Source organism: Sphingomonas sp. P3_C5, assembly GCF_056402635.1.
Genome location: NZ_JBFUHA010000001.1, coordinates 1 through 114326, shown reverse-complemented (window position 1 = coordinate 114326; position 114326 = coordinate 1). Strand labels below are relative to the sequence as shown.

Genomic DNA, 114326 nt, shown 5'->3' with positions numbered 1-114326 from the left:
CGCGCCATGTTCGATCTGGTGGCCGATGCCGCTGTCGATCGGTGGGTGTTCGCCGACGATCGCTGGTATGCGAGTACGGATCAGGGTCATCATGTCGATAGCGAGCGCATCGCCTCGAACCAGGCGCCGATCGTCACCAGTGATTTCACGAGCCTGTATAACCGTGCCGACAAGCTCACCTTCGTCAGCGACGACCCCGCGCTGCTGAGTGGCCTCCACAAGCAGGCCGCTGCCGCCATCGGCGCGCGTGCAACCGTGGTCCAGTCCCAGACCTATTATCTCGACGTGACCGCGCTCGCCGCCAACAAAGGCGATGGCGTAACGCTGCTGGCCGCGGCGATGGGAACGTCGCTCCAGGCGGTCGCGGTGATCGGCGATCAAGGCAACGATGTCGCGATGTTCGAACGCGCCGGCCTGTCGGTCGCGATGGGGCAGGGCCCGGCCGAGGTTCGCGCCAAGGCGGACTTCACCACAGCCGGCAACGATCAGGACGGCGTGGCGCGCGCAATCGACGAGATCATCCTCCCGCGCACTTAATCCCCTTCTCACTTAGTCCCCCTCCCACTTGTGGGAGGGGCTAGGGGAGGGCCTGTCCGGGAAACGCTGTCCTCAAGACAGGCCCTCCCCCGACCCAGTGACCAGTACCAGCCGGGTCAACCATGCCCCCGGCATGGTTGAGGGATGGCCGGGGGCCATCCCGACCCGGTTGGCGCAGGTCACTCGCAAGCGGGAGGGGAGAAAGTGAGCAGGCGTTGATTCAACCCACCGGATCATCGGCGTAACGCCGGGCAATGACAGCACACGCAATCAGCTGGAGCTGGTGGAACAGCATCAGCGGCAGGATGACCAATCCCACCTGCGCCGGCGGAAACAGCACGCCGGCCATCGGCACGCCCGAAACCAGGCTTTTCTTCGACCCGCAGAACACAAGCACGATCGCATCCTCACGGCTAAGCCCCATCAGCTTCCCCGTGCCCCAGGTTGCGAGCAGCACCAAGGCGAGCAACACCGAGCAGACCGCAAGAATCACCGCCAGTGACCCCACCGACATCTGGTGCCAGATCCCCCCGACCACCGCAGCGCCGAACGCGGTGTACACAACCAGCAGGATCGATCCGCGATCGACCATCGTCACCAGCCGCTTCTGCCGCGCGACGAAGCTGCCGATCACCGGCCGCAGCAAATGCCCGAGCACGAACGGCAGAAGCAGCTGCAGAAGGATCGTCTCGACCGAGGAAAACGATACGCTCGCGCTGCCGCCCGAACGGATCAGCAGAGCCGCGAGCGCTGGCGTCAGCACGATGCCGACCAGGTTCGAGAAGGAAGCGCTGCACACTGCCGCCGCGACATTGCCCCGCGCGATCGCTGTGAAGGCAATCGAGGACTGCACCGTCGAGGGCAGCAGCGTCAGGAACAACAGACCGCCCGCGACCGGGGCCGCGAGAAACGGCAGGGCGGCGATGCCAAGCCCGAAGATCGGGAACAGGATATAGGTGGAGGCGAACACCGCGAGATGCAGCCGCCAGTTCTTTGCGCCGGCGACGATCGCCTCGCGCGACAGCTTGGCGCCGTGGAGGAAGAACAGCAGCACGATCGCTGCGTCGGCGATCGCCCCGAACACCGGCACAGCGGCCCCGCGCGGCGGCAGTAGCGAGGCGAGGATGACGGTTCCGAGCAGCGTCAGGATGAACGGCTCGAACAGGACGAGGAAGCGTTTCAGCATATCGCCCCTTCGCGCGATCGGTGCCGCCCCGCAATGGGTTTGCGTTGCCGCCGGCTTTTCGTTCTAAGCTGAGGCCATGTCCGACCCTCATCCCATGACCGACGCCGCGATCGTCGAAGCGGCACGAGCGCTGCTCGATCTCGACGTGCCGCCCGAATGCCTGCCGGGCGTCCGCGCCAATCTCGCGCTGCTCGCGGAGCACGCGCGGTTGGTTGGCGATCTCGATGACTGAGACAGCGGGGGCAATCGCCGAAGCGGTCCGCAGCGGCACGCGCTCCGCGCTGTCGTTCGCTGAAGACGCCATCGCGCGGATCAAAGTGCGGGATGGCGCGATCGGTGCGGTCACACGCCTGCTCGAAGATCGAGCACTGGCCGAAGCGCGCGCCGTCGATACGATTGTCGCGGCCGGCGGTGATCCCGGGCCGCTTGCCGGCGTGCCGTACGGCGTGAAGGACCTGTTCGACGTCGCCGGACTAACGACCACCGCGGGCGCGGCGATGCGGCGGGATGCAGCGCCGGCGAGCGCCGATGCCGAGGCGGTCGCGCGGATGCGTGCGGCAGGCGCCATACTGGTCGCGACGCTCAACATGGACGAGTTCGCCTATGGTTTCGCGACCGTCAACGCCGCCTTCGGCACCACGCACAACCCGCATGACATCGCTCGTCTCGCGGGCGGCTCCTCGGGTGGTTCGGCGGCCGCGGTCGCCAGCGGCATGCTGCCGCTGACGCTCGGCTCGGACACCAATGGTTCGATCCGAGTGCCCGCCGCGCTCTGCGGGCTCTACGGCCTGAAGCCAGCGCATGGCAGCTTGCCGATGGGCGGAGTGTTCCCGTTCGTCGACAGCTTCGACGATATCGGCCCCTTCGCGACGTCGATCGCTGACCTGAGGCTGGCATGGCAGGTGCTCGGCGGCGCTGATCACCCTGCCGCCCCGGTCCGGGTCGCCCGTCTCGGCGGCTGGTTCGAGGCCAATATGGCGCCCGAGCTCGCCGCCGCGATCGACCTGCTCGACGCGCATCTTGGCGGACTGACACGCGTCGAATTCCCCGAGGTCGGCCGCGCCCGCTCGGCTGCCTTCCTGATGACGGCGGCGGAAGGCGGCGCGCGTCACCTCCCCGAGTTGCGCCGCCGCCCGCTCGAGTTCGATCCGGCGACGCGTGACCGGTTGATGGCGGGTGCGATGCTCCCTGCTGCGCATTATCTGGCCGCGCAGGCCTTCCGCGAAACCTTTCGCGCGGCCGTGGACTCCTTGTTCGAGCATCACGATGTGCTGATCGCCCCCTGTGTCGGTGAGGTGGCGCCGCGGATCGACGATCCCTTCATCACGGTCGATGGCGCCCGCGTGCCCGCCCGCGCGCATCTCGGGCGCCTGACCCAGCCGCTGAGCTTCATCGGCCTGCCGGTGATCGCCGTGCCTTTATACCGGCCCGGCCAACTGCCGCTCGGCCTCCAGCTCGTCGGGACGCCTGGACGTGAGGCAGCTTTGTTCGCATTGGCCGAGCGCCTCGAAGCCGATGGCCTGACCGGCTTCACCTCGCCCGTCTGAACCCCCTTCCGCTTGGGAAAAGTCGCGCTATGCTCGGCTTAATCCGGCGCCGACCGGAATCGGCGGGAGCGGATCGGGTAGCCGGGGGGACCGCCAATGTCGACTACACAGGAATCGAAGACGAGCAGGCTGGCGGCGAGGTTCGACCTTGCCGGGCGCGGCACGGATGTGCGGACTGAAGTCCTCGCTGGCGTGACCACCTTCCTGACCATGGCCTATATCATCGTCGTCAACCCGGCGATCCTCGGCCAGGCGGGCATGCCCGTCGCCGCGGTCGCTGCCGCGACCTGCTTCGCGGCCGGGATTGCGAGCATCCTGATGGGCTCGATCGCCAATGTCCCGCTCGCGCTCGCGCCGGGAATGGGGCTCAACGCCTATTTCAGCTTCACCGTCGTGCAAGGCATGGGCGTGCCGTGGCCGGTGGCTCTGGGCTGTGTGCTGATCTCTGGTGTCGCCTTCCTGCTGCTCACCGCGGCCGGCATACGCCAGATGATCCTCGCTGCCATACCGCCCCATCTGCTCGCGGCCGTGGCGGGCGGCATCGGCCTGTTCATCGGCTTTATCGGGCTGAAGAATGCCGGCATCGTCGTGAATAATCCGGCCACCAGCGTTGCCCTTGGCGATCTCCATGCGCCTGGCGCGGCGCTCGCCCTGATTGGCCTGGTTACCATAGCGGTGCTGAGCGCCTGGCGCGTCAAGGGCGCGGTGCTGATCGGCATCGTGCTGACCACGTTGATCGGCTGGCTGATGGGCTTGGTTACGTTCACGCCTCAACCCTATTCAGTCGCGGCGCTGACCGAGACCGCTTTCCGGCTCGATCTCGGCGGCGTCTTCGGCAGCGGCGGCAAACACGGGCTCGGGGTGCTCGAGATCCTGTTCGTCTTCCTGTTCGTCGACCTGTTCGACAATATCGGCACGCTGGTGGCAGTGACCAAGCGCGCGGGCCTGGTCGGTCCTGATGGCAAGATCCCCCGCCTCAACCGAATGCTCTTCACTGATGCGATCGCGACAATGATCGGCGCCTGTGCCGGCACCAGCACCGTCACCTCCTATGTCGAAAGCGCAGCCGGCGTGGAGGCGGGTGGGCGCACCGGTCTGACCGCGATCGTCACCGGGGTTTTGTTCCTCGCTGCGATGTTCGTCGCGCCCTATGCGCAGCTCGTGCCGCTCGCAGCGACCGCGCCGGCCCTGATCATGGTCGGCGCGTTGATGATGTCGCCGCTCATCGAGGTGGCATGGGATGATCCGGAAACGGCGATTCCGGCCTTCCTGACGGTCGTGATGATCCCGCTGACCTTCTCGATCGCCAATGGCCTTGCCTTTGGCATCACCGCCCACGCCTTGCTGAAGCTGCTCCGGGGCAAGATCACCCGAACCGATTGGCTCCTGCTGGTGCTCGCGGCGCTATTCGTCATCCGCTTCGCATGGCTGGCAGTGGCATGAGGCGCCTCATCGCGCTCGCGCTGATGCTCATCGCCGCCGCGCCGGCCGCTGCGCAGAAGCTCGACGCGACGCCCCGCACTGCCGTGATGACTGCCTTTCCGCCGGAATGGTATGCGATGGTCGGCAGCGTTTCGGCGCCGGTCACCCATCATGTGAACGGCCTCTCGATCCTGACCGGAACGATGGAAGGCAAGCCGGTCATCCTGATCCAGAGCGGCGTATCGATGGTCAATGCAGCGATGACGACCCAGCTGCTGCTCGATCGCTTCGCCGTGAAGCGGATCATATTTTCGGGCATCGCCGGCGGCATCAACCCTGCGCTGGATATCGGCGATGTCGTCGTGCCTGAGCGCTGGAACCAATATATGGAGGTGTCGCTCGCCCGCGAAACACCCGAAGGATGGGTGCCGCCCGAGCACCGCACGGTGGATCAGCTTCCCAATTACGGTATGATGTTTCCCCGCGACGTGCGGGTCGGCAGCGCGACTGAAAAGCCCGTGCCGCGTCGCTGGTTCGTCGCCGATCCAACCCTGCTCGATCTCGCGCGCAAGGTTGCGACCGCAACGCCGCTCGCACGGTGCCTGCCGTCGAGTGCGGCGAGCGCTTGTCTTGCTCGGGCCCCGAAGATCGTCGTCGGCGGCGCGGGGATCAGCGGTTCGGCCTTTGCCGACAATGCGCGTTACCGCGAATATCTCTTCGCGACCTTCCACGCCTCGGTGCTCGATATGGAGAGCGGCGCGGTGGCGCAGGTCGCCTTCGCCAATTCGGTACCGTTCATTGCCTTTCGCAGCCTGTCCGATCTTGCCGGCGGCGATGCCGGGCCCAATCAGATGGTGACCTTCATGGCGCTCGCCTCGGGCAATTCAGCGACCGTCGTGCGTGCCTTCGTTGCCGGTCTTCCCGACTAGGATCATGACAGGGTGATGTACGATTCGAAAAGACCAAGATGCAGCATGAAGTAAGGAGCCTGCGCGGCATGGTGACCGCGCCGCATCATCATGCCGCGCAGGCCGGGCTTGGTGTGCTCCAGGATGGCGGCAATGCGGTGGAGGCTGCGGTCGCGGTCGCTGCCTGCCTTGCGGTCGTCTACCCGCATATGACCGGGATCGGCGGCGACGGCTTCTGGCTGATCGCCGAGCCCGATGGCCGCACCCATGCGATCGACGCCTGCGGGGCGGCGGCGCAGGCAGCCGACCTGTCGCTATACGCTGGGCTGGACTCGATTCCGTGGCGCGGGCCGCTTGCGGCGAACACGGTCGCGGGGACGATCTCAGGCTGGGCGGCCGCATTGGAAACCAATGGTGGCGGATTGCCGCTCAGCCGTTTGCTCGCGCCTGCCATTCAGCACGCCCGAGAGGGTGTTGTCGTAACGCGCGGCGGCGCGGAAATCGCAGCTGCAAAGGGCGCCGAGTTGCGGGGACAGCCCGGTGCCTGGGCTGCGATCTTCGAGCCTCAAGGCCGTCCGCTCATCGAAGGTGAGGTCCTGCGCCAACCTGCTCTTGGCGCGACCCTCACCGGGCTGGCGCGGGAAGGGTTGCAAAGCTTCTATGACGGCTCTCTGGCCGCGATCATCGCCGCGGATCTCGCCACGCTCGGCAGTCCGGTCACGGCCGCCGATCTCGAAGCGCATCAGCCAGGCCGGCCGGCGCCGCTCAGCGTCGGCGTATCGGGTGCGACCCTGTTCAACACCGCACCGCCGACCCAGGGTCTGGCGTCCTTGCTGATCCTCGCTTTGTTCGACCGCCTCAACGCCGCCGAGGCGGAGGGGTTCGATTACATCCACGGGCTGGTCGAGGCGACCAAACAGGCCTTTCTGCTGCGAGACCGGCATGTCGGCGATCCCGCCTATATGACGCTCGACCCGCAAAAACTGCTCGATAACCCAAGCGAACTCGATGCGCTGGCGATGCGGATCGACATTGATCGCGCGCTACCGTGGCCGCAGCCGGCCTCGGCCGGCGACACGTGCTGGTTCGGCGTCGCGGACGCGCAGGGGCGTGTCGTCAGCTGCATCCAGAGCACCTATTTCGAGTTCGGCTCGGGCCTGGTGCTGCCGCAGACCGGCATCACCTGGCAGAATCGCGGCAGCAGCTTCCGGCTCGCGGATAGCGGCTGGAATGCGCTCAAGCCCGGCCGCAAGCCCTTCCACACGCTCAACCCGGCGCTTGCGCGCTTCGATGACGGGCGGGTGATGGCCTATGGCACCATGGGCGGCGAGGGCCAGCCCCAGACCCAGGCGGCGATCTTCAGCCGCTATGCGCGGTACGGCATTGGCCTCCAGGAAGCGATCAGCCGTCCCCGCTGGCTGCTCGGCAAGACCTGGGGCGATTCCAGCACCAGCCTGAAGATGGAGGATCGGTTCGCGCTCGATCTCTATGAGGATCTGCGTGCAGCCGGGCATCAGGTCGAGCTGATGCCGGCCTTCACATCGACCATGGGCCATGCCGGCGCCATTGTGCGCCATCCGAACGGCGTGCTCGAAGGCGCGACGGATCCGCGCAGCGACGGGCAGGTGGCGGCGTGGTGACGGGAGGCGCCAGAGTGGTGGCGCGCTGCGATGCGCTCGGCGTCGCTCCCTACAGCGATATGGAGGGCGGTCTGTTCCGGGCATGGCTGACGCCAGCCTTTGCCGCCGCCCATGAGGCGATCGGTGGTTGGATGGCGGAGGCCGGCATGGCAGTCCGCACCGATGCGGCGACCAATCTGATCGGGCGCTATGAGGGAACAACGTCCGATGCGCCCGCGCTGCTGATCGGCAGCCATATCGACAGCGTCAACGATGCGGGCCGCTATGACGGGCCGCTTGGGGTGATGCTCGGAATCGAGTGCGTCGCGGCACTCAATGCGAGCGGCAAGCGCCTTCCCTTCGCGATCGAAGTGATTGCGTTCGGCGACGAGGAGGGCTCGCGCTTTCCGGCGCCGATGCTGACCAGCCGGGCGGTCGCAGGCGTCTTCGATCCGGCGAGCCTGTCGGTCATTGGCCGCGATGGCGTGACGGTGGGCCAGGCGCTGGCCGACAATCGCTTCCCGCCCGAGCGCTTCGCCGATGCGGCACGCGCGCCAGGCTCGGTGGTCGCTTATCTCGAAGCGCATATCGAGCAGGGGCCCGCACTCGAGGCGGAAGGTCTCGCTGTCGGCATCGTCACCGGCATCGCCGCGCAGCTGCGCTATCGGGTGGTGATCGAGGGTATGGCGGGCCACGCCGGGACCACGTCGATGGCGCTCCGCCGCGATGCACTGGCCGCAGCGGCTGAAGCGGTGCTTGCGGTTGAGCGGATCGGCAGTGCGGGTCCCGACGATCTGGTCGCGACGGTCGGGCGGCTGGACGTTACGCCGGGCGCGGTGAATGTGATCCCCGGCCATGTCGATTTCTCGCTCGATATCCGCGCGCTCGATCATGCTGTCCGCGATGCTGCCGCGGAGGCGATCCTCGCTGAACTGAAGACGATCGGCGCGCGGCGGGGAGTCGGGCTGGTCGCAAAGCGGGTACACGAGCTCTCCGCATGCCCCTGCGATCCGAAGCTGATCGGCCTGCTTGCTGCTGCCGTGGCGGACGAAGGTCTGCCCGAGCGACGCCTCGCCAGCGGCGCTGGCCATGATGCGATGGTGATGGCATCGCTCTGCCCGACCGCTATGCTGTTCATCCGCTGCGCCGGCGGCATCAGCCACAATCCGGCCGAGGCGGTTAAAGTGGCGGATGTAGAGAGCGCGCTCAGGGTGATGCTCGGCTTCATCGACAAGCTTGGAGAGACTTTTGACGCCTGATCTGTTCGGAGAGATCGATCCGCCCCAGCGGTTGCTGATGGGCCCCGGCCCGGTCAACGCGCATCCGCGTGTCTTGCGCGCGATGTCCGCGGACCTGCTCGGCCAGTTCGATCCCGAAATGACTGCCTATATGAACCAGGTCATGGCGCTGTACCGCCCGATCTTCGGCACGCAGAACCATTGGACCTTCCTGATCGACGGCACCGCGCGCGCCGCGATCGAGGCGGCTCTGGTCAGCCTGATCGCGCCGGGCGACACCGTGCTGATCGTCAATTTCGGGCGCTTCGGATTGCTGTTGCGTGAGATCGTCGAGCGGATCGGCGGCGTGATCGAGACGGTCGACGCGCCCTGGGGCGAGGTGGTGCCGATGGACGCGATTGCGGCGGCGATCGAGCGGACCGGGCCGAAGGTCGTTGCCGCCGTGCATGGCGATACCTCGACGACGATGGCGCAGCCGCTGGCCGGGCTGGGCGCCTTGTGCCGCGCGGCGGGGGCGCTTTCCTATGTCGATGCGACCGCGACGATCGGCGGCATGGCGATCGAGGCGGATGGCTGGGGTGTCGATGTGGTCACCGGCGGCCTGCAGAAATGCCTTGGCGGACCATCGGGATCGGCACCGATCACCATCTCGGATCGTGCCGCCGAGCACATCGCCGCGCGTCGTCATGTCGAAAAGGGCATCGTCCGCGACGATATCGCCAATGGGTCGGGCGCGCGGATCGGCTCCAATTATTTCGATCTCGCCATGGTGATGGATTATTGGTCCGAGAAGCGGCTCAATCATCATACCGAGGCGACGACGATGCTCTACGGCGCCCGCGAATGCGCCCGGGTGGCGCTCGGCGAAGGGCTGGAGGCGCGCTTCGCTCGCCATGCGGCGGCGGGTCGCGCGGTCGTCGCCGGTGCGCGGGCGATGGGGCTCACCGTGTTCGGCGACGATGCCCACCGGATGACCAATGTGACCGGCATCCTCATCCCGGACGGCGTGGATGGCGAGGCGGTGCGGCGGCGGATGCGCGAGGATTTCGAGATCGAGATCGGCGCCGCCTTCGGGCCGCTGCAGGGCAAGATCTGGCGGATCGGCGCGATGGGATACAATGCCATGAAGCACAAAGTGGCGATCACGATGAGCGCGCTCGAGGCGGTGTTGCGAGCTGAGGGGTTCGCGACCCCGGCGGGCGCTGGCGTGGATGCGGCGCTGGGGGCGTGGAAGGGATGAGCGCGCAGTCCCTTCTTAACCCCTCCCCTTCAGGGGAGGGGCAAGGGGTGGGGGAGTCACGGGGACGTTCGAATTTGTCCCCCACCCCCAACCCCTCCCCTGAAGGGGAGGGGCTTAAGTGAGCGCCCGCGATCTCATCGGCTATGGCCCGACGCCACCCGATGCCCGCTGGCCGAATGGCGCCCGCATCGCCGTCAACTTCGTCGTCAATTACGAGGAAGGCGCCGAGAACAGCGTCCTAAACGGCGACAAGGGCTCCGAAGCCTTTCTCTCCGAAATGGTCGGTGCCGCCAGCCATCCCGCGCGCGCGATGGCGATGGAGAGCCTCTACGAATATGGCAGCCGTGCCGGTTTCTGGCGGCTCCACCGGCTGTTCACTGAACGCCAGGTGCCGATCACCATCTTCGGCGTGGCGGCGGCCATGGAGATGAACCCGGCTGCGGTCGAGGCGATGCTCAGGGCCGATTGGGAAATCGCCAGCCACGGCTATCGCTGGATCGACTATCAATATGTGCCTGAAGACATCGAGCGCGAACATGTCGCCAAGGCGATCGCGCTGCATACGCAGTTCACCGGCACCCGCCCGCTCGGCTGGTATCAGGGCCGCACCTCGCCCAACACAGCGCGGATCGTCGCTGAGGAAGGCGGGTTTCTCTACGACGCCGACAGCTATGCCGATGATCTGCCTTATTATGATCGTCGCCACGGTCGCGCTCAGCTGATCGTGCCTTATTCGCTCGACGCCAATGACATGAAGATGGTCGCGCTCAACGGCTTTACCGAGGGCGTTCAGTTCTTCCGCTATCTCGTCGACACATTCGAGCAATTGAAGGAAGAGGGCGGGCGGATGATGTCGATCGGCCTGCACGGTCGTATCGCCGGCCGGCCCGGCCGCGCGGTCGCGGTGGGCCAGTTCCTCGACCATGTCATCGACAGCGGCGATGCCTGGATCGCACGCCGCATCGATATCGCCCGGCACTGGATGGAGACTCACCCCGCATGATCATCGACGATCCCGCTGTTCTCGCTGAAGTGACTGCCGCGTTCCACGAATATGAGCGCGCATTGATGGCAGACGATGTGCCGGCGATGGACCGGCTGTTCGCCGATGCACCCACCACGGTGCGCTACGGCGTCGGCGAAGTCCTGTACGGCGCCGATGCGATTCGCGAATTCCGCAAAGGTCGTGGCGGATCGCCGCGGCGGCGGCTCGGTCGCATCGCGATCACCACCTATGGCGACAGCTTCGCGACCGCCAATGCCGAGTTCTTCCGCGAGCGCAGCGAACGGCGCGGCCGGCAGAGCCAGTCCTGGGTGAAGTTCGCCGATGGCTGGAAGGTCGTATCAGCGCATGTTTCGATCGAGGGATCGACCTCGTGATCATCGATACCGATCCGGATGCCTTTATCCGGCATTATGGCGGGCTGTTCGAGCACAGCCCCTGGGTGGTGATGCGCGCCGCCGCGCGGCTGCCTTTGGCCGATGTGCATAGCGGCCTGATGGCGGTGGTGCATGAGGCGTCGCCCGAGGACCAGCTGAAACTGATCCGTGCCCATCCCGAGCTCGCCGGCAAGGCAGCGATCGACCGAACGCTCACCGCCGAATCCGCCGCCGAACAGGCCTCGGCCGGGCTCGATCGGCTCACTCCTGAGGAGTATGAGCGTTTCCACGAACTCAACGCTGCCTATCGCGCACGCTTCGATTTCCCCTTCATCATCTGCGTGCGGTTGACCGACAAGGCCGGTATCCTCGCCGCGATGGAGGAGCGGCTCGGCAATGATCGCGACACCGAGATCGCCACCGCCATCGTCGAAATCGGCAAGATCACGGCGCTTCGCCTCAAGGATCTGGTATGAACACGCTTTCCACCCACGTGCTCGATACGATGCATGGGCGGCCTGCAGCCGGACTCGCCCTGGCGCTGATCGGTCCACATGGCGAGATCGCGCGTGGCACGACCAATGTCGATGGTCGCTGCCCGGATCTGATGCAGGAAGGCCTGGCAGCCGGACGCTATGCAATCCGTTTCGCCGTGGCGGACTATTTCCGCAGCCTTGGCGTCGCGTTGCCCGACCCGCCATTTCTCGATGAAGTGGTGGTCGATTTCGGAATCGCTCCGGACGGCGGGCATTATCACGTGCCGCTGCTCGTCTCGCCCTATGGCTATTCAACCTATCGGGGCAGCTGACCCATGACGATCGACCTTGCCGAATGGCTCAATCTGGCGATCAGATGGCTGCATCTGACGGCGGGGATCGCCTGGATCGGCTCGTCCTTCTATTTCATCTGGCTCGATAATCACCTGACGGCGCCGGCCTCGGGCGAAGCCTCGGGCGAGCTCTGGGCGGTGCATGGCGGCGGCTTTTATCACAACCAGAAATACCAGGTCGCGCCCGCCCAGATGCCGGATCGGCTGCACTGGTTCAAATGGGAGGCTTATTTCACCTGGATCAGCGGCTTCTCGCTGCTGGTGCTGATCTATTATGTCGGCGCTCAGAACTTCCTGATCGATCCGGCCAAGGCTGCGCTCAGCCCTGCCGAGGCGATCGCCATCGGCCTCGCGGCCTTGGTGGTCGGCTGGCTCTTCTACGACCTGCTGTGCCGATCGCCCTTGGGGAAGGATAACCGCCTGCTCGGGGTGGTGTGGTTCGGCTTTCTCGTCGGTGCGGCGATCCTGCTCGATCGCCTGTTCAACGCGCGCGCGGCCTATATGCATATTGGCGGGATCATCGGCTCGGTGATGGTCGGCAACGTGTTTTTCGTCATCATTCCCAATCAGCGCAAAGTGGTCGCCGATCTCATCGCCGGCCGCACGCCCGACCCCGCTCTCGGCAAGGCGGCCAAGCAGCGCTCGCTCCACAATAATTACATGACGCTGCCGGTGCTGTTCATCATGATCAGCAACCATTACCCGATGACCTATGGCGCCGAGCGGCCATGGTTGGTGCTCGCATTGCTCGGGCTGACCGGCGTGGCCGTCCGTCATGTGTTCAATCTGCGCCATCGCGGGCAGACGACAGGGCCGGCCATGGCACTGGCAGCGGCCCTCGCCTTTGCCAGCGTGTCCTATGTGTCGCTGGAGAAGAGCGGCAGTGCACCTGCTTCGACGGCTGAGCAGACTCCCGCTTTTGCCGACATCCAGCCGATATTGGCGACGCATTGCGCGGGCTGCCACAGTCCCCACCCCACCAATGCCGCTTTCACCGCGCCGCCGCTCGGTGTGCTGCTGGATAGCTACGAGCATGTCCGCGCCGCGTCGCCGCGGATCAAGACGGTGGCGGTCGATGCCGAGATCATGCCGCTGGGCAACACCACCGGCATGACCAAGGCCGAGCGCCAGAAGCTCGGCGCCTGGATCGCAGCGGGGACGCCGCGATGATTCGCTTCGTCCTCGACGGTGCCGTGATCGAGCGCGAAGCGGCCGCCACCGCCAGCGTGCTCGATCTGCTCCGCTACGATCTGCGCCGCACCGGCACCAAGGAAGGTTGCGCCGAGGGCGATTGCGGGGCGTGCACGGTGCTGCTCGGCGAACTGGACGGCGACCGGGTCGCCTGGCGCGCCGTCAACGCCTGTATCCTTTTCGTGCCGATGCTCCACGGCAAGGCGCTCCGCACCGTCGAGAGCCTGTCGGCGGGCGGCACGCTTCACCCTGTGCAGCGCGAGATGGTCGAGCGCCACGGATCGCAATGCGGCTTCTGCACGCCGGGTTTCGTCATGTCGCTCTATGGCCGCAGCATCGGCGCGCTCGGCACCGACGGTGAGTCGGTCGCTGATGTGATCGCCGGCAATCTCTGCCGTTGCACCGGCTATGGCCCGATCCTCGATGCGGGCGAAGCGGTGTCGCCAGCCGCCACGGACGACAGCGCCATCGCGACCGCGCTACGCGGGATATCGAGCGCGGCGCGGGGCGAAGGCTGGTTTGCGCCGCGCGCCTCCGACGATCTGGCCGCACTGCTGATCGAGCATCCTGACGCCAGGATCGTCGCGGGTGCGACTGATGTTGGGCTGTGGGTCACCAAACAGCACCGCGATCTCGGGACTGTGATCTTCATCAGCGACGTCGCCGATCTCAAGACGATCGAGGAGGATGAACGCGGCCTCACCCTCGGCGCGGGTGTTCGCTATTCGGAGGCTAAGGCGGCGCTCGCCCGGCTGCATCCCGATCTCGGCGAGCTGGTCCGCCGCATCGGCGGGCTGCAGGTCCGCAATGCCGGCACGATCGCCGGCAATATCGCCAATGGCTCGCCGATCGGCGACATGCCGCCGGCGCTGATTGCCCTTGGCGCCACGCTTACCCTCCGACGCGGCGGTGCGCGGCGGACGATGCCGCTCGAAAGCTTCTTCAAAAGCTATGGCGTGCAGGATCGCGCGCCCGGCGAGTTCGTCGAAAGCATCTACGTCCCGCGCCCGGCGCCCGACACGATCGTCAGCATCGTCAAGCTGTCGAAGCGGTTCGACAGCGACATATCGGCGGTGTGCGGGGCCTTTGCGATCACCGTCGTGGACGGGCAGGTGACAACCGCCCGGATCGCTTTTGGCGGCATGGCCGGCATCCCAGCGCGGGCGTCAGCTTGCGAGGCTGCATTGATTGGCCAAAACTGGTCAGAGGCGACGATCGACGCTGCAGTGCAGGCGCTGGCACAGGATTACACACCGCTGACGGACGTGCGCGGTTCCAGTGCCTATCGGCAGGCGGTTGCCGGCAATTTGTTGCGCCGCTTATGGGCGCACTATGCGAACCCGGAGGAGCCGGTCAGCGTGTTGAGCGAGGCGCTCTCCGATGGCTGACGTCGATCTCCGCCGGGCCGGTGCGGTCAACCAGCCGCTTCGCCATGACAGTGCGGTCGAGCATGTTGCCGGCCAGGCGCGCTATGTCGATGACACGCCCGAGGCACCCGGCCTGCTCCATCTCGCCTTTGGTTTGGCGACCGATGGCCATGCAAAACTACTCTCGCTCGATCTCGACGCAGTCCGCGCCGCGCCGGGCGTGGTCACGGTGCTGACTGCCGCCGATATCCCGGGCGTCAACGATGTGAGCCCGGTCAAGGGCGACGACAAGCTCTTCGCCGAGAGCGAGATCCTCTACCCCGGCCAGCCCCTGTTCGTCGTCGCCGCCACCAGTGTCGGCGCGGCACGGCGGGCGGCGCGGCTGGGCAAGGCCGAGGTCGAGCCACTGCCAGCGCTGGTGACGATCAAGCAGGCGCTGGTGGCGGGATCGGCGATCGAGGACACTCAGTTCATGGCGCGCGGCGATGCCGTCGCAGCGCTCGCCGCCGCGCCACACCGGCTGACCGGCGCGCTGGAGATGGGCGGCCAGGAGCATTTCTACCTCGAGGGTCAGGCAGCGCTTGCGACGCCGGGCGAGGGTGGCCAGCTGCATGTCCTCTCCTCGACTCAGCATCCAAGCGAGGTGCAGCATCTCATCGCCAAGGTGCTGAAGCTTTCCCATGCCGATGTAACGGTCGAGGTGCGCCGCATGGGCGGCGCGTTCGGCGGCAAGGAGACCCAGGCTGCAGCCTATGCCGTCGCCTGCGCGCTGGTCACAGCGAAGACGGGCCGGCCGGCCAAGATCCGCGCCGACCGCGACGACGACATGGCGATGACCGGCAAGCGCCACGAATTCGCGGTCCGCTATGATGTCGGTTTCGACGATGCGGGGCGAATCCAGGGGATCAGGATCGAACTCGCCTCGCGCTGCGGCGCGACTGCGGATCTGTCCTCGGCAATCAATGACCGGGCGATGTTCCACGCCGATAATTGCTACTGGTTGCCGGCGGTCGAGATCGTCAGCCACCGGCTGAAGACCCATACTGTTTCCAATACGGCGTTTCGCGGTTTCGGCGGGCCGCAGGGCATGATGGCGATCGAGCGGGTGATGGACGCCATCGCCGGCGCGCGCGGGCTTGATCCGCTCGCGGTGCGCTGGGCCAATCTCTACGCGCCGGACCGGGACATCACGCCCTACCATATGCGCGTCGAGGACAATGTCGCGCCGGAGCTGATCGAGGAACTGGCCGAGCGGACCGACTATGACGCGCGCCGCGCGGCGGTGGCAGCGTTCAACGCCAGCCACCGGGTGCTGAAAAAGGGGCTCGCGCTGACCCCCGTCAAGTTCGGCATCAGCTTCACGACCACGCATCTCAACCAGGCCGGTGCGCTGGTGCTGCTTCATGCCGATGGCTCGATCCAGCTCAACCATGGCGGCACCGAAATGGGCCAGGGCCTGATGGTGAAGGTCGCGCAGATCGTCGCCGATGTCTTCGCCGTGCCGATCGACCGGGTGCGTGTGACCGCGACCCGGACCGACAAGGTGCCCAATACGTCTGCGACTGCAGCATCCTCGGGTGCTGACCTGAACGGTATGGCAGCGTTCAATGCCGCAGAGCAGATTCGCGCGCGCTTGGCCGATTTCGCCGCAGCGAGGTTCGGTGGCACCGCCGACGCGGTGCACTTCACACCTGATGGCGTCGTCGCCAATGGCGAGCTCATACCCTTCGAGACCTTGTGTCGGATGGCGCATCTCGGCCGCATCTCGCTCTCCTCGACCGGCTTCTATGCGACGCCGAAGATCGAGTATGATCGGACGACCCATAGCGGCCGGCCCTTCCTCTATTTCGCTTACGGCGCCGCGCTGTCGGAGGTCGTGATCGATACGCTCACCGGCGAGCACCGGGTGCTTGCGGTCGATATCCTCCATGACGTCGGCCACTCGCTCAATCCGGCGATCGATCTCGGTCAGGTCGAGGGCGGCTTCGTCCAGGGGATGGGCTGGCTGACGACCGAGGAGCTTGTTTACGACGCGCGCGGGCGGCTGCTCACCCACGCCCCCTCGACCTACAAGATCCCGACCGCGAGCGACCGGCCGCGCCGCATGGACATACAGCTCTGGGAACGCGGACAGAATGTCGAGGCGACGATCCACCGCTCAAAGGCGGTCGGCGAGCCGCCCTTCATGCTCGCCATCTCGGTCTTCTCCGCACTGACTCAGGCCGTGGCTGCGGCCGCGCCGGGCAAAGGCCTGCCGAAGCTCGACGCACCAGCGACGCCGGAGCGGCTCCTTGCCGCGATCGAAGAGCTGAAAGGGCGTGATGACTGACTGGGCCAATATGGCACGGGCGGCCCCGGCACGAGAACCGACCGCACTGGTGACGATCCTCGCGACTGAAGGCTCGGCGCCGCGCGGTGCCGGTGCGCGGATGGTTGTCACCGCCGATGCGCTCCACGGCACGATCGGCGGCGGCGCGCTCGAATATCGCGTCGCCGAGCAGGCGCGCGCGATCCTCGATCTTCCGCCGGGCAGCTGGCGGGTTCAGGATTATCCGCTCGGACCGCTGCTCGGCCAATGCTGCGGCGGCCGGGTGCGGCTGTTGGTCGAGCGGCTTGACGCGGATGCGAGTGGCTGGATCGAGGCGTTCAGGAATGGCGAGACAGTTGTCGCGATGATCGGCACGAATGCTGTCACTCGTAAGACCTTCACCGGCGAAGGCCGGAGAACGTTGGTTGCGCGAGGACCGTTGCTTGAAGCCGGAGCCGAATTCCTCGAGCCCGTCGAAACCATCGGTGCGCCGCTGATCCTGTTCGGCGCGGGCCATGTCGGGCGCGCGATCGCCTCGCGGCTGCCCGGCCTGCCTTTCCATCTCGTCTGGTTCGACAACCGCCCCGATATGGCCGAAACGCCCGGCGTGATGCTGGAAACCGAGGATGCGATGGTCGCCTGCGCCGCCGAGGCCTCGCCGGATTCGGCCATCCTTATCCTCACGCACGACCACGCCTTCGACTATCGCCTGTCCGCCGCGGCACTATCCGGCCAAGCAGCGTTTGTCGGCCTGATCGGCTCGCGGACCAAGCGTGCGCGCTTCATCTCGCGGCTGCAGGCGGACGGGATCGATCATGATCGCCTGACCTGCCCGATCGGCCTGCCCGGCATCACCGGCAAGGAGCCTGCGGTGATCGCCGTCGCGACCCTTGCCCAGCTGCTGACGATCGCGCCATGAGCCTGACCGCTTTCCGCGCCGAGTTGCTGAGCGTTCCGGAGGACCCGGCGCAGTTCGGCGACACGGCAATCCGGCACCATGCCGACGGCCTGCTCGTGATCGAGGATGGCATCGTGGTCGCATTCGGCGATCATGCCGATCTCGCAGCGCGTTTCGCCGACATTCCGGTCGAGCATGTGCCGGGCCTGATCGTGCCCGGTTTCGTGGACACGCATATCCATTATCCGCAGACCGATCGTATCGCGGCTTATGGCAGCCAGCTGCTTGAATGGCTCGAGCATCACATCTTCCCGGCCGAGGCCGCTTTTGCCGATCGCGGCCATGCCGATCGGGTCGCCAGCTTCTTCCTCGACGAACTCCTGCGCAACGGCACCACGAGCGCGCTGGTCTTCGCGACCGTCCATGCCCAGTCAGTCGATGCCCTGTTCGAGGCAGCGCTGGCACGGAATATGCGGATTGTCTCCGGCAAGGTGCTGATGGATCTGGGGCCGGAGACGCTCCACGACAGCGTCGAAAGCGGGCGCGCCGAGACTGAAGCGTTGATTGCGAAGTGGCGCGGGCGTGGCCGACTTGGTTATGCGGTGACGCCGAGATTCGCGCTCACCTCTTCCGATGCGCAGCTGGCCGGCGCGGGGACCCTGCTTGCCGCGCATCCTGACATATTGATGCACACGCATCTCGCCGAGAATCATGACGAGATCGCCGCCGTTGCCGCGCGCTTCTCCAGCGCCCGCGATTATCTCGATGTCTATGACCGGTTCGGATTGGTCGGCCCGCGCTCGGTCTTCGCGCATTGCATCCATATGGATGACCGCGCGCTGGCTCGCATGGGCGAGGCAGGCGCTTCGATCTCCTTTTGCCCGACGAGCAACCTGTTTCTCGGATCAGGCCTGTTCGATCTCGCCCGCGCCGATGCGCACGGCGTGAAGGTCGGCATCGGGACCGATGTTGGTGCGGGAACCAGCTTCTCGATGCTGGCGACGCTCGGCGAGGCGTACAAGGTCGGGCAGATGCGCGGCGCCAGCCTCGATCCGTTCCGGGCGCTGCATCTCGCCACCGCGGGCGGCGCGCGGACGCTTGGGCTGGGCGATCGGATCGGCGGGCTGCAATCGGGGCAGGAGGCGGACTTCATCGTGCTTGACTGCGCCGCCACCCCGCTGCTCGCGCGGCGGACTGCCGGTGCGACATTGCGGGACCGCCTGTTCGCTTTTCAGATATTGGGCGACGATCGGGCGGTCGCCCACAGCTTTGTCTCAGGCCGGCGGGCCTATTCGCGAGAGTAGGCTGCTGGGCCGGATTTTCCCTGTTTCTGGGCGATTAACAGGGAAAGAACAGGGCAAGCCGAAGCACCGAGGTTTCGACCGTCATGTGAAAGAGCCGAGCCGAAGTTTTACACTCCGTCCGGCTTGCACATTGCGACGATTCGAACCGTCTTTGAATCAATCTACGCCCTGGGAGGGCAGCGCCGACGGCCGAAGCCCTATCCGCGTGGCTCGAGCAGGCCTTCGAACAACGGAACGACCTTGCCGGCCCGCTCGCGCTCGAAATCGCGCGGATGAACGAAATTATCCGCGAACCACGGATGTTGCACGGGGTCGAACGCGGCCTTCAGCCAGTCGATGGTCGCCCGCACTGCCGGTGAATGCCGCGCCTCGGCATGATAATAATACCAGAGGTCGAACCGCATCGGCAGTGGCACGTCGAGCGGGATGATGTTCTTCGATATCGAACGCAGATAGGTCGGCAGCGCGGCGATGCCGGCACCGTTGACCACCGCCCAGAACACCGACAGCCCCGAATTCGATCGCATCGGCATGAAATCGTCGGGCCATTCCGAACCCACCAGGAACTTGATGAGCCCAGGGTTGAGCCCCGGCCCGCTTTGTTCGACGAAGTGGTGATCGCGGAACTGGTCCAGCGAGGTCAACAGGCCCTTGCGGCGGATATAGGCCTCTGACGCGAACAGCGAATAATGGATCGTCGCGAGCCGCGCCCGCACGAGATCGGGGCGTTGTGGCGCGTCGAAGGCGATGCCGACATCGACTCGGTCGCTACGGTCGCGGGCGACATCATAATCGAGCTGAAGCGAGACGGTCAGGTCGGAGAGCTGCGGGAAAAGACCGCTGAGACGCGGCGTCAGCCAGAGGCTGCCCAGCCCCTCGGTGCAGCCGATCGTGAGCTCGCCGGGATGGATCAGCACGTTCGCCTCGCCATCCCCTTCGACCGATGGGGCGGCACCCGCCATCTCGCGTGCTGCACGCGCGAGCATCAGGCCGATATCGGTAGGGACGACGCCGCTTCGTGATCGTCCCAGCAGCTTGGTCCCGATCCGGTCTTCGAGTCGTTCGATTCGTCTGCGTAACGTGTTAAGCGAGAGACGCGAGCTTTCGGCAGCTGAACGGAAACTCTGATGCTCGGTAACCAACAGGAGCGCCCGCAAATCGTCCCAATCCAGGTCGCGCACGAGCGTACGGGCATGAGTGGCGTTCCAATGCGGAACACCATGATCTGGATTTTGGATCGCAGCCGGATGCTTGCTCGCCATTACACTCCTGTCTGAGTGTAACCTTAACAGCCGGAGTGGTAAAATGCGAGCAGAGCTGCACACATGCAATTCCAATAGCTTCGGGCGGTTGCGCTTTTCCGAAAAGGTCGAGCGCACACTGGCGCGCGCGGCGATTCCTCCTGTTTCGCGAGTCGCGACCGACGCCGAAATCGAATCGGTGCTCGAAAGGGCCGGCCGCCTCTTTCCGGTTGCGCCGCTCGCCGCCGTCAATCGGATGCGCGCGCGCAATCCCGCCATTATCCGGGTGATCGAGGGTGTCAGCGATTGTGACGAACCGACGATGATCGCCTATCTGCCGCTGTCGGTGGAAGGCGCTGAGAGGCTGCTCGACGGGACCCTCAACGGCCGCGACCCGAAGCCTGAATGGATCGTCGCCGAGCACGAGATTCCAACCGCCGTCTATATCTGGATGACCTGGACCCCGGGCCGGCTGGCGCGCGCGCTTCCGGCGATGGCGGAGATTTTTTCGAACCTGGTGCCCGACGGCTGCGCGCTGTTCTCGCGGGCGGTAACGCCGCATGCCGAACGCCTCAATGCTGCGATGGGCTTCCTGCCCGCTCACCAGATTTACCCCGGCGCGCCAGATTGGCTGCTGGTGATGCTGCCCGAGGGTCAGATGGCGCCTGTGCGGAAAGCGATTCCGGCGCCCGCACCCAAGATCGAGGTGCGCCCAGTGCGCTCCTTCGACGACATGGCGATGATCTTCGCGGTTCGGTCAGCGACCTATATCAGCGAACAGTTCTGCCTCTATTCGGAGGAATTCGACGGCAATGATTTTTGCGCGACGCATCTGATCGGCTTTATCGACGGCGATCCGGCGGGCTGCATCCGGCTGCGCTATTTCGGCGATTTCGTGAAGGTCGAGCGGCTCGCGGTGCGGCGCGAATATCGCCGCAGCCGGCTTGCCTTCAGGCTGGTGCGCGAAGCGCTGGCGCTGGCACGGCAAAAGGGGTTCCGCCGCTTTTACGGTCATTCGCGGATCGATCTGGTGCCGTTCTGGCGGATGTTCGGCTTCCGCGCGATGGAGGATCGCGGCGTGTTCAAGTTCGCCGACGTCGAATATCGCGAGATCGAGCTGAACGGGGACGCCGCCGCCGATCGCATCCGTATCGGTGACGATCCGATGGTGACGATCCGCCCCGAAGGCGCCTGGGACGCACCCGGCCCGCTCGAACTTTCCAATCTACGTCCGAGCCGGGCCAGCTATTTCCAGGACATGCGGACGGTCAGCCAAAGCGCGCACTGAGAGGTAGCGATCTGACCACGCGGTGGGATCAGAGGAAGAAGGTCCCCTCGATCACCGTCATGCAGGTGCCGCCCAGGATGACGCGCTCGCCGTCGAGGCGGCACGTCAGCCTGCCGCCGCGCTTGCTCGCCTGGTACGCGGTCAGCTGGTCGCGGCCCAGGCGCTTCGCCCAATAGGGCACGATCACGGCATGGGCCGAGCCGGTCACCGGATCCTCGTTGATCCCAGCGCCGGGGGCGAAGGCGCGGGTGATGATGTCGGTCTCGTCGCCCGGCGCGGTGACGATCGTCAGCAGATCGCCATGCGCGGCAAGCGCGCGGAAATCGGGTTCGAGCGAGCGAACCTGATCGGCGGTTTCGAGAACGACCACGCAGTACCGCGCCGGGTGCCAGAGCGTCTCGACCACATGTGTCACCCCCAGCGCAGCGACGATCTCCGGCAGCGGCTTCGGGCTGGGGCACCAGGGGGGCAGCGCCAGTTCGTAAGCCTCGCCGACGCGCGCCACTTCGAGCACGCCCGCCTTGCGCGTGCGGAAGCGAACCCTCTCCCGATTGGAATCGCTCGACAGAACGAAATGCCCGCTGGCCAGGGTTGCGTGGCCGCACATCACCACCTCGCTGGTGGGTGTGAACCAGCGCAGCTCGAAGTCAGCCGCACCGCTTTCGTCGGGGACGAGGAAGGCGGTTTCGGACAGATTATTCTCTGCGCCGATCGCCTGGAGAGTCGCGTCGTCGAGCCACGCCGTGAGCGGGATCACCGCCGCCGGATTGCCCTCGAACGGTTGCGCGGCGAACGCATCGATCTGGGTGAAAGCTAGCCTCATATCCGCTTCCCGAACCAATGCGGGGTAACATCCGCCTCGATCAGCGGATTGTCGGTGTCGATCTGGCCTTCGGGATCGAGATGGATCAGGATTTCGACCTTGGGGAATTGCTGGCGGATCTTCGCCTCGACTGCATCCATCACGACATGCGCCTCGGCGATCGTCATCTCGGGCGCGACATAGATATGGAATTGCGCGAAATCATGGCTGCCGGACCGGCGGGTGCGGAAATCATGGATGCCGCGCAGCTCGGGATGCTGGGCCGCGAGTTCGATGAAGCGTGCGCGCTCCGCTTCAGGCCATTCCTTGTCCATCAGCTGGTCGATTGCGTTGCTCGACGCGCGGAACGCACCAAAGGCGAGCCACGCCGCAATGACGATACCAAACAGCGGATCGGCACCACGCAGCCCGAGAAGTTGGTCGAGCACAAGGGCAATGATCACCGATCCGTTGAGCAGCACATCGGACTGATAATGGACATTGTCCGCCATGATCGCGACGGAACCGGTGCGGCGGATGATGCGGCGCTGATAGGCGAGCAGCACAAGGGTCGCGAGGATCGCGGCGACCGATACGCCGATGCCGAGCTCCGCATCATGAGTCGGCGCCGCACTGCCAAGAGCCATGACGGCGCGCCAGGCGATGCCGGCGGCGGAGGCGGTGATCAGCATGACCTGGAACAGCGCCGCGAGCGCCTCAGCCTTGCCATGGCCGAAGCGGTGATCATGGTCGGCCGGCGTCGCCGCGAGCCGCACACCGTAGAGCGTGACGAGCGAGGCGAGCAGGTCGAGCCCGGTGTCGGCCAGCGAGCCCAGCATCGCGACCGAAGCAGTCTGCCAGGCGGCAAACCCCTTCAGCAGCAGCAGGAAACACGCCATGCCGACGCTCGCGAGCGCGGCGCGCACGACATAGGGAATGGCGCGACGCTGGTCCTCGGTCACGGGTAGAGCAACCCTTCGCTCCACCCGACTCCGTCGCGTACGAACAGGCGGCGCTCGTGGAGGCGGTGTTCGCGGTCCTGCCAGAATTCGATTCGAGTCGGCGTCAGCCGGTATCCGCCCCAGTGCGGCGGCCGCGGCACCGGGCCGCCTTCGAAACGCGCCTGCACCTCGACGAAACGCGTCTCGAACGTCGCGCGCGAATCGAGCGGGCGCGACTGGTCCGAGGCCCAGGCGCCAAGCTGCGAATCGCGGCTGCGGCTGGCGAAATAGGCGTCGGCCTCGGCATCGCTCACCACGCCAAGCGGGCCTTCGATCCGAATTTGCCGCCGCAGCGATTTCCAGTGGAAGAGCAAGGCCGCCTGCGGGTTGGCGACGATGTCGGCGGCCTTGCGGCTCTGCTGGTTGGTATAGAAGACGAACCCGTCCGGCCCATGGCCTTTGAGCAGCACCATCCGCACCGCCGGCCGCCCCTCGGCATCAGCGGTGGCAAGCGCCATCGCGTTCGAGTCGTTGAGCTCGGTCTCCCGGGCCTCGGCGAACCACGCGTTGAACAGCGTGAAGGGGTCAGTCTCGGTCACGATGGCGATCTAGAACCCGCGTTCGCGTGTGTCGATGGCGGAGCGTCGGCAAAAGGCTGGAATGCCATCGCCGGGTGCGGCATGCTCGCGACGGGGCCAATAGGGGGAATTCCGGTTGTTCGTCATCGTTTTGCGCAGCGCGTCGCGGCGTTTGGTCCGCCTTTTGTGCCTTGGCCTGCCGCTCGTCATGCTCGTCCTGGTTGGGCCCGCATCTGCCGCTGATCCACAGATCACGCGTGTGGCGGCCCCGGCCTGGGTGGAATGGCTTGCACCGCCGCAGGTCAATCCGGCGCGACTCCGGGCAGCGGAGGACGGCATCTACGATCTCCTGTACGACACCCAGAGCCGGATCACCGGGGCACAGGACGTGACTTTTCGTCGCCAGCTGACCAAGGTCCTCGAGCGCGCGGGGCTGGAAAAGGCGGCGCAAACCCAGATCGAGTTCGATCCCGCTTTCGAGAAGCTGCAGGTCAACCGCGTCGCGATCTGGCGCGACGGGCATATGATCGACCGTTCGTCCGAGGCTCATATCGACATATTGCGGCGCGAGGGCTCGCTCGACGACGGAATCATAACCGGAGATCGCACTGCGGTTGTCCGGCTCGACGATGTGCAGGTCGGGGATATCGTCGATATCGGCTGGACCTGGCAGCGCTTCGCCAGCCCTTGGCCAGGTCAGTATTTCGCGCAGCCGGCTATGGGCTGGTCAGTCCCCGTGGGCTTGACGCGTTTCCGTCTCATTGCGCCGACGACCATGAAATTCGCGATCAGGCCGTCGCCCGGATCGCCGCAGCCGGCGATCTCGGTGGCCAATGGCCTCGTTGTACGCGACTGGCGCGTCGTCGACGTGGAGCCGATCGCCAGCCCCAAACACGCCCCGGCCTGGTTTCACGTGTGGCCCTTCATCGATATTTCCACGATGGACAGCTGGGCGGGCGTGGCTGATTGGGCCGCCCGCCATTTCGCCGGCGATCAACGGCTGCCGGACGCTTATGTCCGCAAGCTCGACTCCATTGCAGCGGCAAGCGCCGATCCCGGTAAGCGTGCGATCGCCGCGCTCAGGCTGGTTCAGGATTCAATCCGCTATACCAGCCTGTCGATCGGCGATGGCGGCTTCATCCCCCGGCCGCCTGCCGAGGTCATCCGAAGCGGCTTCGGCGACTGCAAGGACAAGAGCCAGTTGCTCGCCGTCACGCTTCGCCATCTCGGCATTCCGGCCTGGCCGGCGCTGACCGATATTGACGAAGGGCCTGGCCTTGCAAGCCTGCTGCCCAGCGCGGGTGCGTTCGATCACGCGATTGTCCTCGCGCGCATCGGCGGCCGGGATCGCTGGTTCGATGCGACTCAATCCTATCAGGGCGGCACGATGGCCACGCTCGCCTCACTGCCCTATGGCTATGCGCTGCCGCTGCGGCCGGGCCAGACGGGGCTGGTCGCTATCCCGAACCAGGTGCCGGCTGTCCACACCATGACGGCCGTTGATACCTACGCATATGGCAAGGGTGGCCTCACCCTGAACACTGAAACGACTTTCGTCGCCGACGAGGCCGATATCAAGCGCGCTGATATCGGGACTTCAGGCATCGCCAAGATCGAGCGCGATTATCTCAATTATTATCGCGGCATGTATCCGGGCGTTATGGCAGCCGGGCACATCGTCGTCAGCGATGATCGCGACGCGAACCGGCTGGTTATCCGCGAATCCTATTTGATCCCGGAAACCGCCAAGAATTACGCGAAGACGATTGCCAATCTCCAGGTCGTCGCGGATACGATCCGCGACCTTTATGGAGATATTGACGATCCCGATGGGCGCTCGGCGCCGATCATGATGCCGTGGACGATCAAGCGCGCGCACCGGATCGTGTTCGACATGCCGGGGCGATCGATCGACCTTCCGCAGCTCGAGGACAGTCACGGCCCGGCCTTCGATCTGATCACCAGCACCTCGCACGAAGGCGGCAAGGCGATCATGGATTTCACCCTGACCGGCAAAGCGACGGTGCTGCCGGGAAGCGCGGCAGTCGATTATGAGCGCCAGGTAAAGGCGCTCGACGACGCGACCAACCTGAGTATCGACACGACGACCCCGGATTTCGCGCGGATCCACTCCGCGGCGCTCGGGCTGGGCCTCGCGGTGGTTCTGATCGGGGGAATCGCCTGCCTCACCCTGCTCCGCCGCCGCACCGTTCGGAAGGCCGGCACCAAGGTAAAGACTCAGCTCGTGATCCGGCATGTGCCGCTGACTCGCCCCCGCAAGGCTGCGTAGCAAGGGAACGACTCAGCCGGCCAGGGATTGAATCGGCCCATGGGGAGTCGGGGCAACAAAGGAATCGCGAATGGCCGCACGCGCCTATTGGCAAGGACAGATCAGGCTGGCGCTCGTCTCGATCCCGGTCGAGATCTACACCGCCACCAAATCCGGCGCCCAGATCAGCTTCAAGCAGATCCATGAGCCGACCGGAAAGCCGATCCATTACGAGAAGGTGGTTACCGGCATCGGCCCGGTCGATACCGACGAGATCATGAAGGGCTTCGAATATGAGAAGGGCGAGTTCGTCCTGCTCGAACAGGACGAAATCGATGCGGTGAAGCTCGAATCGAAGAAGACGCTCGAGCTCACCCAGTTCGTCGATGCGAGCGAGATCGACGTGCTCTATTACGAAAAGCCCTATTTCGTGGTGCCCGCCGATGATCTCGCTGAAGAGGCGTTCATCGTGCTGCGCGAGGCGCTGCGCCGGACCAACAAGGTCGGGCTCGGCCAGCTCGCGATGCGCGGCCGCGAATATGTGGTGAGCCTGAAGCCTTGCGGGCGCGGCATGGTGCTCGAGACGCTGCGCTATGCCGATGAGGTCAACAAGGCGCAGGGCTATTTCCGCGACATCCCGGATTCCAAACCCGACGAGGATCTGATGGAGCTGGCCGAGGCGCTGATCGAGAAGAAGACCGGCCCCTTCCATCCCCAGGAGTTCCACGACCGCTATGTCGACGCGCTGAAGGATCTGGTCGAGCGCAAGCGCAAGGCCAAGGGCCGCAAGATCATCGAGGATAGCAGCGACGAGCCCACCGGCCGCTCCGGCTCGAACGTCGTCGATCTGATGGCGGCGCTCAAGAAATCGATGGAGAGGCCGGGCGCGACACCCGCGCAGGAGAGGAGCGTGACGACCACCAGGAAGACTGCGGCGAAGAAATCGCCCGCCCGGGCGGCGCCCGCGAAGAAGCCGGCGGCGAAGAAACGTGCCTGATCGCAATCCCCTCGAACGCTATAACGCGAAGCGCGATTTCGCGAAGACCGCCGAGCCGGCCGGCACGCTCGCGCCCGGCAATGGCAACAGCTTCATGGTGCAGAAGCATGATGCGAGCCGGCTCCACTGGGATTTCCGGCTCGAGCTGGACGGCGTGCTGAAGAGCTGGGCCGTCACGCGCGGGCCGAGCCTCGACCCGAACGAGAAGCGTCTCGCGGTGCGCACCGAGGATCATCCGCTGTCTTACGCCACCTTCGAGGGCACGATCCCCACGGGCCAATATGGCGGCGGCACGGTGATGCTGTGGGATCGCGGCACCTGGTCCCCGATCAAGGGCAAGAGCGCGAAGGACCTGGAAAAGGGCCATCTCCATTTCGTCCTCGATGGCGAGCGAATGAAGGGCGAATGGCTGCTGATCCGCCTGAAACCGCGCGGCAAGGAGAAGGCCGAGAATTGGCTGCTGCGCAAGATCGACGATGAATATGCCGGCGGTACGGACACCTTGGTCGAGACGGGGCTGACCAGCGTCGCGACCGGGCGGACGATGGTTGAGATTGCGGAGGGCAAGAAGGCAAAAAAAATCCTCCCCGGAACGGGGAGGGGGACCGCCGACCGCAGGTCGGTGGTGGAGGGGCTTGGAGCGAGGCCACGTGGCCGCGCTCCAAGCCCCTCCACCGCTTCGCGGTCCCCCTCCCCGTCCCGGGGAGGATTGCCCGAATTCCACGACTTCCAGCTCGCCACCCTGGTCGACAGCGTCCCCAGCGGCAGCCGCTGGCTGCACGAGGTGAAATATGACGGCTACCGCGTGCTGGTCGCGGTCGCTGGCGGCAAGGTGCAGATCTACAGCCGCTCAGGCCTCGACTGGACCGACAAATTCCCCGGCGTCGCCGAAGCCGCCGCTACCCTGAATGTCGCCAGCGCGCTGATCGATGGCGAGGTCGTTGCCTTCAAGGATGGCAAGCCCAGCTTCTCCACCCTGCAGGACGCCATCGCCAATGGCGGCGACATGACCCTGTTCGCCTTCGACCTGCTGGAGCTGGATGGCGAGGAGATCGCCGATCTGCCCAACATCCAGCGCAAGGAACGCCTGCGCCCGCTGATCCAGGGCGCCGAGGCTCACATCCAATTCGCCGAGCATATTATCGGCTCGGGCGAGCAGCTCTTCGAAACCATGTGCCGCGAAGGCTATGAAGGCATCGTGTCGAAGCTCGCCGATGCGCCCTATCGCGGGCAGCGCACCAGGAACTGGCTCAAGGTCAAATGCATCAGGCGCCAGGAATTCGTGATCGTGGGCTGGACGCCGTCGGATAAGTCTCGCGGCTTCCGCGCTCTGCTGCTCGGTCTCAACGGCCCCGACGGATTTTATTATGCGGGCAAGGTCGGCACCGGCTTCGACACCGACACGATGATGGATCTGAGCGCGAAGCTGGCGAAGCTCGAACGCAAGGAGCCGACCGTGAAGGCCCCGCGCGCGGCCGTACGTGGCGCGCATTGGGTGGCGCCGAAACTGGTCGCCGAAATCGCCTTCACCGAGACTACGCCGGACGGCGTTCTGCGCCACCCAAGCTTTCTCGGGCTGCGTGAGGACAAGGACCCGAAGGACGTCGTGGCGGAAAAACCAATCCCGGTAGACGACGCCCCGGTGCCCGAGGTCCATGTGAAGGTCAGCAGTCGCGACCGGCTGATCTTCCCCGATTCGGACGTCACCAAGGGCGACCTTGCCGACTATTACGCCCGCATGGCCCCGGTCGTGCTCCCCTGGGCCGCCAACCGCCCGATCAGCCTGGTCCGCTGCCCGCAGGGCCGGGCCAAGCGCTGCTTCTTCCAGAAGCATGATGCCGGCACCTTCGGCGACTATGTGAAGCATGTGCCGATCCGCGAGAAGGACGGGTCGGTCGAGCCCTATCTCTATATCGAGGATGCCGACGGGCTGGTGATGTGCGTCCAGATGGGCACCATCGAATTCCATGGCTGGGGCTCGTCGGTCGCCGATGTCGAGAAACCCGATCGCATGGTGTTCGATCTCGATCCGGATGAGGATCTCGGCTTCGATCTCGTCAAGAAAGCCGCCGAGGACATCAAGAACCATCTCGCCGAGATTGGCCTGGTCAGCTTCCCGATGCTGTCGGGCGGGAAGGGCGTCCATGTCGTGGTGCCGCTGAAGCCTGAGGCAGAATGGCCGGCGGTGAAGGATTTCTGCGAACGCTTCGCCCGCGCGCTCGGCGAGGCCGAGCCCGATCGCTTCGTGGCGAACATGGCCAAGGCAAAGCGCAAGGGCCGTATTTTCATCGATTATCTGCGCAATCAGCGCGGCGCGACGGCGGTGCTCCCCTATATTGCGCGCGCCCGCTCCGGTGCCCCGGTCGCCGCGCCGGTGACCTGGACTGAGCTCCGCGATATCGACAGCGCACACCGCTGGGGCGTGCGCGATTCGGCCGAACTGCTCGAACGCGCCAATAGCCGGGCGCTCGCGGGCTGGGGATTTGCCGATCAGGTGCTGCCCGATCTTTGATCCCTGAAACTTGATGCTTGTTGCACGCGCGAAGGGATTGTGGTCGAGTCGGTTGCATCATTGCTGGGGAAGTTACGATGGGCGCAAGCGCATCTAAGCCCCTCCCCTTCAGGGGAGGGGTTGGGGGTGGGGGACGAAAGGCGTTTCAGGCGCCTTGGTTGACGTCTCGCGCGACCTCCCCCACCCCAACCCCTCCCCTGAAGGGGAGGGGCTTTTAGTAGATGGCTACCCAGCCCGCGCCTTCACTGCTCGATCCGTCGATCCATGCCGCGCGCTGGATCTCGGATTACTGCGCGCGCGAGCAAAGGAGCGATGTGCTCTGTGCCGCCCCGAAGGACCCGGCCTGGACAGCGATGTTCGAGGAGCTCGCAGCGGTCGCCGGCGACGACCTGACTCACGCCCGCGAGCGCGTGCAGCGGCATGCCGAGGATATCGGCACGGGTTTCCGGATCATCGGCGAAAGCGAGGAACGGCCCTGGCCGCTCTCCCCGGTACCGTTGCTGATCGAAGAGGATGAATGGGCGGGGATCGCCGCCGGCGTCGAGCAGCGCGCCGAATTGCTGGAGACGATCCTCGCCGATCTCTACGGCGATGCGAGGCTGGTCGAGCGCGGGCTTATTCCGGCGGCGCTGATCGGCGGCAGCCCCTTCTTCCTGAGACCAATGGCCGGGCTGGTGCCGCCCGGCGGTCACCACCTCCACTTCATCGCGGTCGATCTCGGGCGTGGCCCGACTGGCGAGTGGCGCGTCCTTGCCGATCATCTCCGTGCGCCTGCGGGCGCCGGCTATGCGCTCGAGAACCGGCTGGCGATCTCGCGCACGCTGGGCGGCCTGCAGTCGCGCCTCAACGTCAAGCGCCATGCGCCCTTCTTCGCAGCCTTTCGCGACGGCCTCGCCGCCGCTTGCCGCCGCAGCGAGCCGCGGATCGGCCTGCTGACGCCCGGCCGCTACAATGCGAGCTATGCCGAACAGGCGCATCTCGCCCGCTATCTCGGGCTGCTGCTGGTCGAGGGCGCCGATCTCGCCGCGCTCGAGGACAAGCTCTATGTCCGCACTATCGGCGGGCTGAAGCGGGTCGATGCGCTGTGGAACCGGCTCGATCCCCGCCTGCTCGATCCGCTCGCGTTCGATTCGCATTCGGGCATCGGCGTGCCGGGGCTGATCGATGCGATGGCGGCGGGGAATGTCGTCATCTCCAATATCCCCGGCGCCGGCGTGCTCGAATCGCCTGCCTTCAGCGCCTTCCTGCCCCGACTCGCGACGCGGCTGATCGGCAGCGACCTGCTGCTTCCCAATATCGCGACCTGGTGGTGCGGCCAGGACGAAGAGCGCGCCCGCGTCGTCGAGGATTTCGATCAATTGCTGATCGGTCCGGCCTTTGGCGTCGAGCCGCTCGGTTTTCAGGGCACCGTCCCGCGCCACGGCGCCGACATCACCGGCGCGGCGCGCGACGCCCTGTTCGCTGACCTGGCGCTGCGTCCGCAGGATTATGTCGGGCAGGAGATCACCCGGCTCTCGACCATGCCGGTTGTCACCGACACCGGCCTCGCCGCCCGGCCTTTCACCCTGCGCGTTTTCGCGGCGCGCGGCGCCGATGGCAGCTGGACGGTGATGCCCGGCGGCTTCGCGCGGATCGGTGAGCATACGGATTCGCGCGCCAGCGTGATGGGTGAGGGCAATTGGTCGGCCGATGTCGCGGTCTACGGGCCGGAGCCGGTCGCGCCGGTCTCGCTGCTGCCGCCGAGTGATTCGATCCATGTCCGCCGCAACCCCGGTACATTGCCGAGCCGCGTCGCCGACAATTTCTTCTGGCTCGGCCGCTATCTCGAGCGCGGCGAGGCGCTGCTCAGCGTTGTCCGGGTGATGCTCGGCAATTCGATCGACGCCGATGCCGGTGCCGCGCTCGCGCCGGAGACGGTCGGGCGGCTGGTTGGCCTGGTGGTGAATGGCGGCGCGGCACCGCATCCTGCGAGCCTGCGCCGTGCTGAGCTCACGCTGTTCGCGCGCACTGCGATGGAATCGGCCGAGGGCGGCTGGCACAGCGTGCGGGCGATCAACCGGCTTGCCCGGGGCATCGGCCAGGGCTCGCGCGACCGCCTCTCGGCTGACATGGTGCGCCTGCTCGACGCGCCCTATCCAACCAAAGGCGGCATGCTCGATCGCGCAGGCTCGCTCCAGCGCCGCTATGCCGCGCTTTCGGGCCTGTCGGCCGAGCATATGGGGCGGACTTCGGCCTGGCGCTTCCACGATCTCGGCCGCCGCATCGAGCGCGCGATGATGGTAACGCGCGCCGTGCGTGTGTTCGGCATGCCGAACGGGACGACCGACGATCTTTCCACCCTGCTCGATCTCGCCGACAGCCAGATCAGCTATCGCCAGCGCTATCTGACCGGCATGGCCCGGGTGCCCGTGGTCGATCTCGTCGCGCTCGATCCCGGCAATCCCCGCTCCCTCGCCTTCCAGATCGAGCGCATCTGCGAACATCTGCGCGCGCTGCCGGTGCTCGGCGATGACGGCATGGACGAGCCGCAACAGGCGCATGCGACAGCGCTCGTGTCGATCATCTCGACAGCGACCGCGGCGACGATCGACGAGAGCATCCTGGGCGATCTCGAACGGCGACTGTTCGCATTGTCAGAGTCGGTCGCACGCCGCTATTTCCTCCAGGGCGCCGAACCGCTCAGGGCGGGCGGGCTGACTTTGGCGTGACGGGGTCACCTTATCTTTTTCAAGCCCCTCCCCTTCAGGGGAGGGGTTGGGGGTGGGGCAGCGGCGAGCAGGGGTCGATCCCCTGCGCGGCGCTCCGAGCTTGGCGGAGCAGTTCTTTTGAGCGCGCAGACGCGCGCCCCCACCCCCTAACCCCTCCCCTGAAGGGGAAGGGGGTGAGACGATGATCTACGATATCCGCCACGTCACCCGCTTCGACTACGGCGGTTCAGTCAAATTCGCACGCTGCAATCTGAGGCTGAAACCGATCCACTGGTCCGGTCAGGACCTTATCGATTACCGGCTGACCATCTCGCCCTCCGGCCGCACCGCCCCGGCGCGTGCCGAGGCGGGGCTCGCCAACGTCGTGCGGCTGGTGATCGAGGAGCCGGTGCGGCATCTCGTCATCGAGAGTGTCTCCCGCGTGGTGGTCGATCGGCCGGTGCCGATGCCGTCGGACAGCGACCCGACGCTCGGCCAGGTGGCGATAGCCGCGCGGGCCAGTCGCGACCCGTCGCCGGCGGGGCCGACCAACTACCTGTTCCCATCACCTTTGATCCCCCTCGATCATGACATCGCCGCATGGTGTGCTGAGGATCTCCATCCCGACCGGCCGGTGCTCGAGGCGGCGATCGAACTCGCCCGGCGCATCCAGCGCGATTTCGCGTTCGATCCCGAGGCGACTCTGGTCGATACGCCCCCGCATGAGGCCTTCATGAAGCGAGGCGGGGTCTGCCAGGATTTCGCCCAGATCATGATCACCGGCCTGCGCGCGGCAGGTCTGCCTGCCGCCTATGCCTCGGGCTATATCCGCACCATCCCGCCGCCCGGCCAGCCGCGACTGGTCGGCGCCGATGCCACTCATGCCTGGGTGCTGTTGTGGTGCGGGCCCGATCTCGGCTGGGTCGGGGTCGATCCGACCAACGGCATCTGGATGGCGGGCGACCATATCATCATGGCAATCGGCCGGGATTATGGCGAGATCGCGCCGATCGACGGGGTGGTGCTCGGCTCGGGCGCACAAAAGATGGAGGTATCGGTCGACGTCGCGCCATTGATGAAGGTCGTGGCGTAACTACCTTCCCTATGGGCCGGGGTTGTGGTTTGCGCTTGCTCCGCAAATCCCGCAAACAGGACGAAACTGAAGGACTGAGGAAAAAGTGGCCGATCCTTATGCAACGCTGGGCGTGGCACGTACCGCCAGCGAGGCCGAAATCAAGAAGGCGTATCGGAAGCTCGCAAAGGAGCTCCATCCCGATCGCAACAAGGATAACCCGAAGGCGAGCGAGCGGTTCAGCACCGTGACGAACGCCTATGATCTGCTGACCGACAAGGACAAGCGCGCCCGTTTCGATCGCGGCGAGATCGATGGCGACGGCAATCCGGCGTCGCCATTCGGCTTTGGCGGCGGTGGCGGGCAGGGCGGCTATCGCCCGGGGCCGGGCGGCGCGCCGTTCGAGGCGGATGGTCCGGATCTCAGCGATATTTTCGAAGGCATGTTTTCAGGCGGCAATCGCGGTGGCGGCGGTTTCGGCGGCTTTGGCGGTTTCGGCAGGAAACAGCAGCCCAAGGGCGCGAACGTCGTCTACCGGCTCAATGTCAGCTTCGCGGATGCCGCCACGCTCAGCCCGCAGCGTATCACCCTCGCAGACGGCAAGCCGATCGAGCTGAAGCTGCCGGCGGGTCTCGAAAGCGGCGCCCAGATGCGGCTCGCCGGCAAGGGCCAGCCCGGCCCGGGCGGCCCGGGTGACGGGACCGTGATCGTCAATATCCAGCCGCACCGCTTCTTCACGCGCAATGGCGACGATGTCCGGCTCGATCTTCCGATCAGCCTGTCCGAGGCGGTGCTCGGCGCCTCGGTGCGGGTGCCCACCGTCGAGGGCGCGGTGATGCTGACGATTCCCGCTGGATCCACCTCAGGCAAGGTCCTCCGCCTGCGCGGACGTGGTTTCCACAAAAAGGAGGGCGGCCGGGGCGACCAGCTGGTGACGCTGATGGTCGATCTGCCGGTCGGCGACGATGCGCTGGTCGAGTTCGTGCGCGGCTGGAAGGATCGCGACAAAGGCAACCCGCGCGGCAATATGGGCGTTTAGTGCCGGGCCTGCACTCATAGCCGGAGATAGCCGTGACGGAGGGCATTTTGTCAGCTGGGAAGGAACGAGGAGGGAGCGATGTCGATTGCATCGTGACCGACGAGAGACGCCCCCAGCCGGCAAAAGGCGCCCGCCGCGAAGCGGTCGCCCGCAGGGCGATCACGGTTATTTCCGGCTATGAGTGCAGGCCCTGATGCAGGAAGTATCGCCCCAATCGCCTGAGGAGCGCAGCAAGAAGCCGGGTGACGAACGGACGAAACTCAGCCGCCATCTCGCCTTTGTGCGGCCCGGCAGCTACGCCCGCGAGGTTCTGAAGCGAGTCGCGGTCGGCGTGTACAGCGACGGTTTCGTCCATGCCGGCAACCTTGCTTATATGTCGCTGGTCACGCTGTTCCCCTTCTTCATCGTCGCCGCCGCGGTCGCGCGCCTGTTCGGGCAGACCGGGCAAGGGCTGCACGCAGTCGAGGCCTTCCTCCACACAGTGCCGCACGGTGTCGCCAGCGTCCTGGAAACGCCGATCCATGATGTGCTGGCGGCCCGTTCGGGTTCGCTGCTGTGGTTCGGCGCGATCGTCGGTCTCTGGACCACGGGCAGCTTTATCGAGACGATTCGCGATATCCTGCGCCGCGCTTATGGCGTGCAGTCGGTCCGCCCCTTCTGGCATTATCGCTTATGGTCGATCGGGCTGATCCTCGCCTCGATGATCCTCATCCTCGTCGCGTTCGCCTTCCAGATCATGCTGCTCGCGGTCGAGCAGTTCATCCTGCGCGTGCTTCCTTATGCCGCGAGCACGGCGACAGTCGTATCGGTGAGCCGCATCGCGCCGGGCATGGCGCTGTTCGCTGCGCTCTACATGGTGTTCTACGCCCTCACCCCGCGCAAATATCGCGAGAGCAAATGCCCGAAATGGCCGGGGGCGCTGTTCACCACCATATGGTGGCTGCTGGTGACAGCGCTGCTGCCGGTGATCCTGTCCAATCTGGCCAATTATGATCTGACCTATGGCAGCCTTGCCGGCGTGATGATCTCGCTGATCTTCTTTTTCTTCGTGGGTCTGGGGCTTGTTGTCGGTGCTGAATTGAACGCGGCACTGGCGGAAAGCGATGATGAAGGCGTAGAGAGCGGCGGCGGCAGCAACAAAGAGGAGGCGGCGGCGGCGTGACAGGATTGATGCAAGGCAAGCGGGGACTCATCATGGGCCTTGCGAATGATCGGTCACTCGCCTGGGGGATCGCGCAGAAATTGAGCGAAGCCGGAGCCGAACTCGCGTTCAGCTATCAGGGTGAAGCGATGGAGAAGCGGGTGCGTCCGCTCGCCGAGCAACTCGGCGTCGCGCGGCTGTTCGATTGCGACGTCGGCGATATGGCGGCGCTCGACGCGACCTTCGCCGCGCTCGCCGTTGAGTGGCCGACGATCGACTTCGTCGTCCATGCCATCGGCTTTTCGGACAAGAATGAGCTGCGCGGGCGGTTCATGGACACCAGCCTCGACAATTTCCTGCTGACCATGAACATCTCGGTCTACAGCTTCGTCGCGGTTGCACAGCGCGCCGCGAAGATGATGCCCGAGGGCGGATCCTTGCTGACGCTCTCCTATTATGGCGCTGAGAAGGTCATTCCCCATTATAATGTGATGGGCGTGGCCAAGGCTGCGCTCGAGACCAGCGTGAAATATCTCGCGGTCGATCTCGGCCGCGACAATATCCGCGTCAACGCGATTTCGGCCGGCCCGATCAAGACATTGGCGGCGGCCGGGATCGGCGATTTCCGCCTGATCCTGAAATGGAACGAGCTCAACTCCCCGCTGAAGCGCAACGTCACGATCGAGGATGTCGGCGGCGCCGGCCTGTATCTGCTGAGCGATCTCGCCAGCGGCGTGACTGGTGAGACGCATCATGTCGATGCCGGTTATAATGTGATCGGCATGAAGGCCGAAGACGCGCCGGATATTGCGTTGGCATAACAAGCTCCCTCTCCCATCGGGAGAGGGAAGGGGCCCAAGCGAAGCTTGGGAAGGGTGAGGGTGACTGTCATGAGCGTCTCGCCCTCAACCTCACCCCGCGCTGCTGCGCAGCTTGCCCCTCTCCTGGGAGGAGAGGGGAAGAAGAGCGTCCGGAACATGTTTGAAGGTGGTAACCTTCAGGGAGAGGGAAGTTGAGCTTCAACACTTTCGGTCGCGTCTTTCGCTTCACCACCTGGGGCGAATCGCACGGTCCCGCGATTGGGGCGGTGGTCGATGGCTGCCCGCCGGGACTGACGATTTCCGAGGGCGACATCCAGCCCTTCCTCGACAAGCGCCGCCCGGGCACCTCGCGCTTCACCACGCAGCGCCAGGAGCCCGATCAGGTCCGCATCCTCTCGGGCGTCTTCGAGGGGAACACGACCGGCACGCCGATCAGCCTGATGATCGAGAATGTCGATCAGCGCTCGAAGGATTATTCCGAGGTCGCTGAGGCCTATCGGCCCGGCCATGCCGATTACGCCTATGACGCGAAATACGGCTTTCGCGATTATCGCGGCGGCGGCCGCTCCTCGGCGCGCGAGACTGCGTCACGGGTTGCGGCAGGCGCGGTCGCGCGGCTGGTGATCCCCGAAGTCAAAATCCGCGCCTGGGTCGAGGCGATCGGCGGAGATGCGATCGACCCGGCCAATTTCGATCCCGACCAGATCGACGCAAACCCCTTCTTCTGTCCTGACGCGGTTGCGGCCGCTCGCTGGGAAGCACTGGTCGACAGCGCGCGCAAGGCGGGCTCATCCCTCGGCGCTGTGATCGCGTGCGAGGCGACCGGCGTCCCCGCCGGCTGGGGCGCGCCGCTCTATGCGAAGCTCGATTCCGAACTGGCTGCAGCCTGTATGAGCATCAACGCCGTGAAAGGCGTCGAGATCGGCGACGGCTTCGAGGCTGCGCGGCTGCGCGGCGAAGAGAATGCCGATGCGATGCGGCCCGGGCCCGACGGCCCCGAATTCCTCGCCAACCATGCCGGCGGCATTGCCGGCGGGATCGCGACCGGCCAGCCGATCCGCGTCCGCGTCGCCTTCAAGCCGACCAGCTCGATCCTCACGCCGGTCGAGACGATCACCCGGAGCGGCGAGGCGACCGAGATCATGACCAAGGGCCGCCATGACCCATGCGTCGGCATTCGCGGCGCGCCGGTGGTTGAAGCAATGGTCGCGCTTGTACTTGCTGACCAGAAGCTCCTCCACCGCGCGCAGTGCGGCTAATCACGTCGCTTTGTCAGGTCAGTTGTACAGAGTTCTGTACATGTCGAAAATGTCAGCGCCTTGCATGACATTCCCAACAGCGGGGCACGCCGCCGGCCGTGATTCAACCCGAAGATACCCCGCGCTATGCCGCCTGATCACAGCGGGAAATCGCCGTGTCTTTCTCATCGCCGGCAAAGAAAATGCGCGTCTCGCTCGATGCGCGAGAGTTGTTTCCGATCAGATAAGCCAGTTTGTCACCCCGGACTTGTTCCGGGGTCCATCGCGCCAAACAACGCAGCGTCTGCCTCTGTGCGCGATGGATGCCGGAAAAAGTCCGGCATGACGATTAAACCTGATCGAGCTCGATGCGTCAGTCCGCGAACGGATCCCGCACCAGGATCGTGTCCTCGCGTTCCGGGCTGGTCGAAACCAGAGCCACCGGGCATCGGATCAGTTCCTCGATCCGGCGGATATATTTGATCGCTTGGGCAGGCAGATCGGCCCAGCTCCGCGCGCCCGCGGTCGATTCCTGCCAGCCGGCCATCGTCTCATAGACGGGCTCGACCTCAGCCTGATCGGCGGCATGGGCAGGGAAATAATCGAGCGTCTCGCCGCGCAATGTATAGCCAGTGCAGATCTTCACTTCGTCGAACCCGTCGAGCACATCGATCTTGGTTAGCGCGATGCCGGTGATGCCGCCGACCGCAGCCGATTGCCGCACCAGCACTGCATCGAACCAGCCGCAGCGGCGCTTGCGCCCGGTGACGGTGCCGAACTCATGGCCGCGCTCGCCGAGCCGTTCGCCGGTCGCGTCTTCGAGTTCGGTCGGGAAGGGCCCCGAGCCGACCCGGGTGGTGTACGCCTTGGCGATCCCCAGCACGAAGCCGACCGCGCTCGGCCCAAGGCCCGAGCCGCCCGCCGCTGTGCCGGCAATGGTGTTCGACGAGGTGACGAACGGATAGGTGCCATGGTCGACATCGAGCAGCACGCCCTGCGCGCCCTCGAACAGGATGCGACGGCCGCGCGCCCGGGCCTCGTTGAGGTTGCGCCAGACCGGCTTGGCGAAGGACAGCACGAAGCCGGCGATCGCGCGCAGCTCCTCGATCAGCGCGGCACGGTCGATCGGCGGCTCGCCGAAGCCGGCGCGGAGCGCGTCATGATGTGCGGTGAGGCGGTCGAATTGCGAATCGAGCGAATCGAGATGGGCAAGGTCGCACACCCGGATCGCGCGACGGCCGACCTTGTCTTCATAAGCCGGGCCGATGCCGCGCCGCGTCGTGCCGATCTTCCCGGCGCCGCTGGCGTCCTCCCGCAGCGAATCGAGATCGCGGTGGAAGGGCAGGATCAGCGCGCAATTGTCAGCGATCATCAGCGTCTCTGGGCTGATCGACACGCCCTGCGCGGTGAGCTTCTCGACCTCGGCCTTGAGCGCCCAGGGATCGAGCACCACGCCATTGCCGATCACCGAAGGCGTGCCGCGCACGATGCCCGATGGCAGCAGCGACAGCTTGTACACCTTGTCGCCGACGACGAGCGTGTGCCCGGCATTGTGGCCGCCCTGGAAGCGCACGACCATGTCGGCACGCTCGGCGAGCCAGTCGACGATCTTGCCCTTGCCCTCATCGCCCCATTGGGCGCCGATAACCGCTACATTTGCCAAAACTGATGTCCTTCGATCGGGGAGCCGCGCTAGAGCGCGCGCGCCTCGCCTTCCACTAATATATGCGTGCAGAGCTGCGCTTCGGGCGTGTCGCCCGCCTCAAGCGCCGCGACGGTGACCCAGCCCTTGGCCCGCATCGCGGCTGAAATCGCCGGGTCGGTATCGAGCGGTACGAACAGGCGCCGGCGATCCACACTGCCGAGCCCGGCCGCGACGATCGCGTCGGCATAAAGCGAGAAGCCGATAGCGGCCTCCTCGGCGCCATTCTCATGGACGATCGTATAGCTGCCGCCCCGCCCGATCTCGCCGCGCACGCCCTCGGCGAAGATCGAGAAGCCAAGCCAGCTCTGAAATTCGAAGCCGTGGCGCTCGGTCGGATCGAGCGTCAGCGCGACCCGGCCCTTGAGGCCTGAGGCGATCGCCCAGAGCCCATCGAGTCGCGAGCGCAGCGCCCCGCCGACATCAAAGGCGCAGAGCCGGTCATGCGCGGGCTCGAACGGCCCGGCGGCCTCGATCAGCGGCAGATAGGCGGGTGCGATCTCGGCGACGCCGCCGGCATCTTTCGCATCGAGCCGGTCACTGAGTTCGCCGATCAGCCCGGCATCGACCGGCAGCGGCCCTGCGGCGAGCGTCGCGACGAGATCGGGCAAGGTGAAGTCGATCGAAATGCCGCATACGCCGGCCGCCTCGAGCGCGGCGACCGCGACATCGACGATCTCACGCGCGGCGACGATGGTATCGAGCCCGATCAGTTCGCAGCCCATCTGCCGCAATTCGCGCTCCGGGCTGAGCTGCGACGCGCGCAGCTTGAGCACCGGCCCCGCATAGGAAAGCCGCACCGGCCGAGGGTGATGCCCCATCCGGGTCGCGGCGATTCGGCCGATCTGCGCGGTCATGTCCGGCCGGATCGCCAGCGTCGCCTGCGAGACCGGGTCGACGAAGCGCACCACATCCTGCGCGCGGGCAGACTTGAGTCGGCTCGCCAGCCCTGCCTCGAACTCGGCGAGCGCCGGATCGGCCCGCTCATAGCCATGGGCATAAGCAGCACCGAGCACCGCCTGTTCGAGGCGCGCGGCGGCATCGGCGAACGGCGGCAACCGGTCGCGGAAACCTTCAGGGAGGAGGGCATTGGTCATTAGCGCTCTCCTTCATCACAACGCCGCAGATGACAAGGCATGCCTAGTCCGAGTTCCGCCGAGGAAGGCAGGTTCTCGATCGAGTTTGGCGAGCATATTCCGGTTGCGGCGATCGAAACCCTTAAGCCCCTCCCCTTCAGGGGAGGGGTTGGGGTGGGGCAGTGCCGCGTGCTCCGCGCTCGTGGATAGGCCCCACCCCCAGCCCCTCCCCTGAAGGGGAGGGGGGAAAGAGTCATCGTCATGCAACCTGCAATTAGAACGACAACCCCATCACCGTCTTCACGCCAGCGAGCGCGCGGACCTTGGCGATCAGGGCCTGAGTCACCGGCTCGTCGACCGAGAGCAGCAGCACCGCTTCGCCGCCAGCCGAACGCCGGCCGAGATGGAAGGTACCGATGTTCACGCCCTCCTCGCCGAGCAGCGATCCGAGCCGGCCGATAAAGCCGGGCGCGTCCTCGTTCACGACATAGAGCATGTGCCCGACCAGATCGGCCTCGACCTTGATCCCGAACAGCTCGACCAGGCGCGGCGCGGCATCGCCGAACAGCGTGCCCGCGACCGAGCGGTCGCCGGCATCGGTCTTCACCGTCACGCGCAGCAGCGTGTGGTAATCGCCTTCGCGGTCATGCCGCACCTCGCGGACATCGATGCCGCGCTCCTTGGCGAGGAAAGGCGCATTGACCATGTTCACCGTGTCCGAATGGACCCGCATCAGGCCGGCCAGCACCGCCGAGGTGATCGGCTTCTGGTTGAGCGACGCAGCCGCACCCTCGACCTCGATCGCGATCCCGGACAGTGCGCCATGCGCGAGCTGGCCGATCAGGCTGCCAAGCTTTTCGGCAAGCGCCATATACGGCTTGAGCTTGGGCGCTTCCTCGGCCGACAGGCTCGGCACGTTGAGCGCGTTGGTGATGCCGCCCGACATCAGATAATCCGCCATCTGCTCGGCGACCTGGATCGCGACATTGACCTGCGCTTCCGAGGTGGAGGCGCCGAGATGCGGCGTCGAGACGAAGTTGGGCGTGCCGAACAAGGGAGAGTCGGTTGCCGGCTCAGTCACAAACACGTCGAGCGCGGCACCGGCGATATGCCCCGAGTCGAGGCCCGCCTTGAGCGCCGCTTCATCGATCAGTCCGCCGCGCGCGCAGTTGATGATCCGCACGCCCTTCTTGGTCTTCGCCAGATTCTCGGCGGAGAGGATGTTGCGGGTCTGGTCGGTCAGCGGCGTATGCAGCGTGATGAAGTCAGCGCGGGCGAGGAGATCCTCGAGCGACACCTTTTCGACGCCCATCTCGATCGCGCGCTCAGGCGTCAGGAAGGGATCATAAGCGACCACCTTCATCTTCAGCCCGCGCGCGCGGTCGGCGACGATCGAGCCGATATTGCCGGCACCGATCAGGCCGAGCGTCTTCGAGGTCAGCTCGACGCCCATGAAGCGGTTCTTCTCCCACTTGCCGGCCTGGGTGGAGGCGTCGGCTTCGGGCAGCTGGCGGGCGAGGGCGAACATCAGGGCGATCGCATGCTCGGCGGTAGTGATGGAGTTGCCGAACGGGGTGTTCATGACGATCACGCCCTGAGCGGACGCAGCCGGGATATCGACATTGTCGACGCCGATGCCGGCGCGGCCGATCACCTTCAGGTTCGGCGCATGCGCCAGGATATCCTTGGTGACCTTGGTCGAGCTGCGGATCGCGAGGCCGTCATAATTGCCGATGATCGCTTTCAGCTCTTCCACGGTCTTGCCGGTGATCTCGTCGACCTCGACACCGCGCTCGCGGAAGATCTGGGCGGCTTTGGGGTCCATTTTGTCGGAGATGAGGACTTTTGGCATGGGATTGCCTTTCAATGAGCGCGCTCCGGTTGGGAGCGGGGAGTCTGGGAAGGATGCGTCCCCGCCGCGGCGGGGGCGCAGAGAGGGTCAGGCCGAGACGGTGACCGAGGCGTACGCCCAGTCGAGCCAGGGGCCGAGCGCCTCGATATCAGCGGTGTCGACGGTCGCGCCGCACCAGATCCGGAGGCCCGCCGGGGCATCGCGGTAACCCGCAATGTCATAGGCTGCGTGCTCGGCTTCGAGCAGGCCGGCGAGCTTCTTGATCAGCGCCTCGTCGGCACCCTCGACCGTCAGGCAAACGCTGGTCTTCGAGCGCGATGCCGGATCGGCGGCGAGATGGCCGAGCCATGACCGCTCAGCGACGATCTTGTCGAGCGCGGCGGCATTGGCGTCCGAGCGAGCGATCAGGCCCTTGGCCCCGCCGATCGTCTTTGCCCATTCGAGCGCGAAGATCGCATCCTCGACGGCGAGCATCGACGGCGTGTTGATCGTCTCGCCCTTGAACACGCCCTCGGTCAGCTTGCCCTTGGAGACGAGGCGGAACACCTTGGGGAGCGGCCATTTCGGCGTGTAGCTTTCGAGCCGCTCGACCGCGCGCGGACCGAGGATCAGCACACCATGGCCGCCTTCGCCGCCAAGCACCTTCTGCCACGAGAAGGTCGCGACATCGATCTTGTCCCAGGGGATGTCGTACGCGAACACAGCGCTGGTCGCGTCGGCGAAGCTCAGGCCCTCGCGGTCGTCCGGGATCCAGTCGCCATTCGGCACGCGCACGCCCGAGGTCGTGCCGTTCCAGGTGAACAGCACATCGTTCGACCAGTCGACGGTCTCGAGATCGGGGAGCGCGCCATAATCGGCGCGAAGGACGGTTGGCTCGAGGCCAAGCTGCTTGACCGCATCGGTCACCCAGCCTTCGCCGAAGCTCTCCCAGGCGAGCGCCGCCACCGGCTTCGCGCCCAGCATCGTCCACATCGCCATCTCGAACGCGCCGGTATCGGAACCGGGCACGATGCCGATGCGGTGGGTGTCGGGGAGCTGGAGCATCTCGCGCATCAGGTCGATCGCGTATTGCAGGCGCGTCTTGCCGAGCTTCGAACGGTGCGACCGGCCGAGCACTTGAGTCTGGAGCTTTTCGGGGGCCCAGCCCGGCGGCTTGGCGCAGGGACCGGAAGAGAAATAAGGACGCGTCGGCTTCGTCGCCGGAGGCGCAGGTAACTCAGTCATGTAGTCTCTCCTTACAGAGAGCACGCGCGGCGTTGGGACCGCGTGGCCCGTCGACGGCCCTAGCGATCGGCGAGCGGAAGTCAACGCGCATATCGCTGGACGGATGTCGCTGTGTCGGGCAGTTTCCCCAAAACGGGGGGCACGACATGGAAGATTCAGGCCGCGATCCGATCGCGCTCGGCAAATATACCATTGTCGCGCTGTATGTCTGGCTGGCGTGCGATATCCTGCTTGGCCTCGCCGCGGGGTACCACCTGACGGTCCTTTCCCCGCTTGAGGGAACAACCGACATAACGCTGCTCTCTTCGCTCCCGGCAGTCGCGCAGAGCGAGATGGTATCGGGCGTCATCGGACTGGCTTATCTGCTGGCCTTCCTGGTAGCCGGCTTTCTGATCCTGCGGTGGATCTACCGGGTGAACAAAAACGCGCATGTTCTCACCGATTGGATGCAGATGACGCCCGGCTGGAATGTCGGCTTTTTCTTCATCCCCATCGCACTGCTCTGGAAACCGTTCGAGGGGGTGCGGCAGAGCTGGCAAGCGACCTTCTCACCGGAAGACCCGGACGCGGAGCCGGTGCCCGATCTGCTGCGCTGGTGGTGGGGCCTTTGGCTGGCCTCCTCGGTCCTCGGCAATGTCTCTTTTCGTATGTCGGTGAACGCCCACACCGTGTCGGATCAGCTGCGGGCGGATGCGATCGACTTGTTCTCCATAGTGATCGATATTCCCCTCGCGTTGGTTCTGGCGACCATGATCCGGAAGCTCTCGATGGCGCAATCCGGCGTGCTCAAGCGTTCTGTGTTCGACTGACCCTTCAGCGGACTTCTTACTTCGGCACGAACTTCGGCGCCGGCTTGCCGAGCAATCCGCGGTCGGACATCCAGTCGGGGATTCGATCCGGCCAATGCTGCAGGCTGATGAGCGGCGTGTCCTCGCCCATGTTGAAGGCATGGCCGCCGGCCGCATACATGTGCAGCTCCACCGAGGCGTGCGCGGCGCGGTAGGATTGGAGCAGGTCGACCAGCGGTGCCGAACAGCAGGCATCGTCATTGGCGGCGGTGAGCAGCATCGGCGGCGAGTCCTTCTTCACCACCTCTTCGGCTTTCAGCGGCCCGGGGAATTCGAGGATCGCGAAATCGGGCCGGGCCGAGATCCGGTCGATCGCATCGCCCTTTCCGCGCGGCGCGACAGGCGCGCTCAGCGCCGCCATCCGCGCAAGCTCGCCGCCCGCCGAGAAACCCACGATGCCGATGCGGTGCGGATCGACGCCGAACTCCCCCGCGCGCGTGCGCACCAGACGCATCGCGCGCTCGGTATCCGCTCGGGCATCCTCGAGCGAGTAAGGCGAGCCCTCCTCCCGAAACAGCCGGTAGCGCAATACGAACGCCGCGACGCCGCGCGCAGCGAACCAGCGCGCGACGTCATTGCCTTCGGTGGTGATCACGATAATCCCGTGTCCACCGCCTGGGACGATCACCACGGCGGCGCCGTTCGCCTTCCCCTTTTCGGGCAGGAAAGCGGTGATGCTGGGGTTGTTGATATGCTTGGTCCAATATTCCGCCGATTGCTCGGGAATCGCGGCGCGGCTCTCGAAGCCGGGCGCGCCGCCCGTCCAGAGCGGATAGCGGGTGCCATCGGCCTGCGCCCAGGCCGGGCCGGACAAGACAAAGGCCAGCAGGGCCAGCACCCCCACAAAGAGAGGGGCCGCGAAGGGACGGAAAGTGCGCATCGGGCGATCCTCAACTTTTATGATTTGCCGCAGATAAGCACGCGCGGAGCCGGCTTGGCCAGCGCCTTGTTCGCGCTGCCATTGCTGCTCTCCGCCTGTGGCGACCGCGAACAGCGGCCACCGCCGCGACCGGCAGGATCGAGGCCGGTCACCCTTAACATTCCGACTTCGCGCGAGACCCAAGCATGCTTCGCCGATCTGTCGCGCAAGGAGGTGCGTTTCAGTCCGCTCCCTGACCGCGATTATGGCGGCGGCTGCCAGGTGATCGGCGCAGTGCAGCTGATCGATATTGGCGTGCCCGTCACCAACCTCAAGGCGATGCGCTGTGGCCTCGCCGACACATTCGTCGGCTGGGCGCGCTTTGCGGTCGCGCCCGCCGCGCGCCAGATCCTCGGCAGCGATCTGGTCCGGATCGAGAGTTTCGGCAGCTATGCCTGCCGCAACGTGATCGGCTCGGCCACGGCGGGTAACAAGCTGTCCGGCCACGCAATCGGCAACGCAGTCGATATCTCCGCCTTCGTGCTGCAGGACGGGCGCCGGATCAGTGTGCTCCAGGGCTGGCGGTCCGACGATCCGGTGGTGCGGGAATTCCTTCAGGTGATCCACAGCTCGGCCTGCAAGCGCTTCGGCACAGTGCTCAGTCCCGACTATAATGCCGCGCACGCCAACCATCTCCACCTCGAGGACGATCACGCGCATTTCTGCCGCTGAGCAGGCGTGCCTTCATCTTTGCCGGCTTTTCCGCTAGGGGCTGCTCCAATGAGTGATACACATGTTCCGTCGCGGGTGTTCCCGCGCGCCCGCCAGGATGCCGAAACCGCCAATGCCGGGATCAGCACCCCCCAGACTGAAAATCCGTCCTACCGGCTCGCCTTTCAGGACATGGATTTCCTGCTGCGCGAGGATCTGCGCCCGGTCCGATTCCAGCTCGAGTTGCTCAAACCCGAGCTGATCCTCGAAGAGGCCAATATCGCCTCCACCTTCGTCATGTACGGGTCGGCGCGTATCCCCGAGCCGGCCAAGGCGAAGGCGTTGCTCGAACTCGCCCAGGGCGAGGAAGCGATCCGCATCGCCGAGCGGCTGGTCGCCAAGTCCAAATATTATGACGAGGCCTATAAGCTCGCCCAGCTCGTCAGCGTCTTTCCGCGCGACGAAACCGGCAAAAGGCACTTCGTCGTCTGCTCCGGCGGCGGTCCGTCGATCATGGAGGCGGCGAATCGCGGTGCGGCCGAGGGCGGGCACGAGTCGATCGGGCTCAACATCGTCCTGCCGCACGAGCAGGCGCCTAACCCCTATGTCACGCCGCATCTCAGCATGCAGTTCCACTATTTCGCGCTCAGGAAGATGCACTTCCTGCTCCATGCCCGCGCGCTGGCGGCCTTCCCGGGCGGCTTCGGCACGTTCGATGAGTTGTTCGAGCTGCTGACCCTGATCCAGACCGGCAAGATCAAGCCGATCCCGGTGCTGCTGTTCGGCCGCGAATTCTGGAACCGGGTCGTGAATTTCGAGGCGCTGGTCGAGGAGGGCGTGATCAGCGCGCGCGATCTCGACATCTTCACCTTCGTCGAAACCGCTGAGGAAGCCTGGCAGATCGTGCAGGACTTTTATCGCGATCAGCCGGCGCCCGCAGCGGCGTAAACGAAAACGGCACCGCCCCTGAGGGGACGGTGCCGCTGATTTCGTGGCCGAAGATTTACTGCTTGGCTGCGGGCGGGATCTGTCCGGCCTTCTTCTCCGGCTCGACTGCCGCCTTCGGATCCACCGAAGGTGCGCCGCTGGCGGGCGCGGCCGCGTTGGAGAGGTTCGGCGTGGTCATTTCCGCCTTGCCGCCGGGGTTCGCGGGGGGCGCGGCCGGGGCGCTCGGCAGCGGCAGGTTCGACCCCATCGAATTGAGATAGGCGATCACATTGGCGCGGTCCTGCGGGTTGGGAAGGCCGGCAAAGGTCATCTTGGTGCCACTCGCGAACGCACGCGGGTTGGTCAGCCACTGGTTCATATTGTCGAAGTCCCACTTGCCGCCCTTCGCCTTTAGCGCGTCGGAGAAGGCAAAGCCGCCCTTGCCCTGCGCGATCGCCTCGCCGAGCGTCGCGTAGAGATTGGGGCCAATGCCGTTGGGAGCACCCTGCTCGATCGTGTGGCAGGCACCGCATTTCTTGAAGACATCGGCGCCCTTGGCGGGGTCGGCGGTCGGCATCAGCGTTGCGATCGGCACCTCGGCAGCCGCGCCGCTGTCGCCAGCCTCGGCAACGCCCTCGATCGGATAGCCCATTTTCTCGGGCTTCTTCTCGCTCTGGAACACCATTCCGCTCACGATCGAAAGCCCCAGCGCGGCACCGCAAGCGCCAAGCACCCAACCCGCGATCGTGTTCGTACGATTATCCATTACCCAAGCGCCCCTGTCGGAAAGTCGGCTCCCTTTAGATTCGGTAGAGCGTCACCGCAAGACGCGCTTGCGCGGTTCGACAGCATGCCGGCTTGTGCGCCGTGCCGCCCGCCGTTAAGCGCGCCCTTCCCATGGAAAACTTCGCCGCACCCGCGCGCCCGATCGTGGCGCGAATGATCGAGCAAGCCGCAGCGCACCCGGACCGCGCCGTTGCTTTCCAGGGCGCCCCCGGCGCCAATTCGCATATCGCGGCGCTTCAGGCGTTTCCGGACGGCCTGCCTCTGCCCTGTTTCGATTTTGCTGACGCGATCGACGCGGTGCGCGACGGCCGCGCCGATTGCGCGATCATCCCGATCGAGAATTCGCTGCACGGCCGCGTCGCCGACATGCATTTCCTGCTGCCCGAATCGGGGCTGGCGATCACCGGCGAGCATTTCCTGGCGATCCACTACGCGCTGATGGGCAAGGGCCCGATCGAGGGCGTGCGTGAGGCGATGAGCCATCCCCAGGCGCTTGGCCAGTGCCGGCTGTGGCTGCGCGAGCGCGGTATCAGGCCTGTCACCTATCCCGATACCGCCGGCGCCGCAGCGCTCGTGGCGGAAATCGGCGATCCCGCGATCGCCGCGCTGGCGCCGCCGGGAGCTGCGCCGATCTACGGGCTCGACCTCCTCGCCGACGGCATCGCCGATGCCGATCACAACACCACCCGCTTCGTCGTGCTGGCGCGGGCAGGGCACGCCCCGATCGGCGATGGCGCCTTCATGACGACCTTGATCTTCGAGGTGAAGAACGTCCCCGCCGCGCTTTACAAGGCGATGGGCGGCTTCGCGACCAACGGCGTCAACATGACCAAGCTCGAAAGCTATCAGCGCGGCGGCAGCTTCGCCGCGACTGAGTTCTACGCCGATGTCGAGGGCAAGCCCGGCGACCCCGGGTTCGACCGCGCGCTAGAGGAGCTCGGCTTCCATTCGAAATGGATGCGCATTCTGGGGACGTACCGGCAGGCCCGCACTCGGGGCTGAAGCCCCTCTCCCTCAGCCCGCCCACGCTTTCAGCAGCGTGTACGCAATCGCATAAGGCGGTGGCGGCAGGAACGGTCCCGGCTCGCCCGCCAGCACTTCGCCCACGACCTCCCGCGAAACCCAGATCGCATCCTCCAGCTCATTCGTGTCTAGCGTGATCGCATCGTTCTCGGCCATGCCGACGCAGGCGATCATCAGCGATGACGGAAAAGGCCATGGCTGGCTGGCGATGTAGCGCACGTCGGAAACCCGCACGCCCGCTTCCTCCATGATCTCGCGCGCGACCGCCTCCTCGATCGATTCGCCGACTTCAAGGAATCCGGCGAGCGCTGAATAACGCCCCGCTGGCCAGGCATGCTGACGGCCGAGCAAGGCACGGCCGTCATGCTCGGCGATCATGATCACGACCGGGTCGACGCGCGGGAAATGCTCGGCCTGGCAGTTTGGGCAAGACCGCGCCCAGCCGGCGCGGAAGATCTCGGTCGCGGTGCCGCAATTGGCGCAGAATCGGTGCCGCGTATGCCAGTCGAGCAGGCTGCGCGCGGCGGCATAGGTCGCCGCTTCGCCCGGCGCGAGCTGGTCGAGGAGTCCGAACATCCGCATCGGCCGGCCCGCTGGCGGCGCCATCCCTGGCGTCAACGCAGCGAAATAGGGCTTGTCGCCGTCGAGCCCGAGCAGGACCAGGTCGGAACCGTCAGGCGCATCCGCCAGGTTTGTCCAGACAAGCTGCCCCTCGCTGTCCAATTCAGGCTCGAAATTCTCGAGCTTGAGCAGGCGCGCGCGCCAGTCGCCAAGCGCGGCGGCGAAGGCTTCGGGATCATGGCGAAGCCGGTCGGCACGGTCGAGCGTGCCGCCGGTGAAACCGGGTGCTGTGATCACCGGCTGTGCGCGGTGTCGGTTGCAAGCGCGGCCGCTATCTCTTCGCGCAGCGGCCATTTCTCGGCAGGGAAATAATTGACCATCACCGTCCCCCGCGCGTGGCGGGCTGGATCGACCCAGGCGATCGTCCCCGCCGCGCCGCCCCAGCCATAGGTTCCCTTGGACGGTCCGCCCGGCTTGTCTTCGAGAAACACCGAGCCGCCGGCCCCGAAGCCCAGTTTCCCGACATTGCCCAGCCTGTTGAGCTGGCTGGTGTCTACGCCCGCCGGCAACAGGTTCGACATCATCAGCGCGGCCGTCTCCGGCTTGAGCACGCGAACCCCATCGAGGGTGCCGCCATTCTGCAACGCATGGAGGAAGCGGTCATAATCGCGCGCCGACATCACCAGCCCGGCACCGCCATAGGGAAAGCTCGGCGGCGACAGCCATACTGAGGTGGCGGCGGGATCGAGCGGCACGCGACTGTCGCCCATGAAAAGATAATTGGTGGCAAACCGGCTCGATTCGCTCGCCGGCACCGTCCAGTAGCTCGAGCTCATCTTGAGCGGATCGAAGATGCGCTTTTGGACAAAGGCGTCGAAGCTCATCCCGCTCGCCACTTCGATCACCCGACCCATCACGTCGAGGCCAATCGAATAGCTCCATTTCGTGCCCGGATCGGCAATCAGCGGCAGCGTCGCGACCTTGTTCGCGAACGTCTCCAGGCTCGGCGGACGAGTCTGGCGCATCTGGACTTCGAGCTGGGCATTGATCGTGGCGGGGTTGATGCCGAGCTTGGTATATTGCTCGAGCAGCGGCCCCTTGGTGATGATGTTGTAGCCAAGCCCGGCGGTATGGGTCAGCAGGTTGCGGATCGTGATCTCGCGCGCCGCCGGCCTGCTCTCGAGCGTGTCCGAATTGAGCTGGACCCGCATCGACTTGAACGCTGGAATGAAGTCGCTGACCGGCTGATCGAGCTTGATCTTGCCCTCTTCGACCAGGATCATCGCCGCCATGCCGGTGATCGGCTTGGTCATTGAATAGACCCGCCACAGGCTGTCCGGCCCCGCCAGGGGGGCGCCCGGGCCGTCGGCGATATGCCCGGCGCTGACGAACACTGTCGGATAATCGGCAGAACCGAACGCGCCGACGATCCCGGGCATCTTGCCCGCAGCGACATAGGAATCGAACAAAGTCTGCGTGGCGGGGAGAAGCGATCGACCCGCCGGCGCGGTCTGTGCCGGTTGCGGCGGTGCCGAATGGCCCGCAAACGCAGTGCCCGCGACCAGTGCAACCAGCGCGCCCGCCGTCATGAACCGCCTGATGATCATCCCGCTCTCCTGAACGCACGCGCCGCCTTGGCAAAGACCGTCGGCAGCCCCGCCGATTCGAGATCGGCTATCGGCCACCATTCGCCCCAAGACTCTTGATCGCCGGAATGCCCCTCCGCTGACGCGACCGCAAGCGCGAGTTCGAGCCGGAAGTGAGTGAAGACATGGTCGACCGTCGTGTCGAGCATCCGCCAGGCGCCAGTCACCGGCGAATCGGCGAGGCCGGGCGGCGACTCGGCCCAGGGTCCTGTCGGCAGCGCACGCATGCCGCCGAGCAGTCCCTTGGGCGGGCGGCGGACGAGCAGGACCCTGCCGTCCCGCTCGGTCCAGAAGATCGTGCCATAGCGTTGCGGCCGCGCAGCCTTGCTGAGCTTGGTGGGATACATCTCCGGCTTGCCCTCGGCAAAGGCGCGGCACGCCCCGGACAGCGGACAGAGAAGGCAAAGCGGCGCACGCGGCGTGCAGATTCCCGAGCCGAAATCCATCATCGCCTGGGCGAAATCCCCGGCGCGGGCGGTGGGCGTGATCGAGGCAGTGGCGGCGCGGACGGCGGGCATTCCGCCCGGCAGCGGCTCGGCGATCGCGAAAAGCCGCGCGACGACCCGGGCGACATTGGCATCGACCACCACCGAAGGTTCGCCGAATGCGATCGCAGCAATCGCGGCGGCCGTATAGGCACCGATGCCGGGCAGCGCGCGCAAGCCTTCTTCAGTCGCCGGAAATTTCCCTTCATGCTCCGCGACAAGGGCGCGCGCGCAGGCGATCAGATTACGAGCGCGGGCATAATAGCCGAGCCCCGCCCAGGCGGCCATCAATGTTGCATCGTCGGCGCCCGCCAGCGACTCGATATCGGGCCAGCGCGCAACGAACGCTTCGAAGCGCGGTCGCACCGCGGCGACTGTCGTCTGCTGCAGCATGATTTCGGAAAGCCATACGCGATACGGGTCGGCGGCGTTCGCGCCAGGCGGGCTCCGCCACGGCAGATCGCGGGCATTGCGATCATACCAGCCGAGCAGCTTTGCGGCGATATCCGATGGGAGCTTGGCGGGCACGCCGTCGCTATGGCATGGGTTGCGGGATGAGCAAGCGTGGCGTCCCCGCTCCCGGAACCGAATCAAAGGCCGAAAAGCCCCGTGGCGGTCGCGCGCGCGCGGTTTCCGAGCTGTTGCCCGATGTCGGCCGCGCCGCTTTCCGCAAGTTCGGCTTCGTCCAGAGCGCGGTGGTCAGCCGCTGGCCGGAGATTGTCGGCGCCCGCTATGCCGGCGTCTCCGCACCCGAATCGATCAAATTCCCGCAAGGCCAGCGCACCGACGGCACGCTCAACCTCGTCGTGCGCGGTGCGCATGCGACGATGATGCAGCATATCGCGCCCGAGATCGTCGAGCGGGTGAACCGCTTCTTCGGCTATGGCGCGGTTGCCCGGGTGATGATTCGCCAGGGCGATGTGCCGGCACCCCGCGTCAAAGCGGCGCCGCCCTCGCTCAAGCCGATCCCGGTCGAGCTCGGCGCGAGCCTGCGCACGATTGCGGATCCGGAATTGAAGGCCGTGCTCGAAGCCCTCGCGGCGAGTGTCGCTGCGACTCGCGGCCCACCAACAGTTCGATCGACGGAGGAATGATGCGCGCTTTCCTGATGGCTACCATGGTCCTCGGCATGTCTGCGGCGCCGCTTGGTGCTGCAACCCCGAAGGCGCACCCCGCCAAGCCGGCAGCGGCCAGGCCGGCGGCGCGGCCGAATTGGGTCCAGACGGTGGTGCGCACCCCTGAAGGTGGCTATCGCATGGGCAATCCCAATGCGCGCATCGCCCTCATCGAATATGGCTCGCGCACCTGTCCGCATTGCGCTCTGTTCGACGCGCAAGGCGTGCCGGCGCTCACCAGCAAATATGTCGCGACCGGCCAGTTGAGCTATGAGTTCCGCGATTTCCCGGTCCACGGCGTCATCGATATGGGCCCGATCCTGCTTGGCCATTGCGTCTCGCCGGCGCAGTTCTTCCCGATGCTCAACCGCATGATGGCGGCGCAGAAGCAGCTGTTGCAGCGCGCCGAGATTCCGGCGGCGGATCAGGAAAAGCTTCGCGCCATGAAGCCCGGCCCGCTCGTTGCCTGGCTCGCCAATTATTATGGCTATACAGCCTTCGTCGCCCAGCACGGCGTACCGGCGGCGAGGGCCAATGCGTGTCTGGCTGACCCCAAGGCGCTGGAGGCGGTGGCGAAGCAGACCGATGCGGCCAATGCCAAATATGCCATTCCGAGCACGCCCACCTTCATCGTGAACGGCAAAATCGCCCCGAACACTTATGATTGGGCGGCGCTCGAGCCGATCCTGCGCGCAGCCGGCGCGAAATAATTCGAAGACTTCGACTGGAGAGAAGCTGTCATGAAATTCCGTATCCTCTGCGCCGTGCTGCCAATCCTGTTCGTCGCAGCCTGCGGCAAGGGCGATGCCGGCGGTAACAGCAGCGCCGGCGCTCCTGCGGCCGCACCGGTTGCCGGAGCCAAGGCGCCGGCCGGGCAGAACTGGGTCGATGTCGTCAGCAAAACGCCCGAAGGCGGCTATGTCATGGGCAACCCGAACGCGCCGGTGAAGCTGATCGAATATGGTTCGCGCAGCTGCCCGCACTGCGCTGCGTTCGATGCCGAAGGGGTCCCGGCGCTCAAGGCGGGGCCGATCGCCGCCGGCAAGCTGAGCTATGAATTCCGCGATTTCCCGGTGCACGGCGCGGTGGATATCGGCCCGATCCTGGTCGGCCACTGCGTCGAACCCGCGCAGTTCTTCCCGATGCTCGATCAGATGATGGCGAGCCAGCAGCAGCTGATCGGTCGCACGGACAAGAAAATATCGGACGCAGATCAGGCGCGATTGCAGAAGGCGTCGCCGGGCGAGGTCGCGACTTTCCTCGCCGATTTCTACGGCTATGTGGATTTCGCGAAGCAGCGCGGCGTGCCTGATGCGAAGGTGAGAGCCTGCCTCAGCGATCCCAAGGCGCTCGATAACATCGCGAAGCAGGCCGATACGGCCACCCGGCAATATAGTGTCTCCGGCACGCCCACCTTCATCGTCAACGGCACGGTTGCGACCAATGTTGCTGATTGGGCCGCGCTGCAGCCGGTCCTGAAGGCGGCGGGCGCGCTGTAACCGCGGCAAAGGGGGGATAGCGGCCGGTGCAGATCAAGCGGCTCAGGCTTTCGGGTTTCAAGAGCTTCGTCGATGCGGCGGACATGCGGATCGAGCCCGGTCTGACCGGAATCGTCGGCCCCAATGGCTGCGGCAAATCGAATCTGCTCGAGGCGCTGCGCTGGACGATGGGCGAGAATTCGGCGAAGTCGCTGCGCGGCGCCGGCATGGACGATGTGATCTTCGCCGGCACCTCGACCCGGCCGGCGCGCGATTTCGCTGAAGTGTCGATCCTCGCCGAGATCACCGGCGAGGAGACCGAGGTCGTCCGCCGCATCGAGCGCGGTGCCGGCTCGGCTTACCGGATCGACGGCCGCGATGTGCGCGCCAAGGACGTCGCCCTGCTCTTCGCCGATGCCGCGACCGGTCCGCATTCGCCCGCTTTGGTCAGCCAGGGCCGGATCGGCGCGGTGATCGCCGCCAAGCCGGCCGAGCGCCGGGCAATGCTCGAAGAGGCGGCGGGGATTGCCGGCCTCCATGTCCGCCGCAAGGACGCCGAGCAGAAACTGCGAGCGACCGAGGCCAATCTCACCCGGCTCGACGAAGTCATCGCCGATCAGGATGCCCGCGCCGCCGCGCTGAAGCGCCAGGCGCGGCAGGCGGAACGCTACCGCGCGCTCTCCGATCAGATCCGTATCGCTGAAGCGCGGATGATCTTCGCGCGCTGGCGCGATGCGGCGGCAGCGGCCGATTCGGCCAAGGCGGAGGCGGCGACCGCCGAGACCCGCGTCGCCGAAGCGGCTGAACTGCAGCGCGCGGCGGCGGCCTATCAGACCGAAGCGACCGAGACGCTGGCCGGCGTCCGCGCCGAGGCCCAGGCCGCCCGCGACCGCGCCAGCGAAGCCGGGCATCGGCTCGCCGCGCTTCGTACCGAGCACGCCGCGGCTGAGCGCCGGCTCAGCGAACTCGCCGATAGCCGGGTTCGGCTGACCGAGGATCGCAGCCGCGAAGGGTCGCTCGCCAACGACGCCGCTGAGGCGATCGCGCGGCTCGCTGACGAAGTGTCTTCGCTCGAAGCGCAGATCGCCGAAGCCGGTGCGCGGTCGCCGCAGCTCGAGGCCACGCTGGCCGCCGCCGAACGCGCCGCCCGCGATGCCGAGGTCGCGCTGGCCCAGGCCCTTGCGGCACAGGCAAGCGAGGCAGCTGATGCGCGCGTCGCCGAAGCGGCGTTGGCGGCGGCGCGGACCAGGGCCGAGCGCAGCGAGCGCGATCTCGCGCGGGTGGCGGCCGAGATCAAGGCACTGGGCGATGCCGCGCCCTTGCTCGCCGAGCGGACCCGCGCCGCCGAGGCGCGTGCCCAGGCGCTGCGCCACGCCGAATCCGCCAGGACAGCGCTTGCCCGCGCCGATGCAAGCGAGCGCGAGGCGATCGGATCGCGCGATCGGGCGCAGTCGGCGCGCGCCGGCGCTCATGCCGAGCTGAGTGCGCTCGACAGCGAGACCGCAGCCCTGACCAAGGCGACTCGGCGGGATGGCAAGGACCGGCTGCTTGATCAGCTGCGCGCCGATCCCGGCTATGAGCGCGCCCTTGCGGCGGCGCTCGGCGATGATCTCGAAGCCGGCCTCGATTCGACCGCTGAACGTTTCTGGGCGGGCGCCGAGCCTGCCCCGGGCGATCCATCGGCACCGACCGGCACGGTGGCGCTGGCGGCGCATGTCGGCGCCCCCGCTGCACTGGCGCGGCGGCTGGCGCAGGTCTTCGTCGCTGAAAGCGATGGCGCGCAGGCGCTCGCGGTCGGCCAGAGGCTGGTGACGATGACCGGCCAGCTCAGGCGCTGGGACGGCTATATCGCGAAATCGGGCGGCGCCGAGGCCGCCGCCCGGCTCGAACGGATGAACCGCCTGCGCACGATCGAGGCGGCACGCCCGGCTGCGGTGCGCGCAGTCGACGCGGCCGATGCCGAGCTCGCGCGGATTGACGGCGCGATCGCCGAGGCGCGCCGCGCCGCCGCTGATTCGCGCCGCGTGCTCGAAGCCGCCGAGACCAATGCCCGCGATGCCGGCCGCGCCGAAGACCGCGCCGCAGTCGCGATCGAGCGGATCGAATCGCAGCGCGCCGATCTCGAAACGCGCCGCGGTCGGATCGCCGCCGAGCATGAAGAGGCGCAGGGTGAAGTGACTCGGGCGACCGAGGTCAAGGCTGCGCTCCCCGATGGCAGCGCGACGCGAGAGCGAGTCGCGATCCTCTCCGGCGAAGCCGAGGCGAAGCGCACGACGGTCGCCACGGCCCGTGCCGAGCGCACCGCACTCGAACGCGCCATTGGCCAGGATCGCGAACGCCTTGCCGCGAGTATCGCCGAGAGCAAGGGCTGGAAGAACCGGGCAGGCGAGGCGGCGCGGCGGATCGCCGAGATGGACAAGCGCGACGCAGATCTCGCGCGCGAGGCTGAGGCGCTTGCCGAAAAGCCGGCGGTGCTGGCAGCCGAGATCGTCGCACTCGAAGCTACGCATAGCGTTGCGCGTGCCGAGGCGGAGACGATGATCGCCGCCGAACGCGAAGCGGAAATCGCCCTGCGCGCCACTGAGGAACGCGCGCGCGCGGCGGGTGAAGCGCTGGCCGAGGCTCGCGAAATACGCGCCGGCGCGGCAGCCCGCGCGGAAAACCAGGAATCGCGGCGGATCGAGATGAACCGCCTGTCGGGTGAACGCTTCCAATGCCCATCCGTCCTGCTCCCCGAGCGCGTAGGGTTCGATGAGAAAATCGTCGGCGCGCCGCAGGATGAATCGCTGGCGCATGACAAATTGCTGGTCGATCGCGAACGGATCGGCCCGGTCAATCTCGTCGCCGAGAGCGAGCTTGCCGAGCTCGAAGCCGCCAGTGTCGGCAATCTCGCCGAGCGCGAGGAGCTTGGGCTCGCGGTCAACCGGCTGCGCGGTTCGATCGGCACGCTCAACCGCGAGGGCCGGCAGCGCCTGCTTGCCGCATTCGAGGCAGTCGATGGCCATTTCCGCCGACTGTTCACCACCCTGTTCAACGGCGGTCAGGCGCATCTCGAACTGATCGATTCGGACGATCCGCTCGAAGCCGGCCTCGAGATCATGGCCCAGCCGCCGGGGAAGAAGCTCCAGTCGCTGACCCTGCTCTCGGGCGGGGAACAGGCACTGACTGCGGTCGCGCTGATCTTCGGCCTGTTCCTCACCAACCCGGCGCCGATCTGCGTCCTCGACGAAGTCGACGCGCCGCTCGACGATGCCAATATCGAACGCTTCTGCGACCTGCTCGACGCAATGGCCCGGGAGACGGCGACCCGCTATCTGATCGTCACCCATAATGCGGTGACGATGAGCCGAATGCACCGCCTGTTCGGCGTGACGATGATCGAACAGGGCGTGAGCCGCCTGGTCTCGGTCGATCTCGGCGCCGCCGAGACTCTGCTGGCGGCGGAGTAAACTTCTTCTCCCTCTCCCTGAAGGGGAGAGGAGCATTGGGTGAACAGCACCCCGAGCTGTTCAGGTCATGCCGGGGGCATGACCGACCCAATGCTGGGCCCATCGCGTAGCGATGGGAAGGGTGAGGGTGACCGTCATGGATGTCTCGCCCATAACCTCACTCCCCTCATCCGGCCCTTCGGGCCACCTTCTCCCACAGGGGGAGAAGGAAGTTGGAGCGACACAGATGCGCAGCCTTCTCTCGCTCCTAACTATGCTCCTTCTGTCGGGCTGTTTCTGGGAGGGCCCGGCCTTCTATCGGCCCGATCCCGGTCAAAGCGGGCCATTGTCGCCCGGGCTCTACAAGATCGTTTCAGCGGACAAGTCAGCCCCCCAGCGCCTGCTGGTCCGCCGCACCGACGATGGTGCCCTGCTGATCGCGGAGCCCGAGGATTTTAAGGGCGGCAAGCCATCGCGCGTCGTGCTGATGCCATTGGCCGCGCGGGGCCGACATTTGTGGATCGTCCAGACTCAAATCGGCGACACGGCGGACCCGGTCGCTTACGGCCTGCTCGAAAGCGAGGGTGCCGCGCTCATCCTGGATCCGGCGCTCGACTGCCAGGGGAGTGAGGCGCTGGTGCGCAAGGCAGGCGGGACGGTCGAGGGAGAAGGCGGTAGCCCGAGTTGCATCTTCAAGGATCGCGCGGCGCTGGAACGCGCATTAATCGCCTATGCCGCCGCCCATCCCGTTTTCGAGAAACCCGCCCGGCTGACGCGCATCGGGGATTAAAGCGGCGTGTGCCCGATTTGGCGCGCGTGCGAGTTACGCCGCCTTCTACTTCCCTTCCCCAGCGAAGGCTGGGGCCCAGTTGGGGGACGCTAGTGATACGCGTTGCGGTTCATTACCTCTGCCATCGCAACTGGGCCCAGTATCAGGTTGAACATGCCCCGCATGTTCAAGGATCGTCCGGGGGACGATCCGACCTGATACTCTTCGCTGGGGAAGTAAGAAGGGGAACAGAAGCTAGGCCTCGGTCGGTTCAGGCCCGAAGCCGGTCGTTCCCCCCGCAGCGTTCGCTATGGGCGGCGCGCAGTTCCGCAGCTTGACTTGCGCAACCACCGCGCCTAGTGCGCCACCGCCCCAATATCGGGGTGCAGGAAGGCTGACAATGTTCGCCACGGCAAATCACCCGGGACTCGATCCCGCCGCGGTCCGAACCTCGCCGAAGCGCTAGTCGCGCCCCGGCCGGGTCACGGACCCGGCTAGTTTGATCCCGAAAATTCAAAAGCGCGACAGTCGACGCCCCAAATGCGTCCGCTCGACCGCTCATGGTGGATGAGAATATGGGCACGACGGTTACGTCGCGGCAGCTGGCAGTCATGCTGCGCGCGACACTCACAAAGGATGGCCGCGCCGGTCGGGCGCTGCTCGAATGGGCGGAGGAGCATCGCTCGGTCTTCTGGCCGGCGCTGAAGCTGCGCGCGAAGGACAAGGGCGCCAAGGACGGGGGCGCCAAAGACGGGGACAACAAGATCAGCTGGGCGAAGCTCGCTACGCTGGCTGCCGACATGGCCGAGGATCCGCTGACCGCGGACCTGGCCGAAGCGGTCGAGAATATTGCGACCGTGCTGAATTTCGGCGCGCAGGATCGTGCCGTGCTCGAGGCGGGCCTCGCGCTCTCCTTCCATCCGCGCATCGCCCGGCTGAGCTGGGCGCTGGAGATGGCGCATGAGGATATGGCCCGCGTCGCCGGAATGCTGGCGGGCGCCGATCCGGTCCATGCCGGCACGATGGTGCGCACCAGCCTGCCGGTGCAGCTCGGCCTGTTCGAGATCGGCATGGCGACGGGCGGCGGCGTGGCGTTCGATGTCAGCTGGTGGTTCGAGACTTTGCTCGCACGCGGCGGGCATGATCCCGATCGGCTGATCGAGGCGCTCGCCGGCAAGCGTCAGGAATCCACCCTGACCCTTGCTGATTTCCCGGCGATGCAGGGCGATCTGGATTTCGTCGCGCGGCTGCTCGCAGGCGCTGTCGAGGCGAGCGCGCCGGGCATCAACATACTGCTCCATGGCCCGCCTGGCGTCGGCAAGACCGAGCTTGCGCGGGCGCTCGCGGCGCATGTCGGCGCGGCTTTGTTCGCGGTCGGCGAGAGTGATGCGGACGGCACCGAGCCGCGCCGCCACGAACGCGTCGCTGCCCTGCTCCGCGCCCAACGCGCACTCCAGCGCGACGATCGCGCGCTGCTGCTGTTCGACGAGCTCGAGGATCTGATCGGCGATGCTAACCAGGTCGCGGGCACCGGGCGCTATGCCAACCGGGCGGGGTCGAAGATCTTCGTCAATCGCATGCTCGAGACCAACAGCGTGCCGATCATCTGGACCAGCAACGCGATCGACAATGTCGATTCCGCCTATCTCCGTCGGATGAGCTTCGTGCTGAAGCTCGATCATCCGCGCGGGGTGGAGCGGGACAGGGTCCTGGCGAGGATGGCAGCGATCGAAGGCTGCGCAGTCGGTGACGATCTCGCGAGCCTCGCCCGCCAGGCGCCCGAAACGCCGAGCGTGGCACGGGCCGCGATGCGCGCGGCACGGATCGCGGGCGCCAATATGGGAGACGACGAGCGCGTCGCGCGGTCGCTGGTCGGCGGCCTGCGTGGCACGGCGGTCAGGCTCGCCGAGGCGACATCCCGCATCGACCTGTCGCTGTTCGAAAGCGATCCGCCCGTTGCCGGGCTGGTCGAGCAGCTCACGCGCGCCGGCGCGCCGCTCGGCTTCTCGGTGCTGCTGGCGGGCCTGCCCGGCACCGGCAAGACCCAGCTTGCCGCGGAGGTCGCTGAACGGCTCGGGCGGCCGCTGGTCACCCGGCGCGCCTCCGATCTTCTGTCGGCGTGGGTCGGCGAAACCGAAGCGAAGATCGCAGCCGCTTTCCGCGATGCGGCGGCGGACGGTAGCGTGCTGTTCTTCGACGAGGCCGATTCGCTGCTGTTCGATCGCCAGACCGCGCGGACGAGCTGGGAGGTGACTCAGGTCAACGAGCTGCTGACCTGGCTCGACCGTCACCCGCTGCCGGTGTTCGCCGCCACCAACGATCAGCAGCGGCTCGATCCGGCGGCGCTCAGGCGGTTCACCTTCAAGCTCACACTTCAGCCTTTGTCGCCGGCCTCGGCGGCACGGGCCTTCGAGCGCTTCTTCGGCTGCGCGGCACCGATTGGCCTGGCCCGGCTGCGCGCACTGACCCCCGGCGATTTCGCCGTGGTCGCGCGGCAGGTGAAGGTGACCGGACCGATCCCGGCCGAAGCGCTGCTCGCGCGGCTCGAGGCGGAGCTTGCGGTCAAGCCGGGCGGCATGGCGACGATCGGCTTCTGAGCCGGCTGGCGCGACAGTCCCTCGATGAAGCGGAATGCGCGCAACCGCGTTGATGCCCGTCTGCAGGAGAAGTGGCATGACCGGAAGTGCCAGAACGGCTTGGGAAAGACTGCGTGCCGAAGCGGCCGGCTGTACGCGCTGCGACCTGTACCGGCACGCGACTCAGACGGTGTTCGGCGAAGGCCCGGTAGATGCGGCGCTGATGTTCGTCGGCGAGCAGCCAGGCGACCAGGAGGACCTCTCCGGCCGCCCGTTCGTCGGCCCGGCCGGCCAGGTCTTCGACCGCGCGATCGCCGCCGCGGGGATCGATCGCGCGGGCGTATATGTCACCAACGCAGTCAAGCATTTCAAGTTCGAGCAACGCGGCAAGCGCCGCATCCACCAAAAGCCAGACGCAGGCGAGATCACCGCCTGCCGCTGGTGGATCGAACAGGAGGCGCTGCTGATAAAGCCCAAGGTCACAGTGGCGCTAGGCGCCACCGCAGCCCGCGCCCTGTTCGGAAAAGTGATGGCCATCGGCAAGGAACGCGGCCGCCCCCACATCCTCCCCGGCGGCGGCGAAGCCTGGATCACCGTCCACCCCAGCTTCCTCCTCCGCATGCCCGACCGAGAAGCCGCCGACGAAGAGTTCGAACGCTTTGTGGAGGATCTGAAAGCAGTGAAGGACAGGCTTGCTTGAAATGCGGGCCAAGAGGTGCGGAAATGTGGCTCAGGCCGAGCCGAAAAGCGTGATGTGTGAGCATCGGAGCGCAGCGTACGTCAGGTACGTGAGCACCGAAGCGCAGCACATCGCGCTTTGCAGGCCGGCATGGGCCGCATTTGCGCACCTCTTGGAGTGGGGGGCTTCTGTTGCCCGGTGCCCCCCGTACCGCTGGAATCCGCTTCTGTTGCCCGGTGCGGCCCGGACCGCGCTTTCGTCCTTAGTAAACTAGACCGTTAGGTCCGGTTTACGCGGCAATCGCGAGTGCTTCGTTGTCGTTAGCACTTGTGGTTTTGAGCCTTATACGGGTTACTCAGCCCGGGCAAAAACAGCGCCTTTCAATACACGTCGATCCTGGTTCGGCCCCGTCATGACCGGCCCGTGAGAGCCGGTTGTGGTGGAGCCGCCGGGTACTGCCCCCGGGTCCGCTGCATCTAGTCTACGCTGCACTTTATCACCATAGCCTTGGGCGAACCCTCGGCACGGCTGATATAGGCATTGCCGAACTTAATGAAAAGGCCGCCTTTCACTCGCCACAATATGAGCCCATATCGGTAGCGTTATGTTGACACAGCGTTCCCGCTACGCGCTCCGCGCGATGATGTTCCTGGCAGAAGCACCCGCAGGCGGTCCGCCGATCCCGATGAACCGGATCGCGGCCGAAGCGAATGTGCCACGCAAGTTCCTCGAATTGATCCTCGCCGATCTGCGCGAAGCCGGTTTCCTCCACAGCCATCGCGGCAAGATGGGCGGCTATTGCCTGTCGCGCCCGAAGCATCTGATTTCGCTCGGGGAAATCATCCGCGTCATTGAAGGCCCGCTTGCGCTGGTGCCCTGTGTCAGCCGCACGGCGTACCGCCCGTGCCGCGACTGCAAGGACGAGGCGACCTGCGCGATCCGGCACGCCATGATGCGGGTCCGCGACGAGACCGCACGCATCCTTGACGGCACCAGCCTCGCTGACGCCAACGCCCAGGATCTCGCGGCCGCCTGATCAGGCCGGCCGTTTCTTCAATTCGTCCCTGATCTCGCGGAGCAGCGCGACATCGGCCGGCTCCGCTGCGGGCTCGGCTGGCGCCGCTTCGGGCGTCGCCATCATTTTTGTCGCGGCGCGCACGATCAGGAAGATGATGAAGGCGAGGATCAGGAAATTCACCGCCTGGGTGATGAAAGCGCCGTACCCGAGCACCGGCACGCCGGCCTTTTTCAGCGCGGCATAATCAGTCGATCCGGCCAGCGCGGCGGGCACCTTGCCGAGCACAACGAAATAGCTCGAAAAATCGAGACCGCCGAAGATCTTGCCGATCACCGGCATCAGCAAATCATCGGTCAACGAGGTCACGATCTTGCCAAACGCCGCCCCGATGATCACCGCCACCGCCAGATCAAGCACATTGCCGCGCGCGATAAACGCCCTGAACTCCTTGAACATCGGTCATCTCCATCCGATTTCACTTCCGCCGCGCCACGCTAGTCGCGTATCAGGACGGCGCAAGGGTTGGAGGGATCATTCATGAGCTATCGTGTTTTCTTCGCGCTGACATCTGCCGTCGCGCTCTCCGCCTGCGGATTGAACAGCGTCCCCACCGCTGAGGAGAATGCCAAGGCGCGCTGGGCCGATGTGCAGAATAATTATCAGCGCCGCGCCGATCTGATCCCCAATCTGGTCGCGACGGTGAAGGCTGCCGGCGCCCAGGAAAAGAGCATCCTCGTCGAGGTCACCCAGGCCCGCGCGTCTGCGTCCCAGGTGAAGATTTCCGGCGCGGACCTGACCGATCCGGCCAAGGTCGCCGCGTATGAGAAGGCCCAGACCGGCCTGACCCTGTCGCTCCAGCGGCTGCAGGAGGCATATCCCGAGCTCAAGTCACAGGCCAATTACACCACCTTGATGAGCCAGCTCGAAGGCACCGAGAACCGCATCGTGATCGCCCGCAAGGATTATAACGACGCGGTGCAAGCCTATAATACCCGCATTCGGACCTTCCCCGACGCGATCGGTGCGAAGGTCTTTTACGGCGCCAAGCCGATGGTGCCGTTCCAGGCGACCACGCCGGGCGCGGAGACCGCGCCCACGGTCAATTTCGGGAATGCGAGCTGATCCGAGGGCTCGCCCTCTCGGCGGCATTGGTGCTGGCCGGGTGCGGGACCTCCGCCCCGGCCAAACCAGGCACGCCGGCGGGATATGATTTTCCCGCATTGTCCGGCCGTGTCGTGGATGCAACCAATCTGCTTCCCGATGCCTCGCGTACTGCGATTGCCCGCAAACTGGCGGTGCTGGAACAACGCACCGGCCATCAATTCGTGGTCGTGACGGTGCCTGGTCTCGGCGGACACACTATCGAGGATTACGGCGTCACGCTCGGGCGGACATGGGGAATCGGACGCAAGGGCGTCAATGACGGCGTGCTGCTGATCGTGGCGCCCGTCGAACGCAAGGTGCGGATCGAAGTCGGCTATGGTCTAGAGCGGGCGTTACGCGATGAAGAGGCGCGCGCGATCATCGATTCCGCTATCCTGCCGGCGTTTCGGGCTGGCGACATTCCGCGCGGCGTCGCGGCGGGAGTCGATGGCGTGATCCGCGAAATTTCGCCTTCGGAAAGGTTGGCAGCGTGAATTTCCTTCGCATGATGATCCTGGCAGCTTTGATGCTGCTCGGCGCTCAGGCCGCCCAGGCCCAGAATTTCCCCAAACTTACCGGTCGGGTGGTCGATGCCGCCGATCTGCTCTCGCCGGAGCAGGAGGCGCAACTCACCCAGCTCTCGGCCGACATTGAAAAGGCCTCCTCGCGCCAGTTCGTCGTCGCGACCGTGCCTGATCTCCAAGGCTATCCGATCGAGGACTATGGCTACAGGCTCGGTCGGGCGTGGAACATCGGGCAGAAGGGCGCGAACAACGGCATCATGCTGATCGTCGCGCCCATTGAGCGGAAGGTGCGCATCGAGGTTGGCTATGGCCTCGAGCCGATCATGACGGACGCGCTTTCGAGCCAGATCATCAACGACACCATCCTCCCGCATTTCAAGGCCAAGGATATGCCCGGCGGCATCATCGCTGGCGCCAACGCGATCGGCGAGCAGATGAAGCTCCCCCTCGAGGCGGGTGAAGCCCGGGCGGCGAAGCTGGTCGCGAAGCCCGTGCATGTGCGGTCGAGCGGTGGCGGTATCCCGTTCGCGCTGATCTTCGTGATCATCGTCATCGCCCTGGTCATCATGTCGCGCTTTAGGCGCGGCCACGCGGGACGGCGCTATCGGGGCGGCACCGCCCCGGTCATATTATGGGGCTCCGGCCTCGGCGGCAGTTCGGGTGGCGGCTGGGGCAGCAGCTGGAGCAGCGGCGGCAGCTCGTCCTGGGGCGGCGGTGACAGTGGCGGTGGCGGCTTTTCGGGTGGCGGCGGCTCGTTTGGGGGCGGCGGCGCCTCGGGGGGATGGTAATGTCGCGGATCACGCATTTCGGGCCGGAAGATCATGCGCTGGTCGCAGCGGCGGTCACCCGTGCCGAAGAGGGTACGGACGGCGAGATCGTGACGATCGTCGCTGAGCGGTCCGATCAATATCACGATGCCGGGCTCCATTATGCGATCGCGGCGGCGCTGGCGGTGGTTGCGCTGGCGGCAATCAGCCCGGGGGCCTTTGAAACCAGGTTTGACTGGTCTTCGGCCGGCTGGGGCGAGTCCGATCCGCGGCTGTTGCTGTTCACGGTGCTGATCGCCGAGACGGTCGTTTTCCTCATCGTCCGCTATGCGCTGGCATGGATGCCGCTCCGCATGGCGCTGACGCCGCGCAGCACCCGGGCGCGGCGGGTGCGGCGGAGAGCAATCCAGTATTTCAAGGTCGGGGCCGAACGGCGCACCAGCGCGCGGGTCGGCATCCTGCTCTATCTCTCGCTCGACGAGCGCCTGGCCGAGATCGTCGCTGACGAGGCGATCCACAAGGCAGTGCCGGCCGAGCGTTGGGGCGATGCGATGGCCGCCCTGGTCGATGAAGTGCGCGAGGGCCGGCCGGCGCAGGGCATGGCCGCGGCGGTCGCCAGCATCGGCACGATCCTGTCGGAGACCTTCCCCAAGACCGAAACCGACCGCAACGAATTACCGGATAGGCTGATCGAATTATGAACGAGCCGATCGAGACGGTCTGGGCGGGCCGGTTCATCACCGTCAAGAAGCAGGGCACCTGGGAATATGTCGGCCGCGCGCGCGGCATCCAGGCAGCGGTGATCCTCGCGATCGATGAGGGCGACGTCATCCTGGTCGAGCAATATCGCGTGCCGCTCGGAAAGCGCTGCCTCGAATTGCCGGCCGGGCTGGTCGGCGACGAGGAAGAGGGCGAATCGGTCGAGCTGTCCGCCGCGCGCGAGCTTGAGGAAGAGACCGGATATCGGCCCGATCAGGTCGAGGAGATCGGCTTCTTCAATTCTTCCCCGGGCATGGTCTCGGAGGGCTTCACCCTGGTCCGCGCGACCGGCCTCAAGAAAGTGAGCGACGGCGGCGGCGTTCCCGGGGAGGACATCACCGTCCACCGCGTGCCGCTTGCGGAGATCGTCGACTTCGTTGCCGCCAAGCGCGCCGAAGGTGTCGCGGCGGACGTCAAGCTGTTGCTGCTGCTCGGCCCGTCGATCCTCGGCTAATTAGCGGAAATTATCCGCATAGCTTTGCAACTTCAGCTTCCGCTCCGGCGCCGGGATTACCGTGAAGGCAAGGCCCTCGCGCTCGGCATAGGCGATCGCTGCTTCCAGCGTCGGGAAGCCGAGCCGGATCTGGTCGCGCGTATCGCCCGATCCGGCCCAGCCGGTCAGCGGATCGGGGCGCTTCTGCTCGGCCGGCGCGAATTCGAGCTGCCAGAGGTCAGTGCGCGCGCGACCCGATTGCATCGCGTTCTTTGGGCGCTGGAAGATGCGTGCGGTGGTCATCGTCGAATCCTTGAAACTTGCATGCGCCTTATCGCGGTTGCCGCGCCCTTGCATCCGCATTTTTCGTCCGCGTGGTTGGGACCGCGCCGGCCGGGTCGTCGGGCCAGGGATGGCGGGGATAGCGGCCGCGCATTTCCTTCGCCACCGCGGCCCAGCTTCCCGCCCAGAAGCCCGGCAGATCGCGCGTGGTCTGGATCGGCCGGCCGGCGGGCGATGTCAGGCTGAGCACCAGCGGCACGCGTCCGCCGGCGACGCTCGGGTGTTCAGCAAGTCCGAACAGCGCCTGGGGCCTGAGATCGACACGAGGTCCGCCCTCAGCCGCATAGTCGATCGGGTGGCTGCTGCCCGCGGGCGAGTGGAAATGCGTCGGTGCCTGCGCATCGAGAATCCGCAGCGTGTCCCAGCCGATCACGCCGCGCAACGCCTCGGCGAGCGCACCGGGGTCGATCGCGTCAAGGCGACGCTTGCCGGCAAGCAGCGGCACCAGCCATTCCTCTGCGCGCGCAAGCAGGGCGGGTTCATCGATATCCTCAACCGGAAACCCTGCGCCGCGCACGAAAGCGATACGATCGAGCAGCGCGCGCGCAGCCTCGCTCCAGGGCAGCAGCGACAGCCCTTGGTCACGAACGCCTTCGAGCAAAGCGCTCGCAATGGCCTCGGGGTCGGCATTCGCATCCGGCCCGCTCGACAGCCGGATCGCGCCAAGCCGGCGTTCGCGCAGCGCCTGTACGCCGCTGGTCGCTTGATCGAAGCTGACGGTGCGCCGGGTTTCGATCCTGCCGCCGAACAGCGCCTCGACCGTGGCAAGGTCGATCGGCGCGGCGGAGAGAATGCGTGCGCCCGAGGCCATTCCCTGCGTCTCGGCCACAGCAAGCCATTCGTTCCGAGCGAGCGAGGAGGTGGGGTCAAGCTTGAAACCCCGTCCGCCGACCGAAGCCCAGGTCTCGCCCGAAGCGTCGCGGCGCTTGGCAATCCGATCCGGAAAGGCGAGCGCTATGCAAAGACCCACGTCTTCCCCCCCTCCCGCTTGCGGGAGGGGGCTGGGGGGTGGGCGCCCGACCTCGGCAAACGCACCGCCCGAGGAGGTCACGCGCCCACCCCCTGAAGGAGCAAGACCAGCCCACCGCTTCGCCAGCTTCCGCCCGCCCTCAGCCCGCGGCCCGCGCTCAGTCCGCCAGCGCCGCAGCCGCGTCTCCAGATCCACATCATTCCCGCCAAGCCCGCGCTCGCCCAACAGCACAGCGACCTCAGCCGCCGTCTCCGCCAGCCCTATCTCCCCCGCGCGCACCAGCATATGTCCGAGCCGGGGCGGCAGCGGCAGCCGCGCGATCGCCTTGCCGTGATCGGTCGGCCGCCCATCCGCATCGATCGCCTCCAGCACCGCCAACCGCGCCCGGGCCTCATCGACAGCGGCAGCGGGCGGCGGATCGAGCCACGCCAGCATCCGCGGATCACCCACGCCCCACAAAGCGCAATCGAGCGTCAGCGCCGAAAGATCTGCCTCGAGAATCTCGGGCGGATCGAACCGCGGCAGCCCCGCCGTCGCCGCCTCTTCCCAAAGCCGATAGGCCACCCCAGGCATCTGCCGCGCGGCACGCCCGGCACGTTGCGTAACAGCGGCCTGGCTCGCGCGCTCCGTGACAAGCCGTGTCATCCCCGCCGCGCGATCATAACGCGGCCGCCGCGCCAGCCCCGAATCGACCACGACACTGATCCCGTCGAGCGTCAGGCTGGTCTCGGCAATCGAGGTAGCAAGCACGATCTTGCGCCGCCCCTGCGGGTCAGGCGCAATCGCCGCACGCTGGGCGCCAGGATCGAGGCTGCCATGCAGCTTGTGAAGGACGATATCGGCACCGAGCCCCTCGATCCGCTCGGCGGTCCGCTCGATCTCGGCGACCCCCGGCAGAAAGGCGAGGATGCCCCCGCTTTCCTCCCGAAGCGCAAGCCGGATCGCCCCAGCGACCGAATCCTCGATCCGCGCCTCAGCCGCCCGCCCGATATGCCGAAGCGCAAGCACATGGCTCCGGCCCTCGCTCTCGATGACCGATGCATCCCCCATCAACGTCGAGAAACGCCCCCCATCGAGCGTCGCCGACATTGCCACCAGCCGCAGATCCGGCCGCAACGCCCCCTGCGCGTCGAGCGCAAGCGCCAAGCCGAAATCGCTGTCGAGGCTCCGCTCATGCACTTCGTCGAACAACACCGCCGAAACCCCGCCAAGCTCCGGATCAGCCTGGATGCGATTGACGAAAATGCCCTCAGTCACCACCGTCACCCGGGTTACAGCCGAGCGCTTCGAATCCATCCGCGTTGCATAACCGAACGTCTTGCCGACCACCTCGCCGGCCTGGCTCGCCATCCGCTCAGCCGCCGCACGCGCCGCGAGCCGGCGTGGCGAAAGCAACAGGATCTCGCCCGTACACCAGGTCTCATCGAGCAAAGCGGGTGCAACCGCCGTCGTCTTGCCCGCACCCGGCGGAGCAACCAGCACAGCGTTCGAGCTGACCCGCAACGCAGCGAGCAGATCGGGCAACACAGCATGGATGGGGAGCGTCGTCATGCGACGATCAGACCGGTCATCCGCCCTGCCTATGCCCAAGGCCCGAGCCGCGCCACCCGCGAATCGGCCAATTATATCGATGTCCTAGCATCTCCTGCGAAACCAATGGTACGTAGCGCTATCGAAACGGAGGAATTGCGTGGCCGGTCACAGCCATCATCACGGCCCACACACGCACGATGCGCATGATCACGCGTCGGATCATGGCCATCACGGCCACGACCATCAGCATGGACACGGTCACGGACATAGCCACGGACACGGCCATTCCCACGCCCCGACCGGACCAGGCTTCGAACGCGCCTTCGCGATCGGCATCGGGCTCAACCTCACCTTCGTGATCCTCGAAGCCGGCTTCGGCTTCGTCGCGCACTCAGTCGCCCTGCTCGCCGATGCCGGCCATAACCTGTCGGATGTCCTCGGCCTCGCGGTCGCCTGGGGCGCGGTGGCGCTCACCAAAAAGGCGCCGACCAAGCGCTTCACCTATGGCCTCAAGGCCTCGACGATCCTCGCCGCACTCACCAACGCCTTGCTGCTGCTGGTCGCACTCGGCGCGATCGTGCTCGAATCAGCCCAGCGCCTCGCGACACCAGCGCCCGTGCAAGGCGGCCTGGTCTCGATCGTCGCCGCAATCGGCATCGCCGTGAACCTGTTCACTGCCCTGTTGTTCGCGCGCGGCCGCAAGGGTGACATCAATATCCGCGGCGCCTTCCTCCATATGGCGAGCGATGCCGCGGTCTCGGCCGGCGTGGTCATCGCCGGCCTCGTCATCCTCAAGACCGGCAATCTCTGGATCGATCCGGTCGTCAGCATCGGCATCGCCGCCTTGATCTTCGTCCAGACCTGGGGCCTGCTGCGCGAATCGGTCGAGATGACACTCGGCGCCGTCCCGCGCGGCATCGACTACGACAAGGTCTGGATCGAGCTCCGCCTGCTCCCCGGCGTCGCGCGCGTCCATCACGTCCATATCTGGCCGATGAGCACAACGGAGACGGTGCTGACCGCCCATCTGGTGATGCCCCGCGGCCACCCCGGCGACGCATTCCTCGAAGAAGCGCGCGACATGCTGAAGGCCAAATTCGGCATCGGCCACGCCACGATCCAGGTCGAGATCATCGGCGAGAATTGCGACGAAGGCCGCGTCCCTCAATAGGCGCGAGACACCGCGAACTCGACTGCCTCGACCATCGCATCCTTCGCCTTGCCGCCCCCAAAGCTGCCCAGCGCATCGATCGCCCGCTGCCCATAATGCCGCGCCCGCGCCAGCGTATCGTCCACCGCGCGGGTCGATCGAACCAGCGTCACCGCATGCTCGAAATCCTCGTCGCGCGCGCGGTGGCCCTCGATCGCCGCCTTCCAGAACACCCGGTCCTCGGCCGAGCCGCGCGCATAAGCGAGGATGACGGGCAGGGTCGATTTCCCCTCGCGGAAATCGTCGCCGGCATCCTTGCCCATCGTGCCCGCGTCCGAAATATAATCGATCGCATCGTCGACAAGCTGAAACGCGATTCCGAGATTGCGCCCATAGGCATCGAGCGCCGCTTCTTCAGCCTCGGGCCGCTCGGCCACCACCGCGGCGATGCGGCAGGCGGCGGCGAACAGCGCGGCGGTCTTCGCGCCGATAATATCGAGATAGCGTTCCTCGCCGATATCGATCCGGCGCGCGGCAGTCAGCTGGTTGACCTCGCCCTCGGCAATGATCGCGCTCGCGCCCGACAATATCTTGAGCACCTTGAGCGAGCCGTCCTCGACCATCAGCTCGAACGCGCGGCTGAACAGGAAATCGCCGACCAGCACGCTCGCCGGATTGCCCCAGATCAGATTGGCGGTGCGCTTGCCGCGCCGCAGGTCAGATCCGTCGACGACATCGTCATGCAGCAGCGTCGCGGTATGGATGAACTCGACCGCCGCCGCGAGCCTATGGTGCCGCGCCCCCGTATACCCAAGCAGCCGCGCGCTCGCGAGCGTCAGCATCGGCCGCATCCGCTTGCCGCCGCCGGCGATCAGATGGCCGGCCAGCTCCGGGATCAGCGGGATCTCGGACTGCATTCGGCCCAGGATCACGACGTTGACGAGGTTGAGGTCGCCCGCGACCAGCTGGACCATCGATTCGAGCGAGGGTTGCGGCCGATCGTCGATGCGGTGAATGGTGGCGCTCATGTCACCGCGCGATGTGGCCGCAGAGGCGGACAAAGGCAAGCCTTCGGGGTTGCGCGGGTCGTTTCGGGCACGCAAAAGGTTCGCGCAATTGGCAAGGAAGACACAGTGACCGACGAAACGCTCAGCGGATACCGCCAGAGCATCGACAATATCGACGCAGCGCTCGTGTTCCTGCTCGCCGAACGCTTCAAGGTCACCCAGGCGGTCGGCCGCTACAAGGCGACGAGCGGCCTGCCCCCGGCCGATCCCGGCCGCGAGGAAGCCCAGATCGCCCGCCTGCGCGGCCTGGCCAAGCAAGCCGATCTCGATCCCGAATTCAGCGAGAAATTCCTGCGCTTCATTATTGATGAGGTGATCCGCCACCATGAGCGGCTGCAGGGCGGGGGGTAGAGCGCGCTGCGAACAGGTGGAGCTTGGCTATCCAGGAAGCTTGCCAGAGGCCGGGTTTGGCTTAACCTCTGTGAAGTCGACACGGCCAGGGGGGCGGGCGAGCATGAGCGTCATCGAATATGTCTCGGTTTTCGTCTCGATCGTGCTTGGTCTCGCGGTCACCGAGCTCGGCACCAGCTTCCACAAGTTGATGCGCGCGCGGCGGCGGGTCCAATGGGACTGGATGAGCCTGGCCCTTGCTTTCGTGATGCTGCTGGAGGTCGTTCAATTCTGGTGGTTGTCTTACGACTGGTATGCACATAGCACCGGCCTGAGATTGGTGGAGTTCCTGCCCAATCTCACCCTGTTGCTGCTTATTTATCTGATGGCGGCAGCGGTGTTGCCCGACGAGGTTCCCGCGGAAGGCCTCAATCTGCGGTTGTTCTACGTCGACTCCGCACCCTATTTCTGGTCCCTGGTGCTCGCGATGACCGTCGCCATCATCCTGATCCTCGGCCCTCGCAATGCAGGCACGTTTGATTTCCTCGCGGTCGCCAGGAACCAGATCGTCAATATCGGCGTCGTTTGCGGGGTCGCTCCGCTGCTGTTCATTCGCAAAATCCGAGTGCACCAGGCCGCGATCGTCGGCTTTGTCGGACTGGTCAGTTGGATTTATCTGAGCAGCTTCAGGAGCATCCATTGATAGGGTATTTCGGGGACACTATACTAATTAGATTAGTATAGTGTCCCCGAAATCCTGCTCCTTATAGCGGCATCCGTCTCACGGGATCGGCGCCACCCAGGATTCGGTGAACTCGTAGATCGCATTTTGCGTTTGTGGATAGATTTGGAACCGTATCTTGGTCGTCGCGGCAGCCTTGGTGAAGCTGCCCTGAAAGAATTTCGGCCGCGAGGTGACCGTCACCGGGCCAACATTGTGCTGAGAAACGATCCCGCCTGAGGCATTGAGCTGGAATACGGTCACATAGGCCGTAGCCGTTCCGCTCCCCGCTCCCGGAAGCCACAAGGCCGCTCCAAAGGAATAGTTGCTGTAGCCGCTACCGATATTCTGATCCTGATAGACCGATTCTCCGTTCCACGGATTGGGAAAGGATATCTGCAAGGCGCAGTTGACGGTCGCCTTTGGTCCTTGAAGGGTTTGGTCATAGCCCCAGTTCAGGGTTCCGAGACGGTTCCAGGGCGATATTGTCTGGCAGGTCCCACCGCCATTGCAGGTGGCGGGTACTCCGCCGGCGTTGGTGCACTCCATGTGCGTATTCTTCAGCAAGTTGAAAGAATTATACAACGGATCAACATGCCAGTTCGCGGCCGGGTCCCAATCGCCGGTCGGAGACGCGACGACATTGCTCCAATCGTGGCAGTCGACCAGATAGTAAAGAGTCGTGCCATACGTCACACTACCCCCCGTAGTGCCCGTAGGGCATCGATTCAGCGCATTGGAATCAGCGGCGCCAACTGTGCTGTCCCATGCCTCCCAGCGGGTTTTTCCATACTGCTTGGTAAAGTAGAACACTTCCAGCGACGTTGCATTGACGTTATTTCCAGCGAAATGCCACGACTTCACCGTATTGAGAGGCTTCCCGCTTTCATATTGATTATAGCCGGAATAATAGTTCCAGACGGTATATGCGGTGTTAACTCCCCCGATGGGCGGACATTGCGGTGCGGTGCCCAGGGTTGATGTCTGGCTTCCCTGGCCGAAGGGAATGCTGAGCGCCTTTGGAGCAAAAATCCAGGAATCGGAAAGCGAGCAACCCGTTGTGTTCCACAGCGGTTGCCAGCCGGCACCAGGGTCATAGGTGCCGGCGGCAGATACGTAACTCCCATCGGCGATCAGGAGATCGTAGCCTGATAAGCCTGGCGGGCCGGGATAGCCTGCGTCGAAGGCAGGATTAACGAATGAACTCTGACTGTCGAAATATTCCATCTGGACGACGCGGGTTCTGCCGAAAAGGTCCTTGATCGGATAGGAGTCGCTGATCTGTGCGGCCGTGGCCGCGGTCGTCCCATCCCATTTGTGATACGGAAGAGCTTCCCCGATCTGCAGCTTTCGCGCGGTGGAGGGGCAGGTATAAGGATCCGCATTGGTATGTCCCCCGGATCCATTATCGCAAACCTGCTGGACCAGATAATCCTGGATCGTGTCCGCAGAGGCCGGCCCCCCAAGAAAGATCAGGGAGCAGGCCAAAAGCTTCCAAAATAGGGGAATTCGCAATTTGAATAATAGCATGACGCCCTCCGGTCTCTGCCGGTGGATCGCGCCATGCGCCTCTCTGTTCAAGTAAAACTAAACCCAGAGCGGATGCATGAATGGGTGATTCGGTGCCACGTGGAATAGCCCCTTTATTCTGTCCACGACCGGCCTTGAATCAAGCACTGCGTATTTTGGGGACACTATACTAATTAGATCGGCACAGTGGCTGCGTAATACCGAGACCGGCCGGTTAGCCGGACTTTTCAGGCTTCCACCAGCCTCACATCGACTGGTCGAGAGCCTCGTTCCAGACAGCGGCGCCCATTTCATGCGCGTCAACGCCTTCGAAGAAGGACTGCACCGCTGCGTTGATGTCGAAATCTTCGCAGTTCATCCATTGAACCAGCTTGGGCTTGTAAACCCGAAAGGGTCCGGATGGCCCCTTGGGCCGATAAGGAACAGCCATGACGGCTTCCGATTCCGGCGAGAAATAGGATCTGATCTCGACGATGATCGCATCCACCTTTTCGCCGTTGAGTGGAATGCGCCCGTCGTACAAGAGTACAGCATCATTCGCGTCATGCTCATTCTCTATGAGCTTCTCCTTTCCGGCGGCCACGGAGCTTTCGAGATCGTCCGAAACGAGCCGTTCCATTCCCTTCTTGCCCTCGTCGGTCGCGTAGCCAAATATCGGGGTCAAGGTCTCTGCATCCGAGACACACCAGATCGCATGAGCCGAGAGATATCCGGCCAGATTGAAAGCAGTGATCACGGCAATGTCCTGAAGGTTTGTCGTTCAACGATGCTAGGGGATGAGCAGAGCGGGCGGAAGGCCATCCAGATTTTCACGCGATAAGCGGGCTCTTTCGCGGCCTGGGATCAATATCCCGGCTTCCACGGCTCGCTCTCAAGCGCGCCAAGATCGCCGTCTGCCAAGAGTTTCCATAACGCTACAATCTTCTGGGACGGCACGTCGTTCATATGCCGAGGCTCGCCCTCTTCCAGATTCTCGAAGACGATATACCCGCCCCGGTACGCGCTGAGGCACCATTCGCTTTCATGCGTCACACTGACCGATGTGTGCTCATCATCGTGGGGGTTGTCCTCAAGCTCCTGAAGCAATTCGGGAAACGCCGAATGCGGCGCTTTGTCCATGTTCCCAAGTCGATGCGTCACATGAAAGCTCATCCAATCCCCCTTTCCAGTGGCGAACAAGTGGCGATTGTAGATCGCCACGACCGCCGGCGCCCTGAATTAAGGCGTTTTCACAGGCGTCCCCCTGATGGAACTGCGCCGTGCGGACGACACCAGTCCGTTCGTCGCAATCGCGCGGTTTTGCCTGCGCCGGCAAAACTTTGGATCAAAATATAGCGCGTTGCGTTCTGCACCCCGTATCGGAAAAATGCCGGTCGCCGCAGCGCTCGGCCCGGAAACCGGCCCAGTCCATGAGGTGCGCGATGGCTTTCATGCTTTTGCGCCGCAATAGCTATATTGCGGCGGCTGTAGTTGCGTGGGCATTTGCCCCGGCCACAGCCCAGGCGCGAGACGCCGAGCTGACCAGCGTGTCCGTCGCGACGCTCGGCCCTGGCGACTTTCTGTGGGATGCCGCCGCCCGGGCCGTACCGGGCGATGTCGGCATTATCGTCAGCATCACTGACCAGAAACTCTATGTGTATCGCGGCGAGGCGCTTGTGGCGGTATCGGCGGTGTCCACCGGCAAGCCCGGCTACGATACGCCGACCGGTGAGTTCACGATCCTGCAGAAGCAGGTCCAGCACGCCTCGAGCCTCTACGAAGATGCGCCGATGCCCTATATGCAGCGTATCACATGGGACGGCGTCGCAATTCACGCGGGCCAGGATCCTGGTTATGCGGCGTCGCATGGCTGTGTTCGCGTGCCCACCCTGTTCGCGAAACGCCTCTACGGCATCACGCGCCTGGGCGCGCGGGTGACGATAACCTATGAATCCTATGCTGATCGCGTGCCGGACCCGCCCGAGGCTTCGGTCCCGACGCCGCCTGACGTGCAGTCGACCCCGCTGGACCCGGCGCCGGTTGCGACCACGATCGCCTATGTGCCGCAGCCGGAGCAATAGGCGCTCGGCGACACGTGCAATAACGCTTTTACCTGGGTGATCGTGGATACCTGGAATTAAAGGGGTTTTTGCACGCGGCACCGTAACTCAAAACGATCGCTGTTCAGCTGTCGACCATTCCTGAAAGACTTGGCATTTCCCCTTTCAATCCATTCGCCAGTTCACCGCTATGAATGATATGGATCGTGCCACGTTCACACGATGACGAAAGCCTCAGATCGAAGTGTCATGCATAGTACGGATCTGAAAGCGTTGACCGAGTGGCTCCGCCCGCAGCGCCGCCATATGAAATTAGTGGGTTTGGTCGATCGGATAACCGCGTTGGGAACGATCAGCGAGGATCTCCGCGAGTGCGGCCGTTGCCTGGATGTGATCGAGCGTATGCAGGATCAGAGCCGTCCCGCGAAGGATAGTCTTGCTCGCGAGGATGAATCGACCATCACCGGTGCGCTATTTTCCCAAGCCATTATTCTGTACGCCCGGGCCACGGCGCAGGGCGGCAGCAAGCGCATGGCGTTGTTGAACGATAACGACGTGCCAGCGCCATTGCGCGCCACTCATAAGCGCATTCAAAAGCTTAGAAGCGAGGCAATCGCGCACTACGGGACCGGGGAAACATCGCTTGGCACACCGCTGGTTCGCGAAGCTGTCGTTTTCAGCTTTCAGCGAACTGAGACCGGCGTCCGAGAGCAGACCAATATTCTGACGACCCGCATACAACATAAAGTCGACGTGGCTCATCAGCTTCGAACCCTCGTAGCCGCGCAGCTCGATCGGATTGAACGTATCAAGGATTCTGAACTCGGCGCGGTACGCGCCGAGCTCGAAGCGGCAGTGAAGGCGGATTCAGCTCTAGGGCATGCACTTCCGCAATTTCCGTTTGACCCCTATGCATTTTGCGGGACGGACGAAGCCGCGTTTTCCTTGGCGATGGGTCTGCAAAAGGGCCATATCGAGCCGCTCGCCTATGCCGTAGCTGTGCCCCGGCCTCGAGACGATCAGACAACCCCGCTCAGCGTCGAAGGCGATGGTGATCAGGTCTAGCGATGCCCTGATCCAAAGAATAGCTCGCCGAAACCGTCGCCAATGAAGCTTCAAACGTTGCACTTCAATATTAACACAGCCCCCGCTTGCACTCCTCGCGGAGTGGTGTATGTGCGATTTACCGCGACATGGTTCTGCGGGCGCTCCACCCCTCGGCTCGACCGTGGGGGCGGCAACGTGGGTAGGTCGATCGAATCGGCCGTCCTTCACGCCTTGGGCACGCCTCAACGAACCGTTGCCGCCCTGCATGACGCCGACCACTAGTCGGTAAGTGAGGGAGGATGCGCAAGGAGCGATGCTCTCTGGCAACCTGGATCGATGCAACCATGTGTGCGTCCGGGGAAGCCGTGTGCCCCCGGCGCCTGCCGAGGAGTACGATTATGTCCGCCCATACCACGATGACAAAGCTGTTGCGCGAACTCGAGCGCGATGGCTTCACCACTACCCGCACCTCGGGTGGCCACCTCCGTTTTCGCCACCCGCTGATCAGCGGGTGTGTGATCGGCCCGAGCACGCCCTCCGACCACCGCGGAATCAAGAACCTCGTCGCGACGCTGAAGCGTCGGCTGCGCGCCGCGAACGACCGCTGAGCTGGGGCGCGGCGGGGCTTGCCCCGCCGCGCTTGGCTAAGCCGTTACCATCTTCACCGAAATCACGTGCGGGCCATGCCCGCTAGGAGTAAATACCATGGCCAAGACTACTCTCGACGATCACGTCCTTCCCCGCCCGGTCGAGCGTCTGCCCGACTACGCCCACGCCAAGTCGCGCCAGTCGCTGGCCGACCGCCTCCACGACGCCTTCGGGCTGACGGCGGAATCGGCGGGCACGATCGCCAATGCGATTGTCGACCCGAGCGAGGTCCGCCGCTCGATTGGCGAGCCCACGGAGCCTGACGTTGAGCGCATTCCGGTGCCCGGCGGCACGCTGCTCGGCATCCGCACGCAGGTGTGGGCGCGTCGCATCATGCCTGACCCGCGCAATCCGCGCACGTTGCCGTCTCGCCGCCACCCATTCGCCGTGGATCCCGGCTCGGGCGACGAGGACTCGCGCTTCCGCCCAGTGCCTGAGCCGCAGCCTCTTGACCGCGAGCGGCCGCAGTCGGCGGAACTGGCCGTCGATGTCGAGAGCCGCCATCATCTCGCTTGGGCCGCGCAGCAAACCGCAGCCTACGTCCTGAACGAGAACGACTGGCGCGTGTCAATCCGCAGCCAGGGTGTGATGGAGGCGGTCTGGCTGGTCGCCACGACCTTCCGCCACGGCGACAGCTCGGATCCGGCGACGGTCCTGACCACGGCCGAGGGATCGTCGCGCGCGACTGCCGTGCACAGCATCCTGCAGATCGTCTCGGCTGACGTGCCCTACGATAATAACGACGCAGGCATGCGCGCGCGGGTCAAGCGCATCAACGAGGCCTACGACCGTGGCGAGCGCGACGTCGAAACGATCTTCGCCCTGCGCTGTGAGCGCGTGCCCGCGCTGGTCCTCGTCGGCTTTGAGCCGTATCCGGGCGGGACCACCACGTTCCCGACGGCGGTCCGGTCATTCGTGGCGCTGCGCCACGTGGATCCACCCAAGCCTTGGGGCGAGGGCCCGGAGAACGAGTCGCTGGCAGATGAGGTGCTCGACGAGCTTCTGCGGCGGGGCCTGATCACAGAGACCGAGCGGGAATACTACGCGGGCTCCTGCACTAAGGCTGAGGCGCGCGCGGCGCACCTGCCGGACGATCCGGTCGTTCGCGCTGCGCGTCTCGTCCACCTGTTTGCAGCCGGCGGCGAGGAGACCTACGAGGCGATCCGTGTCGCGGTGACCAGCCAGTCAACTCGCAAGCGGATGACCCAGAAGCTGATGAACGATCTGTCGACGGCGCTCGTCCTGCGCGCCGTGTCGAAGGATCGGGCAGACATCGACCAAGCGCGCCGGTATCTGCGCCACGCCTTCGGCAAGGCGGCGCACCGTCAGGGCGCGTGGGCCGCCACCAGCCGCCCGACCGCCGAGCTCGTCGCGGCGGCGCTGAAGGAGGTCGAGACTGCGATCGCCTCCGATCGGGACGAACCGGGGCCCGCCTCGGTAGAGCTTGCGGTCCGTGCCGCGTTCCCGCTCGTGATTGATGGCCGCCTCAACGCCGACCGCGGCACCTCTAACAACGCCCAGCCTGACCGCCGGACCCCCGGTGAAGTGCTCGATGCGATGCGCCGCAAGCCGCAGGGTATCCGTCAGCTCGGCCAGACGTTGGGGGACTTTGCCGTGGGCGTGGGCATCCGGGCGGTGGGCGAGGATGGGGCCGTCCGCATGCTTGAGGACGGCTCGGCCGAACAGGTGCTGAGCGACGTGTGGCTCCGCAATGAGTATCCGCCCGCAGGCAAGGCCAAGGCGGCTCGGCCGGGGGATTCCCCCACCGACCGCTATGACCGTGCGGTCGAGGCCCTTGGCGGCGCGATGGAGGAGCTGTCGCGGTGCTTCGTCGCGCTCGCTGATGTGACTGGCGAGGACGGTCAGTCGCTCGTCGAGCGCCGCGGGGTGGAGACCCGCCTCACGGAACCGTGGCGGGAGATGCTCCGCTCGGTTGACGAGGAGCTGCTGCTGTGGACGCGTGCCTTCCGCAAGCGCCATGGCCACGCTCGCCCCGCGCCGCTGTCCACGGCCATTGAGGATGCGGAGGATATCGACGATGCGATTGAGGCGGCTTGGGACGCGGAGGACGACGTCGATGTGATCACCGCAGACGAGGAAGTCTGAACGAGTGCCGGGCGGAGCGTCGCTTCGTCCGGCAACGTATTCCTGATCGCGGACTCCAGTCACAGTTCATTTATGAAATCTATATCTAATTGATTTTTAAAGATAACTATCCAAACGCACCCAAGCAAAACTGTCAGAACCCTACTGACATTTTGCGCGCGCCCACCTTGATTCAACCCCAATCCCAGCCGCGCTATCCACAGCGCCATGATCTACAAACCAGAATTCGTGGAGCAAGCCCGCAAGATGTGCCAGCTCGGCGCCACAGACGAAGAGCTAGCCGAGCATTTCGAGGTCTGCGTCCGCACGATCTATCGCTGGCGCAACACCCATGAAGAGTTCGCCGAGGCGGTAGTGGTCGGCAAGGAACATGCCGATGCGCGGGTCGAGCGCGCGCTCTATTCCCGCGCCGTCGGGTGCAGCGTCGAGCGCACCAAGGTCTTCAAGCACGCCGGCGACGATAAGCCGGTCTACGCCACCTACACGCACCATTTTCCGCCCGATCCCAACGCCGCGCTGCACTGGCTACGCGTGCGCCAGCCGAGGAAATGGCAAATCCACGAGGAGGTTAAGAGCGATCCCACCGCCAAGGAGATGATCGAAAAGGCGCTCGCCCGCGTCGCGGATCACCAGCCGCCAGTCATACCGTCACGCCAGCCGCCGCCACAAACCGCAGCGCCGGAGCCCCCGCCAGAGCCGCAGCCACCACCCGAGCCGGCCCCCAGGCCAGCACCCCCGCCCGAGCCACCGCCCGAGCCGGACCCGGCGCCCGAGCCTCTGCCCCCGCCAGAGCCCGGCCCGCTGTTCCCCGGGACGACCTCGCCCACCTCCGCCCCGCGGGCCGGCTGCGCCATCATCTACGCCCCTGTCTACGCCCCGATTCCCTAGGGTGACACGCGCAACCGCGGCACCCCGCGCCGCTGCGCTGCACAACGTTGCGCTCGTGCAACCGCTGGCGCATCATCGGGCATCGCGTCGCAGCGCACGACAGCAAAAGGGGAAACCGGCATGAAGAAGCTTGGCATGTTGATGGCGGGCGCGTGCGCCCTCGCGCTCACCCAGACGGCGATGGCCGGGCAGGCCGCGCCGTCCGATCCCAAGTCCGTCGAGGCTGCGTTCGATGCCGGCGTCAGCGCGCAGGACCAGCTCGACTGGCTGAAGCAGATGGCCTCCGCGCCCAACCATGTCGGCTCGCCGCACGACAAGGCCAATGCCGAGTTCATGCTGGCCAAGTTCAAGGAATGGGGCTGGGACGCGCATATCGAGACCTTCCAGGTCCTCTACCCGACCCCGATCTCCACGACGGTCGAGATGGTCGCGCCCGACAGGATCGTGCTCGGCGGCCAGGAGCCGGCGGTCCCGGGCGACGACACTTCCGCCAACACCGCCGGCGCGCTGCCGCCCTATGTCGCCTTTCAGGGCGACGGCGATGTCACCGGCGATCTCGTCTATGTGAATTACGGCATGCCCGATGATTACAAGGCGCTCGCGCGGCGCGGCATCGATGTGAAGGGCAAGATCGTCATCGCGCGCTACGGCGTCGGCTGGCGCGGGCTGAAGCCCAAGCTCGCCCAGGATCATGGCGCGATCGGCTGCATCATTTATTCCGATCCGGCCGATGACGGTTACGGCGAAAGCGATGTCTATCCCAAGGGCGGCGCGCGGCCTGAATTCGGCGTGCAGCGCGGCTCGGTCGCGGACATGCCGCTCTATCCCGGCGATCCGCTCACCCCCGGCATCGGCGCGACCGAAAAGGCGAAGCGCCTCCGCCGCGAGGATGCCCCGACCATCCTCAAGATCCCGGTGCTGCCGATGTCCTATGGCGACGCGGTGAAACTGCTCTCGCGGCTCGGCGGCCCGGTGTCGCCCGGGCCATGGCATGGCGGCCTGCCGATCTCCTATCATATCGGCGGCGACAGCGCGGTGAAGGTCCATCTCGCGGTCAAATCCGAATGGTCGTTGAAGCCGATCTACAACGTCATCGCGACGCTGAAGGGCGCCCGCTATCCCGATCAATGGGTGATCCGCGGCAACCATCATGATGGCTGGGTGATGGGCGCGTCAGATCCCTTGTCCGGCAATGTCGCGATGATGTCAGAGGCGAAGGCGCTGGGCGCCATGGTCAAACAGGGTTGGCGGCCGGCGCGGACCATCATCTATGCCAGCTGGGATGCCGAGGAGCCGATGCTGCTCGGCTCGACTGAATGGGCCGAGGAACATGCCGCTGAGCTCAAGGCCAAGACGGTCATCTACATCAATACGGACGGCAATGGCCGCGGCTTTCTGAGCGCGCAGGGCAGCCATGATTTCCAGCATCTGGTGAACGGCGTGGCTGCCGATGTGATCGATCCCGAGACGGGCGCGACTGTCGCGGCACGGTCGCGCGCGGCGCTCCGCGTCACTGCCTATGACGGCAGCGGCCGGGTCAGCGAGGCCGCGCTTGCGGCGGCGGAGCGCGGCGGCGATCTGCCGATCGGCCCGCTCGGTTCGGGGTCGGACTATTCGGCCTATCTCCAGCATCTCGGCCTGCCCTCGCTCAATATCGGCTTTGGCGGCGAGGATGAGAGCGGCGGCGTCTATCACTCGCTCTATGACAGCTATCACCACATGACGACCTTCGACGATCCGGGCCTGAAATATGGCGCGGCTTTGTCGAAGACGGTCGGGCGGCTGGTGCTGCGCGTCGCCGATTCGGATACGCCACCGCAGCGCTTCGGCGACTTCGCCGACACCGTCTCGACCTATCTGACCGAGGTGAAGAAGCTCGCCGAGGATCGCCGCGAGGAGGATCGCAAGCGCGAGAAGCTGCTCCGCGACGGCGCCTTCGCCCTCGCCAGCGATCCGCTCAAGCCGGTCGGCCCGGCGGCCGTCGAGGCACGCACGCCGCATATCGAGCTTGCGGTGCTCGAGGATGCGGTCGACCGCCTGAAGGCCGCCGCCACCGCCTATGACGATGCCTATGCCGACAAGGGCGCCAAGCTGGCTCCCGCCACGCGCGAGAAGCTCAACGCGCAGCTCCGCGACATCGATCAGCTCCTCCTCGACGATCGCGGCCTGCCCGATCGCCCCTGGTACAAAAACCTCGTCTACGCCCCCGGCCGCTTCACCGGCTATGGCGCAAAGACGCTCCCGGGCGTCCGCGAGGCAATTGAGGAACGCCGCTTCGAGGATGCGAACGTCTATGCGGTGAGGACCGCGAAAGTGCTGAACGACTACGCCGCCCGGCTGGATTCGGCGCGGGCAACGATCGAAGGAAAATAGCATCGCGCCGCGCGTCTTCTCCCTCTCCCAGCGGGAGAGGGAAGGGGCCCATCGCGGAGCGATGGGAAGGGTGAGGGTGACCAGTATGATCGTCCCCCACTCAACCTCACCCCGCGCTGCTGCGCAGCTTGCCCCTCTCCTGAAAGGAGAGGGGAAGGGGCGCCCTTTTCTCCCTCTCCCCCTGTGGGCGAGGAGCATTGGGTCGGGCATGCCCCCGGCATGCCCTGAACAGCGCGGGGCGCTGTTCACCCAATGCTGGGCCCATCGCGAAGCGATGGGAAGGGTGAGGGGGACTCTCGTTGGTCGGAGTGCCCGAACCTCACTCCCCCTCAACCTTCCGTCGCTTCGCTCCTCCCTCCTTCTCCCACAAGGGGAGAAGGAAAACAGGCTTTCGCAGTGATATCCAGGCCGCCAACTTCAGTTGCAAATGTAGGTTCATACCTACCTTGTAGCGCCCGTGCCACAGATTCGGCCCCTCGCCCGGAAAAATCCACGCCCGCCCCATCCAACAGCAATTTGCCCGTTGCCTCCCGCCACTTTTCCCCACTTTCTGCCCCCAACAAACGGGGCGGGCAGAGGATAAAGTATCGTGGGTTTGAACAGCACCCTGTCGGATCGACAGGCGATCTGGGCATTTGCGCTTGGCTGCGCGGCGGTGACGGCGGGGGTTTTGCTCCATCTGCCGATGTTCCTGATGGCGCAGGACATGCACTATCACCTCGCCGGCATGCCGATGGATACCGGCATGATCGCCGGCATGTTCCTGATCATCGGCGGGGTGATCGTCGCGGCATGGGGCTTGCTACCGCGCAACCTCGCCGCACAGCGCGCCGCGGGCGAGACTATCACCATCTCGGCGCCCGAGGATGCCGCGCTCGGCTGGGCGCATTGGCGGCTGATGCTGGTGCTCGTCGTGGCGCTGATCATCGATGTGATGAAGCCAGCCTCGCTCGGCTTCACCGTACCCGGCATGATCACCGAATATGGCGTGCCGCGGTCGACCGTGTCGCTGGTGCCCTTCTTCGCGCTGATGGGCACCGTGGTCGGCTCGATGGTCTGGGGCGTCATCGCCGATGTCTATGGGCGCAAGGCATCGATCCTGCTCTCGGCGGTGATGTTCGTCGGCACCTCGATCTGCGGCGCGATGCCATCGCTCGCCTGGAATATCGCCATGTGCTTCATGATGGGCGCGGCGGCGGGCGGCATGCTGCCCGTCACCTATGCGCTGCTCGCCGAGATGATGCCCAACCGGCATCGCGGCTGGAGCCTGGTGCTGGTCGGCGGGCTCGGCGCGGTGGGTGGTTATTTCGCGGCGAGTGGGCTTTCCGCGGTGCTGCAGCCGATCTTCGGATGGCGCATCCTCTGGCTGGCGAACCTGCCGACCGGCCTCACCCTGGTGCTGCTCGGCGGGCTGATACCCGAATCGGCCAAGTTCCTGCTCGCGCGCGGCCGCAATACCGAGGCGGAGGCAGTGATGCGCCGCTTCGGCGCGACCATGCGGCGCGGCCCGGCGGTCGTCGCCGAGCGCGCGGCCGGGCATGGCGCGCTGACCGGCAAGAAGCTCGCTGGCAAGCTCGCCGCGCTCACCATGGCCGCGCTGACCTGGGGCCTCGTCAATTTCGGCCTGTTGCTGTGGCTGCCGACCGATCTCGTCGCCAAGGGCTATTCCGTCGCCGTGTCGAGCAAGCTGCTCGCCGAGAGCGCGCTGATCGCCTTCCCGACCGTCTTCCTGTGCGCGCTGATGTACAGCCGCTGGAGCACGAAATGGTCGCTGGTCACGATGGTCGGCGTGACTCTCGCCGGGCTTGCCGGGGTGCTCAACCTCGAGCTGGCCGGGGCCGGCAGCCCGGTGCTGCCGGTCGCGTTGCTGATCGTCGGATCGAACGGCATCATCGCGATCCTCCTGCCCTATACCGCCGAGAGCTTCCCCTTGCGGGTGCGCGGCCGCGCGACCGGCTGGGTCGCTGCCTGCACCAAGGGCGGCGGCCTGTTCGCGCAAGGCCTGAGCATCGCGGCGCTGATCCCGTCGATGGGGCTCGCCGCCACGATCATCATGGTGCCCGGCGCGGTCGCCCTCGCGCTGGTGGCGTGGTTCGGCCGCGAGACCCGCGGCGGCGATCTGCGTGATCTCGATGAGGCCTTGGGGCCTGAGGCGATGGTCCACGCCTGACGGTGCGTCGGGCTCATATAAAGATATAAAGAATTCTTTATATCTGTCTTGACGCAGCGCTACGGGGAGCTATCCTTGGCGCCGTCGAGGTTCTTCGTCCGGTCCTGCCGGTTGGAGCCAAGACGGGAAGCCGGTGCAATTCCGGCGCTGCCCCCGCAACTGTGAGCGGCGAGCGGCGATCCACTTAGCGTCACTGGTCCGGACAAGGGACCGGGAAGGCCGGATCGCCGCACTGACCCGCGAGCCAGGAGACCTGCCTCGTCAGATAACGTCCTCCGGCGGGGTGCCCGGTCAGGCCGCGTGCAACACCGCGCCCCGGCTTGTCATATGGGCGTGGACTCGTTGCCGCGCGTCCGGCCAACACCTTGCCCAACGCAAGGCCAAGTCGATGACCATCCAAGTCGCAACCCTCGGTTTCCCCCGCATCGGCCCGCGCCGCGAGCTGAAGTTCGCGCTCGAGGCTTACTGGTCGGGCAAGTCCGACGCCGCCGCCCTCAACCTCGCCGCCCTCGGTCTGCGCGCCGCCGGCTGGGCGCGGCAGAAGCTGCTCGGCGCCGACATCCTCCCGAGCGGCGACTTCTCGCTCTACGACCATGTCCTCGATATCTCGGCGATGCTCGGCGCGGTCCCGGCGCGCTATGGCTGGAGCGGCGGCAAGGTCGGCCTCGACACCTACTTCGCCATGGCGCGCGGGGCGCAGGGCCATAGCGAAGGCTGCGCCCACGCGCTCGACAGCACAGCCCAGGAAATGACCAAATGGTTCGACACCAACTATCACTATATGGTCCCCGAACTGGTCGCAGGGCAGAAGTTCGCCCTGTCGTCGAGCAAGGCAGTCGACGAGTTCCGGGAAGCCCGCGCGCTCGGCTATCACACGCGGCCGGTGCTGCTCGGCCCGGTCACCTGGCTGACCCTCGCCAAGGGCAAGGACGTCGACCCGCTGTCGCTGCTCGACGCGGTGCTCCCGGTCTATGAGGAAGTGCTGGCCCAGCTCGCCCGCGCCGGTGCCGACTGGGTGCAGCTCGACGAGCCCTGCCTCGTCCTCGATCTCGATGACGCCCAGCGCGCGGCGCTGAAGCGGGCATACAAGCGCCTGTCGGTGAACGGGCCAAAGGTCATGCTCGCCACCTACTTCGGCGCGCTCGGCGACAACCTCGAGCTCGCGACCGACCTGCCGGTCCACGGCCTGCACGTCGATCTGGCCCGCGCGCCCGAGCAGCTCGATGCGGTATGGCGGCGCGCCCGACCCGACATGCTGTTGTCGCTCGGCGTGATCGACGGCCGCAACATCTGGCGCGCCGATCTCGACGCCCTGCTCGCCCGCATCGCGCCGATAGCGGCCGAGCGCGACCTGATCCTCGCGCCGTCCTGCTCGCTGCTCCACGTACCGGTCGATCTCGCGCTGGAGACCGACCTCAATCCGGAGGTGACTCAGTGGCTCGCCTTCGCGGTGCAGAAGATCGGCGAGCTGTCAGTGCTGGCGCGAGCGCTCAACCACGGCGCTGGCTCAGTCGCCGAGCCGCTCGCGGCGGCACGTGCGGCAGTCGAAGCCCGCAAGACCTCGCCGCTGATCCATGATCCGGCGGTCGCGGCACGGCTGGCGGCGGTCGATCAGGCCATGACGAACCGGGCGTCGCCCTTCGCCGCGCGCAAGCCAGTGCAGCAGGCGCGCCTGAAGCTGCCGAGCTTCCCGACCACGACGATCGGCTCCTTCCCCCAGACGCCGGAGGTCCGCAAGGCGCGCGCCGCCCATATCCGCGGCGAGATCGACGATGCGACCTATGACGGCTTCCTCCGCGCCGAGACCGCCGAGACCATCGCGTGGCAGGAGGCAATCGGCCTCGACGTGCTGGTGCACGGCGAGTTCGAGCGCAACGACATGGTGCAATATTTCGGCGAGCAGCTCTCCGGCTTCGCCTTCACCCGCAGCGCCTGGGTGCAGAGCTATGGCTCGCGCTGCGTGCGCCCGCCGATCCTCTACGGCGACGTCGCACGGCCAAAGCCGATGACGGTCGAGTGGTGGCGCTACGCCCAGTCGCTCACGAGCAGGCCAATGAAGGGGATGCTGACCGGACCCGTCACGATCCTCAACTGGTCCTTCGTGCGCGACGATCAGCCCCGCGCGCTGAGTTGCCGCGAGATAGCGCTGGCGATCCGTGACGAGGTGACCGACCTCGAAGCCGCCGGCGCGAAGGTCATCCAGATCGACGAGGCGGCCTTGCGCGAAGGCCTGCCGCTCAGGCGCGCCGACTGGCAGGCCTATCTCGATTGGGCGGTTGAGTGCTTCCGGCTCAGCGCTTCAGGCGTGCGCGACGAGACCCAGATCCACACCCATATGTGCTATTCGGAGTTCAACGACATCCTCCCCGCGATCGGCGCGATGGATGCGGACGTCATCTCGATCGAGACCGCACGGTCGCAGATGGAGCTGCTCGATGCGTTCGCGGACTATGCCTATCCCAATGAGATCGGTCCGGGCGTCTACGACATCCACGCGCCGCGCATTCCGGCCGAGGCCGAGATGATCGCGCTGCTGAGCCTCGCGGGCCAGCGGCTTCCGGCGGAGCAGCTCTGGGTGAACCCCGATTGCGGACTGAAGACGCGCAAATGGGATGAGGTCCGCCCCGCCCTGATCGCGATGGTCGCAGCGGCGCAGCGGATGCGCGTGCGAGCGGCCTATGAGGTCGCCTGACGGCGCAGAGCGGCGAAAGGGGGAACGGGGTCGATGCGACTGCGTTCCCTCCTCCCGAGGAGAAGCGCCATGGCCAATCCGTTCGCTATTGCCATCCTGGTCGGCAGCCTTCGTAGGGAGTCATTCAGCCGCAAGCTCGCCAACGCGCTGATCGAACAGGCGCCGAAAGAGCTCGCTTGCCGGATCGTCGAGATCGGCGACCTGCCGCTCTATAATGAGGATCTCGACGGTGACGCGCCACCCGCCGCTTGGAGCCGCTTCCGCGCGAACATCCGGCAGGCGGATGCGATCCTGTTCGTCACGCCCGAATATAACCGCTCGATCCCCGGCTGCCTCAAGAACGCGCTCGATGTCGGGTCCCGCCCCGAGGGAAAGAGTCTGTTCAGCGGCGTTCCCGCCGGTGTCGTCAGCGTGACGCCCTACAAACTGGGCGCGTTCGGCGCCAACCACGCGCTGCGCCAGACCTTCGTGTTCCTCGATATGCCGGTAATGCAGCAGCCCGAAGCCTATATCGGCGGCGCGGCCGACCTGTTTGACGCTCGCGGCAAACTCAAGTCCGACGAGACGAGAGACTTTCTCGCCAAATTCATGGCTGCGTTCAGCGCCTGGGTGAACACAGTGCGCGCAGGTTCGGGCGCGGCAGGGTTCGACGCCTTTCTGAAGCAGCGCGAGGCGATTGCCCTGGCCTATGTTAACGGCGACCCGGCACCGCTCGACGCGGTCGTGACCAGCCAGGACCCGGCCAGCTTCTTCCCGCCCAGGGGTGGTTCGGTACAGGGCGCGGCTGCGGTCGCATCCAGCTACCGCGAAGGTGCGGCGATGTTCGAGCCGCCGGGCACGGGCCGGCTGGAGATCGTCCAATCGGGCGCAAGCGGGGACCTCGCCTTCTGGACCGGTTTGCAGATCGCCGATGTTCATATGGGCGAGAAGAAGGAAACGACACCGATGAAGCTCCGCATCACGGAGGTCTTCCGCTTCGAACAGGGCGGCTGGAAGCTTGTCCTCCGGCACGCCGACATGGCGGACGATGAAGGCCAGAGATGAAGAGCGGACCCATCCCGAATGGGTTCCAATCGCCACATGATGTGGTCGGGCAGATCACGCGGTTCGCGACACGATGGCCCCGGGAACGAGTCGGTAGTTGGGGCTGGACCACCGCCCACCAAAGAGAAAGGGCCCGGTTTCCCGGGCCCCTCCCTTCTATCGGCTATAGGAAAGTCTCACTGCGCCGGTGCGGGCGCCGGCGGAGGTGTGAACTTGATAGCGGTGCCGGTGGCATTGGTCTTGCCCCAGCTGAAGGCGCTGACGTGCGAATCGCCGTATTTAGCGTTGATCACGGCGTCGGCCCCCAATTTTTCGGCGCGCTCCCAAAGCTCGGTATAGATTTTCTTCTGCGATGCTTCCTTGCTGAACACGGTGGCCTTGCGCACACCGGCCTCGACTGGACCGATCACGGTGTAAGGCCGATCAGTGATGTCATTTGGAAACACCGGCACGCCGACGTCTTCGTTCACGACAATATAGGTCTTGTGCTTCTCGCCGGCGATGCCCGGCTGCGCCAGGCTGAGTGCGGCAACGGCACCAAGAACGATCGAATTGAAACCCTTCATGATATCCCCCGGTTTGTTGGTGCCGCACATTGTCGCGTGCCCCCGAGTCGGTCAATGCCTTGATTTTACGCGGTTGGTCCTTGACGTGGAGTGGCACTAATGCTGGATTGAGCGATAAACCGGGGGGTGTCGAAAATGCTGTATCCAATAGCGGGCTATCTGGCGGCGATTGCCGTGACCGCGGCGCCGGTAGCGCAGCAGACGCTGCCAGCCTCGCCCGCGACCGGCCAGATGCCTGCGGGTTCGACCGTAACAACGACAGCAATTGTCTCTGCCCCCGTCGCGCCGGCCGGAACGGTTCTGCTCAAGCGGGACACGCCGATCCACCTGATGGTCATGAGCGAAGTGAGCACCAAGGAGCGCGGGATCGGCTATCGCTTCAAGCTGCGGGTCAATCAACCGGTCACGGTCGGTGGCGCGATCGTCGTTCCTGTCGGCACGCTTGCCTGGGGCGAGGTGACTTCGGCAACCTCCAGCGGCAATGTCGGCAAGTCTGGCACGCTCAGCGCCAAGCTGCTTCATGTCGATCTGAATGGCCTTTTCATTCCATTGACGGGCGAAACCCAGGCTGCGGGCAAAAACGGCACGGGTGACGCGGTCATGGCCGTCATGGCCCTTGGTGTGCTCGGCCTTTTCGCCAAGGGCAATAACGCGAAGATCAAGGCGGGCGAGCTGATGACCGGCTTCACCGCAGAAGATGCGCAGATTCCCGCCCCCGTGCCTTCTACCTCGGCCCAGGCGCCGGTTGCGGCGCCTCCCCTGGCGACGGCGCCTGCCCAGCCATGAGTCGCTCCCGCCGTGCGATCTGGCGCGTCGCCGCAATCGCGCTATGCTGTCTCGCGCCGTGGTCGCCGGCATGGCCGCAAACGCGCGCAACCACCTCGGTGACGATCCCCGCCGGAACCGAGATACCCCTTGCCACCCTCGCCGCGATATCTTCGAAGACAGCGGCAAAGGGAGACCTTTTCGACCTGGAGGTGACCCAGGACGTGATACGGGACGGGCATGTCCTCGTGCCCAAGGGCACGCGTGGAGTAGGCGAGCTTACCCGGGCGGAAACGTCCGGTTCGCTGGGGGTCGCTGGTGCCCTTGAGGGGCGACTCCTCTATATCACCATCGGCGACGACACGGTGAGGCTTGAGGGGCTGCTCGGCCGTCTGGGGAAGACCAGCACGGGCACCCTCGTCGCCGCGTTCATGATCACGCCTATCATCAAAGGCAAAAGCGCCACGATCCCCGCCGGGACGGCGGTGACCGGTATCGTCGAACATGAAGTGCTGATCGGGCGATAGAGCCGTCGTTTCCGATAAAAAAAGGGGCCCGGTTTCCCGAGCCCCTCTTTTTGTCCTTGCGGACGGGTTGTTTAGTCGCGGTCGCCGGTCAGGAAAGCCGGCGCGAACTCGGGCGCTGGGCCGTCGTCATTGCCGCCGCCCGAACGCTCGGGACGCGGGCCACGGTCACCGCCACCACCGCTACGGGGTCCACGTCCACCGTCACCATCGCGACGCGGGCCACGGGGACCACGATCGCCGCCGCCATCGCCACGCGGGCCACGGCCGCCGTCACCATCGCGACGCGGGCCGCGGGGACCGCGATCGCCACGATCACCGCCTTCGCGGGGCTCGCGGGCCGGACGGGTATCTTCCAGCTCGGCACCAGTCTCCTGATCGACGACGCGCATCGACAGGCGAACCTTGCCGCGCGGATCGATCTCGAGGACCTTGACCTTAACGGCCTGGCCTTCGCTCAGCGCATCGCTGACCTTCTCGACGCGCTCGTTCTTGATCTCGGACACATGGACGAGACCGTCCTTGCCACCCATGAAGTTCACGAACGCACCGAAATCGACCAGGTTGACGACCTTGCCGTCATAGATCTTGCCGACTTCGGCTTCCTCGACCAGGCCCTTGATCCACTTGATCGCCGCATCGATCTGCGCCGAATCCGAGGAGCTGACCTTGATCACGCCCTCATCGTCGATGTCGACCTTGGCGCCGGTGGTGGCGACGATCTCGCGGATCACCTTGCCGCCGGTACCGATGACATCACGGATCTTCGACTTGTCGATCGTGATCGTCTCGATCCGCGGGGCATGAGCCGAGAGCTCTTCACGGGTGTGATCGAGCGCCTTGGCCATCTCGCCGAGGATGTGGGTGCGGCCTTCCTTGGCCTGGTTGAGCGCAACCCGCATGATCTCTTCGGTGATGCCGGCGATCTTGATGTCCATCTGCATCGTGGTGATGCCCTCGGACGTGCCGGCGACCTTGAAGTCCATGTCGCCGAGGTGATCCTCGTCGCCAAGGATGTCGGACAGAACGGCGAAGTCCTTGCCTTCCAGGATCAGGCCCATCGCGATGCCCGAGACCGGGCGCTTCAGCGGCACGCCGGCATCCATCATCGACAGCGAACCGCCGCACACCGTCGCCATCGACGACGAGCCGTTCGACTCGGTGATGTCGGAGAGAACGCGGATCGTGTAGGGGAACTCTTCCTTCGACGGCAGCACAGGGTGCAGCGCGCGCCAGGCGAGCTTGCCGTGCCCGACTTCACGACGGCCCGGCGCACCGAAGCGGCCGACTTCACCGACCGAATAGGGCGGGAAGTTATAGTGAAGCATGAAGTGCTCGTAGGAGAGACCGGTCAGGCCGTCGATCATCTGCTCGCTGTCGCGCGTGCCGAGGGTCGTCGAGCAGATCGACTGGGTCTCGCCGCGCGTGAACAGGGCTGAGCCGTGCGTGCGCGGCAAGAAGTGCACCATTGCCTCGATCGGACGGATCTGGGTGGTGGTGCGGCCGTCGATGCGCTGGCCGTCCTTGAGGATGGCGCCGCGGACGATCTCGGCTTCCAGCTTCTTCATCAGCTTGCCGGCTGCCATCTGGTCCTGCGGGGCTGCGTCGGCGAATGCCGCCTTGCCCTTGGCGCGTGCCTCGTTGAGCAGGCCCGAACGCTTGGACTTGTCGGTCACCTTGTAGGCGGCGGCGATGTCCTTGCCGATCAGCTTCTTCAGCTTGTCCTTGGCGGCCGAGAGATCAGCCTGTTCGGCCATTTCCCACGGATCCTTGGCTGCCTGCTCGGCGAGCGAGATAATCGCGCCGACGGCTTCGCGGCACGCCTTGTGAGCGAACTGCACAGCGCCGAGCATCACGTCTTCCGACAGCTCCTTGGCTTCGGACTCGACCATCATCACGGCGCCATTGGTGGCGGCGACGACGAGGTCGAGATCGCCTTCCTTGGTCTGCTCGAGGGTCGGGTTCAGGATATACTCGCCGTCGATATAGCCGACGCGTGCTGCGCCGATCGGGCCCATGAAAGGCACGCCCGAGATGGTCAGGGCTGCGGAAGCAGCGACCATCGCCAGCACGTCAGGCTCGTTCTCGCCGTCATAGCTCAGCACCTGGGCGATGACGTTGATCTCGTTGTAAAAGCCTTCCGGGAACAGCGGGCGGATCGGGCGATCGATCAGGCGGCTCGTCAGAGTCTCCTTTTCGGTGGCGCCGCGCTCACGCTTGAAGAAGCCGCCGGGGATGCGGCCCGAAGCCGAGAATTTTTCTTGGTAGTGGACGGTGAGGGGGAAGAAATCCTGGCCCTCTTTCACCGAACGCGCGGCGGTGACCGCGCAGAGAACGACGGTTTCGCCGAGCGTCGCAATGACGGCGCCATCGGCCTGGCGGGCAACGCGGCCCGTTTCCAACGTGAGGGTCTTGCCGCCCCACTGGATGCTTACAGTTTTCGTATCGAACATTTTATTTCCTTCAACTCCGGCCGCCAAATGCGTGCCGGGGCCTATGTGCGGGCTAAGCCGGCCCGCGCGGTTTGAGGTCTTTTATGGCCTCGGAACGATCGGCCGAATTGCTTCTCGTTCATGTTCCCCGTGATCGGGGTCCAGTCTCTGGGATTGAGCTGGGAGCCCCGCTGTCGCGGGGTATGTTAATCCCGGCGGTGGGCCGGGATGAAAAAACGGCGCCACAAGGGCGCCGTTGTTTTACTTGCGAAGGCCGAGTTTCGCGATGAGATCGGTATAACGCTGACCATCCTTGTGACGGAGATAGTCGAGCAGCGACCGACGCTTGTTGACCATCATCAGCAGCCCGCGGCGCGAATGATTGTCTTTCTTGTGGTCCTTGAAGTGCTCGGTCAGGTTGCGGATGCGCTCAGTGAGGATCGCGACCTGGACTTCGGGGGAACCCGTATCGCCTTCGGCGCGGGCATGATCCTTGACGAGCGCTTCCTTGCGCTCTTGCGTAATCGACATCGGTTTCCTTTCAATCAGAGGTTGAAACCACGGACGACACGAACCTCGCGGTCCTGAACTTCCACCAGAGCGACCGGAACATCGTCCGATATCGCGAAGCGGAGGCCATCGTCTGCGGCGATCCCGATCAACACCCGCCCCTGTCGGAGCAGCCCTGCCTGATCGGGGGTGAGGGATAGAGCCGGGATGTCGTCCAGCCCCGCCCTCAATGGCAGGAGTTTGTCTTCAAGGGCGCGCCCATGGCCGAGTTCGGCCAGTTTGTCCAGCGATATCGAGTCCGCCAGGATGAACGGGCCGGCCTTGATACGGCGAAGCATGGTGACGTGACCAACCGTTCCGAGGGCCAACGCGATGTCGCGCGCGAGGCTTCGGATATAGGTGCCCTTCGATACATGGGCGGTGAGGGTGACGTCTTCAAGTTCCTCCCCGGAACGGGGAGGGGGACCGCGCTCTTGCGCGGTGGAGGGGCTTGGAGCGCGAGGCAGACGTTCCGCGCTCCAAGCCCCTCCACCACCCGCTGAAGAAGCGGGCGGTCCCCCTTCCCGTGCCGGGCAGGAACTTGAGGAACTTAGCGCGTGGATGACAACGGCCCGGCTCGCCAGCACGACCTCTTCACCAGCCCGTGCCAAATCATAGGCCCGTCGGCCGTCGACTTTCAGCGCCGAATAGGCGGGCGGTATCTGCTCGATAGGGCCAGTGAAGCGCGGCAATATCGCTTCGACATCGGCGAAGGTGGGCCGAACATCCGACGTGGCGATCTCGACGCCTTCGCCGTCGAGCGTGTCGGTCTGCATGCCGAATGCGATGGTGAACGCGTAGATCTTGTCGCTGTCGAGCATCCGCCCGGCAAGCTTCGTCGCCTCGCCGATCGCGATCGGCAGCACGCCCGAKGCGAGCGGATCGAGCGTGCCGCCGTGCCCGACCTTGAGCTTCGGATAGCCGCCGGCTCTCAGCGCGCGCTTGACCGCTGAGACACCCTGGGTCGAGCCCAGGCCGACCGGCTTATCGAGGATGATCCAGCCATGCATCAGCGCGTCAGGCTTGAATGCCGGCGATGCCGAGGAGGAGCCGGACAAGCGCTTCAGCTGGCGGCCCTATTACCCACTCCACCACATTCGCTGCCGGCAAGATCGTCGGGAGGACGACCAGCAGGAGCAGCATCACCGGAAAGGCGTAACGGGCCAGCTGACCATATTGACGGGCGAGGGGGCGCGGCAACAGCCCCTCGACGACGTGACCGCCGTCAAAGGGCGGGATCGGCAACAAATTGAACAGCGCAAGGAAGACGTTGATCAGGATGAAGTTGAACAGGTTGTCGAACAGGAACTGGATTCCCCCGCTGGGAGGGGCGATGGGCAAGAGACGGGTAAAAGCAGCGAGCACCAGGGCGCCGATCATTGCCAGTGCCAGATTCGTCGCGGGGCCCGCGACGGCCACGATTATCATGTCGCGCCGCGGGTTTCGCAGCTGACTGGCAACCACCGGCACTGGCTTGGCCCAGCCGAAGACAGGCAGGTTCGCGATGGCGAGACTGAGCGGCACGAGGATCGTGCCAGCCGGATCGACATGGCGAAATGGATTCAGGCTCAGCCGGTTCAGGCGGCGCGCGGTGGGATCGCCGAGCGCGCTCGCCACCCAGCCATGCGCGACCTCATGGAAAACGATCGCGATGACGAGTGGGATGATCCAGATTGCGGCGGAATAAACGAGACTGCTCATCGACTGCATTTAGGGGTGCGGGCCGCGATGCGCCAGCGCAGCGCGGCTCAGCCCTTGTGTTTGGCCTTCTTGACCTTCGGCGGCGGCCCGCTCGTCACCAGCTCGTCGATCCGACACTCGTCGCCATCGACGAGCAGCGACCCATATTTGTCGAGCGAGCTGCCGCCCCGCGTCTTTACACCGATCCGCGTGGCGTACGACAGGCCGAGGCAGAGGCCCATGATCGTGGCGTGGTACCATTTCCGGCTGCGGTCCTGGAGATAGACCGCATGGTCACCATCGGCCTGGAAATCCTCGATGCCGCGCATGTCGACGAAGGGGATAGAGGCGGGTTTGCCATATGTGGGTGGCGGCGTTTGTGCGAGCGCCGCGCCACCGGCCAAGGCCAGGAGGGGAATGACCAACAGGCTGCGAATCATCACGCTCTTGCTCCTCGACAAACCGACTGAAGAGGGCACTTTATCGTACTGCGGCTGTACGCTCGATGAAGTGGCGCCGGCACATCGCGACATAACGATCATTGCCGCCGATCTCGGTCTGGGCACCTTCGCGCACCGCCTGGCCATCGGCATCGACGCGCATGTTCATCGTCGCCTTGCGACCGCATTCGCACACGGATTTGATCTCGATGAGCGCGTCGGCGATCGCCAGCAGCCGGGCCGAGCCTTCGAACAATTCGCCCTGGAAATCGGTGCGCAGGCCGTAAGCAAGGACGGGAACGCCGTCGAAATCGGCGAGACGGGCGAGCTGATCGACCTGGCCTGCGGTCAGGAACTGGGCTTCGTCGACCAGCACACAGGCCGGGGGCGCCTCGCCGTCGCGGCGGACGATCGCGGCCAGATCGGTATCGCGTTCAAAGGCAATGGCATCGGTGCCGAGCCCGATCCGTGACGTGACGGTGCCCGGGGTGAAGCGGTCATCGATCGCCGCCGTGAACAGGACAGTCCGCATGCCGCGCTCGCGATAATTGAAATCGGCCTGGAGCAGGTTGGTCGATTTGCCGGCGTTCATCGAGGCATAGTAGAAATAGAGCTTGGCCATCGATCAGTCGTCACTGCTCTCAGGAGGCTCCAGATCGCGCGCCACGTGCGGGTCCTTGAGCAGCTTGTCGATATGGCTGCCTTCGTCGAAGCTCTCATCGGCGAGGAACTTCAGCTTGGCGGCGAACCGCATCTGCACCTTGGCCGCGACCTCGCGCTGGAGATAGGCGGTGTTGGTGCGCAATGCCTTCAGCACCGCTTCCTCATCCTTGCCGAGCAATGGCTTGATGAAGGCCGTCGCGTGCCGCAGGTCCGGTGACATGCGGACCTCGGTGACGGTCACCATATGCTTCGCCAGCGTTTCGTCATGCACATCGCCGCGCGCGAGGATGTCGCTCAGCGTATGGCGCACCTGCTCGCCCACGCGGAGCAGGCGGACTGTACGGGCTTCGGGGGTGTCGGCTGGTCTCATCGTGCCACCATACATTCAGCGGGGATATTCATCCCCGAAATTGTGAAGTCCCGGTAGGTGATGGCGACCGGGTCGCCGCCCCATCGCGGCTGCCATTGCTTTTCCATCGTCACCGGCAACCCGCCGAGATGGCTGATCGTCAGCGCCCGCGGGCCGGTCCAGTTGAGGATGACACAGCCCCGCAGATGCGCCCGGTAGACCATATGGCGCGAGAAGAGCCGGCTCGATTCGAGGAACACATAGGTGTCCTTCCGCTCCAGCACCGGCGCATCATATTCAACCGTCGCGGTGTAGCGATGGTCGGGCGATTGAGCGCTGCGCCACGCGATAGTCGGCTCGCCGCAGCCGGCCAGCACCAGGCCGAGGCCCAATGCTGCGGCCGACCGCGTCGTGATAGCCATTACAGCGTCCGTTCGCGCAACTCGACTTCATAGGTTTCGAGAAAGTCGCCCGGCTTGATGTCGGTGTGGCTTGCGAAGGTGACGCCGCATTCCAGACCAGCCCGAACCTCGGGCACATCATCCTTGAAGCGCCTGAGCGACGCGATCTCGCCATTGTAGATGATGACGTCGTCGCGCGTGATGCGAGCCTTCAGGGCCTTGCGGATAAAGCCCTCGGTGACGAGCAGGCCAGCGGCGCGGCCATGCTTGCCGGCCGAGAAGACCTCGCGGATTTCGGCGCGGCCGACGACCGTTTCGAAAGCCTCGGGGCCGAGCTCGCCCGCCATGCCCGCCCTGATCTCGTCGATCAGGTCATAGATCACGTCATAATATTTGAGCGCGACCTTCTGGCGTTCGGCGATTTCGCGTGCCTTGGCATTGGCGCGGACGTTGAAGCCGATGATCGGCGCGCCCGATGCCCCCGCGAGAGTGACGTCGCTCTCGGTGATGCCGCCGACACCGGCGTGCAGCACGCGCGCCTTGATGTCGTCCGTCGAGATCTTGTTGATCGAACTGACGATCGCCTCGACCGAGCCTTGGGTATCGGCCTTGACGACGAGCGGATATTCGATCGCCTGCTTGTCCTTGAGCGCGGAGAACATGCTCTCCAGGCTGGCCGGAGCCGATGTGGTGCGCTTGCTGGTGATCACGCTCTGACGATATTCGGCGACCTCGCGGGCGCGTGCTTCGTTCTCGACCACCGACAGCGGATCGCCCGCACGCGGCACGCCGGACAGGCCGAGCACCTCGACCGGCATTGCCGGGCCGGCTGCCTTGATCTGCTGGCCCTTGTCGTCCGTCATCGCGCGGACCTTGCCGCTCTCGGCGCCGACCACGAAGATGTCGCCGACCTTCAGGGTGCCGCGGTTGACGAGGATCGTCGCGACCGGGCCACGACCCTTGTCGAGCTTCGCCTCGATGACAGTGCCCTCGGCGGGGCGATCCGGATTTGCCTTCAGCTCGAGCAGTTCGGCCTGGATCTGGATCTTCTCGATCAGCTCGTCGAGACCGGTCCGCTTGAGCGCCGAGACCTCGACGTCCTGGACGTCGCCCGACATTTCCTCGACCACGACTTCATACTGAAGCAGCGCCTCGCGGACCTTTTGCGGATTGGCCTCAGGCTTGTCGATCTTGTTGATCGCCACGATCATCGGCACGCCGGCCGCCTTGGTGTGGTTGATCGCCTCGATCGTCTGCGGCTTGAGACCGTCATCGGCCGCCACCACCAGCACGACGATGTCCGTCACATTGGCGCCGCGCGCGCGCATTTCGGTGAACGCTTCGTGGCCAGGCGTATCGAGGAAGGTGATCTTCGACTTGTCCTTCAACGTCACCTGATAGGCGCCGATATGCTGGGTGATGCCGCCGGCCTCGCCCTTGACGACATCGGTGCCCCGGAGCGCGTCGAGCAGCGAAGTCTTGCCGTGATCGACATGGCCCATGATCGTGACGACCGGGGGACGCGGCACGGCGCCTTCGTCGGTATCGTCGGCCGTCTCGATTGCGAGATCGATATCCGAATCGCTGACGCGCGTGATGTTGTGGCCGAACTCGGTGACGAGCAACTCGGCGGTGTCCTGATCGATTGTTGCGTTGATCGTGACGGGCATGCCCATCTTGAACAATGCCTTGACCAGGTCAGCGCCCTTTTCCGCCATGCGGTTGGCGAGTTCCTGGACGGTGATCGCCTCAGGCACGACGACGTCACGGATCTGCTTGGCCTGCGCCTCGCGCGGGCCGCCCATCCGGCGATGTTCCTTCTCGCGGGCACGCTTGAGCGCGGCGAGGCTGCGGGCGCGCGCGCCGTCACCATCGCCAAGGGCGCGGTTGACGGTGAGCTTGCCCGCGGTGCGGCGGTCGTCACCCTTGCGGTCGCGAAGCTGCGGACGCGAGGGGCTGTCATTGGAAGGCACGCCGAGACCAGGAGCGGGGCGCTTGGGCGCGGCAGTTGCCGCACCGCTGGTGGGTGCGGGCGCTGGCGTGCTCGGCGCCGCGACGGGCGCGGGCGGCGGGCGCGGGCGTTCAGGGCGCGCTACGGGTGTGAAACGGCGCGGCGCGGGCATGCTGGGGTCGAGCTGAACGCTGATCGGGGCCGGCGGAGCAACGGGTGCGACTGGCTCTGGAGCTGCGGCGACGGGCGCCGCGGCTTCGACCGGCGCTGGCTGCGCTTCGGGCTTGGCTTCAGGCTCGGCTGCAGGCTGCGGGGGCTGTTCGGGCGCGGCGGCTGAATCGGGAGCATCGCCGGCACGGCGACTTTCCTCGGCGCGGCGGCGCTCTTCCTCAGCTGCCTCGCGGCGCTGGCGCTCCTCGCGGCGGCGATTTTCCTCCAGTGCGTTCATCCGCGCTTCGTCGGCTTCCCGCAGGCGCTTCGCCTGGAGTTCCTGGCGCGAGAGCAGGGAGTCGCCGGGTGAGGTCGGCGCCGGGCGCGGCGGTTCGGGCGCGCGCGCGACGGGCGCGGCGACTGGCTCGGGTGCTGCCTCCTCGATATGGGGCGCTTCGGTTTCGCCCGGACGGCCGAGGATACGGCGGCGCTTCACTTCCACAATCACGGTGTTCGAGCGGCCATGGCTGAAGCTTTGCTTCACCTTGCCCGTTTCGACCGTCTGCTTCAGCCCCAATGGCGGGCGCGGAGCCAGTTTCGGCTTTTCGTTGTCGGTATCGCTCACTCAAATTCCTCGTAGGTCTCGTCGGGCGCGCCAGCTCCCGGGACGTGTAATTCAGGCGCCGATGCGCCCTGCGAGGCCGTTTCGCAAGGCGCAGATATTGGGTCAGGGCCGATAAAATGCAGCCAGCGGTGGAGCGCTTCGCCCACTCGCCTCGCCGCATCGGGATCAGTCAGGCCTACATGTACCACATTTTGGCGGCCTAGTGCCACGGCCAATATGGTGCGTGGGACAGGCAGTGCCAAGCCCCGCACATCCTCGCCTTCACGATCGGTGCCGACGCGCCAGGCCTGGTCGAGCTTGCGGTTGCCGTCAGTGCCGGCATCGCAGGCGTGCAGCAGCAATTGGAGCTTACCAGACCGCGCCGCGGTCTCGATCTTCTCGGCACCGGTCAGGAGCCCGCCGGACCGCGATTCGAGGCCAAGGCGATCGAGCGCGGCGCGTTCGAGCGCTGATTCGATCAGCGCCGGCAGGTCGTCTGGGATCAGCACCGGCCCGGTCTTGAAGGCACGCGCGAGCGCGCCCTTCAGCTTGCCCTTGGCGATCGCGGTTTCGAGCTCGGCGCGGGTCACGCCGATCCACGCGCCGCGGCCCGGCGCCTTGGCGCGGACATCGGGGAGGACATGGCCCTCGGGCGACAGCGCGAGTCGCACCAGCGCATGCCGCGGCGCGCGGTCGCCGAGCAGGATGCAGCGGCGGATGGGGTCGGCGGCGGTCATAATATAAGCCCCTCCCCTTCAGGGGAGGGGTTGGGGTGGGGGAGTGCGGACACTTGTCCGATCTCGCTACCATCACGTCCAGCCCAAAGCATCGCGTCGGGCATCGAGCCCGCTGCGTTGCTGCCCCACCCCTTGCCCCTCCCCTGAAGGGGAGGGGTTGAGTAGAGACTCGTACCTGTCTGAAGCCCTAGCGCCTCATACTGAGGGAACCGCATGCGCGTCCTCCCTCTTCGGCGCGTCGCGGTCAGCGATCAGCTGGCCACCTGCGCCGTAATTCTCCGTAGAGACTTCCTCGATCACGATCTGCACCGCAGCCGGATTCTTGCCGAGACGCGTGACCAGCGAAGCGGTCACGTCAGCGACGATCCCCGCTTTCTGGTCGTGCGTCGCGGTACCCGCGATCCGGATGCTGACAAATGGCATGGGTGCTTATGCTTCCTCGGCCGGAGCTTCGGCGTCTGCGGCCGGAGCCTCCTCATCCTCGAACCAGTGCGCGCGCGCGGCCATGATGATCTCGTTGCCCTGCTCTTCGGAGAGGTTGTACTCGCCGAGCACGCCGCCCTTGTCCTCGGGGCGCTTTGGCGCATCCTCGGCGCGGCGGCGCGGTTCCTGACGCTTCTTCTGGATCAGCTCGTCAGTCGCCAGATCGGCGAGATCGTCGAGCGTCTTGATCCCCGCCTTGCCGAGCGTGACCAGCATCGCCTCGGTCAGATACGGAATGGTGGAAAGATCGTCGGATACGCCCAGTTCGCGACGGGTGGCGCGATTGGCTTCCTCGCGGCGCTCGAGCGCCTCGGTCGCGCGGCTCTGCAGCTCGGCGGCGAGATCCTCGTCAAACCCTTCGATCGCGGCGATTTCAGCGGCCTCGACATAGGCGACTTCTTCCAGAGCGCCGAAACCTTCGGCGACCAGCAGCTGGGCCAGCGTCTCGTCGACGTCGAGCTCGGTCTGGAACATCTCGGTGCGCTCGAGGAATTCCTTCTGGCGCTTCTCCGAGGCGTCGGCCTCGGTCAGGATATCGATCGCCTTGCCGGTCAGCTGGCTGGCGAGGCGGACATTCTGGCCGCGACGGCCAATCGCGAGGGAAAGCTGATCGTCGGGAACGACGACTTCGATGCGGTCTTCTTCCTCGTCGATCACCACGCGCGACACAGATGCCGGCTGCAGCGCGTTGACGACGAAGGTCGCGGTGTCAGGCGACCAGGGGATGATGTCGATCTTCTCGCCCTGCATTTCCTGTACGACTGCCTGGACGCGGCTGCCCTTCATGCCGACGCAGGCGCCGACCGGATCGATCGAGCTGTCATGGCTGATCACGCCGATCTTCGCGCGCGAACCCGGATCACGGGCGGCTGCCTTGATCTCGATGATGCCGTCGTAAATCTCAGGCACTTCCTGAGCGAACAGCTTCTTCATGAAGTCGGGATGCGCGCGGCTGAGGAAGATCTGAGGGCCGCGATTCTCGCGGCGCACATTGAGGATCAGCGAGCGGATGCGGTCATTGACGCGCACCACTTCGCGCGGGATCTGCGCGTCGCGGCGGATCACGCCTTCAGCGCGGCCGAGATCGACCACGACATGGCCGAACTCCACGCGCTTCACCACGCCGGTGATGATCTCGCCCATCCGATCCTTGAACTCTTCATATTGGCGCTCGCGCTCGGCATCGCGGACCTTCTGGAAGATCACCTGCTTGGCGGCCTGCGCTGCGATTCGGCCGAACTCGATCGGCGGCAGCGGATCGACGATATAGTCGCCGACCACGGCGCCCGGCTGGAGCTTCTGCGCTTCCTTCAGGTTCACCTGCTTGAAATAGTCATCGACTGCCTCGACCACTTCGACGACGCGCCACAAGCGAAGATCGCCGGTGTTGGCGTCGAGCTTGGCGCGAATGTCGTTTTCGGCGCCGTAGCGGGCGCGAGCGGCGCGCTGGATCGCGTCCTCCATCGCCTCGATCACGATCGCGCGATCGATCATCTTCTCGGTGGCGACCGCGTTCGCGATCGCAATCAATTCTGCCTTGTTGGCGGAAACGGCAGTTGCCATCAGTCTTGCCCTTCACTCTGGTTCAGGTTGGCGCTTTCGAGCGCCTCGTCTTCGAATTCGTCGGCGCCTTCAGTGGAAAGCGGCCGGGTGGATGCAATCAGCGCGTCAGTCAGGAGCAATTTGGCATCGGCGACCTGGCCGAAACCGATTGTCATCGCCTCATGCTTTTTCACATCGATCGTGATGCGATCGCCCTCGACGCCCTTGAGCACGCCGGTGAGCTGCTTGCGGCCCTCGACTGGCGCGGTCAGGAAGATGCGCGCTTCATGGCCGGCCCAATCGGCAAAGTCGCTGAGTCGGGTCAGCGGCCGGTCGATGCCCGGGGAGCTGACTTCGAGCCGATAGGCCTCCTCGATCGGATCCTTCTCGTCGAACAGGTCGGAAACCCGGCGCGACAGCGCGGCGCAATCGTCGATCGTCAGCTGGCGCGTGTCGGGCCGCTCGGCCATCACCTGCAGGGTGATGTCGCCGGCCGCGCCGAACAGCTTCACACGCACGAGATCAAAGCCGAGGGCTTTCGCCTCGGGCTCGATCATCCGTGTCAGCTGCGCGATATCCGCCATCGAACTCCAAACATGCCTTTTCGCCGCCGGGACCGTGTGGCCCCGACCTCTTCACCCATAACGATGTAGAGAATGTGAGAGCGATATACGGCGGACCGGGTGATTGGGCAAGAGGCTCGAATCGCATCTCGCCTCACGCTCCGATCGATCCTATAGGATGTGAAGGAACGCGGCTTTGCGATGGCCGTTGTCGTCACGATGCGCGATCGAGAGAGGCGCCTGCTATGATCCGATTCCCGACCTGTGCACTCCTGCCTTTCGCCGCATTGATCGGCGCGGGCTGCTCCGGCACCTCAAGTGCCGCCCAGAACGCGACTGCACCGGTATCGATGGAGCTCCCCGAAAACGCCCCGCTCGACCCGTCGCTCAAGAATGTCCCGGCGACCACCGGACGCGCCAATCTGACGCCGACTGCGCCACCCTTCACTATCACGCGGATCGGCCAGTTCGACTCGCCCTTCGCCATCGCGTTCCTGCCCGACGGACGGCTGCTCGTGACCGAAAAAGGCGGGCACCTCAAACTTCGCGCCGCTGATGGCAGCGTGACCGAGATCTCCGGCGTGCCGGCCGTCGCGCAGGTCAACCAGGGTGGGTTGCTCGACGTGGCGATCGCGCCCGATTTCGCCGCCAGCAGGCGAATCTATATCAGCTATTCAGAGCCGCGAGCGCAAGGCAGCAGCCTTGCGCTCGCGACCGCGTCGCTTGGCGCGAACGGCCTCGACAAGCTGCGGGTGATCTGGCGCGCCGGGTCGGATGGCCCGGGCGGCCAATTCGGTGCGAACATCGCCTTCGCACCCGATGGTAAATCGCTGTTCCTGTCCTCGGGCGAGCGTCAGCGGTTCACCCCGGCTCAGGACCCCGATCAGGCATTGGGCAAGATCCTGCACCTCACCCTCGACGGCAGGCCAGCACCCGGCAATCCGATGGAATCGGCCGGCGGCGTGCGGGCGGCGACATGGTCGAGCGGCCACCGCAACCCTTATGGCTTGTCCTTCGATTCAGCCGGTCGCCTGTGGGAGACCGAGATGGGTCCAAGGGGTGGCGACGAACTCAACCTCATCCTGCCGGGCAAAAATTACGGCTGGCCGATCGTTTCCAATGGCGACAATTATTCTGGCCAGCCGATCCCCGATCATCCGAGCCGTCCCGATCTCGAGGCGCCGAAGCTCTGGTGGAATCCGTCTATCTCACCGGGCGGATTGATTATCTATTCGGGCGACATGTTCCCGGCCTGGAGGGGATCGGCCTTCATCGCAGCGCTTTCGGGCAACGCGCTGATCCGGGTGACGCTGAACGGCACTACCGCCGCACCGGCCGATCAATGGAAGATGGGCATGCGCATCCGCGACGTCGCCCAGGCGCCCGATGGCGCGATCTGGCTGATCGAGGATGGCAAAGGCGAGAATGGCCGCCTCTTCCGGATCACGCCAAAGAGCTGATCCGTCAGAAGCGGAGCGACGCAAGTTTCGCGTCGGCTTCGGCTACACCGGGATTGCCGGGTTTGCCGGTCAGGCGCTCGAAGACATCATCGAGAGGGGCATAGCGATCGCGCGCCTGGATCCAGAAGGCTCGAGCGGTTTCATTGTCGCCCAACGCCTCGGCATGGAGTGCCGCGCTGCGCAAAGCATTGGCCACATCGAGCGGCTGAGCGTCCGGGGTTGCCCGGTACAAGGTCAACATCTCGGTGATAGATTCGGAGGCCTCCCCGGCATTGCCGGCGGCAACCAGGATATCCGCCAGATGCCTGATCGCATGCGCGAGCGCGGCGCGATCCCCGACGTCGCGAAGCAAGGCCACCGCACGGCGTTGCTGGAGCAGGGCATCGTAGAAATCGCCCGCATCGCGGGACTGCTGCGCTGCCGCGGCATAGGTTGCGGCTTGTTGGCGCCGGTCAGTCACGGCCGCGCAATCAGATAGTTCATACGCGCCGCCGCGATTGGTCGGGTTGGGTCGTCCTGCCAGGCGCTCGCCTCGACATTGGCGACGCGGGTGCCGAGCCGGGTGACGATGCCTTTTCCATAGGTCGGCTTGTCGCGGCCGCCGCGCATGAAGTCGACTGTCACATTGATCGGCTTGATCCGCCCACCACCTTCATCGGCGAGCGCGTGCCGAAGCGCGACGATAGCCGCTACTTCCATGAGGCCGCTGATCGCGCCGCCATGGAGGAAGCCGGGGCGACCGAGCACGGCCTGGCCGAACGGCATCATCAACATGGCTTCGTCATCAGCATCGACGGTAAGGCCGAGCAGCTCGGCATAAGGCGGCAGCTTCACTGATAGCCCTCCAATGCCATGAAGGTGCCGGCGACATGTGCGAGCGGATCATCGGGGTCGCCGTCATGCGCCTGGCCGCGCACGAACGCGATCGACCGCGTGATGCGATAGCATTCGCCGCGCCCGATAACTGTCTTGCCCGGTGTGGCGGGCCGCAGATAATCGACGCGCAGATCAAGCGTGGCATGCGCGCGGAAAGTGCCGAGCTTCAGCCAGACCGACAGGCTGGTCGCCATGTCCATCATCGATAAAATCGGGCCGGACGCGATGACGCCGCTCTCCGGATCGCCGATCTGCTCAGGATTATAAGGCAAGCCCAGCTCCACCCAGTCCGGACCGTGCGCGCGGTAGAGCAGGCCCAGGCGATGGCCGTGCCCACTTACGCCGTCGCGCAGGTAATTCTCCAGTGCGGGGAAGCTCGACTGCGTGCTCATTCCTCTCCGCTCTATACATGCAAAGACCGAGGACAAGATGGAACGAGGACAAGACGGCGTCTTTCTCGTGGATTAGCTGATTGCCGCGCCCGTCGGCAGAGTCTAGCTTCAGTTTCAAAGAACAACCAATGGAGAGGCGGATGCATCCCAGCGTCCATGGCGCCGAGACGCCGGACAAGCCGGCGCTGATCGTCGCCGAAACCGGCGAGACAGTGAGTTTCGCCGAGTTGGACAGGCGATCCAATCGTGCCGCGCATTTGTTTCGGGCGCAGGGATTGAAGGCCGGCGACACCATCGCCCTGTTCGTCGAGAATATGCCCGAACTCTTCGATATCGTCTGGGGCGCGCAGCGCAGCGGCCTGTTCTTCGTCTGTATCTCGACCAAGCTGACCGCGACCGAGGTCGCCTATATCGTTCGCGACAGCGATGCGAAGCTGCTCGTTGCTTCGGCGGGGCTCGGCGCGGTTGCGGCGGAGCTCACAGGCGATCTCGGCGACACCGCGCTTTTCGCGCTCGGCGGCGACATACCTGGATGGGCGCGCTGGGAAGAGGCCGTTGGCGGAATGCCGGAGACGCCGATCGCTGATGAGCGCGCTGGCGCCGACATGCTCTATTCCTCAGGCACGACGGGGCGGCCAAAGGGCGTGCGGGTCGCGCTGCCCGAGGATCCGAACATCACCGCGCCGACCGTCCTCGCGGCGCTGGCCAGCGGGCTGTACGGGATAGGGGCCGATACGATCTATCTAAGCCCGGCGCCCCTCTATCACGCAGCGCCCTTGCGCTGGTCGATGACTGTCCAGCGGCTCGGCGGCACGGTCGTGATGATGCGGCGTTTCGATCCGCTCACGGCGCTTGCTGCGATCGAGCGCTATCAGGTGACAGCGAGCCAATGGGTTCCGACCCATTTCGTGCGGATGCTGAAATTGAGTGAGGCTGAGCGTGGCCGGTACGATCTCTCCTCGCTCAAGGTCGCGATCCATGCCGCCGCGCCGTGCGCGATTCCCGTTAAGGAAGCGATGATCGCCTGGTGGGGCCCGGTATTGTTCGAATATTATGCCGGCTCCGAGGGGAATGGCCTCACCACGATCAATTCGGAGCAATGGCTGACGCACAAGGGTTCGGTCGGCAAGGCGGCTTATGGCGTCCCCCATGTGTGCGGCGAAGACGGCACCGAGCTCGGCACAGGCGAAGAAGGGTTGGTCTATTTCGAAGGCGGCGGGCAGTTCGAATATCATAATGATCCGGCCAAGACCGCCGAGGCGAAGAATGCGAAGGGATGGACGACGCTCGGCGATATCGGCCGGCTCGATGAGGACGGCTATCTCTATCTGACGGATCGCAAGAGCTTCATGATCATTTCGGGCGGGGTGAATATCTATCCGCAGGAAATCGAGAACCGGCTGATCACCCATCCCCGCGTCGCCGATGTGGCGGTGATCGGCGCGCCCGACCCCGAGATGGGCGAGCGGGTGGTCGCGGTGGTGCAGCCGGTCGATATGGCCGAAGCGACGCCGGAATTCGCGGCAGAGCTGACCGCCTGGTGCCGTGCTGAACTATCGGGGGTGAAGACGCCGCGCCAGATCGACTTTGCCGAGGAATTGCCGCGCCATGCGACGGGCAAGCTCTACAAGCGCCTGCTCCGCGACCAATATTGGGGCGTCGGCGGCGGGCGGATCGTATGAGGGAGAACCAAATGAACGACCGCGTTTCGATCACTATCGCCGATCATATCGCCGATGTGCGCCTCACCCGCCCGGAGAAAATGAACGCGCTCGATCCGGCGATGTTTCAGGGGATTGCGGACGCGATCGACCAGCTTGCCGGCATGGCGGACGTGCGCGTCGTCGTCCTTTCCGGCGAAGGGCGCGGCTTTTGTGCGGGGCTCGATATGGTCAGCATGGCCGGGGGCGGTTCCGGGCTGAACCTCGCCGACAGATGGCCGAACGGTGCCAATCTGGTCCAGCAGGTCAGCTGGGGATGGCGCACCCTGCCGATGCCGGTGATTGCTGCGGTACACGGCGTCGCGCTCGGCGGCGGCTTTCAGATCATGTCGGGTGCCGACATCCGAATTGCGGCGCCGGGCACTCGCTTCGCGATCCGCGAGCTGCATTGGGGGCTGGTGCCCGATATGGGCGGCTTCCCGCTGTGGCGGAGCCTGGTTCGGGACGATGTGCTACGCGAACTCACCTTCACCGCGCGCGAATTCGATAGCGAGGAGGCGGCGCGGCACGGTTTCGTCAGCCATATCGCCGATGATCCGCGCGCCGCGGCAATGACCCTCGCCGAGGAGATCGCAACGCGCAATCCGCACGCGGTGCGCGGTGCCAAACGGCTGTGCAACCTCGCGCACGATGCTGATCCGGTCGCGATGCTCGAGGCGGAAACGGTCGAGCAGTTGAAGGTGATCCGTCAACCCAACCAGGTCGAAGCGGTGATGGCGAATATGGAGAAGCGGGTGCCGGTGTTCAGGGATTAGCACGCACGCGGTGCTTCTCGAGCGCGGCCCGGAAGTCGTCCGGGAGCGCGGTCGCGCCGGTGGCCCCACTCATCACGACCACGGTGTCGCTGGTGGCGATCACCGCGCCACCCTGGAAGGCCGCTGACAGAATCTGCCAGCTCCGCGTACCGATCTCGCCGATCCCGCTCGCGATCTCGACATCGGCCGGGAATTTTCCCTCAGCGATATAATTGATCTCAACCTGTGCGATGAGCCAGCGATGATCCCGCCAACCCGCCAGCCCCATCGACTGGTTGAAACGCACCCGGCCGCTTTCGAACAAGGCCGCCATCGCGACATTGTTGATATGGCCAAGCGTATCGAGATCCTGAAAGCGGGTCTGGATCGTCTCGCTATGAGGATATCTGGCTGGGTCGAGCCGCCAGGGATCAGGACGGGGCATTCGTATTCCTTGTCCCCCTCCCGCTTGCGGGAGGGGCTAGGGGAGGGCGTGTCAGCAAAGGGATGCGCCTTCGACAGGCCCTCCCCCAACCCCTCCCGTAAACGGGAGGGCAGTTAAGCGTCACCGAGGCGCCATGCGAATCGCGCCGTCGAGCCTCACATCCTCGCCGTTGAAATAGCTGTTCTCGATCATCGTCAGCGCTAGATTGGCATATTCGGGCGCATTGCCGAGCCGCTTGGGGAAAGGCACCGATGCGGCGAGATTGTCCTTCACTGCCTGCGGCGCGCCCTGCATCAGCGGCGTGTTGAAGATGCCGGGCAGAATGGTGTTGACGCGAATCCCTTCGTTCATCAGGTCCCGCGCGATCGGCAGGGTCATGCCGACAATCCCGCCCTTGGACGCGGAGTAAGCCGCCTGGCCGATCTGGCCGTCCTCGGCCGCGACCGAGGCCGTCATCACGATCGCGCCGCGCTCATCATCCTCGCCGGGATCGAGGGTCAGCATCCCCGCCGCCGATTTGGCGACGCAGCGGAAGGTGCCGATCAGGTTGATCTGGATGAGCCAGTCGAACGCCGCGAGGCTGAAATGCTTGATCGACCCGTCTTCCTTGGATCGGCTCGCTGTCTTCATCGCGTTGCCGGTGCCGGCGCAGCAGACGAGCACGCTCTCCTGGCCATTGGCCGCCCTCGCTTTGGCGAAGCCCGCATCGACGCTCTCATCGGAGGTCACGTTCACTTCGCAGAAAATGCCGCCGATATCGGCCGCAACCTTCTCGCCCTTCTCCGCCTGAAGATCGAAGATTGCGACCTTCACACCCTTTGCGGCCAGTGCCCGCGCGGTTGCCTCGCCGAGGCCGGAAGCGCCGCCGGTGACGACGGCTGCGATATCATTGTCGAGTTTCATATGGGTCTCCGTCGAAAGATCAAAGTCGCTCGATGATCGTGACATTGGCGATGCCGCCGCCCTCGCACATCGTCTGCAGCCCGTAGCGACCGCCGCGCTTGCGCAGTGCATGGACCAAAGTCGCCATCAGCTTGGTGCCCGAGGCGCCGAGCGGGTGGCCGAGCGCGATCGCGCCGCCATTGACGTTGATCTTCGCCGGATCGCCGCCGACATGCTTGAGCCAGGCGAGCGGCACCGGCGCGAACGCCTCGTTGACTTCGTAGAGATCGATATCCTCGATCCGCATCCCCGCGCGCTTCAGCGCCCGGTCAGTCGCGAACAGCGGCTCCTCGAGCATGATGACAGGATCGCCGCCGGTGACGGTGAGGTTATGGATGCGCGCGAGCGGGGTCAGGCCGTGATCCTTGAGCGCCTTTTCGCTGACGATCAGCACCGCACTGGCCCCGTCGCAAATCTGGCTGGCATTGGCGGCCGAGATGCAGCCACCTTCCTGGATCAGCTTGACCGAGCCGATCGATTCGAACGTCGCGTCATAGCGAATACCCTCGTCGACTGTGTGGAGGACAGTGCCTTCAGGCGTCTCGATCTCGAGCCCGACGATCTCCTCGTTGAAGTCGCCGCGCTGAGTGGCGGCCGCCGCGCGGCGATGGCTCTCGAGCGCATAGGCATCGAGCTGCGCGCGGTCGAAGCCATGCTTCTTCGCCACCATTTCGGCGCCCATGAACTGGCTGAACATCAGGCCGGGATATTTCTCCTCGAGCAGGGGCGATTTATAATTGCCGAGGCCCTCCTTCATGAACAGCATCGCGGTCGAGCCCATCGGCACGCGCGTCATGCTCTCGACGCCAGCGGCGATGACCATGTCCTGCGTGCCCGACATCACTGCCTGCGCCGCGAACTGGATCGATTGCTGCGACGATCCACACTGGCGGTCGATCGAGACGGCGGGAACGCTGTCGGGGAGGTTCTTTGCGGCGAGCACGGCATTGCGCCCGACCTGACCCGCCTGCTGCCCGCCCTGCATGACGCAGCCCATGACGACGTCGTCCACGGCCGCGCCGTCTATGCCGGTTCGGGCGACGACAGCGTCGAGCACGCTCGCCGCCATATCGACCGGATGCCATCCCGCGAGCTTGCCTCCCCGCTTGCCGCCAGCGGTCCGCACCGCCTCCACGATATAGGCCTCGGCCATGCTCGACTCTCCATTGCGTTCGTCTTTATGAGCCACTCTTGCCCAATCGCGGCGGGTCGGCAAGGGTGCGAGCACATACCCGATCATCGAATCCTGGAGCTTCTCAATGAATGTGACGGAGGCCGTAGCGGCACGGCGATCGGTGCGGGGATTTCTCGACACACCCGTCGATCCGTCGATTTTGAAAGCAATCGTGACAAAGGCTGCGCGTGCCGCGACCGGCGGCAATCTGCAGCCGTGGCACATCGATCTGGTCACCGGCGAGTCGCTCGCGGCGTTCAAGGCCATCATGATGGCAAAGCTGATGGCGGGCGAGGTCGAGGATCCTGCTTATGCAATCTATCCGCCCCAGCTGACCGCTCCCTATCGCGACCGGCGCTTCGCCGTCGGTGAGGCGATGTATTCCGAACTCGGCATTCCGCGTGAGGACAAGGCGGCGCGGCGGATGTGGTTCGCGCGCAACTTCCAGTTCTTTGGCGCGCCGGCGGCGTTGTTCTGCACGGTCGACCGGCAGATGGGGCCGCCGCAATGGGCGGATCTCGGCATGTATCTGCAGAATGTAATGCTGCTGGCGGTCGAGGCCGGACTCGCGACCTGCGCGCAGGAATGCTGGGCGATGTACCCTGAGACGATCACCGGCTTTCTCGGCACGCCGGCTGAGCGGATGCTCTTCTGCGGAATGGCGATTGGGTACGAGGATGTAGAGGAGCCGGCCAACCGGCTGCGCAGCACGCGGGCGGCCGAGGAGGAATGGCTGACAGTACGCGACTGATTCACACACCCCCCGTTGTCATCCCCGCGAAAGCGGGGACCCATCTCCCACGGCTAACCACAAGTAACCGGAGCATTTGGCGCAAGCGGCAGGAGCTGGGTCCCCGCTTTCGCGGGGATGACAGCTAGGAGAGAGTACTGGTGCAATCAGAGCACCACCGTATCCGGCTTCGCCTCTTCGATCGCGGCCAGGACCATCCGCTCCCACACCGCCGGATCGCCTGCCGCCGCCATCGCCTCATCGGGCGCGCGCAGCGTGTGCAGGACGGCGACGGCGTCGCTCAGATGATGGGACCAGCTGCGCTCGACCAGGTCGGCTGCGGATTCCTCATCACCTTTCGCGTTGGCGCTGATGCGCTGGCCCGCAAGGACGCGGGCGATGCGTTCGACGGCAGGGGTGGTGGCGACGTCCATGCTGGTCTCCTCGGATTCTCACCCGGTTCAACCATCAGGGCGCCGCCTGTATCCCTCAGCCAGCGGCAGGCGAGCGGCGACCGCCACCCGAATGCTGGCGGCGCGGACCGCCGCCACCGGGGCGACCTGCGCCACTAGGACGGCCGGCGCCCTGAGGACGGCCAGCGCCATGTGGACGCGCGGCACCTTCGGGGCGAGCGCCCGTCGGGCGTGCGGCGTGCGTCGCGCGGGGCGGTGCACGGTGACGGCCGGACTCGTCGCGGCGACGATCGTCGACGTCGGAACCGGCGGGGCGTGCTGCCTTGATCCGCGCTGCCTCAGCGGTAAAGCCTTCGGGAAGCGGCATCGGGGTCGGCTTCACGCGAGTGAGCCGCTCGATATCGCGGAGATAGGACTTCTCATCATCGGCGCAGAAGCTGATCGCAACGCCCGATGCGCCGGCACGCGCGGTGCGGCCGATGCGGTGGACATATTGCTCGGGCACATTAGGCAGCTCGAAGTTGATGACATGGCTGACACCCGACACGTCGATGCCGCGCGCGGCGATATCGGTCGCGACGAGGATCTTGGCCTTGCCCGATTTGAACTCGGCCAGGGCACGCTCGCGCTGCGGCTGGCTCTTGTTGCCGTGGATCGCGTTGGACGCGATGCCGTTATGGCCGAGCAGCTTCACGACCCGGTCGGCACCATGCTTGGTGCGCGTGAAGACGAGGCAACGCTCGACCTCGGGGTTCTGGAGCAACATGGTCAGCAGCGCCTGCTTCTCGCCCTGGTTCACGAAGCTGACGAACTGGTCGACGCGCTCGGCGGTGGTCGAGACGGGCGCAACCTTCACGGTCGCTGGGTCCTTGAGGAACTGGTCGGCCAGCTCGCGGATCGCGTTCGGCATCGTCGCCGAGAAGAACAGGGTCTGGCGCTGCTTGGGCAGCATCCGGACGATCTTGCGCAGCGCATGGATGAAGCCGAGATCGAGCATCTGATCGGCCTCGTCGAGGACGAGGATCTCGAGCATCGCGAGGCTGACGAAGCGCTGCTCGATCAGATCGAGCAAGCGGCCGGGCGTCGCAACGAGGATGTCGACGCCGCGCGCCATATCCGTGCGGTTCTTGTTGATGCTGGTGCCGCCGAACACGGTTGCGACCGACATTTTCGAGAAGCGGCCATAATCGCGCGCACTGTCGGCGATCTGGCTGGCCAGTTCGCGGGTTGGCGCGAGCACCAGCATGCGGCAATGGGTGGGAAGCACCTTCTTGCCCTCATTGGTGAGGCGCTGGATCGACGGGAGGACGAAAGCGGCGGTCTTGCCGGTGCCGGTCTGGGCGATGCCGAGCAGGTCGCGGCCTTCGAGCAGGGTCGGGATCGACTGCTGCTGGATCGGGGTGGGTTTGGTATAGCCTTTGGCTTCGAGCGCGCGAACGAGCGGCTCGGCGAGGCCGAGATGTGCGAATGACATGAAAAAAACAGTCCAATATTAGCCGGGCTCGCGAGTCCGGCGGACGCACGAGTGGCGGGGGAGAATGACACCCCGCGTGAAAAGGGAAGCCCGTTAAAAACGACCGAGGCGGAGCTTGGACCTTGGGAGTCCGATCACGCTGCATGACGCCTCGATGGGCGGCATATGCATGTTGCGGTGCAAAATGTCAAGTTGAGGCCAGCGCTGGATTGCACGGCCGACCACGCCCACGGGTTGGAAATGTCATGCGGGTCAGGACATTTTCTCTCCTGTACAGAACATTGTACAGATGTGCGTAATTAGGCCTGACATGCCCCGGAATGGGCGCCGTGCGGCTGAAATCGCTGGAAAATGCCGAATAATCTCGCCTCGCTCGTACCCGTTTATCTCCATGGCGCGTTTGATCGAGGTTAGTGAGAATACCCATGTGTCACGTATTGATTATTGAGGACGAAGCCCTGATCGCACTCGATCTTCGGGACATGCTGTCCACGGCAGGCGCAACCAGCTTTTCCTTCGCCGAAACGGAGCGCGAGGCAGTCGATGCCGCGCGGATCCAGCGGCCTGATGTCATCATGTCCGACGTGATGCTCCGCGAAGGCACCGGGCCGCATGCGGTCGAGTCAATTCAAGGCGAGATGGGGCCGTTGCCGGTGATCTTCATCACCGCCACCCCGCAGGCTTGTGGCCCGAGCGGCCCCCTCTCCGTCATCCTCGGCAAGCCGATGATCAACGCGAGGGTCTGCGAGGCGTTTCGGGCGGCCATGCTGCATTGAATCTGTAGCAGCTGCAAAGTGTGGCGCGGTCTTGCAGACCTAGAGCTGAATTCGACCAGGTCGGACAGAAAGCTTCAGCCCCTCCCCTTCAGGGGAGGGGTTGGGGTGGGGGCGCGCGTCTGTGCGCTCAAAAAGACTCTTCACCCAGAGC

The 114326-nt window shown here is 65.4% G+C and carries 106 protein-coding genes, 1 other RNA gene, 1 pseudogene and 1 riboswitch (1 of these 109 running past the window's edge); of the genes and pseudogenes, 64 read left to right on the top strand and 44 right to left on the bottom strand.

Annotated features, from left to right (window positions below; all coding sequences use genetic code 11):
* On the top strand, positions 1–537 hold the 3' portion of the coding sequence (locus AC1DVS_RS00540) for a Cof-type HAD-IIB family hydrolase (protein WP_478019303.1). The gene continues 273 nt to the left of window position 1, outside the view; the window shows 537 of its 810 coding nt (coding positions 274–810); the start codon falls outside the window, past its left edge; the stop codon is at positions 535–537.
* Positions 538–757: 220 nt separating this feature from the next.
* Here AC1DVS_RS00540 and AC1DVS_RS00535 read toward each other — a convergent pair whose 3' ends face one another.
* Complete coding sequence (locus AC1DVS_RS00535) at positions 758–1723, bottom strand: bile acid:sodium symporter family protein (RefSeq protein WP_478019301.1); 966 nt, start codon at positions 1721–1723, stop codon at positions 758–760.
* Positions 1724–1799: 76 nt separating this feature from the next.
* On the opposite strand from AC1DVS_RS00535, the gene AC1DVS_RS00530 reads away from it, so the two are divergent.
* The 16 genes from AC1DVS_RS00530 to guaD all read left to right on the top strand — a co-directional run bounded on the left by AC1DVS_RS00530 (position 1800) and on the right by guaD (position 18974).
* On the top strand, positions 1800–1955 hold the full coding sequence (locus AC1DVS_RS00530) for an AtzG-like protein (protein WP_478019299.1): 156 nt from the start codon (positions 1800–1802) through the stop codon (positions 1953–1955).
* Positions 1948–3270 (top strand): AtzE family amidohydrolase, encoded by a 1323-nt coding sequence (locus tag AC1DVS_RS00525; RefSeq protein ID WP_478019297.1) that lies wholly within the window; start codon positions 1948–1950, stop codon positions 3268–3270. Before AC1DVS_RS00530 ends, AC1DVS_RS00525 begins: the two co-directional genes overlap by 8 nt.
* 96 nt (positions 3271–3366) lie before the next feature.
* Positions 3367–4713, top strand: a complete 1347-nt coding sequence (locus tag AC1DVS_RS00520) for an NCS2 family permease (RefSeq protein WP_478019295.1) — start codon at positions 3367–3369, stop codon at positions 4711–4713.
* Positions 4710–5621: a 5'-methylthioadenosine/S-adenosylhomocysteine nucleosidase gene (locus AC1DVS_RS00515; RefSeq protein ID WP_478019293.1), complete on the top strand. Its 912-nt coding sequence runs from the start codon at positions 4710–4712 to the stop codon at positions 5619–5621. Before AC1DVS_RS00520 ends, AC1DVS_RS00515 begins: the two co-directional genes overlap by 4 nt.
* Before the next feature lie 38 nt (positions 5622–5659).
* Entirely contained in the window at positions 5660–7240 is a 1581-nt protein-coding gene (locus AC1DVS_RS00510; protein ID WP_478019292.1) for a gamma-glutamyltransferase family protein, read from the top strand.
* Positions 7234–8478, top strand: a complete 1245-nt coding sequence (locus tag AC1DVS_RS00505; protein ID WP_478019290.1) for an allantoate amidohydrolase — start codon at positions 7234–7236, stop codon at positions 8476–8478. Before AC1DVS_RS00510 ends, AC1DVS_RS00505 begins: the two co-directional genes overlap by 7 nt.
* 37 nt (positions 8479–8515) lie before the next feature.
* Positions 8516–9697, top strand: coding sequence for a pyridoxal-phosphate-dependent aminotransferase family protein (locus tag AC1DVS_RS00500; protein WP_478021185.1), 1182 nt, complete (start codon positions 8516–8518; stop codon positions 9695–9697).
* A gap of 118 nt (positions 9698–9815) precedes the next feature.
* Positions 9816–10700: an allantoinase PuuE gene (gene puuE, locus AC1DVS_RS00495; RefSeq protein ID WP_478019288.1), complete on the top strand. Its 885-nt coding sequence runs from the start codon at positions 9816–9818 to the stop codon at positions 10698–10700.
* Positions 10697–11077 carry an oxalurate catabolism protein HpxZ gene (hpxZ, locus tag AC1DVS_RS00490; protein ID WP_478019286.1) on the top strand — a complete coding sequence of 127 codons (381 nt, stop codon included), beginning with the start codon at positions 10697–10699 and terminating at the stop codon, positions 11075–11077. The genes puuE and hpxZ overlap by 4 nt, the downstream gene beginning before the upstream one ends.
* Entirely contained in the window at positions 11074–11553 is a 480-nt protein-coding gene (gene uraD, locus AC1DVS_RS00485; RefSeq protein ID WP_478019284.1) for a 2-oxo-4-hydroxy-4-carboxy-5-ureidoimidazoline decarboxylase, read from the top strand. Before hpxZ ends, uraD begins: the two co-directional genes overlap by 4 nt.
* A complete protein-coding gene (gene uraH / locus AC1DVS_RS00480) occupies positions 11550–11885 on the top strand; it encodes a hydroxyisourate hydrolase (RefSeq protein WP_478019282.1) in 336 nt (111 codons plus the stop codon). Before uraD ends, uraH begins: the two co-directional genes overlap by 4 nt.
* A gap of 3 nt (positions 11886–11888) precedes the next feature.
* Complete coding sequence (locus AC1DVS_RS00475) at positions 11889–13076, top strand: urate hydroxylase PuuD (RefSeq protein ID WP_478019280.1); 1188 nt, start codon at positions 11889–11891, stop codon at positions 13074–13076.
* A complete protein-coding gene (gene xdhA / locus AC1DVS_RS00470) occupies positions 13073–14485 on the top strand; it encodes a xanthine dehydrogenase small subunit (protein WP_478019278.1) in 1413 nt (470 codons plus the stop codon). Before AC1DVS_RS00475 ends, xdhA begins: the two co-directional genes overlap by 4 nt.
* The gene (gene xdhB / locus AC1DVS_RS00465) at positions 14478–16793 is read left to right on the top strand and encodes a xanthine dehydrogenase molybdopterin binding subunit (RefSeq protein ID WP_478019276.1); all 2316 of its coding nucleotides are present in this window, start codon (positions 14478–14480) and stop codon (positions 16791–16793) included. Before xdhA ends, xdhB begins: the two co-directional genes overlap by 8 nt.
* Positions 16786–17691 (top strand): xanthine dehydrogenase accessory protein XdhC, encoded by a 906-nt coding sequence (xdhC, locus tag AC1DVS_RS00460; RefSeq protein WP_478021183.1) that lies wholly within the window; start codon positions 16786–16788, stop codon positions 17689–17691. Before xdhB ends, xdhC begins: the two co-directional genes overlap by 8 nt.
* On the top strand, positions 17688–18974 hold the full coding sequence (guaD, locus tag AC1DVS_RS00455) for a guanine deaminase (protein WP_478019274.1): 1287 nt from the start codon (positions 17688–17690) through the stop codon (positions 18972–18974). Before xdhC ends, guaD begins: the two co-directional genes overlap by 4 nt.
* 197 nt (positions 18975–19171) lie before the next feature.
* On the opposite strand, the gene AC1DVS_RS00450 is transcribed toward guaD, so the two are convergent.
* Complete coding sequence (locus AC1DVS_RS00450) at positions 19172–20236, bottom strand: LysR family transcriptional regulator (protein WP_478019273.1); 1065 nt, start codon at positions 20234–20236, stop codon at positions 19172–19174.
* Between the two features lie 88 nt (positions 20237–20324).
* On the opposite strand from AC1DVS_RS00450, the gene AC1DVS_RS00445 reads away from it, so the two are divergent.
* The gene (locus AC1DVS_RS00445) at positions 20325–21503 is read left to right on the top strand and encodes a GNAT family N-acetyltransferase (protein WP_478019271.1); all 1179 of its coding nucleotides are present in this window, start codon (positions 20325–20327) and stop codon (positions 21501–21503) included.
* Between the two features lie 28 nt (positions 21504–21531).
* Here the strand turns inward: AC1DVS_RS00445 and AC1DVS_RS00440 are convergent, their stop codons facing one another.
* From AC1DVS_RS00440 to pdxH, 3 genes are read right to left on the bottom strand one after another with little or no spacing between them, the layout of a single operon-like run.
* A complete protein-coding gene (locus AC1DVS_RS00440) occupies positions 21532–22326 on the bottom strand; it encodes a PhzF family phenazine biosynthesis protein (RefSeq protein WP_478019269.1) in 795 nt (264 codons plus the stop codon).
* Positions 22323–23267 carry a cation diffusion facilitator family transporter gene (locus tag AC1DVS_RS00435; RefSeq protein WP_478019267.1) on the bottom strand — a complete coding sequence of 315 codons (945 nt, stop codon included), beginning with the start codon at positions 23265–23267 and terminating at the stop codon, positions 22323–22325. The genes AC1DVS_RS00440 and AC1DVS_RS00435 overlap by 4 nt, the downstream gene beginning before the upstream one ends.
* Complete coding sequence (pdxH, locus tag AC1DVS_RS00430; protein WP_478019265.1) at positions 23264–23845, bottom strand: pyridoxamine 5'-phosphate oxidase; 582 nt, start codon at positions 23843–23845, stop codon at positions 23264–23266. The genes AC1DVS_RS00435 and pdxH overlap by 4 nt, the downstream gene beginning before the upstream one ends.
* A 115-nt stretch (positions 23846–23960) precedes the next feature.
* On the opposite strand from pdxH, the gene AC1DVS_RS00425 reads away from it, so the two are divergent.
* The 9 genes from AC1DVS_RS00425 to aroC all read left to right on the top strand — a co-directional run bounded on the left by AC1DVS_RS00425 (position 23961) and on the right by aroC (position 37621).
* The gene (locus tag AC1DVS_RS00425; RefSeq protein WP_478019263.1) at positions 23961–26114 is read left to right on the top strand and encodes a DUF3857 domain-containing transglutaminase family protein; all 2154 of its coding nucleotides are present in this window, start codon (positions 23961–23963) and stop codon (positions 26112–26114) included.
* Positions 26115–26184: 70 nt separating this feature from the next.
* A complete protein-coding gene (gene ku / locus AC1DVS_RS00420) occupies positions 26185–27090 on the top strand; it encodes a non-homologous end joining protein Ku (protein WP_478019261.1) in 906 nt (301 codons plus the stop codon).
* Positions 27083–29602, top strand: a complete 2520-nt coding sequence (ligD, locus tag AC1DVS_RS00415) for a DNA ligase D (RefSeq protein WP_478019259.1) — start codon at positions 27083–27085, stop codon at positions 29600–29602. Before ku ends, ligD begins: the two co-directional genes overlap by 8 nt.
* A 221-nt stretch (positions 29603–29823) precedes the next feature.
* Positions 29824–32310, top strand: a complete 2487-nt coding sequence (locus AC1DVS_RS00410) for a circularly permuted type 2 ATP-grasp protein (RefSeq protein WP_478019257.1) — start codon at positions 29824–29826, stop codon at positions 32308–32310.
* A 181-nt stretch (positions 32311–32491) separates the two neighbouring features.
* Entirely contained in the window at positions 32492–33382 is an 891-nt protein-coding gene (locus AC1DVS_RS00405) for a transglutaminase family protein (protein WP_478019256.1), read from the top strand.
* Positions 33383–33467: 85 nt separating this feature from the next.
* Positions 33468–34400: a DnaJ C-terminal domain-containing protein gene (locus AC1DVS_RS00400; protein WP_478019254.1), complete on the top strand. Its 933-nt coding sequence runs from the start codon at positions 33468–33470 to the stop codon at positions 34398–34400.
* Between the two features lie 193 nt (positions 34401–34593).
* Positions 34594–35562 (top strand): YihY/virulence factor BrkB family protein, encoded by a 969-nt coding sequence (locus AC1DVS_RS00395; protein ID WP_478021181.1) that lies wholly within the window; start codon positions 34594–34596, stop codon positions 35560–35562.
* Entirely contained in the window at positions 35559–36362 is an 804-nt protein-coding gene (fabI, locus tag AC1DVS_RS00390) for an enoyl-ACP reductase FabI (protein ID WP_478019252.1), read from the top strand. The genes AC1DVS_RS00395 and fabI overlap by 4 nt, the downstream gene beginning before the upstream one ends.
* A gap of 191 nt (positions 36363–36553) precedes the next feature.
* Positions 36554–37621 (top strand): chorismate synthase, encoded by a 1068-nt coding sequence (gene aroC, locus AC1DVS_RS00385; RefSeq protein WP_478019250.1) that lies wholly within the window; start codon positions 36554–36556, stop codon positions 37619–37621.
* A 352-nt stretch (positions 37622–37973) separates the two neighbouring features.
* On the opposite strand, the gene AC1DVS_RS00380 is transcribed toward aroC, so the two are convergent.
* From AC1DVS_RS00380 to AC1DVS_RS00365, 4 genes are all read right to left on the bottom strand, one after another.
* Complete coding sequence (locus AC1DVS_RS00380) at positions 37974–39263, bottom strand: adenylosuccinate synthase (RefSeq protein WP_478019248.1); 1290 nt, start codon at positions 39261–39263, stop codon at positions 37974–37976.
* Positions 39264–39292: 29 nt separating this feature from the next.
* On the bottom strand, positions 39293–40399 hold the full coding sequence (locus AC1DVS_RS00375; protein ID WP_478019246.1) for an ATP phosphoribosyltransferase regulatory subunit: 1107 nt from the start codon (positions 40397–40399) through the stop codon (positions 39293–39295).
* Between the two features lie 253 nt (positions 40400–40652).
* On the bottom strand, positions 40653–42230 hold the full coding sequence (serA, locus tag AC1DVS_RS00370) for a phosphoglycerate dehydrogenase (protein ID WP_478019244.1): 1578 nt from the start codon (positions 42228–42230) through the stop codon (positions 40653–40655).
* Between the two features lie 87 nt (positions 42231–42317).
* A complete protein-coding gene (locus AC1DVS_RS00365) occupies positions 42318–43454 on the bottom strand; it encodes a phosphoserine transaminase (RefSeq protein WP_478019242.1) in 1137 nt (378 codons plus the stop codon).
* Positions 43455–43600: 146 nt separating this feature from the next.
* Between AC1DVS_RS00365 and AC1DVS_RS00360 the strand changes: the two genes are divergently transcribed.
* Positions 43601–44263 carry a DUF4328 domain-containing protein gene (locus AC1DVS_RS00360; RefSeq protein ID WP_478019240.1) on the top strand — a complete coding sequence of 221 codons (663 nt, stop codon included), beginning with the start codon at positions 43601–43603 and terminating at the stop codon, positions 44261–44263.
* Positions 44264–44279: 16 nt separating this feature from the next.
* Here the strand turns inward: AC1DVS_RS00360 and AC1DVS_RS00355 are convergent, their stop codons facing one another.
* Positions 44280–45182: an alpha/beta hydrolase gene (locus tag AC1DVS_RS00355; protein WP_478019238.1), complete on the bottom strand. Its 903-nt coding sequence runs from the start codon at positions 45180–45182 to the stop codon at positions 44280–44282.
* Positions 45183–45236: 54 nt separating this feature from the next.
* Here AC1DVS_RS00355 and AC1DVS_RS00350 point away from each other — a divergent pair, with 54 nt between their 5' ends.
* Together AC1DVS_RS00350 and AC1DVS_RS00345 are read left to right on the top strand one after the other, a co-directional pair.
* A complete protein-coding gene (locus AC1DVS_RS00350; protein ID WP_478019237.1) occupies positions 45237–45893 on the top strand; it encodes an extensin family protein in 657 nt (218 codons plus the stop codon).
* Between the two features lie 48 nt (positions 45894–45941).
* Positions 45942–46820 (top strand): LOG family protein, encoded by an 879-nt coding sequence (locus AC1DVS_RS00345; RefSeq protein WP_478019235.1) that lies wholly within the window; start codon positions 45942–45944, stop codon positions 46818–46820.
* 55 nt (positions 46821–46875) lie between these two features.
* Here AC1DVS_RS00345 and AC1DVS_RS00340 read toward each other — a convergent pair whose 3' ends face one another.
* Positions 46876–47565 (bottom strand): c-type cytochrome, encoded by a 690-nt coding sequence (locus tag AC1DVS_RS00340; protein ID WP_478019234.1) that lies wholly within the window; start codon positions 47563–47565, stop codon positions 46876–46878.
* A gap of 131 nt (positions 47566–47696) precedes the next feature.
* Here AC1DVS_RS00340 and AC1DVS_RS00335 point away from each other — a divergent pair, with 131 nt between their 5' ends.
* On the top strand, positions 47697–48587 hold the full coding sequence (locus AC1DVS_RS00335) for a prephenate dehydratase (protein WP_478019232.1): 891 nt from the start codon (positions 47697–47699) through the stop codon (positions 48585–48587).
* Positions 48588–48599: 12 nt separating this feature from the next.
* On the opposite strand, the gene nudC is transcribed toward AC1DVS_RS00335, so the two are convergent.
* The 3 genes from nudC to AC1DVS_RS00320 are packed head-to-tail and all read right to left on the bottom strand — an operon-like array spanning position 48600 to position 51792.
* Positions 48600–49463, bottom strand: coding sequence for an NAD(+) diphosphatase (gene nudC / locus AC1DVS_RS00330; protein ID WP_478021179.1), 864 nt, complete (start codon positions 49461–49463; stop codon positions 48600–48602).
* Positions 49463–50776 carry a serine hydrolase domain-containing protein gene (locus AC1DVS_RS00325; RefSeq protein WP_478019230.1) on the bottom strand — a complete coding sequence of 438 codons (1314 nt, stop codon included), beginning with the start codon at positions 50774–50776 and terminating at the stop codon, positions 49463–49465. The genes nudC and AC1DVS_RS00325 overlap by 1 nt, the downstream gene beginning before the upstream one ends.
* On the bottom strand, positions 50773–51792 hold the full coding sequence (locus tag AC1DVS_RS00320) for an A/G-specific adenine glycosylase (RefSeq protein ID WP_478021177.1): 1020 nt from the start codon (positions 51790–51792) through the stop codon (positions 50773–50775). The genes AC1DVS_RS00325 and AC1DVS_RS00320 overlap by 4 nt, the downstream gene beginning before the upstream one ends.
* 50 nt (positions 51793–51842) lie before the next feature.
* Here AC1DVS_RS00320 and AC1DVS_RS00315 point away from each other — a divergent pair, with 50 nt between their 5' ends.
* The 7 genes and pseudogenes from AC1DVS_RS00315 to AC1DVS_RS00285 all read left to right on the top strand — a co-directional run.
* Complete coding sequence (locus AC1DVS_RS00315) at positions 51843–52394, top strand: DUF721 domain-containing protein (RefSeq protein ID WP_478021175.1); 552 nt, start codon at positions 51843–51845, stop codon at positions 52392–52394.
* Positions 52395–52408: 14 nt separating this feature from the next.
* Positions 52409–53125 carry a thioredoxin domain-containing protein gene (locus AC1DVS_RS00310; RefSeq protein ID WP_478019229.1) on the top strand — a complete coding sequence of 239 codons (717 nt, stop codon included), beginning with the start codon at positions 52409–52411 and terminating at the stop codon, positions 53123–53125.
* A 30-nt stretch (positions 53126–53155) separates the two neighbouring features.
* Positions 53156–53914 (top strand): thioredoxin domain-containing protein, encoded by a 759-nt coding sequence (locus AC1DVS_RS00305; RefSeq protein WP_478019227.1) that lies wholly within the window; start codon positions 53156–53158, stop codon positions 53912–53914.
* 26 nt (positions 53915–53940) lie between these two features.
* The gene (gene smc / locus AC1DVS_RS00300) at positions 53941–57342 is read left to right on the top strand and encodes a chromosome segregation protein SMC (RefSeq protein WP_478019225.1); all 3402 of its coding nucleotides are present in this window, start codon (positions 53941–53943) and stop codon (positions 57340–57342) included.
* A 226-nt stretch (positions 57343–57568) separates the two neighbouring features.
* Positions 57569–58111 carry a hypothetical protein gene (locus AC1DVS_RS00295; RefSeq protein ID WP_478019223.1) on the top strand — a complete coding sequence of 181 codons (543 nt, stop codon included), beginning with the start codon at positions 57569–57571 and terminating at the stop codon, positions 58109–58111.
* A gap of 542 nt (positions 58112–58653) precedes the next feature.
* Positions 58654–60687 (top strand): AAA family ATPase, encoded by a 2034-nt coding sequence (locus AC1DVS_RS00290; protein WP_478019221.1) that lies wholly within the window; start codon positions 58654–58656, stop codon positions 60685–60687.
* Between the two features lie 28 nt (positions 60688–60715).
* Positions 60716–61366, top strand: a pseudogene (locus AC1DVS_RS00285) (UdgX family uracil-DNA binding protein); the annotation flags it as partial.
* Positions 61367–61560: 194 nt separating this feature from the next.
* Here the strand turns inward: AC1DVS_RS00285 and ssrA are convergent.
* Positions 61561–61908, bottom strand: a transfer-messenger RNA (tmRNA) gene (ssrA, locus tag AC1DVS_RS00280).
* Between the two features lie 41 nt (positions 61909–61949).
* Between ssrA and AC1DVS_RS00275 the strand changes: the two genes are divergently transcribed.
* Entirely contained in the window at positions 61950–62381 is a 432-nt protein-coding gene (locus tag AC1DVS_RS00275; protein WP_478019219.1) for an RrF2 family transcriptional regulator, read from the top strand.
* On the opposite strand, the gene mscL is transcribed toward AC1DVS_RS00275, so the two are convergent.
* Positions 62382–62819, bottom strand: coding sequence for a large conductance mechanosensitive channel protein MscL (mscL, locus tag AC1DVS_RS00270; protein ID WP_478019217.1), 438 nt, complete (start codon positions 62817–62819; stop codon positions 62382–62384).
* 81 nt (positions 62820–62900) lie between these two features.
* Between mscL and AC1DVS_RS00265 the strand changes: the two genes are divergently transcribed.
* The 5 genes from AC1DVS_RS00265 to AC1DVS_RS00245 all read left to right on the top strand — a co-directional run bounded on the left by AC1DVS_RS00265 (position 62901) and on the right by AC1DVS_RS00245 (position 66010).
* Positions 62901–63485, top strand: a complete 585-nt coding sequence (locus AC1DVS_RS00265; RefSeq protein ID WP_478019215.1) for a LemA family protein — start codon at positions 62901–62903, stop codon at positions 63483–63485.
* 98 nt (positions 63486–63583) lie between these two features.
* Positions 63584–64000, top strand: a complete 417-nt coding sequence (locus AC1DVS_RS00260; RefSeq protein ID WP_478019213.1) for a TPM domain-containing protein — start codon at positions 63584–63586, stop codon at positions 63998–64000.
* A gap of 11 nt (positions 64001–64011) precedes the next feature.
* A complete protein-coding gene (locus AC1DVS_RS00255; RefSeq protein WP_478019211.1) occupies positions 64012–64818 on the top strand; it encodes a TPM domain-containing protein in 807 nt (268 codons plus the stop codon).
* Positions 64818–65498, top strand: coding sequence for a TPM domain-containing protein (locus AC1DVS_RS00250; protein ID WP_478019209.1), 681 nt, complete (start codon positions 64818–64820; stop codon positions 65496–65498). The genes AC1DVS_RS00255 and AC1DVS_RS00250 overlap by 1 nt, the downstream gene beginning before the upstream one ends.
* On the top strand, positions 65495–66010 hold the full coding sequence (locus AC1DVS_RS00245; RefSeq protein ID WP_478019207.1) for an NUDIX hydrolase: 516 nt from the start codon (positions 65495–65497) through the stop codon (positions 66008–66010). The genes AC1DVS_RS00250 and AC1DVS_RS00245 overlap by 4 nt, the downstream gene beginning before the upstream one ends.
* Here AC1DVS_RS00245 and AC1DVS_RS00240 read toward each other — a convergent pair whose 3' ends face one another.
* Both AC1DVS_RS00240 and hrpB read right to left on the bottom strand, forming a co-directional pair.
* Complete coding sequence (locus tag AC1DVS_RS00240; protein ID WP_478019205.1) at positions 66011–66292, bottom strand: ETC complex I subunit; 282 nt, start codon at positions 66290–66292, stop codon at positions 66011–66013.
* 28 nt (positions 66293–66320) lie between these two features.
* Positions 66321–68852 carry an ATP-dependent helicase HrpB gene (hrpB, locus tag AC1DVS_RS00235; protein ID WP_478019203.1) on the bottom strand — a complete coding sequence of 844 codons (2532 nt, stop codon included), beginning with the start codon at positions 68850–68852 and terminating at the stop codon, positions 66321–66323.
* Between the two features lie 139 nt (positions 68853–68991).
* Here hrpB and AC1DVS_RS00230 point away from each other — a divergent pair, with 139 nt between their 5' ends.
* Positions 68992–70005, top strand: coding sequence for a cation diffusion facilitator family transporter (locus AC1DVS_RS00230; protein ID WP_478019201.1), 1014 nt, complete (start codon positions 68992–68994; stop codon positions 70003–70005).
* Here AC1DVS_RS00230 and AC1DVS_RS00225 read toward each other — a convergent pair.
* Positions 69999–71012, bottom strand: a complete 1014-nt coding sequence (locus tag AC1DVS_RS00225; protein WP_478019199.1) for a polyprenyl synthetase family protein — start codon at positions 71010–71012, stop codon at positions 69999–70001. The two genes, AC1DVS_RS00230 and AC1DVS_RS00225, sit on opposite strands and share 7 nt — an antisense overlap.
* Before the next feature lie 105 nt (positions 71013–71117).
* Between AC1DVS_RS00225 and AC1DVS_RS00220 the strand changes: the two genes are divergently transcribed.
* Together AC1DVS_RS00220 and AC1DVS_RS00215 are read left to right on the top strand one after the other, a co-directional pair.
* Entirely contained in the window at positions 71118–71402 is a 285-nt protein-coding gene (locus AC1DVS_RS00220) for a chorismate mutase (protein ID WP_478019198.1), read from the top strand.
* 103 nt (positions 71403–71505) lie between these two features.
* Entirely contained in the window at positions 71506–72084 is a 579-nt protein-coding gene (locus AC1DVS_RS00215) for a hypothetical protein (protein WP_478019196.1), read from the top strand.
* A 78-nt stretch (positions 72085–72162) separates the two neighbouring features.
* On the opposite strand, the gene AC1DVS_RS00210 is transcribed toward AC1DVS_RS00215, so the two are convergent.
* The 3 genes from AC1DVS_RS00210 to AC1DVS_RS00200 form a co-directional block, all read right to left on the bottom strand.
* Positions 72163–73632 (bottom strand): hypothetical protein, encoded by a 1470-nt coding sequence (locus tag AC1DVS_RS00210; RefSeq protein WP_478019194.1) that lies wholly within the window; start codon positions 73630–73632, stop codon positions 72163–72165.
* 244 nt (positions 73633–73876) lie between these two features.
* Entirely contained in the window at positions 73877–74368 is a 492-nt protein-coding gene (locus tag AC1DVS_RS00205) for a hypothetical protein (protein WP_478019193.1), read from the bottom strand.
* A gap of 107 nt (positions 74369–74475) precedes the next feature.
* Positions 74476–74832, bottom strand: coding sequence for a hypothetical protein (locus tag AC1DVS_RS00200; protein ID WP_478019191.1), 357 nt, complete (start codon positions 74830–74832; stop codon positions 74476–74478).
* Between the two features lie 46 nt (positions 74833–74878).
* Here AC1DVS_RS00200 and AC1DVS_RS00195 point away from each other — a divergent pair, with 46 nt between their 5' ends.
* The 10 genes from AC1DVS_RS00195 to AC1DVS_RS00150 all read left to right on the top strand — a co-directional run bounded on the left by AC1DVS_RS00195 (position 74879) and on the right by AC1DVS_RS00150 (position 88639).
* The gene (locus tag AC1DVS_RS00195) at positions 74879–75082 is read left to right on the top strand and encodes a hypothetical protein (protein ID WP_478019189.1); all 204 of its coding nucleotides are present in this window, start codon (positions 74879–74881) and stop codon (positions 75080–75082) included.
* Complete coding sequence (locus AC1DVS_RS00190; RefSeq protein WP_478019187.1) at positions 75054–75692, top strand: L,D-transpeptidase family protein; 639 nt, start codon at positions 75054–75056, stop codon at positions 75690–75692. Before AC1DVS_RS00195 ends, AC1DVS_RS00190 begins: the two co-directional genes overlap by 29 nt.
* 228 nt (positions 75693–75920) lie before the next feature.
* Complete coding sequence (locus AC1DVS_RS00185) at positions 75921–76736, top strand: hypothetical protein (RefSeq protein WP_478019186.1); 816 nt, start codon at positions 75921–75923, stop codon at positions 76734–76736.
* 380 nt (positions 76737–77116) lie between these two features.
* Positions 77117–77326, top strand: coding sequence for a type II toxin-antitoxin system HicA family toxin (locus AC1DVS_RS00180; RefSeq protein ID WP_478019184.1), 210 nt, complete (start codon positions 77117–77119; stop codon positions 77324–77326).
* 97 nt (positions 77327–77423) lie between these two features.
* Complete coding sequence (locus AC1DVS_RS00175; protein WP_478019182.1) at positions 77424–79472, top strand: hypothetical protein; 2049 nt, start codon at positions 77424–77426, stop codon at positions 79470–79472.
* Positions 79473–79679: 207 nt separating this feature from the next.
* Entirely contained in the window at positions 79680–80360 is a 681-nt protein-coding gene (locus AC1DVS_RS00170; protein WP_478019180.1) for a hypothetical protein, read from the top strand.
* 120 nt (positions 80361–80480) lie between these two features.
* Complete coding sequence (locus AC1DVS_RS00165) at positions 80481–82733, top strand: transferrin receptor-like dimerization domain-containing protein (RefSeq protein WP_478019178.1); 2253 nt, start codon at positions 80481–80483, stop codon at positions 82731–82733.
* A 589-nt stretch (positions 82734–83322) separates the two neighbouring features.
* Positions 83323–84903, top strand: a complete 1581-nt coding sequence (locus AC1DVS_RS00160) for an MFS transporter (RefSeq protein ID WP_478019176.1) — start codon at positions 83323–83325, stop codon at positions 84901–84903.
* Positions 84904–84973: 70 nt separating this feature from the next.
* Positions 84974–85178: riboswitch (cobalamin riboswitch) on the top strand.
* 113 nt (positions 85179–85291) lie between these two features.
* Positions 85292–87595, top strand: a complete 2304-nt coding sequence (gene metE / locus AC1DVS_RS00155) for a 5-methyltetrahydropteroyltriglutamate--homocysteine S-methyltransferase (protein WP_478019174.1) — start codon at positions 85292–85294, stop codon at positions 87593–87595.
* Between the two features lie 69 nt (positions 87596–87664).
* Positions 87665–88639, top strand: a complete 975-nt coding sequence (locus tag AC1DVS_RS00150) for an NAD(P)H-dependent oxidoreductase (RefSeq protein WP_478019172.1) — start codon at positions 87665–87667, stop codon at positions 88637–88639.
* Between the two features lie 176 nt (positions 88640–88815).
* Here the strand turns inward: AC1DVS_RS00150 and AC1DVS_RS00145 are convergent, their stop codons facing one another.
* The gene (locus AC1DVS_RS00145) at positions 88816–89235 is read right to left on the bottom strand and encodes a heavy metal-binding domain-containing protein (protein WP_478019170.1); all 420 of its coding nucleotides are present in this window, start codon (positions 89233–89235) and stop codon (positions 88816–88818) included.
* Between the two features lie 105 nt (positions 89236–89340).
* Here AC1DVS_RS00145 and AC1DVS_RS00140 point away from each other — a divergent pair, with 105 nt between their 5' ends.
* Positions 89341–89991 (top strand): hypothetical protein, encoded by a 651-nt coding sequence (locus tag AC1DVS_RS00140; RefSeq protein WP_478019168.1) that lies wholly within the window; start codon positions 89341–89343, stop codon positions 89989–89991.
* Complete coding sequence (locus AC1DVS_RS00135) at positions 89988–90497, top strand: hypothetical protein (protein WP_478019166.1); 510 nt, start codon at positions 89988–89990, stop codon at positions 90495–90497. The genes AC1DVS_RS00140 and AC1DVS_RS00135 overlap by 4 nt, the downstream gene beginning before the upstream one ends.
* Positions 90498–90568: 71 nt before the next feature.
* Here the strand turns inward: AC1DVS_RS00135 and pnp are convergent, their stop codons facing one another.
* The 13 genes from pnp to rimP all read right to left on the bottom strand — a co-directional run bounded on the left by pnp (position 90569) and on the right by rimP (position 103059).
* Positions 90569–92947, bottom strand: a complete 2379-nt coding sequence (pnp, locus tag AC1DVS_RS00130) for a polyribonucleotide nucleotidyltransferase (protein ID WP_478019164.1) — start codon at positions 92945–92947, stop codon at positions 90569–90571.
* 240 nt (positions 92948–93187) lie between these two features.
* The gene (gene rpsO, locus AC1DVS_RS00125; protein ID WP_465171664.1) at positions 93188–93457 is read right to left on the bottom strand and encodes a 30S ribosomal protein S15; all 270 of its coding nucleotides are present in this window, start codon (positions 93455–93457) and stop codon (positions 93188–93190) included.
* Positions 93458–93471: 14 nt separating this feature from the next.
* Positions 93472–94485 carry a tRNA pseudouridine(55) synthase TruB gene (truB, locus tag AC1DVS_RS00120; RefSeq protein ID WP_478021173.1) on the bottom strand — a complete coding sequence of 338 codons (1014 nt, stop codon included), beginning with the start codon at positions 94483–94485 and terminating at the stop codon, positions 93472–93474.
* A 7-nt stretch (positions 94486–94492) separates the two neighbouring features.
* On the bottom strand, positions 94493–95176 hold the full coding sequence (locus tag AC1DVS_RS00115; protein ID WP_478019162.1) for a site-2 protease family protein: 684 nt from the start codon (positions 95174–95176) through the stop codon (positions 94493–94495).
* A gap of 47 nt (positions 95177–95223) precedes the next feature.
* On the bottom strand, positions 95224–95595 hold the full coding sequence (locus tag AC1DVS_RS00110; RefSeq protein ID WP_478021171.1) for a DUF6491 family protein: 372 nt from the start codon (positions 95593–95595) through the stop codon (positions 95224–95226).
* A gap of 40 nt (positions 95596–95635) precedes the next feature.
* Entirely contained in the window at positions 95636–96217 is a 582-nt protein-coding gene (locus AC1DVS_RS00105; protein WP_478019160.1) for a thymidine kinase, read from the bottom strand.
* Positions 96218–96220: 3 nt separating this feature from the next.
* Positions 96221–96628, bottom strand: a complete 408-nt coding sequence (gene rbfA / locus AC1DVS_RS00100; protein ID WP_478019158.1) for a 30S ribosome-binding factor RbfA — start codon at positions 96626–96628, stop codon at positions 96221–96223.
* Positions 96625–97029, bottom strand: a complete 405-nt coding sequence (locus tag AC1DVS_RS00095) for a hypothetical protein (protein ID WP_478019156.1) — start codon at positions 97027–97029, stop codon at positions 96625–96627. The genes rbfA and AC1DVS_RS00095 overlap by 4 nt, the downstream gene beginning before the upstream one ends.
* On the bottom strand, positions 97029–99734 hold the full coding sequence (gene infB, locus AC1DVS_RS00090; protein ID WP_478019154.1) for a translation initiation factor IF-2: 2706 nt from the start codon (positions 99732–99734) through the stop codon (positions 97029–97031). The genes AC1DVS_RS00095 and infB overlap by 1 nt, the downstream gene beginning before the upstream one ends.
* Positions 99731–100450, bottom strand: a complete 720-nt coding sequence (locus AC1DVS_RS00085; protein ID WP_478019153.1) for a DUF448 domain-containing protein — start codon at positions 100448–100450, stop codon at positions 99731–99733. Before AC1DVS_RS00085 ends, infB begins: the two co-directional genes overlap by 4 nt.
* Positions 100451–100645: 195 nt before the next feature.
* Positions 100646–100873, bottom strand: a complete 228-nt coding sequence (locus AC1DVS_RS00080) for a tautomerase family protein (protein ID WP_478019151.1) — start codon at positions 100871–100873, stop codon at positions 100646–100648.
* A gap of 6 nt (positions 100874–100879) precedes the next feature.
* On the bottom strand, positions 100880–102496 hold the full coding sequence (nusA, locus tag AC1DVS_RS00075; RefSeq protein WP_478019149.1) for a transcription termination factor NusA: 1617 nt from the start codon (positions 102494–102496) through the stop codon (positions 100880–100882).
* Positions 102496–103059 carry a ribosome maturation protein RimP gene (rimP, locus tag AC1DVS_RS00070; protein WP_478019148.1) on the bottom strand — a complete coding sequence of 188 codons (564 nt, stop codon included), beginning with the start codon at positions 103057–103059 and terminating at the stop codon, positions 102496–102498. The genes nusA and rimP overlap by 1 nt, the downstream gene beginning before the upstream one ends.
* A 224-nt stretch (positions 103060–103283) precedes the next feature.
* Between rimP and AC1DVS_RS00065 the strand changes: the two genes are divergently transcribed.
* Positions 103284–104498: a PQQ-dependent sugar dehydrogenase gene (locus AC1DVS_RS00065; RefSeq protein WP_478019147.1), complete on the top strand. Its 1215-nt coding sequence runs from the start codon at positions 103284–103286 to the stop codon at positions 104496–104498.
* A 4-nt stretch (positions 104499–104502) separates the two neighbouring features.
* On the opposite strand, the gene AC1DVS_RS00060 is transcribed toward AC1DVS_RS00065, so the two are convergent.
* The 3 genes from AC1DVS_RS00060 to AC1DVS_RS00050 are packed head-to-tail and all read right to left on the bottom strand — an operon-like array spanning position 104503 to position 105766.
* Positions 104503–104958 (bottom strand): hypothetical protein, encoded by a 456-nt coding sequence (locus AC1DVS_RS00060; RefSeq protein WP_478019145.1) that lies wholly within the window; start codon positions 104956–104958, stop codon positions 104503–104505.
* Positions 104955–105332: a PaaI family thioesterase gene (locus AC1DVS_RS00055; protein WP_478019144.1), complete on the bottom strand. Its 378-nt coding sequence runs from the start codon at positions 105330–105332 to the stop codon at positions 104955–104957. The genes AC1DVS_RS00060 and AC1DVS_RS00055 overlap by 4 nt, the downstream gene beginning before the upstream one ends.
* Entirely contained in the window at positions 105329–105766 is a 438-nt protein-coding gene (locus AC1DVS_RS00050) for a PaaI family thioesterase (protein WP_478019143.1), read from the bottom strand. The genes AC1DVS_RS00055 and AC1DVS_RS00050 overlap by 4 nt, the downstream gene beginning before the upstream one ends.
* 140 nt (positions 105767–105906) lie before the next feature.
* Here AC1DVS_RS00050 and AC1DVS_RS00045 point away from each other — a divergent pair, with 140 nt between their 5' ends.
* Together AC1DVS_RS00045 and AC1DVS_RS00040 are read left to right on the top strand one after the other, a co-directional pair.
* Complete coding sequence (locus AC1DVS_RS00045; protein WP_478019141.1) at positions 105907–107448, top strand: acyl-CoA synthetase; 1542 nt, start codon at positions 105907–105909, stop codon at positions 107446–107448.
* Between the two features lie 11 nt (positions 107449–107459).
* Positions 107460–108242, top strand: a complete 783-nt coding sequence (locus AC1DVS_RS00040) for a crotonase/enoyl-CoA hydratase family protein (RefSeq protein ID WP_478019139.1) — start codon at positions 107460–107462, stop codon at positions 108240–108242.
* Here the strand turns inward: AC1DVS_RS00040 and AC1DVS_RS00035 are convergent.
* The 3 genes from AC1DVS_RS00035 to AC1DVS_RS00025 form a co-directional block, all read right to left on the bottom strand.
* The gene (locus AC1DVS_RS00035; RefSeq protein WP_478019137.1) at positions 108232–108666 is read right to left on the bottom strand and encodes an acyl-CoA thioesterase; all 435 of its coding nucleotides are present in this window, start codon (positions 108664–108666) and stop codon (positions 108232–108234) included. The genes AC1DVS_RS00040 and AC1DVS_RS00035 overlap by 11 nt on opposite strands.
* A gap of 120 nt (positions 108667–108786) precedes the next feature.
* Positions 108787–109569 carry an SDR family NAD(P)-dependent oxidoreductase gene (locus AC1DVS_RS00030; protein ID WP_478019136.1) on the bottom strand — a complete coding sequence of 261 codons (783 nt, stop codon included), beginning with the start codon at positions 109567–109569 and terminating at the stop codon, positions 108787–108789.
* A 19-nt stretch (positions 109570–109588) separates the two neighbouring features.
* A complete protein-coding gene (locus tag AC1DVS_RS00025; RefSeq protein ID WP_478019134.1) occupies positions 109589–110761 on the bottom strand; it encodes an acetyl-CoA C-acetyltransferase in 1173 nt (390 codons plus the stop codon).
* 106 nt (positions 110762–110867) lie between these two features.
* Here AC1DVS_RS00025 and AC1DVS_RS00020 point away from each other — a divergent pair, with 106 nt between their 5' ends.
* Positions 110868–111533 carry a nitroreductase gene (locus AC1DVS_RS00020; protein WP_478019132.1) on the top strand — a complete coding sequence of 222 codons (666 nt, stop codon included), beginning with the start codon at positions 110868–110870 and terminating at the stop codon, positions 111531–111533.
* A 146-nt stretch (positions 111534–111679) separates the two neighbouring features.
* Here the strand turns inward: AC1DVS_RS00020 and AC1DVS_RS00015 are convergent, their stop codons facing one another.
* Positions 111680–111946: a hypothetical protein gene (locus tag AC1DVS_RS00015; protein WP_478019130.1), complete on the bottom strand. Its 267-nt coding sequence runs from the start codon at positions 111944–111946 to the stop codon at positions 111680–111682.
* Between the two features lie 55 nt (positions 111947–112001).
* Positions 112002–113399: a DEAD/DEAH box helicase gene (locus tag AC1DVS_RS00010; protein ID WP_478019128.1), complete on the bottom strand. Its 1398-nt coding sequence runs from the start codon at positions 113397–113399 to the stop codon at positions 112002–112004.
* A 425-nt stretch (positions 113400–113824) separates the two neighbouring features.
* Here AC1DVS_RS00010 and AC1DVS_RS00005 point away from each other — a divergent pair, with 425 nt between their 5' ends.
* Positions 113825–114175: a response regulator gene (locus tag AC1DVS_RS00005; RefSeq protein ID WP_478019126.1), complete on the top strand. Its 351-nt coding sequence runs from the start codon at positions 113825–113827 to the stop codon at positions 114173–114175.
* Positions 114176–114326: the final 151 nt, after the last annotated feature.

Coding starts and splice junctions, on each gene's coding strand:
- AC1DVS_RS00185 (WP_478019186.1), top strand. CDS start 75,921: ATGCATAGTACGGATCTGAAAGCGTTGACCGAGTGGCTCCGCCCGCAG.
- AC1DVS_RS00245 (WP_478019207.1), top strand. CDS start 65,495: ATGAACGAGCCGATCGAGACGGTCTGGGCGGGCCGGTTCATCACCGTC.
- AC1DVS_RS00250 (WP_478019209.1), top strand. CDS start 64,818: ATGTCGCGGATCACGCATTTCGGGCCGGAAGATCATGCGCTGGTCGCA.
- ku (WP_478019261.1), top strand. CDS start 26,185: ATGGCCGCACGCGCCTATTGGCAAGGACAGATCAGGCTGGCGCTCGTC.
- AC1DVS_RS00395 (WP_478021181.1), top strand. CDS start 34,594: ATGCAGGAAGTATCGCCCCAATCGCCTGAGGAGCGCAGCAAGAAGCCG.
- AC1DVS_RS00225 (WP_478019199.1), bottom strand. CDS start 71,012: ATGAGCGCCACCATTCACCGCATCGACGATCGGCCGCAACCCTCGCTC.
- AC1DVS_RS00355 (WP_478019238.1), bottom strand. CDS start 45,182: ATGCGCACTTTCCGTCCCTTCGCGGCCCCTCTCTTTGTGGGGGTGCTG.
- AC1DVS_RS00440 (WP_478019269.1), bottom strand. CDS start 22,326: ATGAGGCTAGCTTTCACCCAGATCGATGCGTTCGCCGCGCAACCGTTC.
- AC1DVS_RS00045 (WP_478019141.1), top strand. CDS start 105,907: ATGCATCCCAGCGTCCATGGCGCCGAGACGCCGGACAAGCCGGCGCTG.
- AC1DVS_RS00325 (WP_478019230.1), bottom strand. CDS start 50,776: ATGATCATCAGGCGGTTCATGACGGCGGGCGCGCTGGTTGCACTGGTC.
- AC1DVS_RS00210 (WP_478019194.1), bottom strand. CDS start 73,632: ATGCTATTATTCAAATTGCGAATTCCCCTATTTTGGAAGCTTTTGGCC.
- AC1DVS_RS00375 (WP_478019246.1), bottom strand. CDS start 40,399: ATGACCAATGCCCTCCTCCCTGAAGGTTTCCGCGACCGGTTGCCGCCG.
- AC1DVS_RS00085 (WP_478019153.1), bottom strand. CDS start 100,450: ATGACCGCCGCCGACCCCATCCGCCGCTGCATCCTGCTCGGCGACCGC.
- AC1DVS_RS00315 (WP_478021175.1), top strand. CDS start 51,843: ATGGGTTGCGGGATGAGCAAGCGTGGCGTCCCCGCTCCCGGAACCGAA.
- AC1DVS_RS00450 (WP_478019273.1), bottom strand. CDS start 20,236: ATGGCGAGCAAGCATCCGGCTGCGATCCAAAATCCAGATCATGGTGTT.
- AC1DVS_RS00265 (WP_478019215.1), top strand. CDS start 62,901: ATGAGCTATCGTGTTTTCTTCGCGCTGACATCTGCCGTCGCGCTCTCC.
- AC1DVS_RS00175 (WP_478019182.1), top strand. CDS start 77,424: ATGGCCAAGACTACTCTCGACGATCACGTCCTTCCCCGCCCGGTCGAG.
- serA (WP_478019244.1), bottom strand. CDS start 42,230: ATGCCAAAAGTCCTCATCTCCGACAAAATGGACCCCAAAGCCGCCCAG.
- AC1DVS_RS00105 (WP_478019160.1), bottom strand. CDS start 96,217: ATGGCCAAGCTCTATTTCTACTATGCCTCGATGAACGCCGGCAAATCG.
- AC1DVS_RS00500 (WP_478021185.1), top strand. CDS start 8,516: ATGGGCCCCGGCCCGGTCAACGCGCATCCGCGTGTCTTGCGCGCGATG.
- AC1DVS_RS00515 (WP_478019293.1), top strand. CDS start 4,710: ATGAGGCGCCTCATCGCGCTCGCGCTGATGCTCATCGCCGCCGCGCCG.
- AC1DVS_RS00405 (WP_478019256.1), top strand. CDS start 32,492: ATGATCTACGATATCCGCCACGTCACCCGCTTCGACTACGGCGGTTCA.
- AC1DVS_RS00025 (WP_478019134.1), bottom strand. CDS start 110,761: ATGGCCGAGGCCTATATCGTGGAGGCGGTGCGGACCGCTGGCGGCAAG.
- AC1DVS_RS00165 (WP_478019178.1), top strand. CDS start 80,481: ATGAAGAAGCTTGGCATGTTGATGGCGGGCGCGTGCGCCCTCGCGCTC.
- AC1DVS_RS00365 (WP_478019242.1), bottom strand. CDS start 43,454: ATGACTGAGTTACCTGCGCCTCCGGCGACGAAGCCGACGCGTCCTTAT.
- AC1DVS_RS00005 (WP_478019126.1), top strand. CDS start 113,825: ATGTGTCACGTATTGATTATTGAGGACGAAGCCCTGATCGCACTCGAT.
- AC1DVS_RS00050 (WP_478019143.1), bottom strand. CDS start 105,766: ATGAGCACGCAGTCGAGCTTCCCCGCACTGGAGAATTACCTGCGCGAC.
- AC1DVS_RS00020 (WP_478019132.1), top strand. CDS start 110,868: ATGAATGTGACGGAGGCCGTAGCGGCACGGCGATCGGTGCGGGGATTT.
- AC1DVS_RS00215 (WP_478019196.1), top strand. CDS start 71,506: ATGAGCGTCATCGAATATGTCTCGGTTTTCGTCTCGATCGTGCTTGGT.
- AC1DVS_RS00275 (WP_478019219.1), top strand. CDS start 61,950: ATGTTGACACAGCGTTCCCGCTACGCGCTCCGCGCGATGATGTTCCTG.
- AC1DVS_RS00195 (WP_478019189.1), top strand. CDS start 74,879: ATGGAACTGCGCCGTGCGGACGACACCAGTCCGTTCGTCGCAATCGCG.
- uraH (WP_478019282.1), top strand. CDS start 11,550: ATGAACACGCTTTCCACCCACGTGCTCGATACGATGCATGGGCGGCCT.
- AC1DVS_RS00035 (WP_478019137.1), bottom strand. CDS start 108,666: ATGCCCCGTCCTGATCCCTGGCGGCTCGACCCAGCCAGATATCCTCAT.
- xdhB (WP_478019276.1), top strand. CDS start 14,478: ATGGCTGACGTCGATCTCCGCCGGGCCGGTGCGGTCAACCAGCCGCTT.
- mscL (WP_478019217.1), bottom strand. CDS start 62,819: ATGTTCAAGGAGTTCAGGGCGTTTATCGCGCGCGGCAATGTGCTTGAT.
- rbfA (WP_478019158.1), bottom strand. CDS start 96,628: ATGAGACCAGCCGACACCCCCGAAGCCCGTACAGTCCGCCTGCTCCGC.
- AC1DVS_RS00305 (WP_478019227.1), top strand. CDS start 53,156: ATGAAATTCCGTATCCTCTGCGCCGTGCTGCCAATCCTGTTCGTCGCA.
- AC1DVS_RS00310 (WP_478019229.1), top strand. CDS start 52,409: ATGGCTACCATGGTCCTCGGCATGTCTGCGGCGCCGCTTGGTGCTGCA.
- AC1DVS_RS00015 (WP_478019130.1), bottom strand. CDS start 111,946: ATGGACGTCGCCACCACCCCTGCCGTCGAACGCATCGCCCGCGTCCTT.
- AC1DVS_RS00475 (WP_478019280.1), top strand. CDS start 11,889: ATGACGATCGACCTTGCCGAATGGCTCAATCTGGCGATCAGATGGCTG.
- AC1DVS_RS00345 (WP_478019235.1), top strand. CDS start 45,942: ATGAGTGATACACATGTTCCGTCGCGGGTGTTCCCGCGCGCCCGCCAG.
- AC1DVS_RS00080 (WP_478019151.1), bottom strand. CDS start 100,873: ATGCCATTTGTCAGCATCCGGATCGCGGGTACCGCGACGCACGACCAG.
- AC1DVS_RS00115 (WP_478019162.1), bottom strand. CDS start 95,176: ATGAGCAGTCTCGTTTATTCCGCCGCAATCTGGATCATCCCACTCGTC.
- hpxZ (WP_478019286.1), top strand. CDS start 10,697: ATGATCATCGACGATCCCGCTGTTCTCGCTGAAGTGACTGCCGCGTTC.
- metE (WP_478019174.1), top strand. CDS start 85,292: ATGACCATCCAAGTCGCAACCCTCGGTTTCCCCCGCATCGGCCCGCGC.
- AC1DVS_RS00065 (WP_478019147.1), top strand. CDS start 103,284: ATGATCCGATTCCCGACCTGTGCACTCCTGCCTTTCGCCGCATTGATC.
- AC1DVS_RS00095 (WP_478019156.1), bottom strand. CDS start 97,029: ATGGCTATCACGACGCGGTCGGCCGCAGCATTGGGCCTCGGCCTGGTG.
- guaD (WP_478019274.1), top strand. CDS start 17,688: ATGAGCCTGACCGCTTTCCGCGCCGAGTTGCTGAGCGTTCCGGAGGAC.
- AC1DVS_RS00535 (WP_478019301.1), bottom strand. CDS start 1,723: ATGCTGAAACGCTTCCTCGTCCTGTTCGAGCCGTTCATCCTGACGCTG.
- AC1DVS_RS00510 (WP_478019292.1), top strand. CDS start 5,660: ATGCAGCATGAAGTAAGGAGCCTGCGCGGCATGGTGACCGCGCCGCAT.
- AC1DVS_RS00360 (WP_478019240.1), top strand. CDS start 43,601: ATGGAAGATTCAGGCCGCGATCCGATCGCGCTCGGCAAATATACCATT.
- AC1DVS_RS00135 (WP_478019166.1), top strand. CDS start 89,988: ATGAGTCGCTCCCGCCGTGCGATCTGGCGCGTCGCCGCAATCGCGCTA.
- hrpB (WP_478019203.1), bottom strand. CDS start 68,852: ATGACGACGCTCCCCATCCATGCTGTGTTGCCCGATCTGCTCGCTGCG.
- AC1DVS_RS00145 (WP_478019170.1), bottom strand. CDS start 89,235: ATGTGCGGCACCAACAAACCGGGGGATATCATGAAGGGTTTCAATTCG.
- nusA (WP_478019149.1), bottom strand. CDS start 102,496: ATGGCAACTGCCGTTTCCGCCAACAAGGCAGAATTGATTGCGATCGCG.
- AC1DVS_RS00140 (WP_478019168.1), top strand. CDS start 89,341: ATGCTGTATCCAATAGCGGGCTATCTGGCGGCGATTGCCGTGACCGCG.
- xdhC (WP_478021183.1), top strand. CDS start 16,786: ATGACTGACTGGGCCAATATGGCACGGGCGGCCCCGGCACGAGAACCG.
- AC1DVS_RS00295 (WP_478019223.1), top strand. CDS start 57,569: ATGCGCAGCCTTCTCTCGCTCCTAACTATGCTCCTTCTGTCGGGCTGT.
- AC1DVS_RS00110 (WP_478021171.1), bottom strand. CDS start 95,595: ATGATTCGCAGCCTGTTGGTCATTCCCCTCCTGGCCTTGGCCGGTGGC.
- AC1DVS_RS00410 (WP_478019257.1), top strand. CDS start 29,824: ATGGCTACCCAGCCCGCGCCTTCACTGCTCGATCCGTCGATCCATGCC.
- AC1DVS_RS00180 (WP_478019184.1), top strand. CDS start 77,117: ATGTCCGCCCATACCACGATGACAAAGCTGTTGCGCGAACTCGAGCGC.
- AC1DVS_RS00040 (WP_478019139.1), top strand. CDS start 107,460: ATGAACGACCGCGTTTCGATCACTATCGCCGATCATATCGCCGATGTG.
- AC1DVS_RS00240 (WP_478019205.1), bottom strand. CDS start 66,292: ATGACCACCGCACGCATCTTCCAGCGCCCAAAGAACGCGATGCAATCG.
- AC1DVS_RS00190 (WP_478019187.1), top strand. CDS start 75,054: ATGGCTTTCATGCTTTTGCGCCGCAATAGCTATATTGCGGCGGCTGTA.
- AC1DVS_RS00150 (WP_478019172.1), top strand. CDS start 87,665: ATGGCCAATCCGTTCGCTATTGCCATCCTGGTCGGCAGCCTTCGTAGG.
- AC1DVS_RS00525 (WP_478019297.1), top strand. CDS start 1,948: ATGACTGAGACAGCGGGGGCAATCGCCGAAGCGGTCCGCAGCGGCACG.
- AC1DVS_RS00520 (WP_478019295.1), top strand. CDS start 3,367: ATGTCGACTACACAGGAATCGAAGACGAGCAGGCTGGCGGCGAGGTTC.
- AC1DVS_RS00255 (WP_478019211.1), top strand. CDS start 64,012: ATGATGATCCTGGCAGCTTTGATGCTGCTCGGCGCTCAGGCCGCCCAG.
- AC1DVS_RS00335 (WP_478019232.1), top strand. CDS start 47,697: ATGGAAAACTTCGCCGCACCCGCGCGCCCGATCGTGGCGCGAATGATC.
- AC1DVS_RS00170 (WP_478019180.1), top strand. CDS start 79,680: ATGATCTACAAACCAGAATTCGTGGAGCAAGCCCGCAAGATGTGCCAG.
- xdhA (WP_478019278.1), top strand. CDS start 13,073: ATGATTCGCTTCGTCCTCGACGGTGCCGTGATCGAGCGCGAAGCGGCC.
- AC1DVS_RS00530 (WP_478019299.1), top strand. CDS start 1,800: ATGTCCGACCCTCATCCCATGACCGACGCCGCGATCGTCGAAGCGGCA.
- AC1DVS_RS00010 (WP_478019128.1), bottom strand. CDS start 113,399: ATGTCATTCGCACATCTCGGCCTCGCCGAGCCGCTCGTTCGCGCGCTC.
- rimP (WP_478019148.1), bottom strand. CDS start 103,059: ATGGCGGATATCGCGCAGCTGACACGGATGATCGAGCCCGAGGCGAAA.
- AC1DVS_RS00030 (WP_478019136.1), bottom strand. CDS start 109,569: ATGAAACTCGACAATGATATCGCAGCCGTCGTCACCGGCGGCGCTTCC.
- rpsO (WP_465171664.1), bottom strand. CDS start 93,457: ATGTCGATTACGCAAGAGCGCAAGGAAGCGCTCGTCAAGGATCATGCC.
- pnp (WP_478019164.1), bottom strand. CDS start 92,947: ATGTTCGATACGAAAACTGTAAGCATCCAGTGGGGCGGCAAGACCCTC.
- AC1DVS_RS00340 (WP_478019234.1), bottom strand. CDS start 47,565: ATGGATAATCGTACGAACACGATCGCGGGTTGGGTGCTTGGCGCTTGC.